The organism is Actinokineospora spheciospongiae (genome assembly GCF_000564855.1).
In the GTDB taxonomy this organism is placed as follows: domain Bacteria; phylum Actinomycetota; class Actinomycetes; order Mycobacteriales; family Pseudonocardiaceae; genus Actinokineospora; species Actinokineospora spheciospongiae.
The window spans coordinates 115,343-224,767 of sequence record NZ_AYXG01000004.1; the positions used below are offsets into that span (position 1 = coordinate 115,343).

100 protein-coding genes, 1 tRNA gene and 2 pseudogenes are annotated in these 109,425 nt (G+C 71.3%); 53 read left to right on the top strand and 50 right to left on the bottom strand.

Annotated elements, in window-relative coordinates; translation table 11 throughout:
- Positions 1-306 precede the first annotated feature (306 nt).
- From UO65_RS00675 to UO65_RS00755, 17 genes are all read left to right on the top strand, one after another.
- Complete coding sequence (locus UO65_RS00675) at positions 307-1,299, top strand: hypothetical protein (RefSeq protein WP_035277671.1); 993 nt, start codon at positions 307-309, stop codon at positions 1,297-1,299.
- Between the two features lie 15 nt (positions 1,300-1,314).
- Positions 1,315-1,743 (top strand): hypothetical protein, encoded by a 429-nt coding sequence (locus UO65_RS00680; RefSeq protein ID WP_035277673.1) that lies wholly within the window; start codon positions 1,315-1,317, stop codon positions 1,741-1,743.
- A gap of 39 nt (positions 1,744-1,782) precedes the next feature.
- Positions 1,783-2,922 carry a hypothetical protein gene (locus tag UO65_RS00685; RefSeq protein WP_035277675.1) on the top strand — a complete coding sequence of 380 codons (1,140 nt, stop codon included), beginning with the start codon at positions 1,783-1,785 and terminating at the stop codon, positions 2,920-2,922.
- Between the two features lie 20 nt (positions 2,923-2,942).
- A complete protein-coding gene (locus UO65_RS00690; RefSeq protein WP_035277676.1) occupies positions 2,943-3,647 on the top strand; it encodes a DUF3558 domain-containing protein in 705 nt (234 codons plus the stop codon).
- Positions 3,644-4,378 carry a hypothetical protein gene (locus UO65_RS37770; protein WP_233427386.1) on the top strand — a complete coding sequence of 245 codons (735 nt, stop codon included), beginning with the start codon at positions 3,644-3,646 and terminating at the stop codon, positions 4,376-4,378. The genes UO65_RS00690 and UO65_RS37770 overlap by 4 nt, the downstream gene beginning before the upstream one ends.
- A gap of 2 nt (positions 4,379-4,380) precedes the next feature.
- On the top strand, positions 4,381-5,403 hold the full coding sequence (locus UO65_RS00700) for a hypothetical protein (RefSeq protein WP_063935844.1): 1,023 nt from the start codon (positions 4,381-4,383) through the stop codon (positions 5,401-5,403).
- Between the two features lie 114 nt (positions 5,404-5,517).
- Complete coding sequence (locus tag UO65_RS00705; protein ID WP_035277681.1) at positions 5,518-6,231, top strand: SAF domain-containing protein; 714 nt, start codon at positions 5,518-5,520, stop codon at positions 6,229-6,231.
- Positions 6,231-7,136 carry a MinD/ParA family ATP-binding protein gene (locus tag UO65_RS00710; protein WP_035277682.1) on the top strand — a complete coding sequence of 302 codons (906 nt, stop codon included), beginning with the start codon at positions 6,231-6,233 and terminating at the stop codon, positions 7,134-7,136. Before UO65_RS00705 ends, UO65_RS00710 begins: the two co-directional genes overlap by 1 nt.
- Positions 7,133-8,590: a CpaF family protein gene (locus UO65_RS00715; RefSeq protein WP_084175195.1), complete on the top strand. Its 1,458-nt coding sequence runs from the start codon at positions 7,133-7,135 to the stop codon at positions 8,588-8,590. Before UO65_RS00710 ends, UO65_RS00715 begins: the two co-directional genes overlap by 4 nt.
- A 26-nt stretch (positions 8,591-8,616) precedes the next feature.
- Complete coding sequence (locus UO65_RS00720) at positions 8,617-9,501, top strand: type II secretion system F family protein (protein WP_052020394.1); 885 nt, start codon at positions 8,617-8,619, stop codon at positions 9,499-9,501.
- Between the two features lie 5 nt (positions 9,502-9,506).
- Entirely contained in the window at positions 9,507-10,400 is an 894-nt protein-coding gene (locus tag UO65_RS00725; protein ID WP_035277805.1) for a type II secretion system F family protein, read from the top strand.
- 42 nt (positions 10,401-10,442) lie between these two features.
- Positions 10,443-10,631: a hypothetical protein gene (locus UO65_RS00730; protein ID WP_035277685.1), complete on the top strand. Its 189-nt coding sequence runs from the start codon at positions 10,443-10,445 to the stop codon at positions 10,629-10,631.
- An 83-nt stretch (positions 10,632-10,714) separates the two neighbouring features.
- Positions 10,715-11,098, top strand: a complete 384-nt coding sequence (locus tag UO65_RS00735; protein ID WP_324608947.1) for a TadE/TadG family type IV pilus assembly protein — start codon at positions 10,715-10,717, stop codon at positions 11,096-11,098.
- Between the two features lie 110 nt (positions 11,099-11,208).
- Complete coding sequence (locus tag UO65_RS00740) at positions 11,209-11,616, top strand: hypothetical protein (RefSeq protein ID WP_052020342.1); 408 nt, start codon at positions 11,209-11,211, stop codon at positions 11,614-11,616.
- An 83-nt stretch (positions 11,617-11,699) separates the two neighbouring features.
- Complete coding sequence (locus UO65_RS00745; protein ID WP_035277687.1) at positions 11,700-12,089, top strand: hypothetical protein; 390 nt, start codon at positions 11,700-11,702, stop codon at positions 12,087-12,089.
- A 57-nt stretch (positions 12,090-12,146) separates the two neighbouring features.
- A complete protein-coding gene (locus UO65_RS00750) occupies positions 12,147-12,575 on the top strand; it encodes an SPX domain-containing protein (protein ID WP_035277688.1) in 429 nt (142 codons plus the stop codon).
- Between the two features lie 188 nt (positions 12,576-12,763).
- Positions 12,764-15,736: a BTAD domain-containing putative transcriptional regulator gene (locus tag UO65_RS00755; RefSeq protein WP_233427387.1), complete on the top strand. Its 2,973-nt coding sequence runs from the start codon at positions 12,764-12,766 to the stop codon at positions 15,734-15,736.
- Between the two features lie 79 nt (positions 15,737-15,815).
- On the opposite strand, the gene UO65_RS00760 is transcribed toward UO65_RS00755, so the two are convergent.
- Positions 15,816-16,328, bottom strand: a complete 513-nt coding sequence (locus UO65_RS00760; RefSeq protein WP_063935845.1) for a winged helix-turn-helix transcriptional regulator — start codon at positions 16,326-16,328, stop codon at positions 15,816-15,818.
- Positions 16,329-17,503: 1,175 nt separating this feature from the next.
- Between UO65_RS00760 and UO65_RS36470 the strand changes: the two genes are divergently transcribed.
- The 9 genes from UO65_RS36470 to UO65_RS00805 all read left to right on the top strand — a co-directional run bounded on the left by UO65_RS36470 (position 17,504) and on the right by UO65_RS00805 (position 24,153).
- Positions 17,504-17,641, top strand: coding sequence for a hypothetical protein (locus UO65_RS36470; protein WP_161784401.1), 138 nt, complete (start codon positions 17,504-17,506; stop codon positions 17,639-17,641).
- Positions 17,642-17,668: 27 nt separating this feature from the next.
- Positions 17,669-17,908 (top strand): hypothetical protein, encoded by a 240-nt coding sequence (locus tag UO65_RS00770; protein WP_035277692.1) that lies wholly within the window; start codon positions 17,669-17,671, stop codon positions 17,906-17,908.
- A gap of 63 nt (positions 17,909-17,971) precedes the next feature.
- Positions 17,972-19,234, top strand: a complete 1,263-nt coding sequence (locus UO65_RS00775; RefSeq protein WP_035277694.1) for an AAA family ATPase — start codon at positions 17,972-17,974, stop codon at positions 19,232-19,234.
- 52 nt (positions 19,235-19,286) lie between these two features.
- Positions 19,287-21,035, top strand: coding sequence for a vWA domain-containing protein (locus UO65_RS00780; protein WP_035277696.1), 1,749 nt, complete (start codon positions 19,287-19,289; stop codon positions 21,033-21,035).
- Positions 21,036-21,139: 104 nt separating this feature from the next.
- Positions 21,140-21,394 (top strand): hypothetical protein, encoded by a 255-nt coding sequence (locus tag UO65_RS00785; RefSeq protein WP_035277698.1) that lies wholly within the window; start codon positions 21,140-21,142, stop codon positions 21,392-21,394.
- Positions 21,395-21,461: 67 nt separating this feature from the next.
- On the top strand, positions 21,462-21,806 hold the full coding sequence (locus tag UO65_RS00790) for a hypothetical protein (protein WP_035277699.1): 345 nt from the start codon (positions 21,462-21,464) through the stop codon (positions 21,804-21,806).
- Between the two features lie 131 nt (positions 21,807-21,937).
- On the top strand, positions 21,938-22,777 hold the full coding sequence (locus tag UO65_RS00795; protein WP_035277811.1) for a hypothetical protein: 840 nt from the start codon (positions 21,938-21,940) through the stop codon (positions 22,775-22,777).
- 73 nt (positions 22,778-22,850) lie between these two features.
- Complete coding sequence (locus tag UO65_RS00800) at positions 22,851-23,477, top strand: hypothetical protein (protein WP_052020345.1); 627 nt, start codon at positions 22,851-22,853, stop codon at positions 23,475-23,477.
- 82 nt (positions 23,478-23,559) lie between these two features.
- On the top strand, positions 23,560-24,153 hold the full coding sequence (locus tag UO65_RS00805) for a hypothetical protein (protein ID WP_233427388.1): 594 nt from the start codon (positions 23,560-23,562) through the stop codon (positions 24,151-24,153).
- A gap of 88 nt (positions 24,154-24,241) precedes the next feature.
- Here the strand turns inward: UO65_RS00805 and UO65_RS35325 are convergent, their stop codons facing one another.
- Positions 24,242-24,475: a hypothetical protein gene (locus tag UO65_RS35325; protein ID WP_152551910.1), complete on the bottom strand. Its 234-nt coding sequence runs from the start codon at positions 24,473-24,475 to the stop codon at positions 24,242-24,244.
- Between the two features lie 355 nt (positions 24,476-24,830).
- Here UO65_RS35325 and UO65_RS00810 point away from each other — a divergent pair, with 355 nt between their 5' ends.
- The 4 genes from UO65_RS00810 to UO65_RS36475 all read left to right on the top strand — a co-directional run bounded on the left by UO65_RS00810 (position 24,831) and on the right by UO65_RS36475 (position 27,749).
- Entirely contained in the window at positions 24,831-25,121 is a 291-nt protein-coding gene (locus UO65_RS00810) for a hypothetical protein (RefSeq protein ID WP_035277701.1), read from the top strand.
- Between the two features lie 437 nt (positions 25,122-25,558).
- Positions 25,559-25,801 carry a hypothetical protein gene (locus UO65_RS00815; protein WP_035277702.1) on the top strand — a complete coding sequence of 81 codons (243 nt, stop codon included), beginning with the start codon at positions 25,559-25,561 and terminating at the stop codon, positions 25,799-25,801.
- Between the two features lie 535 nt (positions 25,802-26,336).
- Complete coding sequence (locus UO65_RS00820; RefSeq protein WP_200873266.1) at positions 26,337-27,557, top strand: restriction endonuclease; 1,221 nt, start codon at positions 26,337-26,339, stop codon at positions 27,555-27,557.
- A 21-nt stretch (positions 27,558-27,578) separates the two neighbouring features.
- The gene (locus tag UO65_RS36475) at positions 27,579-27,749 is read left to right on the top strand and encodes a hypothetical protein (RefSeq protein ID WP_161784402.1); all 171 of its coding nucleotides are present in this window, start codon (positions 27,579-27,581) and stop codon (positions 27,747-27,749) included.
- A gap of 104 nt (positions 27,750-27,853) precedes the next feature.
- On the opposite strand, the gene UO65_RS00825 is transcribed toward UO65_RS36475, so the two are convergent.
- The 20 genes and pseudogenes from UO65_RS00825 to UO65_RS00905 form a co-directional block, all read right to left on the bottom strand.
- Positions 27,854-29,056, bottom strand: a complete 1,203-nt coding sequence (locus UO65_RS00825; RefSeq protein ID WP_035277703.1) for a hypothetical protein — start codon at positions 29,054-29,056, stop codon at positions 27,854-27,856.
- A gap of 13 nt (positions 29,057-29,069) precedes the next feature.
- On the bottom strand, positions 29,070-29,375 hold the full coding sequence (locus UO65_RS00830) for a hypothetical protein (protein WP_035277704.1): 306 nt from the start codon (positions 29,373-29,375) through the stop codon (positions 29,070-29,072).
- Positions 29,376-29,445: 70 nt separating this feature from the next.
- Positions 29,446-29,655: an NUDIX hydrolase gene (locus tag UO65_RS37775; protein ID WP_233427389.1), complete on the bottom strand. Its 210-nt coding sequence runs from the start codon at positions 29,653-29,655 to the stop codon at positions 29,446-29,448.
- On the bottom strand, positions 29,613-29,951 hold the full coding sequence (locus UO65_RS00835) for an NUDIX domain-containing protein (RefSeq protein ID WP_233427390.1): 339 nt from the start codon (positions 29,949-29,951) through the stop codon (positions 29,613-29,615). Before UO65_RS00835 ends, UO65_RS37775 begins: the two co-directional genes overlap by 43 nt.
- Before the next feature lie 99 nt (positions 29,952-30,050).
- Positions 30,051-30,677 carry a prepilin peptidase gene (locus UO65_RS00840; protein ID WP_052020346.1) on the bottom strand — a complete coding sequence of 209 codons (627 nt, stop codon included), beginning with the start codon at positions 30,675-30,677 and terminating at the stop codon, positions 30,051-30,053.
- A gap of 230 nt (positions 30,678-30,907) precedes the next feature.
- Positions 30,908-31,633 carry a M48 family metallopeptidase gene (locus UO65_RS00845; RefSeq protein ID WP_035277706.1) on the bottom strand — a complete coding sequence of 242 codons (726 nt, stop codon included), beginning with the start codon at positions 31,631-31,633 and terminating at the stop codon, positions 30,908-30,910.
- On the bottom strand, positions 31,620-34,730 hold the full coding sequence (locus UO65_RS00850) for a type I restriction endonuclease subunit R (protein ID WP_035277708.1): 3,111 nt from the start codon (positions 34,728-34,730) through the stop codon (positions 31,620-31,622). The genes UO65_RS00845 and UO65_RS00850 overlap by 14 nt, the downstream gene beginning before the upstream one ends.
- Positions 34,727-35,956 carry a restriction endonuclease subunit S gene (locus tag UO65_RS32905; RefSeq protein WP_052020348.1) on the bottom strand — a complete coding sequence of 410 codons (1,230 nt, stop codon included), beginning with the start codon at positions 35,954-35,956 and terminating at the stop codon, positions 34,727-34,729. The genes UO65_RS00850 and UO65_RS32905 overlap by 4 nt, the downstream gene beginning before the upstream one ends.
- Positions 35,953-38,403 (bottom strand): type I restriction-modification system subunit M, encoded by a 2,451-nt coding sequence (locus tag UO65_RS00860; RefSeq protein ID WP_035277710.1) that lies wholly within the window; start codon positions 38,401-38,403, stop codon positions 35,953-35,955. The genes UO65_RS32905 and UO65_RS00860 overlap by 4 nt, the downstream gene beginning before the upstream one ends.
- 465 nt (positions 38,404-38,868) lie before the next feature.
- Positions 38,869-39,006, bottom strand: a pseudogene (locus UO65_RS37780) (IS256 family transposase); the annotation flags it as partial.
- Positions 39,007-39,364: 358 nt separating this feature from the next.
- A tRNA-Pro gene (locus tag UO65_RS00865) sits at positions 39,365-39,438 on the bottom strand.
- Positions 39,439-39,646: 208 nt separating this feature from the next.
- The gene (locus UO65_RS00870) at positions 39,647-40,852 is read right to left on the bottom strand and encodes a hypothetical protein (RefSeq protein WP_035277712.1); all 1,206 of its coding nucleotides are present in this window, start codon (positions 40,850-40,852) and stop codon (positions 39,647-39,649) included.
- 282 nt (positions 40,853-41,134) lie between these two features.
- Positions 41,135-42,055, bottom strand: a complete 921-nt coding sequence (locus tag UO65_RS00875) for a hypothetical protein (RefSeq protein WP_052020350.1) — start codon at positions 42,053-42,055, stop codon at positions 41,135-41,137.
- Positions 42,052-42,900, bottom strand: a complete 849-nt coding sequence (locus UO65_RS00880; protein WP_152551912.1) for an ATP-binding cassette domain-containing protein — start codon at positions 42,898-42,900, stop codon at positions 42,052-42,054. Before UO65_RS00880 ends, UO65_RS00875 begins: the two co-directional genes overlap by 4 nt.
- Positions 42,901-42,933: 33 nt before the next feature.
- Positions 42,934-44,130, bottom strand: coding sequence for a lanthionine synthetase LanC family protein (locus UO65_RS00885; RefSeq protein WP_052020352.1), 1,197 nt, complete (start codon positions 44,128-44,130; stop codon positions 42,934-42,936).
- 23 nt (positions 44,131-44,153) lie between these two features.
- Positions 44,154-44,312, bottom strand: coding sequence for a hypothetical protein (locus UO65_RS37145; RefSeq protein WP_181400212.1), 159 nt, complete (start codon positions 44,310-44,312; stop codon positions 44,154-44,156).
- Between the two features lie 67 nt (positions 44,313-44,379).
- Positions 44,380-46,851, bottom strand: a complete 2,472-nt coding sequence (locus tag UO65_RS00890; protein WP_052020354.1) for a hypothetical protein — start codon at positions 46,849-46,851, stop codon at positions 44,380-44,382.
- Complete coding sequence (locus UO65_RS00895; protein ID WP_035277713.1) at positions 46,841-47,797, bottom strand: thiopeptide-type bacteriocin biosynthesis protein; 957 nt, start codon at positions 47,795-47,797, stop codon at positions 46,841-46,843. Before UO65_RS00895 ends, UO65_RS00890 begins: the two co-directional genes overlap by 11 nt.
- Positions 47,798-47,888: 91 nt before the next feature.
- A complete protein-coding gene (locus UO65_RS36480) occupies positions 47,889-48,176 on the bottom strand; it encodes a hypothetical protein (RefSeq protein WP_035277714.1) in 288 nt (95 codons plus the stop codon).
- A gap of 67 nt (positions 48,177-48,243) precedes the next feature.
- Complete coding sequence (locus tag UO65_RS00905) at positions 48,244-49,329, bottom strand: polyprenyl synthetase family protein (RefSeq protein ID WP_052020356.1); 1,086 nt, start codon at positions 49,327-49,329, stop codon at positions 48,244-48,246.
- 492 nt (positions 49,330-49,821) lie between these two features.
- Between UO65_RS00905 and UO65_RS00910 the strand changes: the two genes are divergently transcribed.
- Positions 49,822-51,732 (top strand): 1-deoxy-D-xylulose-5-phosphate synthase, encoded by a 1,911-nt coding sequence (locus UO65_RS00910; protein WP_063935847.1) that lies wholly within the window; start codon positions 49,822-49,824, stop codon positions 51,730-51,732.
- Positions 51,733-51,819: 87 nt separating this feature from the next.
- Here UO65_RS00910 and UO65_RS00915 read toward each other — a convergent pair whose 3' ends face one another.
- The 5 genes from UO65_RS00915 to UO65_RS00935 form a co-directional block, all read right to left on the bottom strand.
- A complete protein-coding gene (locus tag UO65_RS00915) occupies positions 51,820-52,101 on the bottom strand; it encodes a hypothetical protein (RefSeq protein WP_035277716.1) in 282 nt (93 codons plus the stop codon).
- Positions 52,102-52,377: 276 nt separating this feature from the next.
- A complete protein-coding gene (locus tag UO65_RS00920) occupies positions 52,378-54,762 on the bottom strand; it encodes an ATP-binding cassette domain-containing protein (RefSeq protein WP_035277717.1) in 2,385 nt (794 codons plus the stop codon).
- A gap of 28 nt (positions 54,763-54,790) precedes the next feature.
- Positions 54,791-55,201, bottom strand: a complete 411-nt coding sequence (locus tag UO65_RS00925) for a VOC family protein (RefSeq protein WP_035277825.1) — start codon at positions 55,199-55,201, stop codon at positions 54,791-54,793.
- Between the two features lie 5 nt (positions 55,202-55,206).
- Complete coding sequence (locus UO65_RS00930) at positions 55,207-55,656, bottom strand: helix-turn-helix transcriptional regulator (protein ID WP_035277719.1); 450 nt, start codon at positions 55,654-55,656, stop codon at positions 55,207-55,209.
- Positions 55,637-56,677: a helix-turn-helix transcriptional regulator gene (locus tag UO65_RS00935; RefSeq protein ID WP_084175197.1), complete on the bottom strand. Its 1,041-nt coding sequence runs from the start codon at positions 56,675-56,677 to the stop codon at positions 55,637-55,639. Before UO65_RS00935 ends, UO65_RS00930 begins: the two co-directional genes overlap by 20 nt.
- A 61-nt stretch (positions 56,678-56,738) precedes the next feature.
- Between UO65_RS00935 and UO65_RS00940 the strand changes: the two genes are divergently transcribed.
- Positions 56,739-57,326, top strand: coding sequence for a DinB family protein (locus tag UO65_RS00940; protein WP_035277721.1), 588 nt, complete (start codon positions 56,739-56,741; stop codon positions 57,324-57,326).
- 4 nt (positions 57,327-57,330) lie between these two features.
- On the top strand, positions 57,331-58,428 hold the full coding sequence (locus tag UO65_RS00945) for a winged helix DNA-binding domain-containing protein (RefSeq protein WP_035277723.1): 1,098 nt from the start codon (positions 57,331-57,333) through the stop codon (positions 58,426-58,428).
- A 78-nt stretch (positions 58,429-58,506) separates the two neighbouring features.
- Here UO65_RS00945 and UO65_RS00950 read toward each other — a convergent pair whose 3' ends face one another.
- Entirely contained in the window at positions 58,507-61,536 is a 3,030-nt protein-coding gene (locus UO65_RS00950; protein ID WP_233427391.1) for a glycine--tRNA ligase, read from the bottom strand.
- A 418-nt stretch (positions 61,537-61,954) separates the two neighbouring features.
- Here UO65_RS00950 and UO65_RS00955 point away from each other — a divergent pair, with 418 nt between their 5' ends.
- Positions 61,955-63,727 carry an ABC transporter ATP-binding protein gene (locus UO65_RS00955; protein WP_035277725.1) on the top strand — a complete coding sequence of 591 codons (1,773 nt, stop codon included), beginning with the start codon at positions 61,955-61,957 and terminating at the stop codon, positions 63,725-63,727.
- 232 nt (positions 63,728-63,959) lie between these two features.
- The gene (locus UO65_RS00960; RefSeq protein ID WP_035277726.1) at positions 63,960-64,655 is read left to right on the top strand and encodes a DUF5710 domain-containing protein; all 696 of its coding nucleotides are present in this window, start codon (positions 63,960-63,962) and stop codon (positions 64,653-64,655) included.
- A gap of 4 nt (positions 64,656-64,659) precedes the next feature.
- Here UO65_RS00960 and UO65_RS00965 read toward each other — a convergent pair whose 3' ends face one another.
- From UO65_RS00965 to UO65_RS01035, 15 genes are all read right to left on the bottom strand, one after another.
- A complete protein-coding gene (locus tag UO65_RS00965; protein WP_035277727.1) occupies positions 64,660-65,067 on the bottom strand; it encodes a VOC family protein in 408 nt (135 codons plus the stop codon).
- Positions 65,068-65,120: 53 nt separating this feature from the next.
- Positions 65,121-66,071 (bottom strand): LysR family transcriptional regulator, encoded by a 951-nt coding sequence (locus tag UO65_RS00970; RefSeq protein WP_035277728.1) that lies wholly within the window; start codon positions 66,069-66,071, stop codon positions 65,121-65,123.
- A gap of 348 nt (positions 66,072-66,419) precedes the next feature.
- Positions 66,420-66,830, bottom strand: coding sequence for a hypothetical protein (locus UO65_RS00975; protein WP_146241401.1), 411 nt, complete (start codon positions 66,828-66,830; stop codon positions 66,420-66,422).
- 413 nt (positions 66,831-67,243) lie between these two features.
- Positions 67,244-67,966, bottom strand: a complete 723-nt coding sequence (locus UO65_RS00980; protein ID WP_052020357.1) for a thioesterase II family protein — start codon at positions 67,964-67,966, stop codon at positions 67,244-67,246.
- Entirely contained in the window at positions 67,963-69,057 is a 1,095-nt protein-coding gene (locus UO65_RS00985) for an alpha/beta fold hydrolase (protein ID WP_152551913.1), read from the bottom strand. Before UO65_RS00985 ends, UO65_RS00980 begins: the two co-directional genes overlap by 4 nt.
- On the bottom strand, positions 69,054-69,674 hold the full coding sequence (locus tag UO65_RS00990; protein WP_052020360.1) for a 4'-phosphopantetheinyl transferase family protein: 621 nt from the start codon (positions 69,672-69,674) through the stop codon (positions 69,054-69,056). Before UO65_RS00990 ends, UO65_RS00985 begins: the two co-directional genes overlap by 4 nt.
- The gene (locus UO65_RS38805) at positions 69,586-70,416 is read right to left on the bottom strand and encodes a 2-oxo acid dehydrogenase subunit E2 (protein WP_063935849.1); all 831 of its coding nucleotides are present in this window, start codon (positions 70,414-70,416) and stop codon (positions 69,586-69,588) included. The genes UO65_RS00990 and UO65_RS38805 overlap by 89 nt, the downstream gene beginning before the upstream one ends.
- Positions 70,413-70,646 (bottom strand): acyl carrier protein, encoded by a 234-nt coding sequence (locus UO65_RS01000; RefSeq protein WP_035277732.1) that lies wholly within the window; start codon positions 70,644-70,646, stop codon positions 70,413-70,415. Before UO65_RS01000 ends, UO65_RS38805 begins: the two co-directional genes overlap by 4 nt.
- An 11-nt stretch (positions 70,647-70,657) precedes the next feature.
- Positions 70,658-72,511 carry an HAD-IIIC family phosphatase gene (locus tag UO65_RS01005; protein WP_035277733.1) on the bottom strand — a complete coding sequence of 618 codons (1,854 nt, stop codon included), beginning with the start codon at positions 72,509-72,511 and terminating at the stop codon, positions 70,658-70,660.
- A complete protein-coding gene (locus UO65_RS01010; protein WP_035277734.1) occupies positions 72,508-73,527 on the bottom strand; it encodes a 3-oxoacyl-ACP synthase III family protein in 1,020 nt (339 codons plus the stop codon). The genes UO65_RS01005 and UO65_RS01010 overlap by 4 nt, the downstream gene beginning before the upstream one ends.
- Entirely contained in the window at positions 73,524-76,556 is a 3,033-nt protein-coding gene (locus UO65_RS01015; RefSeq protein ID WP_052020362.1) for a type I polyketide synthase, read from the bottom strand. The genes UO65_RS01010 and UO65_RS01015 overlap by 4 nt, the downstream gene beginning before the upstream one ends.
- A complete protein-coding gene (locus UO65_RS01020) occupies positions 76,556-76,831 on the bottom strand; it encodes an acyl carrier protein (RefSeq protein ID WP_035277737.1) in 276 nt (91 codons plus the stop codon). Before UO65_RS01020 ends, UO65_RS01015 begins: the two co-directional genes overlap by 1 nt.
- Positions 76,832-76,844: 13 nt before the next feature.
- Positions 76,845-78,476, bottom strand: coding sequence for an acyl-CoA dehydrogenase (locus UO65_RS01025; RefSeq protein WP_052020364.1), 1,632 nt, complete (start codon positions 78,474-78,476; stop codon positions 76,845-76,847).
- Positions 78,473-80,224 (bottom strand): acyl-CoA dehydrogenase, encoded by a 1,752-nt coding sequence (locus UO65_RS01030; RefSeq protein ID WP_035277738.1) that lies wholly within the window; start codon positions 80,222-80,224, stop codon positions 78,473-78,475. The genes UO65_RS01025 and UO65_RS01030 overlap by 4 nt, the downstream gene beginning before the upstream one ends.
- The gene (locus tag UO65_RS01035) at positions 80,221-81,942 is read right to left on the bottom strand and encodes a fatty acyl-AMP ligase (RefSeq protein ID WP_035277741.1); all 1,722 of its coding nucleotides are present in this window, start codon (positions 81,940-81,942) and stop codon (positions 80,221-80,223) included. Before UO65_RS01035 ends, UO65_RS01030 begins: the two co-directional genes overlap by 4 nt.
- A 215-nt stretch (positions 81,943-82,157) precedes the next feature.
- Between UO65_RS01035 and UO65_RS01040 the strand changes: the two genes are divergently transcribed.
- The 13 genes from UO65_RS01040 (at position 82,158) to UO65_RS01100 (ending at position 94,785) form a co-directional block, all read left to right on the top strand.
- Positions 82,158-83,267, top strand: coding sequence for an amidohydrolase family protein (locus UO65_RS01040; RefSeq protein WP_035277742.1), 1,110 nt, complete (start codon positions 82,158-82,160; stop codon positions 83,265-83,267).
- Entirely contained in the window at positions 83,264-83,704 is a 441-nt protein-coding gene (locus UO65_RS32910) for a metal-sulfur cluster assembly factor (RefSeq protein WP_052020367.1), read from the top strand. The genes UO65_RS01040 and UO65_RS32910 overlap by 4 nt, the downstream gene beginning before the upstream one ends.
- A complete protein-coding gene (locus tag UO65_RS01050; protein ID WP_035277743.1) occupies positions 83,701-83,979 on the top strand; it encodes a hypothetical protein in 279 nt (92 codons plus the stop codon). Before UO65_RS32910 ends, UO65_RS01050 begins: the two co-directional genes overlap by 4 nt.
- Positions 83,972-85,159, top strand: a complete 1,188-nt coding sequence (locus UO65_RS01055) for an acyl-CoA dehydrogenase family protein (RefSeq protein WP_035277745.1) — start codon at positions 83,972-83,974, stop codon at positions 85,157-85,159. The genes UO65_RS01050 and UO65_RS01055 overlap by 8 nt, the downstream gene beginning before the upstream one ends.
- A 1-nt stretch (position 85,160) precedes the next feature.
- Positions 85,161-86,396, top strand: a complete 1,236-nt coding sequence (locus tag UO65_RS01060) for an acyl-CoA dehydrogenase family protein (protein WP_035277747.1) — start codon at positions 85,161-85,163, stop codon at positions 86,394-86,396.
- The gene (gene ubiG / locus UO65_RS01065) at positions 86,396-87,199 is read left to right on the top strand and encodes a bifunctional 2-polyprenyl-6-hydroxyphenol methylase/3-demethylubiquinol 3-O-methyltransferase UbiG (protein ID WP_052020368.1); all 804 of its coding nucleotides are present in this window, start codon (positions 86,396-86,398) and stop codon (positions 87,197-87,199) included. Before UO65_RS01060 ends, ubiG begins: the two co-directional genes overlap by 1 nt.
- Positions 87,200-87,208: 9 nt before the next feature.
- Positions 87,209-87,685: an SRPBCC family protein gene (locus UO65_RS01070; protein ID WP_035277748.1), complete on the top strand. Its 477-nt coding sequence runs from the start codon at positions 87,209-87,211 to the stop codon at positions 87,683-87,685.
- Positions 87,682-88,728: a type III polyketide synthase gene (locus UO65_RS01075; RefSeq protein ID WP_052020370.1), complete on the top strand. Its 1,047-nt coding sequence runs from the start codon at positions 87,682-87,684 to the stop codon at positions 88,726-88,728. Before UO65_RS01070 ends, UO65_RS01075 begins: the two co-directional genes overlap by 4 nt.
- Before the next feature lie 40 nt (positions 88,729-88,768).
- Positions 88,769-89,653 carry a methyltransferase domain-containing protein gene (locus UO65_RS01080; protein ID WP_052020372.1) on the top strand — a complete coding sequence of 295 codons (885 nt, stop codon included), beginning with the start codon at positions 88,769-88,771 and terminating at the stop codon, positions 89,651-89,653.
- Complete coding sequence (locus UO65_RS01085) at positions 89,650-91,125, top strand: aminotransferase class III-fold pyridoxal phosphate-dependent enzyme (protein ID WP_052020374.1); 1,476 nt, start codon at positions 89,650-89,652, stop codon at positions 91,123-91,125. Before UO65_RS01080 ends, UO65_RS01085 begins: the two co-directional genes overlap by 4 nt.
- A 122-nt stretch (positions 91,126-91,247) precedes the next feature.
- The gene (locus UO65_RS01090; RefSeq protein WP_052020376.1) at positions 91,248-92,999 is read left to right on the top strand and encodes an AMP-binding protein; all 1,752 of its coding nucleotides are present in this window, start codon (positions 91,248-91,250) and stop codon (positions 92,997-92,999) included.
- A complete protein-coding gene (locus UO65_RS01095) occupies positions 92,996-94,222 on the top strand; it encodes an FAD-dependent oxidoreductase (RefSeq protein ID WP_052020377.1) in 1,227 nt (408 codons plus the stop codon). Before UO65_RS01090 ends, UO65_RS01095 begins: the two co-directional genes overlap by 4 nt.
- The gene (locus UO65_RS01100; RefSeq protein WP_035277749.1) at positions 94,219-94,785 is read left to right on the top strand and encodes an NADPH-dependent FMN reductase; all 567 of its coding nucleotides are present in this window, start codon (positions 94,219-94,221) and stop codon (positions 94,783-94,785) included. Before UO65_RS01095 ends, UO65_RS01100 begins: the two co-directional genes overlap by 4 nt.
- A 105-nt stretch (positions 94,786-94,890) precedes the next feature.
- Here UO65_RS01100 and UO65_RS01105 read toward each other — a convergent pair whose 3' ends face one another.
- Positions 94,891-96,108 carry an FAD-dependent monooxygenase gene (locus UO65_RS01105; protein ID WP_035277750.1) on the bottom strand — a complete coding sequence of 406 codons (1,218 nt, stop codon included), beginning with the start codon at positions 96,106-96,108 and terminating at the stop codon, positions 94,891-94,893.
- A 240-nt stretch (positions 96,109-96,348) separates the two neighbouring features.
- On the opposite strand from UO65_RS01105, the gene UO65_RS01110 reads away from it, so the two are divergent.
- Complete coding sequence (locus tag UO65_RS01110; RefSeq protein ID WP_063935851.1) at positions 96,349-98,562, top strand: MMPL family transporter; 2,214 nt, start codon at positions 96,349-96,351, stop codon at positions 98,560-98,562.
- Between the two features lie 33 nt (positions 98,563-98,595).
- On the opposite strand, the gene UO65_RS01115 is transcribed toward UO65_RS01110, so the two are convergent.
- The 5 genes from UO65_RS01115 to UO65_RS01135 all read right to left on the bottom strand — a co-directional run bounded on the left by UO65_RS01115 (position 98,596) and on the right by UO65_RS01135 (position 103,425).
- Complete coding sequence (locus tag UO65_RS01115; RefSeq protein ID WP_035277752.1) at positions 98,596-100,119, bottom strand: P-loop NTPase family protein; 1,524 nt, start codon at positions 100,117-100,119, stop codon at positions 98,596-98,598.
- Between the two features lie 81 nt (positions 100,120-100,200).
- The gene (locus UO65_RS01120) at positions 100,201-101,421 is read right to left on the bottom strand and encodes a cytochrome P450 (RefSeq protein WP_052020379.1); all 1,221 of its coding nucleotides are present in this window, start codon (positions 101,419-101,421) and stop codon (positions 100,201-100,203) included.
- Positions 101,422-101,500: 79 nt separating this feature from the next.
- Positions 101,501-101,935: a DUF4260 family protein gene (locus tag UO65_RS01125; protein ID WP_052020380.1), complete on the bottom strand. Its 435-nt coding sequence runs from the start codon at positions 101,933-101,935 to the stop codon at positions 101,501-101,503.
- A gap of 93 nt (positions 101,936-102,028) precedes the next feature.
- A complete protein-coding gene (locus tag UO65_RS01130; RefSeq protein ID WP_035277753.1) occupies positions 102,029-102,625 on the bottom strand; it encodes a TetR/AcrR family transcriptional regulator in 597 nt (198 codons plus the stop codon).
- Positions 102,613-103,425: an alpha/beta fold hydrolase gene (locus UO65_RS01135; protein ID WP_052020381.1), complete on the bottom strand. Its 813-nt coding sequence runs from the start codon at positions 103,423-103,425 to the stop codon at positions 102,613-102,615. Before UO65_RS01135 ends, UO65_RS01130 begins: the two co-directional genes overlap by 13 nt.
- Before the next feature lie 212 nt (positions 103,426-103,637).
- On the opposite strand from UO65_RS01135, the gene UO65_RS01140 reads away from it, so the two are divergent.
- The 3 genes from UO65_RS01140 to UO65_RS01150 all read left to right on the top strand — a co-directional run bounded on the left by UO65_RS01140 (position 103,638) and on the right by UO65_RS01150 (position 107,673).
- Entirely contained in the window at positions 103,638-105,254 is a 1,617-nt protein-coding gene (locus UO65_RS01140) for an MFS transporter (protein ID WP_052020383.1), read from the top strand.
- Positions 105,255-105,264: 10 nt separating this feature from the next.
- Positions 105,265-106,521: a DUF3500 domain-containing protein gene (locus UO65_RS01145; protein WP_052020385.1), complete on the top strand. Its 1,257-nt coding sequence runs from the start codon at positions 105,265-105,267 to the stop codon at positions 106,519-106,521.
- A gap of 135 nt (positions 106,522-106,656) precedes the next feature.
- Positions 106,657-107,673: a ketoacyl-ACP synthase III family protein gene (locus UO65_RS01150; protein ID WP_035277754.1), complete on the top strand. Its 1,017-nt coding sequence runs from the start codon at positions 106,657-106,659 to the stop codon at positions 107,671-107,673.
- A gap of 96 nt (positions 107,674-107,769) precedes the next feature.
- Here the strand turns inward: UO65_RS01150 and UO65_RS01155 are convergent, their stop codons facing one another.
- Positions 107,770-108,333: a TetR-like C-terminal domain-containing protein gene (locus UO65_RS01155; RefSeq protein WP_084175200.1), complete on the bottom strand. Its 564-nt coding sequence runs from the start codon at positions 108,331-108,333 to the stop codon at positions 107,770-107,772.
- Between the two features lie 192 nt (positions 108,334-108,525).
- On the opposite strand from UO65_RS01155, the pseudogene UO65_RS34140 reads away from it, so the two are divergent.
- A pseudogene (locus tag UO65_RS34140) lies at positions 108,526-109,403 on the top strand (IS5 family transposase).
- Positions 109,404-109,425: the final 22 nt, after the last annotated feature.

The window sequence follows — 109,425 nt, forward strand, 5'->3', positions numbered from 1 at the left end:
CAACGGCATTCACAACGAGTTACAAGCGCCTTGATCGCATTTCGTCCAACTTTCAAAAAGATCACCATGGTGCTATGCGTCGAAATTGAGGCAAATCGGGCAATCGGCTGGACTCGCCTGCCGTTGCCCTTCGTGAGCCCACGGCCGCTGCCGCGCTGACCGACACCACCACATCGCACCATTTATTCCCCTCCGCTCATGTTCCTCACCAGGGACAGGCGGCTACCAGCCATGTCGGAAAACGGGCCTACATAGCCATCCGCGAGGACCTCACATCCCGAGGTCCGCTCAGCAGAGGAAACGACCATGACACTCTCCGTCCACGACGTCACCGTCGAGTGCGAGCGCCACCAGCGCCTCGACCGTGCTGCGCTCACCGCCTTGGCGCCCACCGCCGCCGATGGGCACCGCGCCCACCTGGCATTGCACCTGAACCCGGAGGACGGAACACCGGTGTTGCGGGCTCGACGGTGGGCGGGCCAGATCGCCACCGCGCGCTTGGTGGTCTTGGCCGAGCCGCTGACCCGGGCCACGGTTGCTGCGCTGCGCGCCTCCTGGTGGTCCCGAACCGCGGTGGCGGGGGCCGAAGACGTGGTCGCGGTCGCCCGTGCCGCGGTGGTCCAGGGAGTGTGGATGTACGACCCTGGCCGCAGTTCGGGGCCGGATTACCTGCGGACGTGGATTGTCGAGCACGTCAAACGGCACCTCGCCACGGTGGCGTACCCGGTCACGGTGCCCGCGCGGGTGCACCGCAGGTTTTTGCGGATCGCGGCGATCCGCGCCCGCTTGGCGGTCGAGTTGGGGCGCCCGCCCGAGGACGTCGAGATCCTCCAGTGTGCGGGGGAAGCGGTGACTCAAGCTGATCTCGATGACGAACGCCGTACTCGCGCGGTTCGCGCACGGGTGGTGACCGCCGAGCCCGAGGCTGCGGACCCCCGTGCTGTCGCTGCGCTGGAGGTCGCTGAGAACGCCGCGGGGGAGGCGGGATGGGTGATGGCGGTGCGGTCGTTGGGCCTGACGGCCTCCGAGATCGAGATCATCGCCCGCCACGTCGGTCTGCCGCCGTACGAGGATCTCGACGACCGTGACCGGTCTGAACGGGCGGTGGCCGCCCACATCGGCGTGCCGCGTTCCGCGGTACGCCGCGTGCTGGCCTCGATGCGCGCGGACCTGGGGACGCCGGGCGGCCCGTTCCACCACCTGATCAGCCGGATGCCCCCTGGTGATCAGGAAGGGCTCGGGCTGACCCGGTTTCTCCACCTCCTCGATACCGCCCCGTACGAACCGGCCCGTTCGTGATCGAGGCCGGGAGGCGTGCTGATGTTGGTCGCGTTGTTCTCGGTCAAGGGCTCGCCCGGAGTGAGCACACTGGCCCTCGGCTTGGCGGTCGGTTGGCCCGCGACGCAGCGGGTGCTGCTGGTCGAGGCCCGACTGCCGGTGTCGCGCCCACTGGTGCTGCCGATCGGTGACGGGCACCCCGCCGAGCGGATCGCCCGAGAGGTGGACATCCATCCGCTGGGGCGCGTTCCTGATGATTCGCGAGGCGCGGCTGTGCTGGGCGGGCGCCATGCACCGTTCGATCGGCGTTTCGGGGGAACCGCCGCCACCGCGCTGGGGCGGGCCGCGCACGGGATCGCCACCGTGCTGGCTGCACACCCGTGGCCGCCGACCTCGGCCACCACACCGGCACCCGCGGGCTGTGCCGAAGCCGACCTCGAGCCGCGGCCGATCCGCGCTTGCTGACCTCGCTCGATTTCGTTAGTGCTGTGAAAGGGGAGTTTCGTGCCGGAATTCTGGATTGTCCTGTGGTGGCGTCTGCTCGCGTTCGTCGCCGCGGTGGTGCTCAGCCTGTCCGGGTGCACCGCCACCGTCGTGGGCACGCCTGTCGCGCAGGGCGAAGCGAACGGCGAAGCCGAGGTCGTCGCCTCGACGGAGGACCTCTCCGCCGAGGCGACGACCGCGGCGGGCCAGGCGGGTGCGTCGGTGCCGCCGCGGGAGGGCACCGAGCAGGTCGCCGCGTTGTTCTCGGTGATCCGTCAGGTCGACGTGTGCGCGCTGCACGACCCCGCCGCGGCGGCGGTGGTCGTCGGGATGCAGCCGGATGACCTCATGCCCGGTGACAGCCTGAGCAGTTGCGTGCTGCAACTCGTCCCGGGCCCTCGGGATTTGCCCGCGTGGAGGCTGAAGGTGACCGCCGGGGTGGAGCTGTCGGACAAGACCCGCCGCGAGTCCACACCGGAAACCCTCGACGGGGTGGACTTCCTGCACCTGCCCGACCTGGATGGTGACGGCAAAGCCTGTGTCTATGACCGGCCGATGGGGGAGCGGGCGGCGTTGCATCTGATCGTGCGCCAGGAGGGCACCGAGGCCCAACCCAAGACCGCCTGCCAGGTCGCCAAGGAATATCTGACCGCGGTCGCGAAGTACTGGCGTGAACCGGCGACGTGGGCCGACGCGGTGAGCACCCCCGCTCTGCCGGTGGCGACCATCGACCCCTGTGCCGGACTCGACGCCGCCACCGCCGTGTACGGCAAACCGGTGCGCTCTCGTATGGAAGACCCCCACCGCTGCACGGTCTACCCGCAGACCGCCGCCCATGGTGACCCGATCGGCGGGGTGGTGTCGGTGACGGTCGGCGTCGACACCGACCCACGCGCCACCCTCACCGGCACCGCCTCGGCCGACTACACCGCGGTGAGCATCGCCGGACGCCCCGGCGTGTCCAACATCCTCAACCCCGGCGGCGGACCGAGCGCCTCGGGCACCTGCTACGTCACCGTCGTCGCCGACGACAAGATCGAGATCCGCCAGGACATCACCAACCCCGACCGGCCGACCTCGTACCCGGTGATCGAGGCCCGCTCAGCCGACTGCCAGATCGCCACCAAGGCCATCGAGGGCCTGCTCTCCCAACTCCACTGAACCACCCCGAGGAGACCACAATGGACATCCGCGTGTTCGTCGGTGCAACCACAGCCGTGCTGATCGCCGGCGCCGTGGTGGCCTGCACCAGCGACCCGGGCACCGATGCGGCCGGGCGTGCCGGATCCGGCGTCGCCGGGGCGCCGAGCGCCACTGCTGAGACCGGCGGCGACGACGCCGTGCGCAGGCGCGCCGGCCGTGCCGAAGGGTCGATCGTCTACGGCGACCTCAACGGCCCCGAGAAGGCCAGTGAGGTCGGCGCCCCGTTCGACCCGTGCACCACCCCCACCTGGGCGGACCTGCCCGCCGAGGTGCGGCCCACCGACGGCAAACCACACTCCCCGACCATGCAGACACCCGGGGACAAGGACCTGTTCGCGGTGGGCTGCCTCTTCGACAACAGCGGCAAAATCATCATCTCCGCGGGAGACGCCCCCGCCCGCCAAGACGGCGGCAGGTTCCAGGTCCAGGTCGTCTGGGGCACCGAACTCGACGCCGACCCAGCCCACCACCAAGGCTCCACCGGCACATCGTGGAACGGCAAACCGGGCCTCATCGAAGCCCTGCCCGAAGATCCCACGTTCGGCAAGCAGTGCATCGGCCTGGTGGCTCTGAGCACCGGTGTCGCCGGGGCACTGGTCAGCAACAGCCAGTTCCCCGCCGTGGACCCCTGCACGGTCATCAACGCCGCCCTCACCGCCATCACCGCGAAGACACCCCGATGACCACGACTTGCCCGACAGAGGCTGCCGTGGTGATGTCGGTGACAAGGTCGTCGGGGCGGATCCGAACCTTGGTCGATGGGCTCGGTGATGCGGCCAAGACCGGTGGCACGACAGGCGAGACGATCATCACGGAAATCGGGGGTTCGCACATGCCGATGGGACATCTTCACTCGTGGGCCGGTCGCGCGTTCGTCGGCGCAATGAGCATCGCGGTTCTCGCCGCGTGCAGCTCGGGCAACCCGCCGAGCCCGGCCTCCGAAACGCCGAGTCCGACGCCGACGACCTCGTCGAGCCCGAGCACCTCGCTGTCCCCAGACGAGCAGGCCAGGCAGAACGCCCTGACTGCCTACCGAGGCATGTGGGACGACTTCGCGGAGGCAGGCACGACTTCGGATTGGCAGTCGCCCAAACTCGGGCAGCACGCCACCGGTCTCGCGTTGACGAACCTGTCCCGCGGCCTGTACGCCGACCACTACAACGGCCTGGTCACCAAGGGGCAACCGGTCCTCAACCCGGCCGTGTCGTCGGTCGAACCCGCAGACGACCCCAAGAAAATCGTTGTTTCCGACTGCGGTGACTCGACGAACTGGTTGAAGTACCGCGCCGACAACGGGCAACTCTCCGACAACGAACCCGGAGGCCGCCAGGCGATCAACGCCATCGTCGAAAAGCAGACCGACGGTTCATGGAAGGTCTCAGACTTCGGAGTGCACGACGTGGGGACGTGTTGACCATGCGACGCTTCGCAACCACCACCGGTGTCATCGCCGCGAGCCTGCTCGGCCTCACCACTCCCGCCTTGGCGGACGGCGGTTGGGGAAACACCATGTGCAGTCAGGTCCCCACCCCCTCGTGCGAGCTGGGAGTCGGCGGCAACGGCAACAACGGGCGACCCGACGGCCCCCCAGGCCAGGGTGGCAACACCCCGCACCGACCCGACACCGGCAACAACCCAGGCACCGACACGTCCGACAAGCCCGGTGACTCCGTCATCGGTGGCGACTCGACCCTGGCGAGTTGCTCGTATGTGAAGAGCGACTACCAGCCACCTGCCGGTGGCGTGGTGACCGCCGCGCACAGGCCACCGGCGAGCAGCGGCGGGGTTGTCCACGCCGCGGTGTCCCGGCCGGTGGCCGTCCGGGCGCAGGCGGCGCAGCCGGGTCAAGGCCCGGGTGCGTGGTACGTGTGGAAGTGCACCACCGAAGGCGTCACCGACGGGCTTTACCGGCCGCCTGTGTGGATCGCCGACGGCCAGCAGCCGGGTCCGGCTCTGTTGCCCTCGCCCGCGGAGTTGGCGCAGGTGGCGCGCAAGCAGTTGCGGCTTCCCTCGCCGAGGATCGCGGCGAACCCGGTGGGGGAGCAGTTGGTGAACCTGCCGACCTGGATGTGGCTCGCCGGCGGCTGGGGTCCGGTCTCGGCCACGGCTGCGGTGCCCGGGGTGTCGGTGACGGCGGTCGCGATGCCTACGTCGGTGACCTGGTCGATGGGTGATGGTTCCACCGTCACTTGCACCGGTGCCGGAACACCCTACGTGGCCGGTGCGGACCCGACGGCGCCCTCACCGGATTGCGGGCACGTCTACCGCCGCTCCTCGGCGAGTAGGCCGGGGCAGGCGTACCCGGTCACCGCGACCGTGCACTGGACGGTGACCTGGTCCGGCGCGGGTCAGGGCGGGACGTTCCCGGACATGACCACCACGGGTGAGACGACCTTCCGCGTGGCGGAGTCGCAGGCGCTGAACAACAGCGGCGGCTGAGCACCACCCCTGCCTCCCCGTGAGGCCCAATCCACAGCGATGACCACCTGTTCCGCGCGCTGATCGGCATCCGGCGACGCGGCGCACTACCCCCATGCCTGTTGGAGGTACCGCGTGAGCACCAACACCACCATCCGCCCCGGCACCGACCGGCCCGCGAGCACGGCGGCGGGCCCCTGGGTCGGTGACAACAAGAAGACGCCCTCCTCGCGGTTGCGCGCCACGGGCCGCCGCCGCAGCGTGCCGTACCTGCTGCTCGGCGTGCTGCTCGTGCTGGCCTGCGTGGGCGGGTTCGTGCTGATCTCGCTGCACTCCGACGACCGGGAGCCCGTGCTCGCCCTGGCCCGCGGCGTGCCCGTGGGGCACGTGCTGGCCGCACAGGATCTGCGGCAGGTCAACGTCGCGGTCGATCCCGGTGTCGCGGTCGTCGGTGCCGACCAGGCCGCCGTGGTGATCGGTCGACCGATGGCCACCAGCCTGTCGGCCGGGGCGCTGCTCACCCCGGACGCCGTCGGTGCCGCCGCTGCTCCGGCCGGCGGGCAGGCCATCGCCGCCCTCGCACTCAAGCCCGGCCAAGTCCCGACTGAAGTCGGACCGGGAGCGCGGGTGTCGGTGGTGGCCGTCTCTGGGCAGCCCGGCACCGCGAGCAGCCCACCCGACGAGAACGCCACGGTGTGGCCCGCGGTGGTGACCAGCGTGACCTTCCCGGCGAACGAGCAGACCGCGGTGGTGTCGGTGCAGCTCACCGAGGCCGCCGCCCGCCAGATCGCCGCGGTCCCGGCCGGGCAGGTGTCGATCGTGATGCTCTCCGCCGGAGGTGGTCGCTGATGTTGATCTCGGTCCTGTCGTTGAAAGGTTCGCCGGGCGCGACCACGTTCGCGGTCGCGTTGGCCGCCCGGTGGCCTGCCCCGGCGCGGACGCTGCTGGTCGAGGCCGACCCGTCCGGTGGTGACCTGGCCCTGCGGTTCTCCCTGACCTCGACACCCGGTCTGGGGAGCCTGGCCGCCGCCGCACGGCGCGGCGGTGAGGCCGACCTGCTGTGGCGGCACACCCAACAGCTTCCCGGCGGCCTGCCGGTGATCACCGCCCCATCCGACGCTGAGCAGGCCCGCGCGGCGCTGTCGGCGTTGGCGTCGGACCCCCGCGGTGGGCTCGGTGTCCTGCGGACGGCGGCGAACCAGCCGGACACGGTGGTCATCGCCGACTGCGGGCGGGCCGACCCTGATTCCCCGGCGCTGCCGATCGTGCGCTCCTCCGACGTGGTGGTGCTGCTGTCGCGGGCTCACGCCGATGACCTCGCCCACCTGCCGCGCCGGCTGCCCGTAGTCGGCCGGTGGAGTCCGAACCCCGTGCTCCTGTTGGTCGGGGAGGGGTATTCCACCGCTGAGGTCGCTCGCGAACTGGGCGTCTGCCCGCTGGGCCGGGTTCCCGAGGACCCGAGCGGCGCGGCCGTGCTGTGCGGACGACCGAACAGGCTGCGGTGGGAGCGCAGCGGGCCCACGCGATCGGCGTTGGGGCGCTTCGCCCACCGCGTCGCCACCGAACTGGCCACTCGTGAGGGCACACCGACCCTTCACCGAACCCAGCCCCAACCACGTCCCCCGGCGACCCCGATTCCTCCCTCGTGGTCGGTCCCGGGCGTCTCGCGTGAGGTCGCGTCAACCAGCGACACCCACCTCATGCCCGCCCTCGACACCGACCACCGTGACCAGGCGGAAGGACAGGCGTCATGACCCACCCGACCGACCAGTACCCGACGCCACGGCACTTCGACCGGCAGCCGTACGTCCCAGCCATCCCTGACCTCGACGTGGGTGTGCCGCCGCTGGGTGGGGTCCTCGACGAGGTGGTGGATCTTTCCGCCGCCACGACCCGCCTGCGCCGGTACCTGCGGGAACGGTTGAACGCCGAACTCCCGGTGCGGGTGGCCGATCAGCAGGACCGCACCGGCACCACTTCCACCCGGGAGACCCGCCGCGAGCTGGCCCGGGGCCTTCTCGATGAGGCGCTGCGCGAGCACACCGAGAACGAACTGGCCGCGGGCAGGCACCTGCTGTCCCGCGAGGTCGAGCAGCGGGTCGTGGGCGAGGTCGTCAACGAGTTGTTTGGCATGGCCGGGTTGCAGCCGCTGCTGGACGACCCGATGGTGGAGACGATCAACGCCAACCGCCACGACAGGGTGTTCGTCCAGTACACCGACGGCCGCCGCGCCCAGGTCGGCCCGATCGCGGGGTCGAACGAGGAGCTGACCGACCTGGTCCGACTCCTCGCAGCCAGGGCATCGAGCCAGGAGCGCCGGTTCGACCAGGGCTCCCCGGCGGTCAACCTCCAACTCCCCGGCGGGGAGCGCCTGTTCGCCGTCATGGGGTTGACCGCCGACGGTGTGACCGCGCTGTCGATCCGCCGCCACGGCTACCTCACCGTCACCCTCCCGGAACTGCGTCGCCGCGGCACCCTCGACCTCGGCCTGGAGGCGTTCCTGCAAGCCTTGGTCAAGGCCCGCCGCAACGTGCTGATCACCGGCGGCACCGGGGCGGGCAAGACCACCCTGTTGCGGGCGCTGGCCTCGGAGATGGACCCGCTGGAGCGGATCGTGACCATCGAGGACGCCTTCGAACTCGGCCTGGACCACGACCCGGACGTCCACGCCGACGTGACCGCTTTCCAGGCCCGCGAACCCAACGTCGAAGGCGAAGGCGCGATCTCCCAAGCCGACCTCGTGCGCTGGGGGCTGCGGATGAGCCCGGACCGGGTGATCGTCGGGGAGATCCGCGGGCCCGAGGTCATCCCGATGTGCAATGCGATGTCGCAGGGCAACGACGGCTCGATGGCCACCCTGCACGCCAGCAGCTCACGGGTTGCCTTCACCCGGTTGGCCTCCTACGCCGCCCAAGGCGCCGAACGTCTCCCGCTGGAGGCCACCAACCTGCTCGTGGCCAGCGCGGTGCACTTCGTGGTGCACCTGGCCCGCGCCGCCGACCGCCGCACCCGGGTGGTGTCCTCGATCCGCGAGGTCGTCGGCGCCGACGGCCCGCAGGTGATCTCCAACGAGGTCCACCGCCCCGGCCCCGACCGCCGTGCCCGCCCCGTCGCCGGGGCGTTGCGCACCGACACCCTGGACGACTTGGTCGACGTCGGTTTCGACCCCGGTGTGCTGGAGAACCCCGAGGGCTGGTGGACACCGTGACCACCACGCTGACCCCCGCCACCGCCATGGCCGCGGTGCTCGGTGTCGGCACCGGGTTGGGCTTGTTGCTGGTGGTCCTCGGCTGGCGCGGGACCGTCCCCCGCCGTCCTCGCCGCACCCGGACCGCCACCGCCGGCCCACATGACCGCCACCGCGCCCTGCGCATCGCGGTCGCTGTGGCTGCCGGGGTGGGAACCGGTGTGCTCACCGGGTGGGTCGTCGGTGCCGTCCTGGCGGGGTGTGCGGTGTGGGCGTTGCCGCGGGTGCTCGGCCGCGACCCCGAGCACACCTGCCGGGTGGCGCGGATCGAGGCCGTCGCCACCTGGACGGAAATGCTCAGGGACACCCTGACGGCCGCCGCCGGGCTGGAGCAGGCCATCCTCGCCACCGCCCCGCTCGCGCCACCGGCGATCCGCGGCGAGGTCGCCGAACTCGCCGCGGGCATCGAGAACGGGGACCGCCTGGCCCCGGCGCTGCGTCGCCTCGGTGAGCGCCTGGACGACCCGGTCGGTGACCTGGTCATCGCCGCCCTGGTGCTGGCCGCCGAGCAGCAGACCCGCCGCCTCGCCGAGTTGCTCGGGTCGCTGGCCGATGCCGCCCGCGGGCAAGCCTCGATGCGGATGCGGGTGGAAGCCGGACGTGCCCGCACCCGCACCTCGGTGCGCGTCATCGTCGGCACCACCGTGGTGTTCGCCGTCGCCGTGGTCGTGCTCAACGGCGACTACATGGAGGCCTACGACAGCGCGGGCGGCCAAGTCGTGCTGGCGGGCATCGGGGCGTTGTTCGCCGCCGGGTTCGCCTGGCTGGGCCGCATCGCCCGCGTCACCCAGCCCGACCGGCTCCTCGCCACCGCCGACCTCGACCCGACAACCGGCCCGGCGCGGGTGCCCGCCGCGGCACGGCAGGAGTGAACACCATGATCACCTCCATCGTCCTGGGAACCGGTTCCGGGATCGGCCTGTGGGCCTTGGCCGTGTACCTGTTCCCACCGCGCCCTGCCCTCGGCGCGGTGCTGGCCCGCGCCACCGCCGCGCCGGCGGCGGAACCGATCCTGGGCACCGACGACACCGGCTGGGCCACCCGGCTCGGTCGACCCGCCGTCGCCGGTCTGCGCGCGCTGGGGCTCCCTGGCCCGCGCCTGGCCCGAGACCTCGCGGTCCTCGGCCGGTCGACCTCCACCCACTTGGCGGAGAAGGCCGTCCTCACCGTCGCCGGACTGTTGCTGCCCGCCCTGTTGAGCGTGGTCCTCACCGTGGCCGGACTCAACCCCGGGGTGGAGTTCCCGATCATCGCCGGACTCGCCTTGGCCGCGGTCGGGTTCCTCGTGCCGGACCTGCGTGTCCGCTCCGAGGCCGCGAAACTGCGCACCGGGTTCCGCCACGCCCTCTCGGCCTACCTGGACCTGGTGTGGATCACCCTGGCCGGGGGAGCCGGAGTCGACAGCGCCCTGGGCGACTCGGTCACCATCGGCCGCGGGTGGGCGTTCACCCAACTCCGCCGCGCCCTCGCCACCGCCCGCCTGACCCGCACCACCCCCTGGGCCACCCTGCGCCAACTCGGAGAAGAACTCGAGGTCAGCGAGCTGGCCGAACTCGCCGCATCGGTCAGCCTGGCGGGCACCGAGGGCGCCAAGGTCCGCGCCTCACTGGCAGCCAAAGCCCAGGCGCTGCGCACTCACCAGATCACCGAAGCCGAAGGCGCCGCCCAGGCCGCCACCGAACGCATGAGCCTGCCGGTGATGGCCCTGTTCCTGGGGTTCCTGGTCTTCATCGCCTACCCCGCCCTCACCCAGGTCCTCACCGGACTTTGACCCCCGCGGAAACGTGGAACACGAACGACAAGGGAGAACACGATGGGAACACAGCTGCAGGCAGTGTGGACCGTGTTGCGGGCACGGTGGGAGGAGTTGCGCCGCCGACCGGAGGCCGGGTACTCCACCGAGACCGTCCTGGTGACCGCGCTGCTGGTGGTCGCCGCGCTGGCGGTGATCGCGATCGTCATCGCCAAGGTCACCGACAAAGCCAACGGCATCACCCTGTGAACGCGGTGAACCCCGCGAACCACCAGGCGACCAATGGTGCGAGACGGCGGCGCACCGGGTGGTCGAGGCGGTTGCGGCAGGCGGTGCGCGGTGATCGCGGTTCGGTCAGCGCGGAACTGGTCCTCGCCACCCCATTGTTGTTGCTGATGCTGCTGGCGATCGTGCAGTTCGCGCTGTGGTCGCACGCCACCCACATCGCCCAAGCCGCAGCCGCGCAGGGCCTCGCCGCCGCACGGGTCCAGAACGGGACCGCCGCGGCAGGCACGGCCAGCGCGCGGAGCCTGCTCGACCAACTCGCCGGTGGTCCGCTCACCGGTTCCGCCGTCACCGCCGATCGGGCAGTGGCCTCGGCATCGGTGCGGATCACCGGCACGGCCACCTCGGTGGTGCCGTTCCTGGCCCTGCCCGTGCACGCCGAAGCCGCCGGACCCGTCGAGCGCTACGTCCCGGACCTGGCAGGTGGGTGATGACGATGACGACGCCTCGAACACCCGGTGCACGCCCGCGGCGACGCCACGGCCGCCCACACCCCGGCTGGCGGGGCTGGGCGGGGTGGTGGGCCGCTGACGACGGCTCCGTGGCCGCCGAGATCACCATCGCCGCCCCGTTCCTGATCATGCTGCTGGTGTTCGTCGGTGTGGTCGTCCACCGGGGCGTCGATGCCCGCATCCGCATCGACGACGCCGCCCACCAGGCCGCTCGCGCCGCGAGCATCGAACGCACCCCGTCCGCTGCCACCACCGCGGCCTCCACCACGGCGGCGAGCGCGCTGTCCTCGGCGGGGGTGGCGTGCGCGTCGTTGTCGGTGAGCGCCTCGACCGGAAGCCTGCGCCCCGGCGGCACGGTCAGTGTCACCGTGGCGTGCGAGGTGGACTTCGGCGACGCGCTCATCCTCGGCGTCCCTGCGGGCAAGACCCTCTCGGCCACCTCGGTCGAACCCGTCGACCTCTGGCGCTCGGCGGCGAACACCGGGAGCCGGACATGACCCGGGGGCGCCACGCCCGACGCGGCCGGTGGGGCAGGTGGTGGCGCGCTCGCCTGCGGTGGTGGCGCGCCGACGAAGGGCGGGTGACCGCGTTCGTCGTCGTGCTCACCACCGGCATCCTCGCCCTGGCCGGGCTCACCCTCGACGGCGGCCTGGCGCTGGCCGCGAAGGTGCGGGCCAGCGGGCAGGCCGAGGCCGCTGCCCGCGCCGGAGCCCAGGCCATCGACCTGGCCACGTACCGGGCCAGCGGGACCGTGCGGCTGGTTCCTGCCCAAGCGGTCGCGGGCGCCCGAGCGCACCTGGCCGCGGAGGGCGCGACCGGCACGGTGACCGTCTCCGGCGACACCGTCACCGTAACTGTGACCGCCTCGCAGCCCACCCAGTTGCTCGGGTTGGTGGGCATCGGCTCGCTGCGGGTGCGGGGCTGGGGAAGCGCGCACCCGCAGCGCGGGGTGACCTCGATCAATCCATGACCACACCGTCGTGACCACACCGTCGTGAAGGCGGCACATCGAGAAAGGGGAACCAGCATGGCAACGCCCGAGGAGATCCGGCGGCGCGTCGAGAACACCGACACCGCCCGCAGTGCCCGCAGGGCCGCCGCCGCGCAGCGGGTCGGCGACCTCGCCGCGCGCCGGACCGTCATCGTCGAACAACTGCGAGACGTCGAGCGCGAACTCGGCGACGTGCTCACCGAGGCCCAAGATGTCATCGGAGTCGAGGAGTTGGCCAAGTTCACCGACCTCAACGTCGAGGACCTCACCGGATGGCTCGCCGCCCGCAAGTCCACCCGGAGCAAGCGCGGAAAGGCCACCCGCGCCTCCGGCGGGCGAGGCGGCGCGCGCCGGACCTCCGAACCGGGGACACCGGCGGCCGAGAACACCGGCGACCCGAGCGGGCAGGCGCCTGTCACCGCGGTGCAGGAGGGCCCCGAACGGCTCGTCGCGCGGGTGAGTTGACCTCGCCGGTCTCGCGTGCCGGGCCCGCGGCGCCAGGCGGCGAGCATCACGTCCTGTTCCGCTGAGGAAACGAGCACGCCATGACCACAGCAGCGCGTACCGCCCGTCGGCTGCCACGCCGGTCGAGCGGTGTGGCAGGTCGGGTCCGGTCCGGCGCCGGGCGCCTGTGCGGATTCCTCGTCAGGGTGGTGCGCGGTGGGCTCGCCGCCGTGGTCCTGCTCGCCCTGCTGGTGGGGATGCCGTGGGCGTTGACGCTGTTCGTCGGCTGGCCCCTGCCCGATCACCTGCCGTCGTGGGCGCAGGTGCAGGGTGTGCTGCTCGGCCCGATGACGACCACGTTCCTGCTCGACGTCCTGGCCTGCCTGTGCTGGATCACCTGGGCGGCGTTCACCCTCGACCTCGCGCGCTGCGCGGCGGACCTGGCCCGCGGCGGCTTCGACACCGCCCGACTGCCCGAGTTCACCGCCACCACCCCGGTGCGCGCGCTGGCGGGCGTGCTGCTGGCGACCGTGCTGCTGTCGGTGTCCGGCAACCGAGCCGCACCGGCCACCTCCTCGTCCACCCCGCTCGGCACCGGAGCGCAGATCGTGGCGGGCGCTGCGGTCCGGCAGCATCCACCCGCCGCCGAGGTGGTGGTCCACGCCACCCATGCCGCCCGTGCCAGCACCGTCGGCACGCCCGCGCGTCTGGAGTCGGTGCTCGTGCTGGCACCGCGGAACGGGGTCCACGACTCGTTGTGGCGTATCGCGGCGCGCACCCTCGGCGACGGGGCGCGCTGGCCGGAAATCTTCGAAATCAACAAGGGAAAACCCCAACCGAACGGGCGAACCCTCACCACGCCCAGCCTGATCTTCCCCGGGGAGGAACTGGCACTGCCACGCGAAGCACATGCACCGGTGGTGCCGCCGCAGCAGGCGCCCAACCCGGGCCGGTCGGTTCCCGCACCACCAGCCACCTCCGCGCCACCAGTGGGCATCCCCCCGTCCACACCGGTGACACCGGCGCCACCCACCCGGCAGGCACCACTGGCGACGAACAACACCCCGGCACCAGCGGGGGACGTGGGGTTTCGGTGGGGGGCGGAGTTGTACGTCGGCTTCGGGCTGATCGCCGCGATCAGCGCGGCACTGCTCACCGTCCGCCGCCGCCACCGCGCCCGGTACCGGCCTGGCAGCGGTGACCGTGACGACCTGCCCGTGGCCCCGGTCGTCTACCGGCTGCGCCTGGCCCACCTACGCACCGAACAGGACACCACCGGCCTCGACCCCGCCGACCCCGACCTGGACGCCGCGGACCACGGGAGCCACCCAGGCGGTGAGGAACACGGGCGGGCACGGCGCGTCCCACCACCGTTCGTGGTGGGCGAACCCCACACCGGTGCCGGACATGACGGTGTCCTGACCGCGGGGCTGGGTGTGCGCGACGGTCGTGAGATCGCGTTGAACCTCGCGACCGCCCGCGGCCTCGGGCTGCTGGGCCCGGGGGCGGTCGCCGCGGCCCGCGCGCTGCTGCTCACCGCCCTCACCACCGCCCCCGACCACCGAACGCCCCCAATGGGTCAGGTTGTCGTCGCGGCCGACGACCTGGCCGCGGTACTCGGACGCGACGCGGCCCGCGGGCGCCTGCCCTCGGCTGTGCGGGTGACCGCCGACCTGGACGCCGCCCTCGACGCGGTGGAAGCCGAAACCTTGGTGCGCGCCTCAACCAACCGCGGCGCCGGACCGGGGGAGTGGCCACCGCTGCTGCTGGTGGCCACTCCCCCGGCACACCTGCGCCGGTTGCAAGCGGTCCTGGACAACGGGGCACCGTTCGCCATCACCGGCCTGCTGCTGGGCCAGTGGCAACCCGGGGTGAGCGCCTACGTCCGTGAGAACGGCACGATCTCAGCCACCAGCCCCGGTGTCGGTGAGGGCCTGCGCGGCACCCGGATGTTCCACCTCGGCGGCGGCGACACCACCGACCTGCTGGACCTGCTGCGCCATGCCGAACCCGACCCACCGGCCGCACACGACCACGGCGGCACCCCACCGGCACCACGTCCCCGACGCGGGGCGGAACACCCTGCCGCCGAGACCCGCCGGGCACCGCAACCGGGGAACGAGGCCCTGTCCACCACACCCCCGGACACCGCCCTGGAAATCACCAGTTCCCCTGACCACTCGCCATCCGGGCCTGGCCACCGGCGACCCACGGCCATGCGTGAAGTCCCCGACCACCAAGCCGCGCACCAGCACGCGGACCAGGTCGAAGACGAACCCACGCCGACCGCCAAGCCCGCCCCGCCCGCGCCTGCGGCACCGCCGGCCCTCACCGTCCTCGGCGAGGAAGGCAAGAACCCGACGGTGACGATCACCGTGCTCGGCGGTCTGCGCGTGCACTGGCATCCACACCCCGACACCAACGACACCCCGCGGGAAATCACTGAGGCGTTGCAGCCCAGAACCCAGGAGCTGCTGGTGCTGCTGAGCCTGCACCCCGACGGGGTGACCCGCGACAGACTCGTCTCAGCGCTGTGGAACGAGGAACCCCCGGCCCGCCCGACCAACGCCCTGCACACCGCGCTGTCGCGGATGCGCCATGCCCTGGCCACCGCCACCGACGCCGCGGTGACCGACATCGTCTCGGTTGGCAACGGCCGCTACCGGCTCGACCCGGCGACCGTGCGCGTGGACTACCACCGCTTCGCCCGCGCCGTCGCCGCCCGCCGCGCCGCCAGCACCGACGCCGCCCGCATCACCGCCTACCGGGAGGTGATCGACAGCTACGGCGGCCCACTGGCCGAGGGCATGGAACACGAGTGGATCGAACCCGCCCGCGAGGCCATCCGCCGCGACGCCATCGACGCCGTCGCCGCACTCGCCCGCGCCCTGATCGACTCCGATCCACACCAGACACTGGACCTGCTGGAAATCGCCCGGTCGTTCGACCCGCACAACGAACTGCTCTACCGCGACATCATGCGCCTGCAGCAACGACTCGGACAGCTCGACGCCATCCCCCGAACACTGACCCTGCTGACCACCAGGCTCGCCGAAATCGACACCGCACCCACCCCCCAAGCCCACGACCTCGCCACCCGCCTGGCCCAACGCCACAACGACAACCCCACCACCGCCACAACGACCACCCCGAACAACCATGGCCACAGCGCGGCCGGTTGAAGCGATGACCCCACCCCCGTTCCGGCCCGGCAACCCCGGCCCGGACCGGGGCCGCACACCGCCCTCACGCGGCATCGGGTCAACCGACGGCACCGCCCGCACGGCGCCCCGCGGGAAAGACCGCATCGGGGCTTGCGGGAACGTCGCGTTCCTCCACGTCGCGCTTGTCCACACTGTCGACAACGGCCGTGTCCGCACCATGGCGGCGGCTGTGCGCCTGAGCCTGCGCGAGCAGCCCCGGATGCGCACGAGTCCACTCGATCAAAGGCTCCGCCAGCGCCAACGCCTCCACGACCGCCGGGGCCAACGAGTACACGACTTCCGGCGGAAAAGACTTCCCGCGACTCTCCCGGAAGATGAGTCCCTGTTCCCGCATCTTTTTCAATGTCCGCGCCAGAATGCTATCGTGCAGGACAGCGTGTTTGTCCGTCCAATTCTCGTCGATGGAAAACGAGTTGACCGTGGAAAGAATCTCCACCCTACGCAGCGGGCCATCCCGGAGCGCCACCAGGATGGCGGGAACCCACTTGTCCCCGAAAAGGTTCTTCACGTCGTACAGCCCTCGAAGGACTCTGTCGTCCCGCTCCGTCACCGCGCCTCCTTGTGTGCACTGACCGGGCCCCCGAAACGCGCCCGCCCGTCAACTGTCACAGCAGCGTCCTCCCCGTCCACGCCTCAGGTCGAACACGGCTTTCCTTCACGATCGGCCCGTCATCACCGGCCTCCTCCGGCACGAGGTGTCGAGCCTTCCAGACTACGCCGAACAGCCGAGGGTGCCCACCGTGTTCTCACCCATTCGGGACTCGACGGGGTGTCACACCGAGTGGTCACATCAAAGATCGACTGCGCGTACGGTCACTTCCGTTGGGGGTTCACATGGGGGATCATCTTGGGGTTCATCTGGGGGATCCTGTTAGAACGCCACCCCCGTCGGGCGGCGACGGCGCAGGTCAGGGTGCCCACAGGGGGATCCGCTGGTATCCCAGACTCGCTTGCCCACAAGCCGGTGAACACATCGGGGCGGGCTCATGGTCGTCGCCGAAACCCTCCTGTCACCCCTTTCCTTCCTCTGTCCCCCTTCCTTTCTTATCTCGCCTTTTGCTTGCCCATCGCATCCGACATCATTTATTTTCATTCTTTATCGCTTGTCGATCGCCTGTGTTCGCGCATTCCTCGTCCCCCTGACCTGCTGCAACGTCATCGCGTGCCATTCGAAATGTGTTCACGCGTCGCCCATTTCATGGAAACAGTGACCGGGTGACCGCCCGAAAAGAGTCTTGAAAATGAGCTGCCAACCTATTGCACGACGCGCGACGACGAGCAATAATTGAACTACCACCGGGGGAACCGGAAATCACATCGAATACCACACCCGGCGCGAGCCATGTCATCCGAGAGGCCGACAATGTCCATTCCTGACAATTCCCGAAAAACGCGTCTCGGTGCGTTGTCCGCCGCCCTGGTCGCTGCGGGACCGGTGCCGCCCCCGGAAGTCCTCGACCGGGCGATCACCCCCGACGACGTGCGGGCGTTTCCCGCCTACTTCATCACCGGTCCCGGAAGGGAACGCGCATCCGCCACCCTGTGCGCGCACGGATACACGTTGATCAGCAGTTGCCCCGGATGCGACGCGGCGGCGGACCGATGACCCCGCCCACCTCGGCACCCATGACCGTGGACGAGGTCTTGGTCTACCTCGGCGGGTGCGGTTTCGGGGCTACGCCGAGTCGGCGTGTGCACCAGCACCACGCCTCGGGTGCCCGTGTCGTGATCACCGACGCCCGCGCTGGGGACATCACCGTCCACGCCTACGGCGGGGCATGGAAGGCGCGGCTCACCCGTGCGCCGGTCGCTGTGGTCACCGCCACCATCACCGCCGTACTCGCCGAACGCCCGACCCGCTGACCTGACCCCCTGAACGGAGGACCCACGATGACCACCCCAGACGCCGCGACGTTGGCCGCACGCATCGACGACGCCGCCGAGATCGGTGCCTTCAACGGGTGGAACGACGCCGAGTTGATGACGCGATACGGCGCATCGTTCCCGGTGCCGACCGACCCGCCGACCCTGCCGCTGCGCTACCACGCGCACCCCGAAGTCGCCGCCGCGTACACCGCCGCCTACCGCGAACAGTTCGCCGAGTTCCTCGACGACCGCGCCAAGTACTAGCAACCACCCACCCCGCCCCGGCACACGCCCACCCACGCCCGAACGCAACGAGAGGACACCGTCATGACCACGCCCGCCGCCACGCCCACCCCGGCATCCGCCACCACCCCCGCCACCCCGGCGCCCGCCGCCACGCCCGCCTCGGCGGGTGGGTCGGAGGCGCGGTTGCGCAGTGGTGAACTGCGCGCGATGGTCGCCAAAGTCCTCGCCGACGCCGGTGCCGACCTGACCCCGCGCACCATCGCGCACACCCTGAACCGGTCCTCGGGGGCGGTGGGCAACGCGTGCAAGGTGTTGGCTGATCGGGGTGAGGCGGAGGTCGCCTCGTCCGCGCCGTTGGCCTATCGGGCGACCGCGACCACGGCGGCGGTCGCGGCGTCCACGATCACCCCCGCCCCACCGCGCACGCCCCGCCCGAAGACACCGAAACCGACCACCAGCGCACCGACCGCCGCGCCCACGGCCGCCCCCGCCAGGTCCGGGGTGGGTGGGTCCGCCACCGGGGCGGTGGGCGTGGTGACGGGTCCGGTGAAACGTCCGAACGGGATGGACTACCACCCCCGGTTGCTGTCCGGGATGCCGGATGTGACCGCGTTGCGGCGGTTGCGTGACGCGGGGGTCGCCGCCCTGTTGTACGGGCCTCCGGGGACGGGGAAGACGTCGGTGGTGGAGGCGGCCTTTCCGGATTGCATCACCGTGCAGGGTGACGGGGACACCGTGGTCGCCGACTTCGTGGGCGACTACACCAAGACCCCGGACGGGGAGTTCGTGTTCGTGCACGGTCCGCTGATCCGCGCCATGCGTGAGGGGGTGGCGTTGTTCATCGACGACGCGACCCTGATCCCGCCGACCGTGCTCGCCGTGGTCTACCCGGCGATGGACGGGCGCCGCCAGATCGTGATCAAGGCCGCCGGGGGTGAGGTCGTCGACGCCGCGCCGGGGTTCTACGTGATCGCCGGGCACAACCCCGGCGTGCACGGGGCGGTGCTCACCGACGCCCTGTCGTCCCGGTTTTCCGTGCAGGTGCGGGTGTCCAGCGACTATGCCCTCGCCGACCAGTTGGGGGTCGACAAGAAGGCGGTGCGCGTGGCGCGCAACCTCGCCACCCGGCAGGACAAGGGCGAGATCGGGTGGGCACCGCAACTGCGCGAGTTGTTGGCGTTCAAGAAGATCGCCGCCGTGTTGGGTATCGACGCCGCTGTCGGGAATCTGGTGGGCATCGCCCCGGAAGAGGACCGCGCCACCGTCGCCGCCGTGGTGCGCGACGCGTTCGGGCGCACCGTTGCCCCACTGGCCCTCGGTGCCCGCATCACCGCCAAACCCTGATCACTCAACCCGCCCGACCACCAACCGCGACCGTTGCGAAAGGACCGAAACCGTGAGCACCCACTTCACCGCCGACCCGTCCGCCACCGGTGCCGCCGTGTTCCCCACCCGCCCGGAATGGTTGACCCTGTCCGCCGCCTTCGCCGAGGAGGTCCCGGTCATCGCCGACCGCGACGACCTGTTGGTCAGCGTCGCCCCCGGCGCGGGCGGGGGCGCCCCGGCGTGTTTCTACCCCGCCCGCGCGCTGATCGAGGTCGACGGGAACCACCTCGGGGTGGACCCCGCCACCGTGGACCCGGCGAACCTGTCCGACCGCCCCCGCTACGCCCCGGCGTGGGGTGCCCTGACCCACGAGTGCGGACACGCCAAACACACCGCCTGGGAACCCCCACCCGACGCCCCGCCCGGCGTGGTCGCCGCCGCCATGCTGTTGGAAGAGCCGCGCATGGAAGCCGCGCAAGTCCGCCGCCGCCCGGATGACCGGCACTGGTTGCGGGCGTGCGTGAAGGGCATCGTCGCCGCCGACCTGCACCTGTTCGCCGACCCCGCCACCGCCCCGCAGATGACCCCCGCGCACGCCGCGCACACCGCCGCCCTGCTGCTGGGGCGCGCGGACGGCGGGGTACTCACCCACACCGAGGTCGCCCCCCTCGCCCGTGTCATCGAAGGCGTCCTCGGAGCCGAGGTGTTGGGCACGTTGCGGGCGGTGTGGCGCACGGCGTTGCGCACCGCCGACGACGACGGCGACACCATGCTCGACCTCGGACGGCAGTGGTGCGACATCCTCGGCACCGACCCGGACACCGACCCCGACACCCCCACCGGTCCTGACGCGGCACCCGACCCGTCCGGCGCTCCCGACCCGTCGCCGTTGGCGGACGCGGTCGCCGCCGTGCTGAACGGGGTGGCGGCGTCGGTGTCGCGGGAGAAGGCACCCGAGGACCCCGCCGCCGTCGCCGCCGCCGACAAGGCGGACGCCGACGCCGCCGACAAGGAGGCGCGGACGGCGGCACGCGACGTGTTCGCCGCCGGTGGTCCCCGGACCGGTCTCACCCGCACGGCGGGCACCCGCCCACCCACACCGCAGGAGCGCACCGCCGGGCGGGTGTTGGCGCGGGCGTTGGACACCGCCGGGGTGAGGGAACGGGTCGCGGTGCGTTCCGCCTCGGAGGTCCCGCCGGGGCGGTTGCGGATGCGCGGGGTGCGTGCCGCCGAAGCCCAACGTGCCGCCGGGGCGGTGGTGACCGCGCAACCATTCACCCGCACCACCCGCACCCCGGTCACCGCCCCGCCGTTGCGGGTCGGGGTGGCGTGCGACGTGTCCGGGTCGATGCGGTGGGCGTGCGAGCACGTGGCCTCGGCGGCGTGGATCCTGGCCGACGCCGCCCGCCACACCAGGGTGCCCACCGAGACCGCGAGCGTGATCTTCGGGCACCACGTGCGCCCACTGACCCACCCCGGCAAGCCACCCGCCGAGGTCACCGAGTTCGACTCCAACGACAACTACGAGGACATCCCCACCGCCCTCGACGCCCTCGACGGCGCCCTCGGACTGTCCCGCCCCGGCGCGGCACGGCTGCTGGTCATCGTGTCCGACGGCGGCTATCGCCACCAGCCCCGCCTCGACGGGCAGCGCAAACTCGACCGGTTGCGCGCCTGCGGGTGCGCGGTGCTGTGGCTGAGCACCAGCGCGTACGACACCCCGCTCGCCGGAGCGACCGTGCACATGTTGGCCGACCCCACCACCACCGCCCGCGCCATCGGGCACGCCGCCACCGCCGCCCTGCGCGCTACCCGCTGACCACCCCGGTCCGGGGGCGGACCCACCCCGCCCCCGGACCCCATCACCGGACAACCGCCACACCGCACAGCACCCGACCGAACGCGCAACCCGAGAAGGTCACGATGACCGACACCGCCGCCATGACCGTGGGCGACCTGATCGCCGCCCTGAGCGTCCACGACCCCGCCGCCCCCGTCCGCTTCGCCACCCAACCCGGGCACCCGATGGAACACGTTCTCGACCGGGTCGTGTGCACCCCCGACGACGCCGAGAGCGACGGCACTACACCCACCGACCCGCCCGTGGTGTGGATCGGGGTGGGCGAGCAGATCGGGTACCTGCCCGCATCCGCCGCCGACGCCCTCCGGTGGTCGTGACGACCACACTCACGACGTTTCGCGCAACTGTGCCCGCATCGCGCACACAGATCCCAGGAGAGCACCGATGACATCCCAGGACACACCCGACATCGAGATCGATGTCCGCCGGTTCACCGTGGACGACTGCGAGGTCACCGTGGTCGTAGCCGATCCCCTCGACGCCCAACAAACCCTCTACGGCACCGTCACCCGGCACGGCGTGCTCGTCGGCAGCTACTACTGCGCCGACCGCATCCGACAGCGCGAGTGGCGCGTCGTCCCCGCCAACACCCACGACCTCACCGTCGACGGCCGCCCCGTGCACCCGGTCGACGAAGCAGCCGCCGTGCTCGTACTGACCAACGTCCTCACTGCACCCGCGCACGAAATCGACCAGCGCCTGCGCGAGGTGACCCGCCCCGCGCAATGACCGCACCCGCGGTCAAGGCCGCCCTCACGCGACCTCGACCGCCGAACCCGCCCGTACGGGAACGGGGCCGCGCTCTCTACCTCCGACACCCTCGCCATCACCCTCGTTGACGACCTCCAGTGGAGGACATCATGACCACCGACGCCCACGACACCACACCGACCGACCACCTTCGCCGAATCCTGCCGCCCGCGACGGTGCTGCTCGCCCCGGCGCCGCCGCACACCGTGCCCTTGCGCGCACCCGCCGGGGTGTGGGGGCTGGTCGTGGTGGCGGTGCGGATGACCCCCGCCGCCGGCGCCCCGGTGCGGTTCGCCGGGGACGACCCCACCCCTGACCCCGCGCACACCGACACCACCGACCTGATGGCGGGAGTCTGGTTGCTGGCGCCCCCACCGGCGGACCTGCACACCGGGGACGTGGTGGTGCGCCTGCACCCGCTCGCCGACGCCGACCCCGACCTGGTTGACGTCGAGGTCCTCGCCGCCACGAAAGGCCAGTGGCAGCCCCTGCGCACATGGCACGGCGTGGACGCGCGTTGGCCGCACCACATCGCGGAGTCGGTGGCGTTGCACATGACCTACCTCGCCGAGTGCGCCCTCAGCGACGCCCAGTGGGCGATCGTGGCCAGGCCCATGGCCTCGGCCATGCCCGGCTGGCAGGAGTTCGGGCTCGAACCCGCCGAAACCCCCGGCGTCGCCCCCGACCGCCCCGCCCACGACGCCCTCGCCGCCCTGATCACCGCCGGCCTGATCGGCGAGAACGAGCGACTCGAACTCAACCATCACAAAGCCATCGTGGGCGCGGGCGGCGGGGTGTACCTCAAGCGCACAAACCCCTTCGACGTCGGCACCCTCACCTACCTGGCCGCCGAGTTGTGCGGGTGCGCGGTCAACGGCTGGCACCTGTGGCGCCGCGCCGACGACCACCGCCTCCTGGCCGACCTGCGCACCGAACTCGCCACCCACTGACCCACACCACCACCACCCCGCCGGGGGCGATACGCCCCGGCGGGCACCCCGACACCACAGAAAGGACTCCGCCGTGACCACAGGGATCGTCGAACGCACCTGCACCGCCGAAGCCCACAGCGACGGCTACGGGTTCACCCGCTGCGTCGACATCGGTGGGCGCGTCGTGCGCGCCACGCTCACCCGTGATGTCCACGAAGGTCGCAGCCGCGCCCAGGTCGAGGTGCTCGACGACGACAGGACGTGGACGCACCTCGCCGAGGAACCCACCAGCGCGTGGTGGGCGCACACCCCGCCCCCGCGACTCGGGCTCGATGACGCCGTCGCCGTACTCACCCCGGTCACCGACCGGCTACTCGCACGCGCCGCCGACATCCTCGCCCCGCCCACGACCGCGCCCGTCCCGCCGACTGTGTCCGCCTCGCCCCTGTCCGTGTCCGCCCTGCCACCACGCCTGCGTGAGGCGGTGAGCGCGTTGCTGCTCATCACCTACGGGTCCGACGCCGAAGGCAGCATCGGACCCGAAGACATCGCCCAAGACCAGGCCTGCAGCCGCCCGTTGCACGTCATCGAGTTTCCCGACGGGAGCGTCGTCTTCACCAAAGCCCACCGCCCCACCTGCCCGTTCATCACCAGCGCCGAGGACTGCGACAAGCACCAGTGCTCACCGCACCACCGCCCCCCACACCGGACCCGCTGACCCCGCCACCCCCCACCCCGCCGCCGCGACACCACCCGACACAGCACCCACAACCCGTAGGAGACCGGCGATTACCGCGAACATGACCGACCGCGACGAGACCACAGCCACCACCACAGACCGCTACCACTACACCCGCGTCGTCGACATCGACGGACGCACCGTGCGGGCCCGCGTCGACCGCGACCGCTACATCAACCGCAGCCTCGCCGTCGCCGAGGTCCTCAACGAACACCTGACCTGGACCACCCTCGCCGCCGAAGCCCCCAGCACCTGGTGGCACGACACCCCGAACGCCACCAGCCGAGTAGCCGCCGCTGACCCCGCCAGGTTCCTGCGACCCGTGACCGACCCGCTCCTGCGCCGCGCCGCCACGATCCTCGCCTCACCACCGACCACCACGACGATCTCCCCGCACCTGCACGGCGCGATCGCCGCCCTGTTGGCCACCTCCCACGGCTACAACGCCGAATACCACATCGACCCCGACGACATCACCTGGGCACACACCCACGGCGGCGCGCTGCACATCATCGAACACCCCGACGGCAGCGTCGTCTTCACCAAAGCCCACCGCCCCAACTGCCCATTCATCACCAGCGCGGGCAGCAGCGACTGCGACGAGGACTGCTACTTCCCCCACCCCGCCGACCACCACCACGACCTCGACGATTGACCCGCACCGATCGGCACGCCGCCACGGCTGCCGGCAGGGGAGAACTCTGCACGACGCGCACAGCCATCGACGAGAGACCCGACAGCCATCAGCGATCGATGTCACGGCGCCACAAGATGTTTTCGCGGCGGCGGACCAAACGGCGCCGGAGCCGCCCCTCACCCTTGCCGTTGTGGGCACGGCCACGCTTGAAACCATAGGCACGGTAATGGCCGTCGTCGAAGTGGTCACCATCCACCTTCAACACACCACGATGACGACGGCACGCACTCATCCCCGGCATGAGTTTCCTCTTTCGACAGCTCGATTCCTCGGCCTTCACCGTTCCGACACACACCGCGCTGTGGGTGCCGTTCGGGAATCACACCACCATCGACGCTCCGTCGGCCGAAGAAGTCAAGCGCCGCATCGAAAAGTCTGATGTCTGCTGTGGATGCTCACCGGTTCCGGTGTCGCACCGGATCGAACGGGTCCATTCCACAAGGCGTCGCCTGTCGGTATTGACATCCCCGCGCACAGGAAGCATCCATACACATCAGCCGACCGACACAACACCCCGAACCACCCAACATCGCCCCGCCGTCGAGGTGTCATACCCCGCCCCGCGCCCGATCCCCTCGACATGACCGCCGAGCCGTCACAACCACCCCCCAACTCACGGAAAAGGAAAGAGCACCATGTCCGACCCACACGCATCCCGGTCGTGGTGCCCGGACTGCGCGGTCCCGGTCGGCCGCCCGCACATCGACCGCTGCGACGTGGCGAGATGCCTGCGCACCGGGCTGCAACGCCTGGACTGCGAGGCCGCCCACGACTGCGGGACCGACACCTGGACCGGCCGCTGGCCAGGTGAGGCCGACTGCGAACGCCTGGGCTGGATGATCGGACCCGACTTTCCCGATCTCAATCGGCTCTACACCCAGGCAACCTGGAACCCCACCACACACCACTGGGACGCCCACGCCTGAACACCCGCCAACCAGGGCAGTACCACGCGCCTTGACCGCCAGTGACCCCGAAGGGGTCGCTGGCGGCCCTCCACCGGCCAATCCCCGCCGACAGGGTGCGCCTCACTCGTTGGACGGAAGTCCCCGGCATGAAGAACGCCAAGCCCTGGCCTTGGGGGCAGACTCGACAGCGTGAGCACCGACGCCGACTCCACCGCGCTGCTGCCCGACCGGGACGACCTGTCGTTGCGCGTCACAGCGTGCAACCACCGCAACGCCCGCGACCGCACCGGCCGACACCAACCCCCACACCCACCCGAACAAGCCGGTCACCGCCCGGGATCCCACGGTGTCCGCCTCCGGCACCACCGAGCCGAACCGCACACCGTCGAGACCCATATGCCCCGCCAGGCCCCCGCCCCTGCCTCGACCGGGCCGCTGACCTCACCGGGGACACCATGAGCACCACAACCCACGCCGGTGCGATCAGCCGCACCGACCTCGACCAAGCCCTCCGCGAGATCACCCACCTCCTCGACCAAGCCCGCGAAGCGGGCGGGGACTCCGACCCGGACGGTGAACACCGAGCACTGCGCACCGCCCGCGCCAAACTCGACGACCTCGACCAGCAGCTCGGCGACCGCATGGACAAACTCGCCGAGGACCACTCCCACCGCCCCAACTTCGGCACCGACGGCTAGCCATCCCACACCACGGAGTCATCACCGGCGCCCAGCGCCCGACGAATCTCCATGCCACCCCACACCTGACGGCGACAAACAGCCTGTACCAGGGTGACCGCCGCCTGACGCGAAGGTCTCCACCACGCACCTCCGTGCACGTGGTGGAGACCTTCCGTATCGCCCCGATTATCGTCCGGCCAGCGTGAAACGCGCCGAAATGCTCAACACCGACCCACGTTTCCGCTGGTCAGCAGGTCGCAGTTCTGTTGGGTGCCCCCGGGAGGGCACCACCCTGCGCGAGATCGTTGTGCGGAGGGCCGGACCTCGGGCGGGAGTACCAAAGGAAGGGAACGGGATTGACCTGGTGATTCGTACCGACGGCTTAGTTGTGGAGGCGCGCTTCGCGCTGGCGAGGCCGGATGTGTCAGGAGGTGGCGGAGGGCAGGTGCTGACCCGCTCGGCAGGACCAGTCGTTACGGACAGGCCTTGGTTCCGCGTGCCGTGAACGTCCGCTTCTGTCGACGAGCGGATGTTGCCGACCTATCCGGTTTGATTGGCCTGGTCGAACTCGGTCACCGTCGGCCGTCTGGAATGCTGCCACACCGTGGAGCTTGACGATCTACTGAACGCCATGGATCGAGCCGCTGCCAACCTGGCCAAGCTCGAGGACGTCTGGCGACGCGCCGGGGCGTTCATACCGACCGGGCCAGCGCGGGGTTCCCACCCCGAGTACGACGATCTGCGACGCGCGTGGTCGGACCTTCTGTCTGGCCTACCACGGATCGACGGCTGGACGATCATGAACGATTTGCCGGATATCGACGAGATCGGGCAGATGTTCATCGACTACTTCGAGATCAGCGAGCCACCGATCGGGGCGTTCGAAGCAGGCGAGCAGCCAGCCAAGGACTTGGCCGAGTACCGGTACCGGCTCAACCGCGCTCGACGCCGAGCCGCCCGTGAACGGCTCGCCCAACTGACCACGGTCATCGACGCCTCGTTGCCACGCCTGCTCGTCGACGCGGCACGCGACTCGCAAGCACGGCTCGAAGGTCCGGAGGTGGACCAGATCACGACGGCAGTCGACGAGATTGAGCGGCTGCTCGGCGACACCGCCCAACGTCGCGGCCGATGGAGCGACCTCCACCGCCACCTGCACTTCGGGCAAGGACACGACTGGCACGACATCGCCGAGTTCGACTGGCCCAGCGTTCGCCCGGACATCGAGGCCAGCACACTCGCAGACTCCGATCCACTCCCAGTCCCCGATATCGACCTAGGCCAAGCCGCTGCGGGTCACCTCACCGGCACAGCCACCACCGCCCTGCCGTGGGACCGTCTTGACGACGACGGTTTCGAACGCCTGCTCTACGACCTACTCCGAAGCTTCCCCGAACACGACAATGTGCAATGGCTCATGCAAACCCGAGCCCCTGACCGCGGTCGGGACCTCTCCCTGGACCGCGTCCTGCGCGACAGCACCGGCAGCGCACGCCACGAGCGGGTCATCGTCCAAGCCAAGCACTGGCGCAAGAAGTCCGTCGGTCCAGCGGACGTGTCCAATACGCTTACCGTTGCCAGACTGTGGGAACCACCCGTCATCCGAGGTCTCATCATCGCCACGACCGGCCGCTTCACCGCAGACGCCGTGGACTGGGCAGAAAAACACAACAACACAGGCGCGGCACCGCTCATCGAACTCTGGCCCGACAGCAGGCTGGAAAGCCTGCTCGCCCAGAAGCCTCATCTCACAGCGAGCCACGGCCTTCGATAAAGTGATCCATCACCGTTGGGCATGAGCAAAAACAAGAAGCAGCGCACCCTGGCTGGCAAGATTCGCTCGGCCCTGACCTCGACCATCTCCGTTGCCCAGGCCACCACCAGCCTGATCTGGGCAGTCCGCCGACTGGCCTCCGAGGTGGCGCTCACCGCGTCCGTGGCGGCAGTGCTGGTCACGCTGATCTAGCTCTGAGCGCCGGTCCCGGCATACCGAGACCGGCGCCCTGCCCTGCAGCGCTGGACGAGAAACCGCCGTTGTGGGTGTTCGTGAACTGCGGACAGGCCGGACGATCACCAATCCATGTTCATGGCCTGGTCCAGCCGGTAGCTCATCGCCTCCAGGTAGGCGTCGAAGGTGCCAGCGTTCGCTGCGACTTCGGCACGCGACCTGGCGTCGAAGGCGTAGTCCATGCCGTGCTCGATCCACATGATGGCGTTGCGGTAAGCGCCTGCGGCGATCCAAGCGTCGAAGTCATCGAGGACCGCGCAGATCCGGTTGTAGTCCTCGACGACGGCGGGCACGAGGCCGAAGTGCGGGGTCTTGCTGATCTTGCTGAGCGTCGCGGGGATGACACCGACCCCTGGAACGTGGAAGTGCACGGTCGCGCCGCGCTTGTCGAACCCGCCGTGGCCGTAGGTGTTGCGGTAGGTCTCGGCGAGGTCCCGCAACGCCTCATACTTTTTCTGGGCGACCAGGTCGGCGTCCAAGTCGAAAAGACGCTTGAACTTGTCACCCCAGTTCAGACCGATGAAGCCGGTGACGGTCTCCTCTTCGGGGTCGAAGTCGGCGAACGCCAGGCACCCGACAAGGGTGTGCTCAAGCAGGCTGAAGTACGCCATGATCATGGCGAACGTGTTCCACCAGCCCTCCGCGTCAGCATTCGCCTGGCGGCGCCACTCCGCGAGAGCGCCGCGAAGGATGTTGGAGGCGTCATCCGCGTCCCTCTGCACCTCCACACGCCCGTCGCCCCGGAAGGCGATCTCCGCGCCGTCGCGGAAGTAGAGATAGGCCTCACGCAACCGGTGATACTGGTTGCCAACCACGACGTCCCCCGCATTGACCTGCTCCTTGCCGATCGGCTCCAGCAGCTCCTTCTCAACCACCTTCTGGCCCTTGACCGTGGCCTGCAGGATGCGCTGAAACAGCTTCTCCGCCTCGACCTCGTCGGCGACGCTGTCGCGGTCGACGTAGACGCGAAGCCCGAACTTCTCCGACGCGATCGAGCAAGTCGTCTCCTCGACTTGAAAGACGAACTCCCAATCCATCTTCTCCGCACGGCCCAGGTCGTGACACCCGAGGAAGAGGTAGATCAGCTTGACCACGGGGCTCAAGGGCAGCGATTCGCGGTCGACAAAGAAGCGCCACGCGGTCGTAGCGCTGGACCGGGCGAACCCGGGCGCGCTGGTCTCGACAGGACCGAACCCGCGCATGACGAGGTTCAGCCTCGCCCGCACCTCATCTCGCATCTCGCTGGCACCGTCACCTTCAGACATCAGCCGCTCCTGTTCATGTCGACTCTTTCTCGATCACTCCGGCGAGGCTCGGCGTTACCCACTTCACCCATCCAGTTGACGACGCGACGCTTCCGGTGTTCTCGGTGTAGGCGATGGCGGTGCCGGGGTCGTCCAAGGCGCGGGCGATGCTCACCCGGTAGAGGTCGACGCCGGTGGGCCCGAACGTGATGCCCCGGTGGTTGGTGTCACCGACCTGGCTGGCGGCGTCCGCGGCCTCGCCGATGAGGGTGCTTGCGGTGTCGCGGTCGCCGCCGACGGCGGCTGTGTAGGCGGCGGTGGACAGCAGCGACCCGTACACCTCACCGTGCCCGTGCAGCGCGAGGACATCCCCATGACCTTAGCCACGCCGATCGAGTCCGTCGGGTAGGTCAGGCGACGCGCACGCCGTGCTCGCACAGGGCGGTGACGCCTTGACGGGCCGCGTCCACCGCCACGGCGAGCCGGTCGGCCAGCAGCGGTTTGACCTTCTCCCGCGCCTGCTCGATCGTGTGGAACCCGGCGGAGAGGACCTCGCCGTCGGAGAAGGTCAATCCGGTCAGGTCGGCCTCGTCCAGGACACCGCCGTCGAAGACGAACACCACCCCTCGGGCCTGCTGTCCTGCGGGCGCACGTAGTCGACCACCAGCAGCCCACCCGACGACCGGTGCAGCCCCAACTCCTCGACCAGTTCCCGCGACGCCGTCGCCCACGGCGACTCATCCGCCTCCACCGCACCACCCGGGATCTCCCAGTTCGGCTTGTACGACGGCTCGACCAGCAACACCCGGTCATCCCGATCACGCAACAGCACCCCGGCGGCCATCCGCTTGCGGGCCAGCCCGGCAACGTAGTCCTGGACCGGGAGAACTCCGGCCGGTCGCGGCGACACAGTCATCCGCAGCACCCTAATCACCCGTCCCCGGGCCGACTCATCGGGTTCGACCACGGTGGACCGGCCCTCGGTGACTCTCGCTGCGAGGACGGCCCTCAACACCTAACCGCTTGACCCGAGGACCGCGATCAGCGTGCCTGCCAACAGAGCCGGTCCGGCTGGCGCCTTCCGGTCGTGTTTCACCGATCCCAGCCGGAACACCAGAAGGAGTATCACCCATCCGAGGGTCATGCTCGCCAGCAGCACCGACCAGCTTTTCCATGCCGAGGTCATCCCGAGCAACCCGCCCAGCTTGACGTCTCCGCTTCCGAGTCCGCCGGTGCACAGTGCGACACCGAGGTACGTCACGGTCACCACCGCGCACCCGACGGCGGCTCGTCCGAGCCCGGTGCATTCGCCGCGTGCCACTGCTGCGGCGACCACACAGGTCCCCACACCCAGGTAACCAGCAGCCAAGAGCGGATTCGGGAGCCGCATCTCGACCATGTCGATGACAGCCAGCGGGATCGCGACCACCACCAGGCAACTCAGCATGACAAGGTCCTCGATCGGTGACCCTTGCTGGCCGAACGCGCCGAACAGGACCGAGGTCGCCAGCGCGCCGGTCCGCGTCGAGTACAGCCCGATGTCGTCGCTGCTCGTCGCGAGCATGCGGGTGCCGAGGTTGCCGACGGCCCCGGTCACGGCGCCCAGCACGCCCCAGATCAGTGGGTGAGTCCAGTGGTCCATGCTCTTACCACTAACTCGGACGCGACCAACTGGTCGTGTTACGAGGTTGTGCACGGCTTGGTGATCGTGAGGACCGCCTCTTATCCCGACCACCTCGTCAGGTGCCGGCGGCAGGTCAGGGGCTGGGGACCGCGCCGAGGTAGATCGTGCCGTCGTTGGCGCTCCCATGTGCTCTATGACCTCAATTTCTTCAACTACCTGTCACTCGCAGGTGACAGATACCGTCCGGTTCAGTCAGACCATTCCTCTGCCGCGAGGGGCGCGTCGTTCAGCTCATCGCGACGGGAGCGCCAGTCTGGTAGGTAGTAATCCATCAACTCGATGAAACGAGGGCCGTGGCCCCGCTCGTGGAAGTGCACCAACTCGTGGACGACGATGTACTCCAGGCATCGCGGGTTCTTCTTCGCCAGCTCGGGGTTGAGCCAGATGGCGCCTGAGTGAGGAACGAACGTCCCCCACTTGGTCTTCATTCGTCGGACAACAACCTTGGCTGCCTCGATACCGATCGCAGGCTGCCATTTGTCGAGGAGCGCGGGCAGAGCTGCTTTCAGCTGACGCCGGTACCAGCGGTCGAGCGTTGCACGCCGGGCATCTGCATCAGCACCGGGTGGGGTAACAACCCAGAGGGTTCGCCCCTTGGTCTCAACGCTGTGGTGACCACTTCGACGTGAGACATCCAAGAGGTAGCGCTGACCCCATACGTAGTGGGTCTCGCCCGACTCCATCTCCCGCTTCGTCTGCCGATCCGCGTTCTGCAGTTGCTCCCGCTGACGCTTGATCCAGGGCAGGCGCTGCACGATCGCCAGCCGAATGGTGTCCTCGTCGGTGCGCTCCGGCGCAGCGACGCGCACGCGGCCCATCGGCGGGTAAACCGAGATGTGCAGGTTCTTGATGTCCTTGTAAATGACATCGACGCCGAGACCCGCCACCGTCAAATAGGCGTTAGCGGTACTCATCGTGCACCTTCAAGAGAGCGATGAGCCGCTTTAGATCGTCAGGATCGCATCCTTTCGGCAGTGCCTTGATCAGCGCCCGCGCCAGCGCGCGCTCCTTCATCGGGTTCCCGGCCCAACCATGCTCCTTGGAGCTCTGGATGACGTCGTGAAGGTACTCAGGGTCTACGGCTGAACCCTGTGGCCAGCCGAAGTCGACCAGCGCTCGACGAGCTGGCGTTCTAGCCCAAGCCGGGTAGGCAGCCGTCGACTCGCCCGTGCCCACCTGCTGGGCCAGATCGATGAGCTGATTGAGGAAATCAGCGTACTCGATCGCCGCTTGGTTGCGCTGCTCGACTAGTGCGTCCAGTAGCGCGGACATGCGGTCGTAGTACTTCGGGTTGAGGACGCGCTCGTCAACGATGGTCCTGCGTACGTTGTTGACGATGGTCTCCGCGACGGCTTGTGGGTTCTCCCTGATGCGCGGAGGCAGAGCTCCGAGCGCCCCGATGCCCTGCTCGACGATGAGGTGCACGAGACCTTGATCGAAGGCGGCTACCTGCTCTGCAGGATCGGCCTGGATATAGGTGTCGAGCAGCGCGCGCATCCCTGCCTCGAACTGCTTCATGTCGACGTTCTCACGCGCGCCGACTTCGACCTCGTTGCGAACCGCTACGTAGTGCTTGACCTCAATTGCTATGGATGCGGCGTCAGCCTCGCTGTACCCGGCAGCATCCATGTCGTTGGCCAGCACGGCGTACGCACGCACCAGGGCAGCTACCGACTTGTACAGCTCGACCCGCTTCGGCTCGTTAGCCTTGATCTGATCGGCATCGCCGGGGATGGTCGAGACGAAGTAGTGCTGGTACTCGACGATGCCCTTGGGAGGAGCGACCGGCTCGCAGAGTGCCCGGATGCGTTCCAGCGCCTCATCGAGATCCATGCGGTCCTGCTCGACACGGTCCTTCAAGAGGCCTTCGATGTCTTCCTCGGCGTAACCGTCCAGCGCCTCGCCGGTGTACGCGGTGATGGCCTTATCGATAGACTTGAACAGGTCCCGGTAGTCAATGACGTAACCGTAGGTCTTGTCATCGCCATCCAAGCGGTTGACACGGCAGATGGCCTGAAAAAGACCGTGGTTTCGCATGGTTTTGTCGATATACAGGTAGGTGGCACTCGGGGCGTCGAAGCCGGTTAGCAGCTTGTCGACGACGATGAGCAGGCGCATCTGGCCGGGTTCCTCAATGAACCGCCTCTTGACCTCGGCCTCGAACTCCTCGATCCGTTTCACGGCCTTATCGGCAGGCTGGTTGAAGTAGTCGGCGAGCATCTGCCGGTAGATGTCGTACTTGCGCAACTCCTCGTTATCGCCTTCGCCAGCGTCCTCCTTTGAGACGGCTGTGGCGTTTGGCATGTAGCTCGTGACGATGGCGACCTTGCCCTTGAACCCCGCTTGCACGAACAACTCATAGAACTTGCACGCCTGGTAGACGCTGTCACCGACCAGCATGGCGTTGCCGCGGCCCGAGATGAGACGCGGCTCGCGCTCGAAGTCCATCAGGATGTCCTGCACGATCATCTCGGCGCGCGACTTGGCCGAGACGACCTTTTGCATGGTGCCCCACCTCTCCTTGAGACGGGCCTTGCTGAGGTCGGTGAGTCCCTTGGTCTTGAGGTCGAACCACTTGTCGATCTGCGCGGCGCCCTTGAGCTCCTGGTCGATGTTACGCGCCTCGTAGCGCAGGTCGAGAACCACGCCGTCACGCACCGCTTCGTCATACTTGTACTCATGAATGAAGCTTCCGAAGGTCCTGGTACTGGTCTTCTTGTCGGCCTTGAGCAGCGGCGTGCCGGTGAATCCAATGAACATCGCCTCCGGCAGCAGCTCCTTCATGGCACGGTGTATTTTGCCGCTCTGGGTGCGATGTGCCTCGTCGACGAAGACAAAGAGATTGCCCTTGGCCCGGAAGCCTGCGGGGATCCTTGCGTGGAGCTCGCGAATGAACTCGTCGCCGACCTCGTCACGATCCTTATCGTCGTCCGAGCCGCGGAACTTGTGAACCAGCGAACACATGAGCCACGGACGACTCTGGTTGAGCAGTGTGACCATCTCGGCGCCCGAGCCTGTGCGGGTGATTCGCTCGTTGACGCCGCCAAAGACCTTCTCGATCTGCTCGTCAAGTTCGGTGCGGTCGGTGATGATCAGGACCCGGGGGTCGGTCTGGTTCTCTTGGATCCACTTGGCGAGCCACACCATGGTGAGGCTCTTACCGGAGCCCTGAGTGTGCCAGATGATGCCGCCCTCACGAGAGCGGATGCGCTTCTGAGCGGCCTTGACGCCGAAGAACTGGTTATGACGGGCGGTCTTCTTGACGCCCGAGTCGAAGACGATGAAATCGTGAATGAGCTCGAGGAAGCGATCCTTGCCAGCCATCTGCGTCAGGGTTCGATCAAGCGGGTTGGCGATGTCTGCCCCGACCGGACTACAGTCCGGCTCTCTCCACGTGAGCCAGTACTTCTGCGGTGTCTCGATCACACCGTAGCGCAGACCCTCGACGTCGTTGCCAGCGAAGAGCAGTTGCACCGTGGTGAAGAAGGACCGCACGAAATGCTGCTTCTGGTTGCCGATGTTCTGTCGGATGCCCTCACTAACGCTCACGTAGGAGCGCTTCAGCTCGATGACGCCTAGGGCGATGCCGTTGACGTAGAGCACCAGGTCGGGGCGCTTGGTGTGTTCACCTTTAATGGTGACTTCCTCGGCCACGACGAAGTGATTCGCCGTCGGGTTGTCCCAGTCGATCAGCCGAACCGTCTCGTAGGTTTCGCCCACGTCACGCTTGACCTTCACGCCGTAGCGGAGCAGGCTATATACCTTGCGGTTGACGTCATAGAGCGACTGACCTGCGGCCAACGATACGGTAGTCAGTAGCTGCTGAACAGCGCGACCGACGATCTCGTCGTCGTAGCCGCGAGCGAGCAGGTTCTGACGCAGCAGCGTCTCGTCGACGTTGGAGTTGTCGTAGTCCTCGCGGTTGCCACCGTAATCGTACTCCAATTGGTCGACGAACAGATTGACGATGCGGTTCTGCGTCTCGCGCTCTCGTTGGCCGACGTCACTCATGAGGCAGCCTCCTTACGAGCCAGGTGGGTTCGACCGGTGAGCAGCTGTTGCATCATGCCTTTCTTGATGGCGCGAGCGGTTCGGAGGCGCCGCTCGAGGGCAGCGAGCTCGACATCTGTGTCCGCCAAGACAGCAACAATCGCTGCCTGCTCATCGGAGCTTGGCACGCGCACTCGAACTCTTCCTAGCGAGCCACCATTCGTTAGTGCTCGGGTCGTGTACGACGCTGTCGCGACAACCTGGCGCCGCACAGACGGCAGCTGGAACTGGTAGGCAAGAAACGTCGTGTTGACGGGGGCGATGGGACGGCCGCGGAGGACGAATCCGCTGAATACGGCGTCGCGAACATCGCCGACGAGGACGGCTGCGGTTCCGATCTCGTCAACACTCTCAGATGTTCGGGTGAAGAACATGTCCCCCCGACGCGCCGAGAATCGAGAAATCTCGTCCCGGCTCAAGCTGACGAGTCCTTTAACCCGGTTGGCAGTGATCACGGGTGCTCGCATCACGTCCATGAAGTTGACGATCGGCGTGCCATGCCCAAAAAACTGGCTGGCCTTGTTTAGGCCATTCTTGAACTCCAGAAGCTCCGACACGGGCTGCTCAATCCAAGCCTCACTGTATCCCGGCAGGCGGACTCGACCGGTGAGCAGTTCCTGCATGACACCCTGCTTGATCGACCGCTTCTTCGCGATCTGGCGGCCGAGCAACTCGATGAGATCATCCGCATCAGCGAGCGCTCCAGCAATCCGGCGTTGCTCGTCCAGGCTCGTTGGAACCCTAAGCGAGATCGACCGTAGCTGCCCGGAGTTCAACGACGGCAGCGCCGTGGTTGCCGCCAAGCTGGACAGCCTTAAGTCCGTGAGAAGGTAGTGTGCAAACCTTCCGTCCAACTGCTCTGTATCCACGACGTAGGCAGCCATGTTGTTGTCAATACAGCTGTCTTGTGTAAGGATGCGCTTCCGCTCAAGGAAGACCGCCGCGCCGACCTTCGCGAAAATTATGGCTCCAGCAGGTATACGTGTCGCTCCGAGTTGCTTGCGCACGCTCTCGGAGATGTAGTTATTGGCGCGACACATGAAGATTTCGTTTCCTGGCAGGTTCATGTCCGAGACCTTGAAGAAGGGCAACTCCCCAGACTTGACGCCTTGGAACCTCGTCGGGAAGCCGCTACCCCCCTTGAAGTAGCCGACGTCCCCAGCAGGTCGATTCGAGGCGACAGTCATTCGGAGACTCCCATCGCCACCAGATGTCCCCGCAACTTCGCTGCCAGCTCCTCGGCCTTGGCATCAAGATCGCTGGCGGTGAACTCATACCTCTCTGCCAGAGTTAGTAGTCTTGCAACGAGAGCTTGGCCCAGTGCCGTGACCTCCGCGCCGATCCGGCTGCTGATCGTCCCGCCCCACTTGTCATCGATGATGAGCGCTTGGATGTCCTCGGTAGTGAGCTTGCCGTAGTGCGCGAGGGCCTGCTCGTGGAGCTTGATTGTCGCTTCCTTGACGGCCTTCTTCGTGGCAGCCTCGGCAGCGAACAGTTTTATCACGTGATTGAGCGCTTCGATCTCCTCGGCCTCGGCCTTCTCGGCCTTCGCAGCCTTGAGGCGATCTTTGGCGAGTTTGGCCGAGACCTTGCCCTCATCATCTGCCGCATCCCAGAGCAGACCGTCCTCGACGACTTGCTCCTCGATGTATTCCTCGATGGCCTGGGCAGCGGCCTCCTGCTCGACGACGAGGTCATCGAGGTTGACCTTCTCTTCGGGAAAGAACCGGGCGATGACGTACTCCGGCGGGATCAAGTCCATGACCCAGCGCTTGGCATTCGCGCCGGTGCCGAACACGAAGTGGGAGTCCTCGTACTTGGTCTTGTTGTTCTTGTCCTTCCAGGTGCGAGCCGCGCGCGGCTTGGCTACGGGGTCCCAACCCTCACCCACGATCAGAACCACGTCGTCGTGCATCGAGGCGTTCCAGTAGCTCATGAGCTGCTCGTACACGCCGTACTCATCGATGAGCGGTCGGGGACGGAAGGCCTCCAGCAGCGCTTCAGAGACTTCTTCGATCAGGTCGTTCGGTCGGGTCGTTCTGGTGATGTCGGCCAGCACCTTTCGGCGCGAAGCCCACCACTCGGCAACGGTATCAGTCGTACCTGCAGCAAAGGCCTGGTACTCGCTTGAGTCGGTGATGGTCGTCTGGATGTCGGCTTTTTCGACTGCCAGCTCAGAATAGCCGTCGTGTAGCGGTTTGAACAGCTCGGCGCGCAGGCTGGGGAAGGCATCCCAGTAAGGTTGCAGTGCGTCCAGGTCCCGGTTCGGGATTCCGCCCTGGAGATGGGCGCGCAGGTCCTGAATGTCTTCGAGCTCGGAGCTGTCGATGTAGCGCGAGATGTTGAGGTTGTAGTCGTTCTTCGGGTCGGCGATCTCCTTGAGCGGCACCATGCGTGAGAACCGCTGGATCTCCTTCTGGTTGACGAAGGCGTCGACAATCTTGTGCATGTCGCGCGATCGAAGGCGATTCTTCGGACCGTCCTTCTCGAATCCCTTGGAAGCGTCGATCATGAAGGTCCCGGTCCGACTGACAGCATCCTTCTTATCGAGCACGATGAGACAGGCGGGGATGCCGGTGCCGTAGAAGAGGTTGGCTGGCAGACCGATGATCGCCTTAATGTAGCCTCGCTTGACCAACTCCTGACGGATCTTCGCCTCGGTGTTGCCGCGGAAGAGCACACCGTGCGGCATGACCACGACACCCTTGCCGGTGGACTTCAGCGACTTGACCATATGCAGCAGGAACGCGTAGTCGCCGTTCTTGTCTGGAGGGGTGACGAAACCGTCGAAGCGGCCATAGTCCTTCTCAACGCCGTTCTTCCATGTCTTCACAGAGAAGGGCGGATTGGCGACTAGATAGTCGAAGGTGTCCAGCCGGTCGTTCTCACGGAACTTCGGGTCGGCCAAGGTGTTACCCTGTTCGATCACGTGGGTCTCGTTGCCGTGCAGGATCATGTTCATGCGGGCCAGCGCCCATGTGGCGTTGTCGTTCTCCTGGCCGTAGATGGTCAGGCCATGCGGAGCTGCATCAACAACCTTGATCAGCAGTGATCCAGATCCACAGGTGGGGTCATAGACCGTAGTGGCCTTCGGCGTGCTGGCCGGGATCTGGAGCAGCTGCGCCATAACACGAGACACCTCGGCAGGGGTGTAGAATTGACCCTTGCTCTTGCCCGACTGCGTGGCGAAGTGACGCATCAGGTACTCGTAGGCGTCGCCGAGCAGATCGTCGCCCTCCGCCTTTGAGCCGGAGAAGTCCATGTCCTGGAAGATGCCGATCAGGTTCGACACCTTGTCCTGAAGGTCCTTGCCGGAGCCAAGCTTGGTTGGGTCGTCAAAATCAGCGTTGTTGATGACACCTTGCAGGTTGTTCGCCTCCGCGAGTTTGCGGATGGCGACGTTGACCCTCTCGCCGACGTCTGGCCGGCCCTTGAGCGTGATCAGGTAGTCGAATGAGCCGTCCTCGGGCACGTCAATGAGTGCATACGGATCGGCCTTAGCCTTGTCTGACACGTACTTCACGAACAGCAGCGTCAGGACGTAGTCCTTGTACTGACTGGCGTCCATGCTGCCGCGGAGCTCATCGGCACTGCTCCAAAGAGAGCTGTACAGGTCTGACTTTTTGAGAGCCATTACCACGCCACCCTTTCGCTCAACCCGAGACCTGAGCCTGCCCGAATCCCTGCGGCGAGGCGTGCATGTGACCTGTCCATCCTTGACACCTGTCTCTATGTAACGTAACGTGCAACAGTTATTACAAAGAGTGATGACTGTTGCGAGCGTTCTCACGATAGCGCCGTGCACCGACGAAGCAGCTCATTGGTACGGATCGGCTCTGGTGCCGCTGTTCCTGTAGCTCAGCGGCGGACTGGCGCCGGTTGTGCTCGGACCCCGCGCGCTGGAGCAGGGCCTGTGAGCAGCGTCTGCCCCGTTCGACCTCGATATGCTGGCCCTCGGGCCTGGTGGCCACGAGGAGCGGTTACTCGACGTGACCCGACACTAGGGTGCATCCCTGGCCTTCGCGCGCTGACGACAGCGTCTGGCCCCAGCGAGGACGGGGTCTGTCAAACGAGCGGTGTAACTCTGGGTTGAAAGGGGTTACTTGCGTCCGGCGGCGAGGCGGCCGTCGAAGGCGAGGTCGAAGGTGTTCATTGCTGGTTTCCAGCGCATGGTCCAGCGGCGGCGTCCGGTGCCGGTCGGGTCGAGACTCATGACCGCGAGGTAGACGCACTTAAGCCGATAATGCGTGATCAGGCTTCATCGAAGCTCAACTCACCGACAACGCCACCACCCCGACCCAACGGTGCCCAACCACGACCAACGGGCCCAAAGCGAGTTCGGCTACGCGTCTGACCTGGGCGGATGCGGCAGGTTCGGGAAGGTTGGCGAAAATCACCCGATCGGGAAGATCAATCCTGACCCCTCAACGAGATCAACAGCCAGCAGGAGGAGTTGATCTCCAATTTTTCTCCTTACCGGCGGGTAGGACGATCTTTCCCTCCACAAGGGACGATCAACACCACGCGGTCCCGGAAAGATCAAAACGCCCGCCGACCTGCGAGTTCTCGCAGAGTCGACGGGCGTCTGACGACCGTCGGGCTGACAGGATTCGAACCTGCGACCCCTTGACCCCCAGTCAAGTGCGCTACCAAACTGCGCCACAGCCCGGCCACAGTCGCTCTCGCGGCTGCCGGGTAAGAGTAGCGCACGCCTGTGTGGGGGTTTCGGCGGGGCTGGGTCACGGTGTTCGGGGTGCGACCAGGATGTTTGCGAACGCTTGACCTGGGGATTTGGGTGGCTGGCTTGCCGCTTGCCCTGATCGGGGAGTCGGTGGTGCGCTGCTGTGGTCGCGGCAGGTTCTGTCTGGGGGCGGGGGCTACAGGCGGCCGGTGGGGAGGTGGCCTGCGGTGAGGGCTTCGACCTGTTCGGGGGTGAACGGGGGGTTGAGCAGGATTTCGTGGGTGGCGTAGCAGCGGAACATGTCGGCTATGTAGTGCATTCGGTCTGGGAGGTCGGACCAGTCTTCGGCGGCGGTGTCCAGGGGGCTGTCGGGGGTGGGGTCGACCTGGTGGAGGAGGGCGAGGAGGTCGGGGTTGGTGAGGTGGGTCAGGGGGGCGGGGTAGGTGGCGGTGAGGTCGTCGCTGAGGTCCAGGTGGGTGTTGTTGGGGAGGGTGAGGGTGAGGAGGAGTTTGGTGATGGTTTTGCGGGTGAGGGTGCGGGCTGGTTCCAGGAGGGTTTCGACAGTGGCGCGGAGGAGGGTGATGAGGGGGAGGGCGATGTGGGGGAGAGGAGATGGGGTGCGGGGGCGGGGGGATGGGGTGTGAGGTAGGGGGCTGGAGGTGTGGGGCGGGAGCTCGTGGGTCAAGAACTGGGGGGTTCGGATGGGGGTGGTCAGGGCGGCGGTGATCTCGGGTTGCAGGCGGGTTTGTTCGTGCAGGCCGACCTCGATGTTGGCCAGGAGCAGGAGTTCGGTTCGGGCCTTCGGGTCCTCGGTGAACCTGGCTCGGTAGTAGTGGGTGAACGCCTGCTGGAGGTAGTGCTGGCCGTTGGGGGGCGGGCCGGGGCGGAGGGTGGCGCAGAAGGCGGCGATTCGCTGGTCGTCGGGGGTTTGGGTGTGGGCGAACTCGGTCAGGAAGCGGGCGAACTCGTGGGCGATTTCGGCGAAGACCTTGAGGTTGCCTCGTGCTCCGGCCTCGCTGGCTGCTTCGAGGCGGGTGAGGGTGGCGATGGGGTGGTGGACCAGGCGTTCGGCGACTTGGTGGGGGAGTGCTCGGCGTAATGCTTCCGCGAGCAGGGCGGCTATGGCGGAGGACTGGGGGGAGGCGGTGAGGAGTCTTTCGGCCAGGCGGCGGGGGTCTTCCTGGCGGATGGTTTGGCCGACCTGTTTTGAGGCCCACACCGCGAAGGTGCACCAGTTGGCCGAGCCGCCGGTGAAGTCGGTGAGGGCTCGGGACAGGGCGTGGTAGCAGTGGGTGATCATCAGGTTGCGGATGATCGGGTCGGGATGGGCGGCGATGCGGGTGACGTCGGCGACCGTCGGGGTGGGGGGTTCCTGCACGTCCGCGCGGAGGGGGGTGGTCATCGAGGGGGCCTTCCTGTCCGGGGTTCGCAGGGCCATGACAGGTGTCGCGCGGGTGGGGGTTGTTGTTAGGGGTGATCTGTCGGTGTTCGCGCGGCTGGGGTTGGGGGAGTTGGCTGGGGGGTAAGGGGGAGTCGGCTGTCGGGCTTCGCTGGTGTGGTTGCTTGGGGCGGGGGTGGTCGGGTTGCGGGGTTTCGGTGGGGTGGGCATTCAAGAGTTGGCGACCGGGCTCCGCTGGGGTGCTCGGTGCCGGAGGGAATTGGCTGCGGGGGATTGGTGGGGTGGTCACTTGGGGCAGGGGCAGTCCGGGGTGAAGCCGGTCAGTCGGGTGCAGAGCAGTACCGGGCCGGAGGATGAGCTGACCTGGAGCGTTCCGTCGGAGCGGGTGGTCAGGAGCACGGTCACCGCCTCGGCTCCCTGGTGGGGCTCGGTCGACTTGCCGTCCAGGTTGTGGTCGCGGGTGCGGTGGTTGAACGCGTACAGGCCCGCCGCGGCGGCCAGGGCCAGCCACAGGATGCCGAGTAGCAGGTAGCGGAGCGTCAGGTCCTCGGTGAACGCCGCGGCCACGGCGCTCTGCATGGCTCCGAACGTCGGGAGGAGGGTGACCCCGCCGCCCGCTGAGGACGGGGTGATGATCGGGTTCTGGACCATCACGTCGACCAGGCTGATCATGATGATCAGGAACATCCCGGCCAGTTCCGTGCGGAACACCATTGCCAGGACGATCCCGATGCCGCCGTAGGTCAGGCCGCTGACGGACAGGCTCACCAGCAGCAACACGAACTGCTCGGGGCGCCAGAACAGCAGTAGCAGCAGGGAGGCGTACAGGGCGACCACCCCGGCGGCGGCGAGCAGGGCGAGCAGCTTGGCCAGCAGCAGCGCCGAGCGGGGGAAGCCCGCCAGGACCAGGCGGCGGTCGAAGTCGGCTGAGCGGCGGACGGCGGTGAACATCATGAAGCCGACGATCAGGGTGACCGCGTTCATCGCCCCGGAGATCATGCCCAGCTCGTTGGCGTCCACCGGGATGGTCCGGCCCGCTGGGCGGGAGTGGAAGTCGACGGGTTCGCTGGGGATGATCACGTTCACCAGCAGCAGCCACACCGGGATGAACACCAGCACCAGGGCGAGGGCGACCCGGTTGCGGGAGTGCTGGGTGATCTCGTGCCTGGTGGCGTCGGACAGCGAGTCCGACCAGGTCGCCGTCATGCCCCGGTCACCTTCCGCGCCGTGGCGGCGGCTCGGCCGACGGTCTTGCGGACCGCGCCGACCGTTCGGGCCGCGGGGGGTTCAGGGCGCCGCGTGGCGCCCGTGGCCTTGGCGGTCGCGGTCCTGGTGCCCTTCTGCGTCGAAGGCTTGCCGACGGCGGGTTCCCCGTCCGCGGTGGCCTGCTCGATCGCGGTCCGCTCGAGTGCCGGCGCCCCGACCGCGGGCGGGTCGACGGCCTCCTCGGTGGTGAGGCGGCCCTCGCGGAGTTTGTGCAGGCGGTCGAAGCGGGCGGTGTCGTGGGCCAGGTGGGAGATGATCAGGACCGACCGGCCGCGGTCGCGCAGTTCCTCCGCGATGGACCAGAAGTTGAGGTAGTTGTCCCAGTCGAAGCCCTGGTAGGGCTCGTCCATCAGCACCACGTCGGGGTCGTGCATGAGGGCGATCGTCAGGTTGAGCTTCTGCCGCGTCCCGCCGGAGAGCAGGCCCGCCTTGACCGACCGGTGCCGCTCGTAGCCCAGCCGCTCCACCAGTTGGTTCGCGTGCTCCAGCGAGCGCAGCCCGTAGGCCCGCCGGAACAGGGCCAGGTGCTGGTCGGGGGTCAGCTCGTCGTTCAGCACGATCTTCTGCGGGCAGTAGCCGAGCCTGCCCGCGTAGAGCGCGTCGCCGCGGTCGGCGGGGAGTTCGCCCGCCAGGACCCGCAGCAGGGGCGACTTGCCCGCGCCGTTCTCGCCGATGATCCCGAACAGCTCGCCGGGGGCGAGGTCGAACTCGACGCCGCGCAGCACCTCGTGGCCCCGGAAGGACTTGTGCAGGTCGACCACCCGCAGTACGTTTCTGTGCTCCATTTCGGTCCTCCCAGGACATCGGGGTCAGGGCGGTCAGGTCAGGGCGAGGCAGCGCAGCCAACCCCGGTCGGCGCCCGCGGTGGTCAGCAGCGCGGCCAGCACCCCGGTGGCCCCGGACAGCAGGGTGGTGTCGGTGCCCGCGAGGCGCGCCACCCGGTCGAGTCGGTCGTGCAGGTGCCCGGTGAGCCAGTCGCGCAGCGCGGCGGCGGGTGCTGACCCGGTGTGGCGGGCGAAGGCGTCGGCCACGAGCAGCACCCCGGCCGCGCCGTGGCAGACCCCCAGCCGGTCGCTGTCGCGGTCGCCGTCGAGGTGCACGTCGGCGTCGTAGCCCCCGCACAGCGTCCCCACCGCCCGCACCGCGAGGTCGCACAGGTCCTCCCCACCGGGGGCGCCCGCGCGGACCAGTGCCCGCCCGGCCGCCCACAGCGCCCAGCTCACCCCGGGGTTGCCGTAGCACCAGCCCTGCCGGTGGGCGACGGCTTCCGGTTCCCCGCCCGCGGCGTACCGCCAGGACACGATCCCGGCGCCGTCGACGTAGAGCCCGGCGACCAGCCAGGTCGACAGGTGCGCCACGGCGCGGACCGCCTCCTCGGTGGGGTCCACCGCCGACAGCGCGGCCAGGACCCCGGCGGCGCCGTGCGCCAGGCCGGTGACGACGTCGCCCTGGGTCCAGCCGACCAGCGGGTGGTCGCGGTGGGCGCCGATCCGCAGGCCCGCCAGGTCGGGTTCGGCGGCGAGGGCGGCCAGGTGCGCGGCCGCGCCCCCCGGGGGTGTTCCGGCGGGCTGCGCCAGCAGCGTTCCGGCCGGGCCGCTGACCAGGTCGTAGTCGGTGAAGCCCACGGCCGAGGTGCGCCACGGCCTGCGGTCGGCCGCGGTGGCCAGTGACCGCGCGGCCCGCTGCGCCGCGGGGCCGACGTCGGGTCGGACCCCCGCGATCAGGCCCAGCCCGGCCACCAGACCGGACAGCCCGTCGTGCAGCCCGGTCCCCGCCCGGCCGCGCAGGCCGGTGCGCAGCCACAGGTCGGTGGCCTCGCCGCAGGTCCGGCGCTGCTCCCCGGTGGCGTCGGGGTGCGCGGCCACGAGGGTGGAAAGCACGGCCGGACCCAGGTCGGGTCCGGCCGTGCCCATCGGGTGACGAGCCGTCCAGGAGGTGAGCACGTGGTCCGCGACCAGCAGCAGGTCCCGCGTCGAGGCGTTGCGCGGGGTGGTCAACACGTCGGGAACCACCATCTCCCGCTCCTTTCCGGCTCAGCTCAGCAGTACCAGTGCCAGGACCAGCCGCCGCCGCAGCCGCCGCTGCACAGGAGCAGTGACACGGCCTCCCCGCGGTCCGCGGAGTCCAGTTCGGTGATCTGCGCGTCGAGTTGCTCGACAAGTTCGTCGAGGTCGGCGAGTTCCACTGTGGATTGCACGGTGTTCTCCTTCGCTTGACTGACTTCCCCACCGGTGGACCCGGTGGTGCTCGGGGGCGGGTCGGCGCTACACCGCCGTCACGAAGCGGTTCGCCGCCTCGGTGGGCGGGCTCAGGCCGCGCCACGCCCTGGCCGCCCGGTCGGCCACCCGGGCCAGCCCGGGGTCCGCTGGGAGGCGGATGACCAGTTGGGCGGCGAGGCCCTGGCCGAGTTCGTCGCGCACCGGCAGGTGCTCCGGGTCGGGCAGCATCTCCTCCAGCACGAGCGCGGGGACAGCGGGGTCGGCGAGCAGGCGGTCGAACACGCGCAGCGCGGTGACGCTGTCCAGGTCGACCGGTCGCGGTCGCCGCCCGCCCGCCGCCCGCACGAAGTTCCAGCGCGGGGCGCCGGTGGCCGCGCGCAGGTCCGCCAGCCTGCGCACCCGCTCGACCACCGGGTCGCCGGGGCTCGGCAGGGCCGCGCGTTCGACGCGGACGGTGGCCCCGGCGATCACCAGCCCGCCGTCGAGCACCAGTCGGGGGGTGCGGGCGCGGCCGGGGAAGGCGGCGGCGGGGTCGCCCAGGAGCAGCGGTGCGGCCAGGTGGCCGATGGGCGCGGCGGCACTGAGCAGCGCCACCACGACGTCCCACGGTGCCATCGGCGTCCGGGTGGCGTGGCAGACCGGCCACAGCGGCTTGCCGTCGGCGTCCTCGGCGACGACCCGCCCGTCCCGCCTGCGCACCAGGACACGGTCCAGCGGCAGGTAGCGCCCCGGTCCCGCCTGCCCGGCGAAGTAGGTCGACAGGTCGGCGTCGCCGGTCCAGGTGCGGGTGTAGCGGGGTCTGCGGACCGCGTTGGCGCTGCGGTCGTCCTGCGGGGGCACCAGGACCTCGACGACCTCCGCCCCGCACCGGGTGGTGACCTCGGCCAGGAAGCCGCGGTAGTCCTCGACCTGCGGCACCCGGCCGTGCAACTGGTGCAGCGCGTCGGCGAATCGGGCGTCGAGCACCCCGGCGGGCAGCACGGCCTCCAGCACCGCCACCGGCCCGTCGCCGGGCAGCGGCCGCACCAGGCAGTCGACCGGCCACGGTGGCAGCGCCGCGGGTGGGGCGCCGACCCGGTCGAGCGCGGCGGCGTCGATGTCGACCTCGTCGGCGTCGGCGTGCCCGGCGAGCCAGTCGGCCAGCCGCTGGTAGGCGCCGCCCGGCCGCGGTTCGGGCCACTCGGTGGCGGGCGGGGTGGGCGGGCGGTGCTCCGCGCCGTCGAGGAATTCCGCGACGACCTCGGAGGCGGGCCGGGGTTCGGGGCCGACCAGGTCGAGCACCGGGTGGCCGCCGCCGGTGCCCCCGGCGTCCTCGGCCAGGACCGCGCCGAGCCTGCCCGCCTGGGCGACGAGCCCGGCCAGCCGGGTCACCGCGGCGGCGGGGACGTGCCCCCGGCCGCGGCGGTAGACGTCGACGAAACCCCTGTCCGCCACCACCCCGCGCGGGTTGGGCGACCAGTCCCGCAGGTTCGACACCGGCTGGGCGGAGAGCTGGAGCACGCCCAGCCCGGCCAGGTGGCGCAGGAACGCCCGCACCGTCGGGTGGTGCCGGTCCTCCGGGGCGAGCAGCCGGACCACGTCGGCGGTCCGCAGCGCCCCCGGGCCGAGCAGGTGCCGGACGGCGTCCACCGCCGGGGTGCGGCGGACGCGCACCAGCCGCAGGCCCTTGGTGCTGTCGTGGTCGGCCACCCAGCAGCACAGCCGGGCCCCCCGCACCCAGTGCAGGCCGGTGATGCTCAGCCAGGCGTCGGGCAGGTCGGCGGCCGTGGCCAGCACCCGGCGGTCGGCCTGGATGTTCGACAGCGAGTGCACGGCGTAGTCGGTCACCTCGAACCCGGGCAGCAGCCGGGTGTCGCGGTCCGGGGCCACGCCCACGAGCGCGACCTGCCCGAGCCAGCCGCGCGGGGTCGTCTTCAGCGCCGCCCGCGACAGCAGGCGCAGCAGGTAGTCCGCGCGCTGGCGCAGCCGCTTGTCGGTCCACCGCTCGCCCGCGGCCAGCCTGCCGCGGATCTCGTCGAGCACCTCGGGGGCGGTCTGGGAGACCACCCTGGCGGCGGTGGGGGAGTCGGTGACCAGTTCCCACGGCAGCGCGGCGAGCCTGCTCCGCTCGGCGAGCACCGCGTCCGCGCACTCCGCGCGGGCGGTGGTGAGCGCGGTCGACCAGGTCGCCGCCCGGACCAGGTCGTCGGTCAGCGCCTGCGGCACCCCGAGGGCGACGCCCACGACGGCCAGGCGCCTGCACTGCGGCCCGTCGACCGGTTCGCCGCGGGTGAGCTGTCTGCGCAGGGTGATCGCCGAGGTCCGCACGGGCGCGGACAGGTCGGGGTGCGGCACCAGTTCGGCGCTGACCCGCTCGGCGAGCGCGGCGGCGAACGACCGGTGGTCGGCCTCGTCGCGGCTCAGCCGCCGCAGGGCGTCGAACAGCCCGGGGTTGCCCGCTTCGGCGACCAGGGCGGCCGGGACACCGGAGACGCGCAGCAGCCCGGCGGGGCCCTCGGGGCGGAAGTCAGCGGACATGGCCGTCCGTCCCGGCGAGCGCGGTGGCGATCAGTGCCTGGGTGCCCGGGCTCAGCGCGGCGCGGTTCCAGTGGAAGATCGTGTGGTAGCAGGCCGCTTCACGGGGGCCGATGACGGCGCGTTCGGTGCCGAAGTACTCCGCCCACCACCGCTCGCACAGCGGGCGCACCCGTTCGGCGTGCCGGTCGGCCAGCGCGCGGACGTCGGCGGGCAGCGCCGCGGCCAGTGCGTCGGGGTCGGCCCAGTGCCCGCGCAGCCGCGCGGTGACCGGGCCCTCGACCGGGGCCGACCCCGGGGGCGTGCGGCGGCCGGAATCCGCCACCCGGCCCCAGACGTCGCGATCCTCCCAGCCGACGACCCGCAACCCGTCGAACACCGCGCGCAGCATCAGCAGCGACAGCGCCCAGGCGGGGGTCTCGCGCGCGGTGGCGTGGTGCTCCAGCCAGGTCAGCGAGTCCACTGTGAACAGGCGGTGCACGTGCGGCATGGACTCGTTCCCGCCGAACAGGTGCGCCTCCGGCTCGTAGACCGCCGAGCGCACGCCCCGGACCAGCCCGGCCGCCCGCCACCGCTCGGCGTGGCGCCGGACCTCGGCGCGGACGAACTGGCCGTGGCCGCGGGCCGGGGCGAAGCGGACCCGCAGCCCCGGCGGCTTGTGCATGAAGAAGAACTCCGCGGCCGCCCCGCCGTCGAGCAGTTCGTGCGCGGTCGCGGCCAGCTCCGGGTACAGCGCGGACAACCCGCCGGGCGCCACCTCCAGGCCGAGCTGCACCCACTCGCCGCCGCGGGCCGCGCGCAGCGCCGCCGTGCCCGCGGCCAGGAACGTCCGCTGCGCGTCGGTCAGCTCGCCGCCCGCGACGTCGGAGAGCGCGCTCGCGCAGTCGGCGAGGAACGCCGCCATGGGGGCCACCCCCTCGGCCGGGGGCGCGGTGGTGGGCAAGGACATGTCGACTCCACTCGGGGTGCGGGAGGTGGTCGGGGGAGCGGTGGTGCGGAGTGGACCGGTGGGGCCGGGGTCACTGCCGCCGCGGTGGGCCTCAGGAGGCGTCGTCCGGCTCCACGTGGATCAGCAGCCAGCCGCCTTCGCACTTCCACGATTCCTCTTCCAGCGCCTCGGACTGCTGGGCCATCGTCCCCACCTGCGTGCAGAAGCCCTCGGTGCCGAAGAAGAACACCGGGAACCACATGCCCTCGGGCGTGGGCGCGGACGCCGCCGCGGGCGCGGGCGGGTTGCCCGCGGGGGCGGGCTGCGCGGTGGCCGAGCCCGCCGAGCCGACGGCGAACGCGGCCGTGAGCAGGGACGCGGCGAGGGCGGTGCGGATCATCTTTTTCCTCCTGTTGGGATTTCACGGCCCGCCTGCGGTGCGCAGGCGGTTGTCGGTGGTGTGCCGGTCAGCGGTCGCGGTGGACCACGGTGTCGGCGAGGTCGGCGAGCACCCCCCGGACGGGGTGGGGGATCGCGCTGTCGGCCAGCGCTGAGAGCGCCTGCTCGGTGCGGTCGGCGATCAACCGCTCGACCAGCGCCGCCGCGCCGGTGCCGTCGATCACCGCGCGCAGCGCCGCCGCCCCCGCCTCGTCGAGCAGCGGGTTGCCGTACAGCTCGCGCAGCACGGCCCGCTGCGCGGCGGTGGCGCGCTGCCCGGCCACCGCGACGAGCACGGTCGGCTTGCCCTCGCGCAGGTCGTCGAGCACCGGTTTCCCGGTGACCGCCGGGTCGCCGAACACGCCGAGCAGGTCGTCGCGAAGCTGGAACGCCTCGCCAAGCGGGCGACCGTACTCGGCGCACCGCCGCGCCAGCTCGGCGTCACCACCGGCCAGGGCGACGCCGATCTGCAACGGGCGCTCGACGGTATAGCGGGCGGTCTTGAGCCGGACGACCCGCCAGGCGTGGGCGAGGGCGTCGCCCGCGGGCCGGTGGTGCAGGTCCAGGTACTGCCCGGCCATGACCTCGGTGCGCATCGCGTCGAGGAACGGGCGCGCCGCGGCCACGCGGTCGGCGTCGAACCCGGTGCCGTGCAGCAGTTCGTCCGACCACACCAGGCACAGGTCGCCGAGCAGGATCGCCGCGTTCTCCCCGAAGCGGTCGGCCGCGACCGCGGCGGTGCCCCCGGCCCGGTCCGGGCAGCGGGCGGCCGGCTCGCGGTGCACGGTCGGGTTGCCCCGCCGCAGGTCGGAGCCGTCCATCAGGTCGTCGTGGATGAGGGCGAAGGAGTGGAACAGCTCCAGCGCCGCGCCCACCGCCGCCACCGCGCGCTCGTCGGGGTCCCCGCCCGCGGCGAGCCAGCCGCAGTGGCAGAAGACCGGCCGCAGGCGCTTGCCGCCCGCGACGAACCGGCGCACGGTGTCGACCACCGGCGGCAGGCACTCGTCCGCGGCGTTCGCCGCCTTGCCCGCCAGGAAACCGTCGAGCACGACGTCGACCTGGCGCCGGACGGCCGCGGCCAATGCCTTCCCGGAGACCGGTGAATGCGGTTCCATTTGCGTGGCGAGTGACATTTGCCCTCCCAGGCGTGCTTTCACGCCACGGTTGGAGAAAGGCGGCGGTCGGCGCTGTCGGCAATTGCTTCACGAACGTAACACTCGCCTGGGGCATCGTCAGTACGACTACCGGCCCTTTTGCCCTGCCAGCCGTTAGCGGGATGCCCTTCTACCGATCGGGGTGTATGACCGGTCGGAAGACACCGTCCGTGTCCAGGGCGTTCGCCTGATGGTGCCGCGATTTTTTCTGGTTCTGGATGTTTGAACGGACAAGTCAAGTCCCCGACCAGGAGACCACCTGTCGAGGCGAGGCGGAAACAGGCTTTCGAGTGAGAATCCCGAACCCGGCCGGATTTCCGGTTGAACGCGGCGCAGGCTGTCGTATGGTGGAGATCATTCCTGATCCCGGACTCCTCCTGGCGACCCGGGTGCCTGCCTCCTCTTTTCCCCCGGCTCGCCCAGGATCATTCGACGACGCCCCAGGACGCGATCATGAGTGGACAGATCCTCACCGGCCCGGCACTCCCCCTCGGCCGGGGCGGGCCGGTCCCCGAGACCGCCGCCCCCGCGTTCCCGGACGCCCTGCTCGACCGCGTGCGCGGCCCGGCCGACCTGCGCGGGCTGACCGCGGCGGAGCTGCGCGGCCTCGCCGCGGAGATCCGGGAGCTGCTGGTCGAGGTGGTCACCCGGGTGGGTGGGCACCTCGGGCCCAACCTGGGCGTGGTGGAGCTGACGATCGCGCTGCACCGGGTCTTCGACTCCCCGCGCGACGCGATCGTGTTCGACGCCGGGCACCAGGGCTACGTGCACAAGCTCCTCACCGGCAGGCGCGCGGAGTTCGCGCTGCTGCGCCAGGCGGGCGGGCAGTCCGGCTACCCGAGCCGGGCCGAGTCGCCGCACGACCTGGTGGAGAACTCGCACGCCTCCACCGCCCTGTCCTACGCCGACGGCCTGACCCGCGCGTTCGCGGGCAAGCGCGGCAAGCGGCACGTGGTGGCCGTCGTCGGCGACGGCGCGCTGACCGGCGGCATGTGCTGGGAGGCGCTGAACAACATCGCGGTCAGCGGTCGCCCGGTGGTGGTGGTCCTCAACGACAACGGCCGCTCCTACGCCCCGACCGCAGGCGCCGTCGGCAGCCACCTCGCCCACCTGCGCGAGGACGCGGGCGGCTACCACCTGTCGGTGTTCGAGAGCCTGGGCATGTCCTACGTCGGCCCGGTCGACGGCCACGACGTCGGGGCGCTGGAGGCCGCGCTGGGGAAGGCGCGCGCCCTCGGCCGCCCGGTCGTGGTGCACTGCGTGACCACCAAGGGCAAGGGGCACCCCCCGGCCGAGCGGGACGAGGCGGACCGCCTGCACACGGTGCCCCCGGCGAACGCCGAGAGGCCCGCGGGCCCCACGTGGACGTCGGTGTTCGCCCGGGAGGTCGTGGAACTGGGCAGGCGGCGCCCGGACATCGCCTGCCTCAGCGCGGCGATGCTGCGGCCCACCGGGTTGCAGGCCTTCGCCGAGGAGTTCCCGGAGCGGACCCACGACGTGGGCGTAGCCGAGCAGCACGCGGTCACCAGCGCCGCCGGGCTGGCGATGGGCGGGCTGCACCCGGTGGTGGCGGTGTGCTCGACGTTCCTCACCCGGGCGCTGGACCAGGTGCTCATGGACGTGGCCCTGCACGCGCTGCCGGTCACCCTCGTGCTGGACCGGGCCGGGGTCACCGGCGACGACGGCCCCAGCCACCACGGTGTGTGGGACCTGTCGCTGTTGCAGGCGGTGCCCGGCCTGCGGATCGCGGCCCCCCGCGACGGCGAGCAACTGCGCGCGCTGCTGGGCGAGGCCGTGCGGGTCGACGGGCCCACCGCGCTGCGCTTCCCCCGCGGCGAGACCGGCCCCGCGGTGCCTCGGCTGCGCGCGGAGGGCGGGGTGGACGTGCTGTTCGAGTCCGGCCGCCGCGACGTCGCGCTGGTGACGGTCGGCCCGATGGCGCTGCCGGGGGTGCGCGCCGCGCTCCGGCTCGGTGAGCGGGGCACTGGGGTCACCGTGTGCGACCCGCGCTGGGTGAGCCCACCGAGCCCGGCACTGGTCGACCTCGTCGCCCGGCACCGGGTGGTCGTCTGCGTCGAGGACGGCGTCCGGGTCGGCGGGGTCGGCGCCCGCCTCGCCCAGGCGGTGCGCGACGCCGGGCACGACACCCCGGTGCACGCCCTCGGCCTGCCCGCCGAGTTCCTGCCGCAGGGCCCGCGCGCCGACATCCTGCGCCGCCACCGCCTCGACGCGGTGGGCCTGGCCAAGACCATCACCGCGCTGGTGGAAGGAGACCACTCCCGGGGTGCCGACCCTGCCGCCGAGGCGGAGGTGCCGCACCCGCGCGGTCGGGGCGGTGATGCCCGGCCCCGGTCCGGTCGGTGACCACCACGCCGACAGCCGACGCGGTCTCCGGGAACGGCGAGGCCACCCGCACCGGTGCGGGTGGCCTCGCCGTTCCACGGGCGGGTCTCACGGGTCCAGCCGGTCCCACCACCACGCGATCGCCGGGATCGGCGGCGGGTCCGCGCGAGTGTCGCAGGGCTGGTCGGTGACCACGATGGGCACCTTTGACGGCACGCCGTCCGGGGTGTCCGCGGCGAGGCAGCGGGGCACGTTCGCCGCCCAGTCGATGTTGCCCCGGATCGCGTGCCCGAGGCAGTCGAGGTGGCGGGCCAGTTCGGCGCTCGCGCGAGCGCGGACCCGGTCGCGCAACCACAGGAACCGACCCATGATCCGGTCGCGCAGCGCCACCGCAGTGGAACGGCGGGGGGCGGAAGCCGACGCCCAGCGCGGTCACGGGCGGGCCTTCCCGGTCGTCGATCCCATTGCTCTCTGCTGTCTGCTGTGGGCAGGCGGCGGGAGGAGTGCCGCCTGCCCACAGCAGGAGGAGTCCACTGCGGACTCGATCGGTGTTTTTCCCTTTCGCCCGAAGGAGACCGGTTCCCGGTGGGGCCGCGCCCGTTCACCGGATCAACTGAGCCAGTGCGCGGAACCGGTCCGGGACCGTCACCCGCGGGCGTGGCCCGATCAGGCTCCGACGTAGTCCGCGAGGTGTTCGCCGGTCAGGGTGGAGCGGTCGGCGACGAGGTCGGCCGGGGTGCCCTCGAACACGACCCGGCCGCCGTCGTGGCCCGCGCCGGGACCGAGGTCGATGATCCAGTCGGCGTGCGCCATGACCGCCTGGTGGTGCTCGACGACGATCACCGACTTGCCGGAGTCGACCAGCCGGTCGAGCAGGCCGAGCAGTTGCTCCACGTCGGCCAGGTGCAGGCCCGCGGTCGGCTCGTCGAGCACGTACACCCCGCCCTTGTCGGACATGTGCGTGGCCAGCTTGAGCCGTTGCCGCTCGCCGCCGGACAGCGTGGTCAGCGGCTGGCCGAGGCTGAGGTAGCCCAGCCCGACGTCGGCGAGCCGCCCCAGGATGGCGTGCGCCGCCGGGATGCGCGCCTCGCCCGCGCCGAAGAACCCCTCCGCCTCGGTCACCGACATCGCCAGCACCTCGGCGATGTCGCGCCCGCCGAGCCGGTACTCCAGCACCGACGCCAGGAACCGCTTGCCCTCGCACTCCTCGCAGGGGCTGGCCACCCCCGCCATCATCGCCAGGTCGGTGTAGGTGACACCGGCGCCGTTGCAGGCGGGGCAGGCGCCCTCGGAGTTGGCGCTGAACAGGGCGGGCTTGACGCCGTTGGCCTTGGCGAACGCCTTGCGGATCGGTTCGAGCAGCCCGGTGTAGGTCGCCGGGTTGCTCCGCCGCGAGCCGCGGATCGCGGTCTGGTCCACCGACACCACACCCGCCCCGGGCGGGATCGAGCCGTGGACCAGTGAACTCTTGCCCGAACCCGCGACCCCGGTGACGACGCACAGCACCCCGAGCGGGATGTCCACGTCGACGTCGCGCAGGTTGTGCCTGGTGGCGCCGCGCACTTGGAGCGCGCCGGTGGGGGTGCGCACCGAGGACTTCAGCTTCGCCCGGTCGTCGAGGTGGCGGCCGGTGGTGGTGCCGCTGGCCCGCAGCCCGTCGAGGGGGCCCTCGTAGCAGACGGTGCCGCCCGCCGCGCCCGCGCCGGGACCGAGGTCGACGACGTGGTCGGCGATGGCGATCGCCTCCGGCTTGTGCTCCACCACGAGCACCGTGTTGCCCTTGTCCCGCAGTTGCAGCAGCAGGGTGTTCATCCGCTGGACGTCGTGCGGGTGCAGGCCGGTGGTCGGCTCGTCGAAGACGTAGGTGACGTCGGTGAGCGCCGACCCGAGGTGGCGGATCATCTTGACCCGCTGCGCCTCCCCGCCCGACAGCGTGCCCGAGGGCCGCTCCAGCGCCAGGTAGCCCAACCCGATCTCCACGAACGAGTCGAGGGTGTGCAGCAGCGCGGCGAGCAGCGGCGCGACCGACGGCTCATCCAGGCCGCGCACCCACTCGGCCAGGTCGCTGATCTGCATCGAGCAAGCCTCGGCGATGTTGGTGCCGCCGATCCGGGAGGAGCGGGCCGCCTCGCTGAGCCGGGTGCCCGCGCACTCGGGGCAGGTGGTGAAGGTGACCGCCCGGTCCACGAACGCCCGGATGTGCGGTTGCAGCGCCTCGCGGTCCTTGGCCAGGAACGACTTCTGGATCTTCGGGATCAGCCCCTCGTAGGTGAGGTTGACGCCGTCGACCTTGACCTTGGTCGCCTCCTTGTAGAGGAAGTCGTTGAGTTCCTTCTTGGTGTACTTGCGGATCGGCTTGTCCGGGTCCACGAAACCCGACTCGGCGTAGACCCGCACCGTCCAGAAGCTGTCGGACTTCCAGCCGGGGATGGTGAACGCGCCCTCGGCGAGGGACTTGGAGTCGTCGTAGAGCTGAGTCAGGTCGATGTCGGAGACCGAGCCCCGGCCCTCGCAGCGCGGGCACATGCCCCCGGTGATGGCGAAGCTGCGCCGCTCCTTGACCGTCTTCCCGCCACGCTCGATCGTGACCGCGCCCGCGCCGCTGATGGAGGCGACGTTGAAGGAGAACGCCTGCGGTGAACCGACGTGCGGCTGCCCGAGCCTGCTGAACAGGATGCGCAGCATCGCGTTGGCGTCGGTGGCGGTGCCCACGGTGGACCGGGGGTCGGCGCCCATCCGCTGCTGGTCGACGATGATCGCGGTCGTGAGCCCCTCGAGCACGTCCACGTCGGGCCGCGCCTGCGTCGGCATGAAGCCCTGCACGAACGCGCTGTAGGTCTCGTTGATCAGCCGCTGCGACTCCGCGGCGATCGTGCCGAACACCAGGGAGCTCTTGCCCGAACCGGAGACGCCGGTGAAGACCGTCAGCCTGCGCTTGGGGATCTCGATGCTGACGTCGTCGAGGTTGTTCGCCCGCGCGCCGTGCACGCGGATGAGGTCGTGGCTGTCCGCGCTGTGGACCGGTGGGCGCGGGTCCGTCCTCTTGGTCATGTCGTCGTCTCCATCCGTGGGGCGGGGCTCAGCGCAGTTCCTGGATGCGGACCAGGTTGCCCGCGTCGTCGCGGACGGCGCAGTCGCGGACCCCGTAGGGCTGCTCGGTCGGCTCCTGGACGATCTCGACGTCGGTGGCCTGCAACCGGGCGAAGGTGCCGTCGAGGTCGGGGGTGGCCAGCAGGACCGCGGCGTAGCTGCCCTTGGCCATCATCTCGGTGATGGTGCGGCGCTCGTCCTCGGTGACACCGGGGTCGGCGGCGGGCGGGTGCAGCACGATCGACGTCCCCGGCTGGCCCACCGGGCCGACGGTGATCCAGCGCATGCCGCCGTAGCCGACGTCGTTGCGGACCTCGAAGCCCAGGGTGTCGCGGTAGAAGGCCAGGGCGGCCTCCGGGTCGGTGTGCGGGAGGAAGCTGGAGTGGATGGTGATGTCCATGGCGCTCACGCTAGGTGCGGCTCGGGCACCCGCGCTTCTCGATTCCTGACCGGTCTGGTGACCTGCTTGGCCACGCACGAAGGCATCCCCGCCGTCGCCTGCGCCGCCTGCCGCCGGTAGGTGCTCGGCGGCACCCCGACCAGCTCGGTGAACCGGGTGCTGAACGTGCCCAGCGACGAGCACCCCACGGCGAAGCACACCTCGGTCACGCTGAGGTCGCCGCGGCGCAGCAGCGCCATCGCCCGCTCGATCCGCCGCGTCATCAGGTAGCCGTACGGCGACTCCCCGTAGGCGAGCCGGAACTGGCGGCTCAGGTGCCCGGCCGACATGTGCGCGCCCCTGGCCAGCGCCTCGACGTCCAGCGGCTGCGCGTACTCCCGGTCGATGCGGTCGCGGACGCGGCGCAGCCGCGCGAGGTCGCGCAGGTGCCGCGCTTCATCGGGTCTGCTGGTCACGGGCGAATCCTGCCACGCCGCGACCCGGGGGGTCACCGTCCACAGGAAACCGCCGCCGCGCGTCCCCGGCGTGGGCGTAGCGGCGGGCGAGGTGGGCGAAGGCGTCGCGCAGCTCGGGCGGGCCGACGACCTCGATGTCGGTGTCGAACCGGCCGAGCGCGGTGGCCAGACCGGTCCAGGACCACGAGCCCAGCAGGAGCCTGCACCGGTCCGGGCCCAGTTCCTCCACGACGCCGTCACCGCTGTAGGCGGACACCACGGCGGCGGGGAGGTCGAGGATGACCTCGCCGCGGCAGGGCCAGCCGCCGGTGGGGTCGGTGCCGCGGAAGCGGTTGGCCACGAAGGCGGGCACGTCACCGCCGGGCAGCTCGCGGGGGGTGAAGCGGGGGCCGGTGGGGGTGCGCGGGGTGATGCGGTCGGCGCGGAAGGTGCGCCAGTCGTCGCGGTCGAGGTCCCAGGCGAGCAGGTACCAGCGGCCCGCGCGGGTGACGAGGTGGTGCGGTTCGACCCGGCGCGGCGGGGGATCGGCCCGCTCCGGCGGGGTCGCGGGGGTGTAGTCGAAGCGCAGCACCTCGCGGGCGTGGACGGCGGCGCTGAGCGCGGTGAGCACGGCGCTGTCGACCCGGGCGTCGGACCGGTCGACGGCGGTGACCCGCAGGGTGTCGATCCGGTGGCGCAGCCGGGCGGGCATGACCTGCCGGACGGTGTTCAGCGCCCGCGCCGCGGCCTCCCCGATGTCCGCACCGGAGGCGGCGGCGAGCTGCAGGGCCACGGCGAGGGCGACGGCCTGGTCGTCGTCGAACAGCAGCGGCGGCAGCTCCGCGCCCGCGTCGAGCCGGTAGCCGCCGTCGGGGCCCTTGACCGCCGCGATGGGGTAGCCGAGTTCGCGCAGGCGGTCGACGTCGCGGCGCACGGTGCGCGCGCTGACGTCCAGCCGCTCGGCCAGCAGCGCCCCCGGCCAGTCCCGGCGCGCCTGCAACAGCGAGAGCAGTGCCAGCAGGCGGGCGGAGGTCTTCGGCATGTCCCCATCCTGCCCGCAGAAGCGGACACATCCTGTCCGCCACCCCTGCCACTGTTGCCCCATGCCGAACGACGTCAAGACGACCACCACCCTCGACGCCGAGCGGGCCGACCTGCTCGCGGCGCTCGCCAAGGCCCGCGCGGCCCTCATCGCCACGACGAGCGGCCTCGACGACGAGCAGGCGGCCGCGCGCCCGACCGTCAGCGAGCTGTGCCTGGGCGGGCTGGTCAAGCACGTCACCGCCGTGGAGGAGGGGTGGCTGGGCTTCGTGGTCGACGGCCCGGTGGGGATGTCCTACGACCTGCCCGACGGCGTCACCTGGGCCGACGTCATGGCCGGGACCGCTCGCGAGTACCCGGAGTGGATGATCGAGCACCGCGAGGGCTTCCGCATGGGGCCCGGCGAGACCCTGGCCGGGGTGGTCGAGCGCTACGAGCGGGTTGCCGCCAGCACCGCGGAGGTCGTCGCCGCCATCCCCGACCTGTCGGTGACCCACCCGCTGCCGGACGCGCCGTGGCACGAGCCCGCCGGGGGTGTGCTCAGCGCGCGCGGGGCGCTGCTGCACGTCCTCGCCGAGACCACCCAGCACGCCGGGCACGCCGACATCCTCCGCGAAACCCTCGACGCGCGGAAACCGCTGGGAGCATGACCCGATGACCGTGTTGGAAACCCGGGCGCTCAACCGGGCCACGCTCGCCAGGCAACTGCTGCTCGACCGCGCCGACGTGCCCGCCCTCGACGCCGTCGCGCACCTCGGCGGGGTGCAGGCGCAGGAACCGCAGGAACCGTTCACCGGGCTGTGGTCCCGGCTGCGCGGGTTCGACCCGGCTGCGCTCTCGGACCTGCTGACCGGGCGGCAGGTGGTGCGCACCCACCTCATGCGCCGCACCGTCCACCTGGTGACCGCGGCGGACGCCCTGGCCTGGCGCACCCGCCACGACGCCATGCTGCTCCAACGGGTGCTCGGCGCCTACCGCCGCGAACTCGCCGGGGTCGACCTCGACGCGCTCGCGGCGGCGGGCCGCGCGGTCCTCGCCGACGGCGAACCCCGCTCGATGGGCGACCTCGCCAGGGCGGTGGTCGAGCGCTGGCCCGCCGCGGGCCCCCGGCCGCTGGGGGAGGCGCTGGTCGCCGCCCTCATCCCGGTGGTGCAACTGCCGCCGCGCGGCCTGTGGCGGGTGCGGGCGGGCGCCCGGTACGCGCCGATGTCCACCTGGCTGGGGCGCGCGGTCGACCCGGCGGGGGATGGTCCTGACCTCGTCGGTCAAGCCCTGGTCCGGCGCTACCTGGCCGCTTTCGGGCCTGCTGCCACGGCCGACGTGCGGGCCTGGAGCGGTCTCGCGGGTCTTCCGGCCGCGGTGACGGCCCTTCGTGGGGAGCTGGTCACCTTTCGTGACGAGCGCGGCCGGGAACTGCTGGATCTCGCCGACGCCCCGCGCCCCGACCCGGACACCCCGGCCCCGGCGCGGTTCCTGCCCGCGTTCGACAACGCACTCCTCGGCTACGACGACCGCGGTCGCATCGTGGACACCGCTCACCGCGGCCTGTCGGTGGCGGGGGAGCGGGCGGTCCTGGTGGACGGGCGGGTCGCCGGGACCTGGACCGTGGAGGCGGGCACGGTGGTCGTCGCCCCGCTGCGCCGCTTCTCGCGGGCTGAACGGGACGCGGTCACCGAAGAGGGGCAGGAACTCGCGGTGTTCCTGTCCGACAAGGAGAGCGATCGCGTCCGGATCGCCGATCCGGCCCGCTGAGCGCCACGAGCGGTGCACGGTGGACACCCGGTCCCCGGGCGAGGCGGCACCCGATCTCCGGGTGCCGCCTCGGACCGGCTACAGCGCCTTCCAGTCCACCACGCCCTCGGCCAGGGCGGTGATGGTGGCCAGCAGACCCAGCCGGGCGGCGCGGAGGCGTTCGTCCTCGGCCATCACCATGACCCCGTCGAAGAAGTCGTTGACCGGGGTGACCAGGGGGGCGGCCAGGGTGGTGAAGTCGGCCAGGTCGCGGGGGCGGCCCGCCAGGCGGGCGGCGACGGCGGTGACCACCTCGTGCAGGGCCAGTTCCGCCGGTTCGACCAGGTCGCCCGCGTCGTACTGCGCCGGGGTCCCGACGGGGACGATGCGACGGGCGCGCTGGAGGACGGCGGTGAGGGCGGCGAAGTCCTCGTCGCCGACGCGCTTCTCCAGTTCCGCCAGGGTGGTGTCGGCGGTGGCGGGGGCGTCGGCGAGGGGGAGGACCGCCTGCACGAGGTTGTGCTCGTGGCCCGCGTCGAGGAGTTGCTGCTCGTAGCGGCGGATGGTGAACTCCCTGGCGTCGGCCAGGGCGTCCTCCTCCAGTTCCACGCCGTGGGCGGTGATGCGGGCGGCAGCGGCGGCCAGGCCCTCGGTGAGGGTGATGGCGGCGGCGGCGGGGGTGGCGCGGAGGATGGTGACGACACCGCCCGCCGCGCGGCGCAGGCCGAACGGGTCGGAGCTGCCGGTGGGGGTGGCGCCGATGGCGAACAGGCCCGCGAGCAGGTCGAACCGGTCGGCCAGGGCCAGGACCGCGCCCGCCGTGCTCTCCGGGGGCGTGTCCGACGCGCTGCGGGGCTGCTCCATCTCCGCCAGGGCCCGGGCGACCTCGGGGGTCTCACCCGCGCGGGCGGCGTACTCGCGGGCCATGGTGCCCGCCAGGCTGGACAGCTCGACGACCATGTGCGATGCCAGGTCGAACTTCGCCAGGGCGCCCGCCCGCTCCACCGTGGTCCGGTCCTCGGTGGACAGCCCGGCCAGCTCGGCCAGGGTGCCCGCCACGGCGGCGATGCGGTCGGCGCGGTCGGCCACCGAGCCGAGGCGCTCCTCGAAGGTCAGCTTGACCAGGCCCAGGCGGTGCTGCTCCGGGGCGATCTTGAGGTCGGCGCGCCAGAAGAAGGCCGCGTCCTCGTAGCGCGCCCGCAGCACCGCCTCGTTGCCCGCGCGGACCAGGTCCCGGTCGCAGTCGCCGTTGGCGACGGCCACGAAGTGCGGGAGCAGGCCGTCCGCGCCGCGCACCGGCAGGTAGCGCTGGTGCTTGCGCATGACCGTGGTGAGGATCTGCTCCGGCAGGTCCAGGTACCGCTCGTCGAAGGAGCCGAGGATGGTGTTGGGTTCCTCGACCAGGTTGGTGACCTCGTCGACCAGGGCGGCCTCGGCGGTGGTGTCGACCGTGCCGCCGACGGTGGCCGCCAGCTCGGCCGCGTCGGCGACGATGCGCTCCCGGCGCTGCCCGGCGTCGGCGACGATGCCGTGCCCCGCCAGGAACTCCAGGTAGCCCTCGGCCGACGGGACGCGGACCTCCGGGTCGGCGGCGGTGCGGTGCACGCGGGTGGTGGTGCCGCTGCGCAGCGACGACACCGCCACCGGCAGCTCCGCCTCGCCCAGCATCGCCAGCAGGTACCGGACCGGGCGGCTGAACGACAGGCCCGGGTCGCGCCAGCGCATGTTCTTCTCCGCGCGCAGCTCGGTGACCACCTGGGCGAGCACGTCGCTGAGCACGGTCATCGCGCCCCGGCCCACGTCGGTGCGGACGACCGCGACGTGCTCCACGCCGTCGACGTCCACCCGCACCAGGTCGGCGGGGTCGACGCCCTGGCCGCGGGCGAAGCCCTGCGCGGCCTTGGTCGGGTTGCCGTCGGCGTCGTAGGCGGCGGTGACGCGCGGGCCGCGCACGGTGCGCTCGGCGTCGGGCTCGGCGGGCTGCACGTCCCGCACCAGGGCGATGATGCGGCGCGGGGTGGCGTACCCGCTGATCTCGCCGTGGCCGAGCCGGGTGGCGGCCAGCTTGCCCGCCAGCACCTCGCGCACCCAGGTCGCGGTGGCGGTCACGTCCGAGTGCGGCATCTCCTCGACGCCGATCTCGAACAGCAGGGTGGCGGGCGCGTCGACCTCCGGCAGCGGCGCGGGCACCGAGGCGGACGCCAGTGGCGCGACCACGCCCAGCGGGTGCTCCAGCTCCTGCCTGCGCTCGGCCCAGAGCTGGGCGGCGCGGCGGGTCAGGGTGCGCATCTGCCCGAACGCCTTGGCCCGCTCGGTGGTGCTGATCGCCCCGCGCGCGTCGAGCACGTTGAACGCGTGGCTGCACTTGAGGACCTGCACGTACGCGGGCACCGGCAGGCGCGCGTCGAGCAGCCTGCCCGCCTCGGCGGCGTACTCGTCGAACATCCGCTTGGTGGCCTCGACGTCGGCGTCGTCGAGGTAGTAGCGGCTCATCTCGTACTCGGCCTGCCCGAAGATCTCCCCGTAGGAGATGCCGTCGGCGTAGGCGATGTCCTTGAAGTGGGCCACGCCCTGCAACGCCATCAGGATGCGCTCGAGCCCGTAGGTGATCTCCACCGACACCGGGTCCAGCACCAGGCCGCCCGCCTGCTGGAAGTAGGTGAACTGGGTGATCTCCAACCCGTCGAGCCACACCTCCCAGCCCAGGCCCCAGGAGCCGAGCGCGGGGGAGGCCCAGTTGTCCTCGACGAAGCGGATGTCGTGGGCGCGGATGTCGACGCCGAGCGCCTCCAGGCTGCCCAGGTACAGCTCCTGCGGGTTGCCCGGGTCGGGCTTGAGGATCACCTGGAACTGGGTGTGGGTCTGCAACCGGTTGGGGTTCTCGCCGTAGCGGGAGTCGTCCGGGCGGACGCTGGGCTCGACGTAGCCGACCCGCCACGGCTCGGGGCCGAGCACCCGCAGCATGGTGGCCGGGTTCGCGGTCCCGGCGCCGACCTCGGTGTTGAACGGCTGGGTCACCAGGCAACCTCGCTCGGTCCAGTAGCGCTGCAGTGCCAGCAGCGCGTCCTGCATCGTCGGCGCGCTGTTGGTGCTGTCCACCCGGACGTCGTGCTCGCTGCTGTCGGTCACCGGTTCCGAACCCCTCGTACGACCTGGTCGGTTGAACCTCTCGGTTCATTCAGGAACGGCATTCTGCCACGTGGCGGATCGCCTCCCGGCGCCCGCCGCTGCCGCGCCCGAGCTGGTCGCCACCGCCCCGACCGGGGACAACCGGCGTCACCGCATCGGAGGACCCGGTTCCCGCGGGCATCACCGCGCGCAACGCCACGACCCGGCGGACCTCGCCCCATCCGGGCACCGCCACCGGTCCTCGCCCGGCCGGGCGAATCGACGTGGCCGGGTGCGGAGATCCTGTGCCACATTGGGTGGTGCGGGGTTCCCCGTCCGGCCCGACGGCCCGGCCACCCCGAGCGCCCGGCCGATCGAGCCCCTCGGCCGCACTCAGCGGGCAACCCGCCCACCGACCTCACTCACCCCGAGGACCACAGTGACCACCCGCACCGACAGCCCGTCCGCCCTCAGCGTCCTGGTCGGCTACGCCCGCCCCCACCGCGCGGTCCTGCTCGGCAGCCTGCTCCTGGTCCTCGTCGCGGGGGCCGCGGGGCTGGTCCAGCCCCTCGTCGCCCAGCACGTGCTGGAGTCCCTCGGCACCGAGGGGGCCGTGCTGCCGTGGGTGCTGTTCCTGGCGGCGCTGGTGGTGGCGGGGGCGGTGCTGACCGGCGTGCAGTCCTGGTGGCAGCAGCGGACCGCCGAGCGGGTGGTCCGCCACGTGCGGCAGGACCTGGTGTTCCGCCTGATCCGGCTGCGGGTTCCCGAACTCGACCGCCGTCCGCCCGGTGACCTCACCGCCCGCATCACCTCCGACAGCACCCTCGTGCAGAACGCCGCCACCGAGGGGCTGGTGCAGGTGGCCAACGGCATCCTGATGACGCTCGGGGCCGTCGTGCTGATGGGCGTGGTCAACATCGTGCTGCTGGGGGTCACCGCGTCGGTGATCCTGGTCGTGGCAGTCCTGCTCGGGTTGGTCCTGCCGCGCATCCGGGCCGCGGTGGCGCGCGCCCAGGAGTCCGTGGGCGCGATCGGCGCGGCACTGGACCGGACGCTGGGCGCGTCCAGGACCGTCAAGGCCAACGGGGCCGAGGCCAGGGAGACCGAGACCGCCAACGCCGCGGTGGAGCAGGCCTACCGGGCTGGTCTGGTCGGTGCCCGGTACGTCGCCGTGGTGAAGGTGCTGTCCGGGGTGGCCATCCAGGCGGCGTTCCTCGCGGTGCTGGGGGTCGGCGGCGCCCTGGTGGCCTCCGGGGACATGTCGGCCCCGGCGCTGATCGCCTTCCTGCTCTACGTCTTCTACCTCACCGGTCCGCTGGCGTCCCTGGCCGGTGGCCTGGGCACCCTGCAACAGGGGCTCGGTGCCGTCACCCGGATCGACGAGGTGGCCAGGATGCCCATCGAGACCGACGTGGACGTCGAGGTCGAGGCGGTGGCCGGGGCCGCGCCGCTGGTCGAGTTCGACCGGGTGGAGTTCGCCTACCCCGGTCGCGGGCCTGCGCTGCGCGGCGTGTCCTACACCGTGCCGCCGGGGACCAAGACGGCGCTGGTCGGGCTGTCCGGGGCGGGCAAGACCACCATGTTCGCCCTGTTGCAGCGGTTCTACGAGCCCACGGCGGGTGCGATCCGCATCGACGGCGTGGACATCGCCACCCTGCCGCGCGCCGAGGTGCGCAGGCGCATCGCCTACGTCGAGCAGGACGCGCCGGTGATGGCGGGGACCATCCGGGCCAACCTGCTCTACGCGGCCCCGGACGCCTCCGCCGCCGAGATCACCGAGGTGCTGCGGGTGACCCGGCTCGACACCTTCGTCGACCGGCTGGAGCACGGCCTCGACACCGAGGTCGGCGCCCGCGGGGTCACCCTCTCCGGCGGTGAGCGGCAGCGGTTGGCCATCGCCCGCGCGCTGCTGCGCAAGCCGGGGGTGCTGCTGCTCGACGAGGCCACCGCGCAGCTCGACGCGCGCAACGAGCACGCCCTCGGCGAGGTCGTCGACCAGGCGGCCCGCCGGTGCACGGTGCTGCTGATCGCCCACCGGCTGTCCACGGTCACCGGCGCCGACCAGATCATCGTCCTGGAGCACGGCCAGATCCGGGCCCAGGGCACCCACCGGGAACTGGTGCGCACCGACCCGCTCTACCGCGAGCTGGCGGCGACCCAGATGCTCGTCCCCGCCGATCCCGAGCCCACGGGCCTGGCGGGTGTGGGCTGACCCCCGGAGCGGTGGGTGTGCTGTTTGACGTGACGCGAGAACCTGAATTCCGGTGGAGTCGGGCCGCGGTCTGTGGTGTGGTCAGTGGCGAGGACTTTCCGTGGGTGGACGGGCGCGGTCCGCGGGGGTGTCTGCCCGAGGGGGGTGCGGGCAGGCACCCCCGCGGACATCCCCGCCGCGCGGGTGCTCGCTAACCTGGGGTGCGCTCGGCACACCACGGGAGGCGGCGGCGTTGGCTGAACGCGTCTGGCTCGACGTCCCCTACCGCGACAAGGACGAGGCGAAGTCCGAGGGCGCGCGGTGGGACCCGGCGGCCAAGCGGTGGTACGCCCCCCGCGCGGGGGTGCCGGGCCTGAGCCGCTGGGAGGCGCTGCCCGACGTCCCCGACCTGCTGCCCGGCGAGGACCGGGGGTTCGGCGCGGGCCTGTTCGTCGACCTGGTGCCGAGTTCGTGCTGGTTCACCAACGTCCGCTCCTGCGTCGACCCCCGCGACTGGGAGCGGCTGCGCCGGATGGTCACCCGCCGCGCCGGGCAGCGCTGCGAGGTCTGCGCCCGCCCGGAGGCCAGGGCGGAACAGCGCTGGCTGGAGGTCCACGAACGCTGGTCCTACGACCCCGACCGGCGGGTGCAGTCCCTGCGCCGCCTGATCTGCCTGTGCACCGACTGCCACCGCACCACCCACTTCGGGCTGGCCCAGGTCAGGGGAACCGACGGCGTGGCGCTCGCGCACCTCATGTCGGTCACCGGCTTCTCCCGGCCGCGGGCCGAACAGCACGTGCGCGAGGCGTTCGCCACCTGGGACCAGCGGTCCCGCACCCACTGGTCGCTGGACCTGGACATCCTGACCGGTGCGGGAGTCACCGTCGTACCCCCGCCGGACCCGGCGGCCCGCTCCCGCGCGGCGGGCGACGCGCTCGGGCGGGGCTGAGCGCTCACCCGGTCGCGGCGCGGTGGACGATGCGGGCGACCAGGTCCGGGTTCCACTGGACGTACTCCACCACCACGCCGTCGGGGTGGCGCAGGTGGTACCCGAAGCCGGTCGCCGACTCGAAGCGGCTCACGGTGGTGGCACCGAGGTCGAGCAGGACCCGCCGGGCGGTCTCGACGTCCTCGACGACGAGCGGCCCGTGGCTCTCGCGGTAGCGGGGCAGGTCGGCGGCGGGCGCGGCGATCAGCAGGACGTCGCCCACGGCGGCGAGTTCGGCGTCCTCGAAGGGGAAGCGCAGGTCGGCGGGGCGCCCGACGACGTGCTCGAACACCGGAAGGGAGGTGTCGAGGTCGTCGACGAACACGCGGGCGTAGGTCTTGAGGACGGTGATCTTCTGCGGTGCGTCGGTCATGGTCACACCCGATCGCGAACCACCCACGCCCGTCCGCCCCGATACCGGAGCGGCTACTGCTCCGATACCTCCCGGGTATGGGGGCGGCCGAGGCGTTCGAGGTGCCTGCCGGTGTCGGGGCAGTGCACGGCGACCGTGGCCAGGAACGCGTCGAGGACGGGGGAGCGGTCGTCGGCCCGGAAGCTGAGCACCAGGTCGGGCAGGGGCAGCGCCGGTTCGACCTCCAGGACCCAGGTGTCCGCGCGGGCCGCCGCGCGAGCGCACGAGGGCAGCAGCCCGATGCCGACCCCGCAGGCGGCCAGGCCGACGGTGGTGTGCACGTCACGGGCCCGGGTGACGGTGGCCGGGGCGCGGCGCGCGTCGTCGAGCAGGGAGCGGATCGCGTGCGCGGTGGCGGGTTCCTCGGCGTCCGGCGCGGCGATCAGCGGTTGGGCGCGGAGCTGGTCGAGGTCCACCCGGCGCTGCCCGCTGAAGGGGTGGGCCAGGCCGCACACCGCGATCAGGTGGTCGTGCGCCACCGGGATCGCCGAAAGCCCCTCCGCCCCCTTGCCGCGCGGCGCCCCCCGGGTGATGGCGACGTCGGCCTCCCCACCGAGCAGCGCCGCACCTCCGCGCCGCGTCGACGCCTCCTCCAAGTCCAGGGTGACCGCCGGGTGCCCGCCGCGGAACCGGGCGAGCAGGGACGGCAGCAGCTCCAGCAGCGCCGAGCCGATGAACACCACCCGCAGGTGCCCCACCTCCCCCCGGGCGGCCCGCCGCGCCTCGGCGGCCCCGGCGTCGACCTCCCCGAGCACCCGCCGCGCCCGCCCGACGAACACCGCCCCTGCCGCAGTGGTCCTCGCCCCGCGCGCCACCCGCTCGAACAGCACCACCCCCAACTCCCGCTCCAACGCGGCGATCTGCCGCGACAGCGGGGGCTGGGCGATCCCGAGCGCCTCGGCCGCCCGCCCGAAGTGCCCGTGCTCGGCGACCGCCACGGCGTAGCGGAGGTGGCGCAACTCCATCAGCCCACCCTAGGCCGTGCCCTGTCCAGGGCCGGGGGTTCGGTGGGTGTTCCGACGGCACAGCCGGGCAGGCGGCAACCAGCCGCCAAGAACCCCACCGGCGCAGCCGCCGACCGCCAGTCCGGCTACGGGTCCACCCCACCAGGGCACACCCCGAAGATCCCAGGCTCTTGGAACACGGCCACGGTCAACCAGGGTTGACGAGGCGGGCCGTCGGGCGGAGGTCGAATCCCGAGTGGACAGCGCAACGGCCGGTCGAGCGGAGTGCCTGCGGCTCCGCCCGACCGGCCGTTGTGGGCCGGAAGCGTCTCGGTCTCCCCGAGCGGTGTCCGGGGCGCCTGCCGGTACTCACCCGGCACGGTCCTCCGTGCTGGTGGGCCTGGTGGTGGAGGACGGGCACTGCGTCGCCGAGGAGGACGAGGTCTCGCTCGGTTCCTCGGTGGGTTCCACCCGCTCGACCTCAGCGGCTCGCGGGCGCTCGGTGAGCCGGACCGGGGCGGCCTCTTCCACCGCCGCCGCCGCGCCCATCCGGTTCTCCTCGTCCTCCTCGTCGTCGTCATCGGACGGTTGGGTGGAGGTGGTGCAGCTCGGCGGGAACGACGACGGCGGGGTGGAACTGGACGTCGGCGCGGCGCGGTCGGATGCCGTGGGGATCGGGTCCTCGGGCGCTGCCGTGGCGAGCGCGACGGAGACACCGGCCAGGGACACGACGGTCGCTGCGGCGAGAGCGGCGGCGAGCCGGGTGGCCTTACGACTCATGTGGCGGGCCTTTCTCGGTGGTCGGGATCGCTGTTCAAGACCTACCAAGAAGCACGCCCGCCGACGAGTGGATCATCCGGCCGGGCTGCGCTGAGCGTGTGGGTTTCAAACGGGATTTTCCGGGTCCCCGTCTCGGAAGGATGAGGTACAAGGTCCCATTTCGCGGTGCGTGACGGCCGACTGGCGAGGGGGTGCGCATTCGGGGAATCGTCACCCGGATGGTTCGGGTTGGTCGAATTCCTCCGAATCGGGCGTCCCGCTTCCGGTGGACGTCGACCCGGGTAGGCGCCACCCGGGTCAGCGGGTGATGGCGGGCAGGCAGGTACGCCGCCTGCCGCGCGGCGTGGAAGAGAGCTGGGCGGCGAACAGGCACACCCCGGCCGCTGGCGCACCCCCCGCAGACACGGGTGGGGTCAGCCGACGGGGACCTGGGTGTGGCGGCGGGTGAGGGTGAAGACCTGGTCGCGGAGGTCGGAGTCCTTCGCGGTGACCATGAAGTGGCCGCCGGGGAGGAAGCTGAGGCCGAACTCGGCGGTGGTGTGGTCGCTCCAGGCGGCCAGTTTCTCCATCGTCACCAGGGGGTCCTGGGTGGCGCCGAAGGCGTGCAGGGGGATCGGGAGGGGGGTGGCGGCGGTGGCCGGGTGGCTGGCGCAGACGCGGAGGTCGTCCTTGACCACGGCCAAGAGGGGGCCGAGCCACTCGGGGCGGCGGAGGAATTCCGGGTGCATGCCGTCGATGTCGCAGAGGGTCCTGGCCAGGTCCAGGTCCGATAGCTGCTCCAGGGCGAGGCGGATGGGTTCGATGTGCGGGGCGACGTAGGCGGCGACGATGAGGGCGGCGGGGTCGCGCAGGCCCAGTTCGAGGCGGCGCTGGGCGAGGCGGTAGGCGATGAGGGCGCCCATGCTGTGCCCGAAGAGGACGTGCGGTCCGGCGAGGACCGGTTCCAGCTCGGGTAACAGCGACTCGACGAGCGTGTCGAGGTCGGTGTGGCGGGGTTCGGCGATGCGGCTCTCCCGGCCCGGCAACTGCACCGGGTGGATGTCGAAGTCGTCGGGGGCGTTCTTGCGCCAGTCGCGGAACGTGGACGCCGTGCCGCCCGCGTGGTGGAAGCAGACCAGGGTGGGGCGCTGGCTCATCGGGCTCTCCTCAGGGTGGTGCGCAGGCGCAGCGCGGCGCCCAGGGCGGCGGTGGCCGGGCCGGTGCCCCGGCTCCACGCGATCAGCGACCGGACGATCCACAGCTTGGTGTCGGTGAGGTGCGCGGGGGAACCGTGCACGTCGTCGAAGCGCAGCCGGTCGAGGTTCGGCAGGATGGCGGCGAGCAGGGTGCTGTCGGCGGAGGGGACGATCTCGTCGCGGGCGCTGACCACGTAGCCCACGGGGATGCGGACGTTCGCCAGTTCCTCACGGGTGAGCGCGTACGCGGGCAGCTCCGCCGCCAGGTCCTCCTGCGGCAGGCCGGTGACGTGGGCCAGGGTGCGCTTGGTCGTCTCGGGGACCCGCTGCCACCACTGCGGGTCGGTGAAGAACGAGCGCACGGGGGCGCCCACGGTCAGGATGCCGCGCACCCTCGGGTCGCGGGCCGCCCAGCCCAGGGCCATGGTGCCGCCGAAGCTCATGGCCACCGCGTAGACGTCCCGGTACGGCGTCAGCTCGGCCACCGCGTCGGCCAGGGCCGAGAGCATCCGGTGCGAGTCCGGGCGGTAGCGCAGCGGGTTCTCACCCACACCGGGCATCTCGGTGACGACCACGGCCATGCCGAGCCTGCCCGCCGCCGTGAGGAACTGGCCCCACTGCTCCTTGATGGAGACGATGCCGCCCATGATGACCAGCAGCGGTTTGCGCGCGGTGGTGTCCAGGCCGCTGGTCCACACCGGGAGCTTGGCGCCGAGGACGTCCAGCTCGCGCCGCTGGATGCCGCCCACCCCGGTGCGCCACTCGTCGAACGCCGCCACGCAGGCCGCGCCCGCCGCGCGCTGGCCGTCGGTGTCCGGGTAGGGGAAGCGGGCCAGGTTGTAGCGGCGGCAGGCGTTGAGCGGATCGCCTGCAGCCAAGGCCGCGTCGCCCGCCGTGGTCCAGGCGTGCGACCAGGAGCCGGGGGCGTCGTCGCCGAGGCGGCGGGCGTCGGCGAGGATCGCGCGGGCCTGGGCGGGGGTCATGCCCTGCGCCCGGGCGTGCAGCAGGACGAGGTCGGCCACCTCGTCCACATAGGACAATGTTGACGTCACGCTGTTTCCTTCTCCCAGGGTCCCAAGGCCGTCGTGAGCCGGTAGCGGTCCGCGACGACCTCCGTGTGCACCCGCCAGCCCGGCGGCGGGCGGTCCGCGCGCACGGTGCGGAAGTCGAGCAGCAGGCCCTCGCCGCGCGCCTTGGCGATGGCCTCCTTCACCGTCCACAGCCGCACCGGGTCGTCGGTGGGCTCGGCCGGGTGGCAGGCGCGGGCGCGGAACGCGGGGGAGTCGACCGGCCGGTCGCGCACCTCCACGTCCACCCCGACCCGGCCCGCCCGCGACACCGCGACCGCCAGCACGTCGCCGGTGTGCGCCAGGCTGAAGTCGACCCCGGGCACCGGCTGCCCGTCCTGGTCTGCCAGGCCCGGTTTGCCGCGTGCGTCCTTCACCAACCGCACCGGGTGCCCGAGCACCCGGAACGCGAACCACTTGGCGAAGGCGCGCGAGGCGACCAGCCGGTCCCGGAACGTGCCGTCGCGCGCCCGCTGGTGGCGGTCGAACTCCCCGTCCAGCAGGTTCGCCAGCTCAGGCCGGTTGCGGTTCGCGGTCTGCCACGTGCTCGACAGCGCCCACGCCGTCCACGTGCCCGGCAGGGGTGGCGGCTCCGGTGACATCGCAGTCCTCCAGCGCGGTCTTGAGCGCGGCGAGCAGGTCGGCGGCCATCGCCCCGTCGATCACCCGGTGGTCGAAGGTCAGGCTCAGCGGCAGCAGCGGCCGGACGACGACCTCGCCGTCGCGGACCACGGGTGTGGGCGTGATCCGCCCCAGCCCGATGGTCACCGTGGTGCCGCCGTGGGAGAAGAACCGGTGGACGGGGGCGTGGCCGAGGGAGGTCAGCGCCACCGTGCCCATCCGCCGGTGCCGCCCGGACAGGCCGTTGGCCAGCCGGAACGCCAACCGGCCCAGGGGGATCGGCAGCTTCTGGAGCTTGCGCACGCCGTCGAGTTCGCGGATGTCCGCGACCGGGGTGTCGCGCAGCCGCTCCACGGCGTTCTGTAGGTGGTCGAGGGTGCAGCCGTCGACGTCGGGCAGCACGACCGACAGGACCGAGCGCACCCCGTCGACCCGCTTGTCCAGGGTCAGCTTGACGTCCACCGCGGCGTGCCGGGCCGTGCGCGGGCGCAGCGACCCGGCGAAGGCCGCGTTGGCCTCCGGGAACCCCGGCAGCACCCGGCCGAGGACGAGCATCGCGTAGCTGACCACCGAGTACTTGCGTCCGAGCTGCCGGTGCGCGAGGAGGGCGGTGGCGTCGACCTCGGTGTCCAGGTAGACCGGGGCCGCCGCCCCGGCGAACCGCAGGAAGTGCAACGTCTGCCTGCGGGCCGCCGGGACGGGCACGATCTCCGGGGTGCTCACGCCGCGACCGCGGCGCAGGCCGCCGCGTGCAGGTCGCCGAGCGACTTCGCGTCCAGCAACTGGGCGATCCGCAGGGTGATGCCGTGCTCGGCCTCCAGCGCCGAGAGCACCTTGAGCAGGTGCACCGAGTCCCACCCGGGCAGGTCGTCGAACCCGGTGGCCAGGTCGGCGGTGTCCAGCGGCAGGCCGGTCTCGGCCTCGACCAGCTCGACGAAGTCGGTCTCGGTCATCGCGCAACTCCTCAGACGGTCGTGAGTGTCTTCAGCTCGACGTGCTGCACCGGGGGCGGCAGCTCCGCCAGGTCGTGGGTGAACTCCCGCGAACCGCCACCAGGCTCCCCGACCGCGCTAAAGCCGCTCTTGGCGTAGAAGTCGGCCACCGCACCGTTCTTGGCGGTCGGCCGGTGGGCGGCGTGCAGCGCTGGTGCGCCTGCCGCCTTGGCCTGGGCCAGGAGGGTGCGCAGGACCGCGTCCTCGACGCCGCGGGCGAGCACCCGGCAGGACAGCAGGAAGTTGTCCACCCGCCGCGCGCCGTCGGCCTCGGTGCTGGTGAACACCGCGCCGACGATGCCGTGGTCGCCGAACTTGTCCGCGCAGCGCACCCCGTACACCGCGCGGTCCGGGTCGGACAGCGCGGCGGTGACCGCCGCCACGTCCAGCCGGATGGTGGTGAGGTTGAACTGGTTGGTGCGCTGGGTGATCTGCGCGATCCGCCCCACCTCGGCCTCACCGGGCACGAACAGCTCCACTGTGGTGCCGAGCTGGGCGAGGTAGTCGCCGAGGGAGTCGGCGCGCTCGCGGAACTCCATCCGCTTGCGCTCGGTGCGGTAGCGCTCGCCGCGCACCCGGTCCTCGTCGGTGACCCGCTGGGTGGTGAACCAGCCGTCGGCGAGCAGCCGGTGCAGGTGCAGGGCGGGCTCGTCGGCGTCCACGGCGATCACCGGGACCTGCGGCAGGTTCGCCGCGACCAGGCCGCGCTCGCTGGGGGAGTCGTCGATGAAGACCAGGCTGTCGATGCCCAGGTTGAGCTGCTCGGCGATCTGGCGCAGGTTGTCCGGCTTGGCGCCCCAGTTGGCGACGAGTGCCACCAGGTCGTCCTCGCGCAGGGTCAGGTCCGGGTTGTCGCGGAAGGCGATCCGGACCTTGTCCTCGTCGTTCTTGCTGCACACGGCCAGCAGCGGACCCTGGGAGGCGAGCTGCTTGGCGGCCTTCTGCACGGCGGTGAACGCCTCGCCCACCGGGCCCTCACCGGTGGTGATGCCGAGCGGGCCCTCCTCGACCAGGACGCCACCCCAGGTGGTGTTGTCCAGGTCGAGGACGAGCACCTTGCTGGTCTTGCCGCGCAGCGCCCTGGCGATGTGGCCGACCTCCCGGGCCAGCGCGGCCAGCACGCCGTCGGCGAACTGGACGCCGGTGTAGGCGGCCAGCCGGGGGTCGAGCAGCGGACCGGCGACGCCGACCAGCGGTTCCATGTCCACCACGAACACCCCGGTGTGCTCCACGGCCAGCCGCAGCAGTCGCGCCTCGAACTCGCGCCAGGCGATGCCCAGTTCGGCGCGCGAGCGCAGGTCGACGAGCTGCGCGGCCCAGTGCCGGGGCAGCGGCAGCGTGGTCAGCACCAGCGCGCCCGCGTGGTCGGCCCGGTGGGCGGTGACCAGGGCCTCGATGTGCTCGGCGTGCTCGGTGAGGGCGTCGCGCACGTCGGCGGCGGTCCACGGGGTGTCGAGGTGCTTGAAGACCTCGTCCGCGTCCAGCACGCACACGGTCAGGTCCGGCTCGACGTCGAACAGCGGCGAACCCGGGTCGCGCAGCTCCATGCCGTACTGCTTGTACCCGCCCAGCCGCACGTCCGGGACGAACCCGTGCCGGGCGAGCTGCGCGGTCAGCGGCGCTTCCAGCGGCTGCAAAGCCGAGGACCCGGCGACCGCCACGGTGAACCGGGCGCCGTCGACGTCAGCGGCGTCCACTCGGGCCAGCAGCATCCCCGCCCGCCGCAGACCGGTCTCGTCGAGCCCGGCCAGCAGCGACGGAACTTCGCCGTAGTTCTCCGCGAGCTTCCCGGCCCGGGAGAGTTCCTTCACTCGGTCGAGACTCACAGCCCCTCCAGGGTGAAGCCGCCCTTGAGCCACTTGCTGGACTCGATCGCCACGGCCGCCGCCCGCTGGCCCGCGCGGATCTGCGGCGCCAGCGCGTCCAGTTGCAGGAACGGCAGCGCGTTGCCGTTGTTGCCGGTGTCGGCGACCACGCTGACCTCGGTGGCGCTGTCGACCGCGAGGTCCTTGACGATGCGCTGGGTCATCCGCCCCGATAGCTGCGGCGGCAGCAGGAACGACAGTTCGCCCTTGCCCCACCCGCACCGGTCGAGCAGCTCGTGCAGGACCTCCACGGCCATGCCCGGGACCCGCTCCTCGATCGCCTTGTAGTCCTCGGTGACCGCCTGCACGCCCGGGGTCGGGCCGGTCTCGCCCCACCAGTGGATGACCTGCGCCGGGTCGCGGCCCAGGCCGGTGAACCGGTTGAGCACGGTGTCCAGGCGCATGGTGGCGCCCTCGGCGTCGGCGGAGAGCACGACCGCGCCCGCGCCGTCGCCGAAGAGCACGTAGTTGATCAGCTCCGAGGGCGGTTGGCCGGTGGTGTCGCGGTCGAGCACCAGGTGCTTGGCGCACACGTCGCCGCCGATGACCAGGCCGGTTCGGTGGTCGTCGTCGAGCAGCTTGCGGCCGACGTCGAGCGCCTGGATGGCCCCCGCGCAGCCGGACTGGAGCTGGTAGGTGGCCACCTGGTCCACGCCCAGCCGGTCGGCGACGACGTTGACCGTGGCGGGCATCAGCGTGTCCGGGGTGGCGGTCGCCAGCACGATGAAGTCGAGGTCGGTCGGCTCCAGGCCCGCTCGGCTCATCGCCTGCGCGCCCGCCGCCGCGGCCAGGTCGGCCAGGGTGTGGGTCTGCTCGGCGGTGCCCAGGTCGACGGCGAAGTGCCGGGTGCGGGTGCCCACGAACAGCTCCACCCACTGCGCGTTCACGCCGAACCGCTTGGCCAGGGCGGTGTTGTCGATCGGGTCGCCGGGCAGCGCCGACCCGGTCGACAGCACGAAGGTCTCGTCGGTGCTCATCGGTTCCTCTCCTGTTCGCCTAAGACCTCGCCCGCGAACGCCAGCAGGTCGCCGACGGTGGTCACGCGGGGGAGCAGTTCGGTCACCGGGATGGGTTCGGGCAGCCGCAGGACCTCGGTCAGCCGGTCGCTCAACTGCATGACCATGATCGAGTCGAAGCCCAGGTCCTCGTGCAGCTTCGCCTCCGGCGCCAGGTCGGCCGGGTCGTAGTCGCCGATCTCGGCCACCACCGCCAGCACGGCGCGGACCTCCGGCCGCACGTCGCCCGACAGCGCGGGAGCCTGCGCCGCGGGCTGCGGTTGTCCGACCTCGGGCATCCCCGGCTGCTCCTTGGTGACGACCGAGGCGACGGTGCCACGCACGGTGGCCGCGCTGGCCCAGAACCGCTCGGCGTCGGCGAAGACGTAGCCGGGCAGCCTGCGCGGGGTGCGCTGGCCCTCGGTGTAGAGCGCGGCCCAGCTCGGGTTCAGGCCGTCGGTGTAGAGGGCGGCCAGGGTCGCGGCGAACTCGGCGCCGGTGGCGGTGTCGCCGGGGACCGGGACCAACCGCTTGGCGCCGCCGGTCAGGCCCGCCCGCGCGGCCATGCCGACGAGCACCCCGCGCGGGCCGATCTCCACCAGGTGCGTCGGCGCGCGGTCGAGCAGCGCGGCCATCGCGGCGGTGAACCGGACCGGGGCGGTGACCTGCGCCGACCAGTACGCCGCGTCCAGCTCGGCGCCCTCGACGAACCGGCCGTGCACGGTGGAGGCGAACGCCACCGCCGACGCGCGCACCGGCAGCGGACCCGCCGCCTCGGCGAACCCGGCGGCGGCCGGGGCCATGAGTGGTGAGTGGAAGGCGTGCGAGACCACCAGCTCGGTCGTCTTGACGCCCTCGGCGGCCAGCGCGGCGGCCACCCGGCGGGCGGGTTCGGCCGCCCCGGAGACCACGGTGCTGTCCGGGCCGTTGACCGCCGCGATCGACACCAGCGGCTCGTCGGCGAGCAGCGCGGACACCCGCTCCTCGCCCGCCTGCACCGCGATCATCGCGCCGTCGCGGGGCAGCGCCTGCATCAGCGCGCCCCGGGCCGCCACCAGCGCGGCGGCCTCGTCGAGGGCCAGCACCCCGGCCGCGCAGGCCGCGGCGAACTCGCCGACGCTGTGCCCCAGCACGGCGTCCGGGCGCAGGCCCAGGTCGCCGAGCGCGGTGGCCAACGCGTACTGGAGGGCGAACAGGGCGGGCTGGGTCAGCGCCGTCTCGCCCACGTCGAGACCGTCGTGCCCGGCGCCGTGCAGGGCCACCTCGGTGATCGAGCAGCCCAGGTGCGGGCGCAGCGCCGCGTCCGCCTCGGCCAGCCGGGCGCGGAACGGCGGGCAGTGCTCGTGCAGGGCCCGGCCCATGCCCGCGTACTGCGAGCCCTGGCCGGTGAACAGGAACGCCACCCTGGGCTTGCCGGTGGGCCGCTTGCTGCGCTCGGCCACCGCGTCCGCGTCGCGCAGCAGCCTGCGCAGTTCCCCGCGCACCTGCTCGGGGGAGGTCACCGCGATGGCGATGCGCTGCCGCAGCGAGGACTTCACCAGGTTCGAGGTGTGGCAGAGCTGCCCCAACCGATCCGCGGGCGCGCTGTCCACGGTCTCGGCGACGGCGGCGATGTTGCGCTGCAACCCGGCCACGGTGTTGGCCGACACGGTCAGCACCCCGACCCCGCCGGACTCCACCGGGCGGCGGACCGCTGGCGCGCTGGCCAGCACGACGTGGGCGTTGGTGCCGCCCAGGCCGAAGCTGGACACCGCGCCGCGCACGGTGCCGCGCGGCAGCCGGACCGGCCCTCGGGCCAACCGGATGCCGTTCTCGGCCAGCTTGAGCTGCGGGCTCTCACTGTCGGCGTGCAGCGTGGGCGGCAGGACCCGTTTGTCCAGCGCCAGGCACGCCTTGATCAGCCCGGCGATGCCCGCGGCGCCCTCGGCGTGGCCGATGTTGCCCTTGACCGAGCCCAGGAGCAGTGGCTGCTTGCGCTCAGCCCCCGCGTGCACGGCGCCGAGTGCCTTGATCTCGATCATGTCGCCGAGGGTGGTGCCGGTGCCGTGGCCCTCGACGAAGGTCAGGTCCCCCGGGGTGATCCCGGCCTTGGCGTAGGCGGCGGTCAACACGTGCTCCTGCGACCAGCGGCTGGGCGCGGTGATGCCGTTGCTGCGCCCGTCCTGGTTGACCGCGCTGCCCTCGATGACGGCGTAGATCGGCTGCTTGTCGGCGAGCGCGTCCGACAGCCGCCGCAGCACCACCACACCGACGCCCTCGCCGCGGCCGATGCCCACCGCGTCGCCGCTGTAGGGCTTGCAGCGGCCATCCGGGGCGGACAGCCCGGCCTGGGTGTAGAAGATCGACAGCGCCGGGGTGAGCAACAGGTTCACCCCGGCGACGATCGCCGAGTCGCAGTCGCCCGCCCGGATCGCGGTGCACGCCAGGTGGGTGGCGACCAGCGAGGACGAGCAGGCGGTGTCCACCGCCGTGCTCGGCCCCCGCAGGTCCAGGTGGTAGGAGATGCGGTTGGCCGCCATGCAGTAGCCGTTGCCGGAGCCGCGGTGCGCGGTCAGCCCGGCGTAGTCGGACATGTGCAGGGTGGCCCACTCGCTGGACATCATGCCCACGAACACCCCGGTGCTGCTCCCGGCCAGGGCGGTCGGGTCCGTCCCCGAGTCCTCGACCGCCCGCCACGACGCCTGCAACAGCATCCGCTGCTGCGGGTCCATCGCGGCGGCCTCGCGCGGGGAGATGCCGAAGAACTCGAAGTCGAAGGTGTCCGGGTCGGACATGAACCCGGCGAACCGGGTGTTCACCCGGCCCGCGCCGCCGCCCTCGTCGTGGAAGTCCGCGCTGTCCCACCGCTGCGCGGGCACCTCGGAGATGCCGTGCTCACCGCGGACCAGCACGTCCCAGAACGCGTCCTTGTCACCGGCGCCCGGGAAGCGGCAGTCGATGCCGACCACGGCGATCGGGTCGGCGACCACTGCGGTCGCCGCCGTCCGGGGAGCCTGCTGTCCGCCCGCCATCACGCGATCTCGGCCTGGAGGAACTCGGCCATGGCGTTGACCGTCGGGTAGTCCCAGGCCAGCGTCGGCTCGACGACCAGGCCCAGGGTGTCCTCGATGTCGCCGCACAGGCTCAGCGCGTAGACCGAGTCCAGGCCGTACTCGGCCAGCGGCAGGTCCAGGTCGATGGTCGCGGCGTCGGTGTCGAGGTAGGACGCCACCCGGCCCGCGAGCCACTGCGCGATGTCGGCCGGGACGGTGGTGCTGGTGCTCGTGGTGGTGTCGGTGCTGGTCATGTCCGGGGTGTCCTTACTGGGCGAGCGTGCGGTGGACGGGGTCTCGGTCGAGGCAGAAGCCGGAACCGGTGGTGGCGCGGTCGAGGAGGTCGGCGAACAGCGCCCCCTCGGCGGCCGGGTGGGTGGCGGGCAGCGCGGCGGACGGGGTCAGCCGCTCGGCGAGCCTGCTGAGCGCCAGTTCCGCCCAGCCGTCCGGCACCGCGTTGTGCCGGGCGTAACCGGTGACCGACGCGGCGGCGAGCAGGGCCGCGTACCGGTCGGTCAGATCCAGGGCCGCCGGGCTCGCCGCGACACCGGTGTCGCGGGCGGGCAGCGCGGCCACGTCGGCGGTGAGCTTCGCCAGCGCGGCGGCGATCCCGGGGTGGGTGCCGTGCGCGGCCAGCTCCGCCAGCAGCGGGTCGCCGGAAGGGGCGAACAGCCGCAGCCTGGACAGGTCCAGCTCGGGCAGCGCCGCCCCGGCGGTGAACACGGCCGCCGGGGCCGGGTCACCCAGGGCGCGCAGCAGCCGGGAGAGCTGCGGCAGCAGGGTGAGCTGGCAGGAGATCCCGCCCGCGTGCCCGATGCCCAGCGGCGGCAGGTCGCGCATGTGCTTGCCGAACCCGGCGTAGTCGCCCTCGCGCAGGTAGAACCGGGCGCCGAGGACGACCGACAGCGCGTTCATCGCCTCTTCGAGCAGGGTCGGGACCAGCAGCTTCGTCGCCGCCGCGTAGGCGCTCGCGGTGGCGGGCAGCACGTGCAGCGCCCGGGTCGCGGTGGTCACCAGCGCGTCGGCGGTCAACAGGTCGGCGTAGGCGCCGGCCAGGGTGGCGCGGGCGTGCGGCAGCTCGGCCACGGTCTGCCCGTAGAGCCTGCGCTCCAGGGCGAAGCGCAGCACGCCGAACAGCCCGGCGTCGAGGATGCCCAGACCCGTGCCCGCCATGACGCACCGGCTCACCTGGAACGAGCGCAGCGCGATGTCGCTGCCCTGGCCCAGGTCGCCGACCAGCGCGCTGTCGGGCACCGCGCAGCCGGTGAACTCGAACCCGGACAGCCCGACCCCGCGCAGGCCCAGCGTGCGGTATCGGGGGAGGCGGCGGAAGGTCCCGCCGTCGAGCTGGTGCAGGTCGACCAGGAGCAGCGAGTGGTCCCGGCCGCCGCCCTTGCCGCCGGTCCTGGCGAACAGCACGGCCGCGTCGGCGCGGGCGGCGTTGTTGATGACCTCCTTGCGCCCGTCGAGCACCAGGCCGTCCTCGGTGCGGGTCGCGGCGAACTCGTTGTTCGTCAGGTCGTTGCCGCGGTCCAGCTCGTGATAGCCAACCGACGCCTTCCCGCCGCCGAGCAGCAGGTCGGCCAGCCACTTGCGCTGCACGTCCGAACCACCGAGCCAGACGTTGAGCCCGGCCATGAGCGAGGTCACGCCGTAGCCCAGGCCCAGGCTCGCGTCCCGGCGGAACACCGGGCGCAGCCTGCGGACCAGCTCGTCCACCTCGACCAGCCGACCGCCCAGGGCCTCCGGCACGAACTCGGCGTTAAGCCCGAACTCGTCCAGCACCGCTTCAGCGCCTTCGGCGACTGTCGACCGCTCGTCGGCGTCCAGGATCGTCCGGTGGCCGAAGGGGTTGTCCGCGTTGTACGGGTCGCCGAAGCGCTCTTCGAGCCGGGTCATCGGGTCGCCTCCGCCAGTCGGTGGTCGAACAGGGACGTCAGCCGACCGGACCCGACCTGCGCGGTGAGCACGTCGTAGGCGGTGTCGTAGTGCGCCTGCGGGGCCGGGGTGGGCGTGCCGACCGAGGCCAGCAACCGGTCGAGGGCCAGGGTCGGCCACACGCCGTCGCGCCACAGCGGGGTGCTCGGGCCGGTCTCGGCCAGCGCGTCCGCCCGGGTGCGCAACCACAGCTGGAGCAGCGCCGCCCCGCCCAGGCACGCGGCGAGCCGCTGCGCGACCACGAACGACGTCGTCGGCACGTTCACCGGCACCGCGGGCAGCTCCCGCACCGCCGCGTACACGCCGTCCAGCGCGGTCCGGAGCGCGCGGGCGGCGGTCGCCAGCGGGGCCAGCGCGTCGTCGTCGGCGGCCAGTGCCTCGACCTCGGCGACGGCGGCGGGCAGGGCCAGCAGGAAGCTGGAACCCTTGCGCGGCAGCAGGGACAGCCTCTTGTGCTGCATGGGCGCCAGCGGCTCGGTCACCGTCGCGGCGGCGCGGATGCCGTCGGTGTCCGGCGCGGTGGCGTTGTCGGCGGTGCGCAGCAGGATCGGGAACAGGTTCACCAGGCCGTTGAGGTTGACCAGGGTGTTGCCGTCGAACAGCGACACGATCCGGTGGTCGCGCTCGACCTTGCCGAACGCCCCGTCCTCCAGCACGTCGCGCAGCAGCGACCGAGCACCCACCAGCTTGCGCAGGGAGGCGATCATGCCCTCGGTGCGGGTCGGCACCAGGTACTTGACCACCGCCGCGACCACCGACATCTCGCCGGTCAGCGCCTGGATCGAGCGCGACCCGACCACCGACACCGCCTCAGCCAGCAGGTGGTCGGCGAACGCGGTCGCCAGCCGGTGCCGGGCGGCGGGCAGCTCGGTCAGGCCGCGGCCGTAGAGCCTGCGCCCGGCGGCGAACCGGGTCGCGATGCCCAGAGCGTGGTCACCCGCGCCCAGCGACAGCGCGCAGCACAGCGTCCGGGTCAGTTGGAGTCCTTTGAGGACACTTTCCAGACCGGTGCCCTCCCGGCCGATCAGGTCGTCGGCGCCGATGGTGGCCCCGGAGAAGGAGATGCCGCTGATGTCCGCGCCGCGGATGCCGTGCGTGCGCTGCTTGGGCACCGGGGAGTGCGTGGCCGGGTCCAGCTTCGCCTTCTCCACCATGAACACGCTGAACCCGCGCGGGCCGCCCGCTTCGTCGGTGCGGGCCAGCACGCAGACCGCCCCGCCCCGGGTGGCGTTGTTGATCAGCCACTTCTCCCCGTCGAGCCGGTACCCGGACCCGGTGCGGGTGGCGGTGACCCCGCCCGCGAGCAGGTCGCTGCCGTGCGCCTGCTCGGTCAACGCCCAGCTTATCGGCAGACCGGAGCGCACCAGGGCGCCCACCTTCTCCGCCTGCTCCCGGCTCGCCCCCACCCACGCGCTGACCGCGCCCAGGTAGGTCTTGCCGTGCGCCACGGCCACGGTCACGTCGCGCCGGGACACCATCCGCATGGTCTGCACGGCGTCCTGGTAGTCGACCAGGCCGCCGCCGAACTCCGCCGGCACGTACAGCCGGGCCAGGTCGAACCCGTCGAGCACCGCGCAGACGTCGGTCGGGAACCCATCGGCGTCGTCGAGGTCGGCGCAGGCGGCGGTGGAGAACACCGACGCCGGGTCGCCGGGGTCGCCGAGCACCCCCTCCAGGCGCTCGGCCTCGGCGAACGCGCCGTACCTCATCGCCCCGCCCCGGTCAGCAGCGACTCCAGCGACCCGGCCAGGTACTTCTCCCGCATCGAGCCGCGGCGGACCTTGCCGCTGGTGGTGCGGGCCACGCCGCCGCGCGGGAGCAGGACCAGCTCGTGCAGGTGCACGTCGTACTCGGCGCGCAGCTCCGCGCGGATCGCCTTCTCCAGGTCGGCCAGCTCGGTGCCGTCCAGCGCGGAGGTCTTGACCTCGTGCACCAGGACCAGCTTCTCCGGCTTGCCGTCGACGACGAACGACGCGCCGACGCCGGTCTGGAGCGCCGCGTGCACCTGGCGGGCGGTGTGCTCCAGGTCGTGCGGGTAGAGGTTGCGGCCGTTGACGATCAGCATGTCCTTGAGCCGACCGGTCACGTACAGCTCGCCGTCGAGCAGTGCGCCGATGTCGCCGGTGCGCAGGTGGCCCGCGGTGGCGCCGTCGGCGGTGATCGCGGCGGCGTTGAAGGTCTCCTCGGTCTTCTCCGGCTGCTTCCAGTAGCCCGCCGCGATGCTGCCGCCGCGCACCCAGATCTCCCCGGTGCGGCCGTCGGCGAGGACCTGGTGGGTCTCCGGGTCGACGATCCGGACCTCCAGGGTGCCCGCGGAGCCGCTGCTGACCAGGGTGCGCGCGTCCTCGGCGGTGGAGGCGACGATGCCGCCCTGTTCCAGCGCCTTCGGGTCGGCGTCGGTGTAGACCCGGCCGTCGCGGCTGCCGGTGACGAACAGCGTGGTCTCGGCCAGGCCGTAGCAGGGGAACACCGCCCCGTCGCGCAGGCCCGCGGCGGCGAACTTCTCGGTGAACGCGTCCAGGGTGTGCGCCTGGATCGGCTCGGAACCGTTGAGGATCGACTCCACGCAGGACAGGTCCAGGGTGGCCAACTGCTCGTCGGTGACCCGGCGCACGGCCAGTTCGAAGGCGAAGTTCGGCGCCACGCTGATCGGCGCGCGGTACTCGCTCAGCGCCCACAGCCACAGGTACGGGCGCTTGAGGAAGGTCAGCGGCGACATGAAGATCGACGTCGAACCCATGTACAGCGGGTGCAGGAGCTGCCCGATCAGGCCCATGTCGTGGAACTGCGGCAGCCAACTGCACACCGGGGTCTCCGACGTGCTGCGCACCGCCTGGTGGATCTCCTCCTCGTTGTGCAGGAGGTTCGCGTGGGTGACCATGACGCCCTTGGGGTCGCTGGTCGAACCCGAGGTGTACTGCAGGAACGCCACCGAGTCGCCGGTGAGCGGCACCGGGCGCCAGTCGTCCTCCAAGCCCTCGGGCAGCGCGTCGACGGCGGTGTGCACGACCTGCTCGGCCAGCCCGGAGTGCTGCACCCAAGCGTCGATGGCCTCGGCGACGGCCTGCTCGCTGAGCACCGCGCGCACGTCGGCGTCGCGGGCGATGCCCGCCAGCCGGGCCACGCCGCGGCCGTTGCTGTCGGGCATCGGCGCCGGGACGGCGACCACGCCCGCGTACAGGCAGCCCAGGAACCCGACCATGAACTCACGACCGGGCAGGAACAGCAGCATCGCCCGGTCGCCCGGCTCGGTGCGCCCGGCCAGCCAGGCGGCCACCCGGCGGGCCCGGCGGTCGAGTTCGGGGTAGTCGAAGGAGCGCTCGGTGACGCCGGAACCGGAGTCCGCGAGAAAGATCAGCGCCTGCTTTTCGCCCTGTTCGGAAACCCGGTCACGAAAATGGCCGACAAAATCGCTACGGTTGCTCACGATAGCCCTCTCACGCCGTGTGGCTCGGTGTTGGCACCACTGTCCACGGCCGTCCTAAAGATCACGCTTGGCCAGTCCTTAAGTGGGGCTATCACCCCGCCTTGGCCCCTCTGAACAGCTCTTTTGCCGAAGCCGGCTGAGGTCTAGCGTTCCTCGGCGACAGGCCGGGCAGCGAGGGCGGACCGGCGGGACGACGCGGGGCGGGAGCAGCCGACGTGATCGACGACATATTCGTCATTGATGCCACGGTCCATCCGTACAACCTTTCCGACGCGAACCTCATGCGCGGCGAGGACGGGCAGCCGACGATTCCGGCGTACTTCCTCCGGGAAATGCTGTGGGCGCTGCACTGGCGCTGGGCCGAACCCGCGGCGAAGCTGCCGCGCGAGGTGTTCGTGACCGACTGGCAGGCCGAGACGCTGGCCTGGACCATGTTCGGCGAGTCGCACACCGACCTGGCGGTCAACCACCGGCTGCGCATCGACTCGGTCTTCAACGACGGCCTGTGCTCGCACGAGAAGAACCTGGAGCTGGCCCAGCGCTGGCCGCAGCGGTTCATCAACTACGCCGGGGTCAACCCGACCGTGCCGGTGGCCGAGGCCATCGCCGACCTGCGCAGGCAGGTCGAGGAGATCCCCGGCACGATCGGCGTGAAGGTCTACCCGAACGCCGGGTCGCCGGACAACACCTGGCAGATGGACTCCCCGGAGTGGGAGCCGTTCTTCGCGCTGCTGCCGGAACTGGGCATCAAGGTCGTCGCCCTGCACAAGGTCGTCGCCAACGGGATGGTGCCGCTCAAGCCGTTCGGCATCGACGACCTGGAGGTCGTCGCGGTCCGCCACCCCGAGCTGATGTTCGAGATCGTGCACGCCGGGCTGCCGCCGTTCGTCGAGGAGGTCTCGATGGCGCTGATGCGGCTGCCGAACGTCTTCGCGAACCTGGAGATCACCTCCGCGCTGTTGCAGTCCGGGATGGGCTACATCGAGGACGCGGTGGCGCAGTTCATCGCGCTGGGCAGCCCGTGGAAGGTCATCTACTCCACCGGCGCCATGCACTTCCACCCGGAGCCGATCGTGCAGGCGTTCGCGAACCTCACGTTCTCCGACCGGGTGCTGGAGCGCTACGGCATCGAGCAGATCACCAAGGCGGACAAGAAGCTCATCATGGGCGAGAACTACGCCCGCATGATCGGCCTGGACATCGAGAAGGCCAAGGCCGCGATCGCGGGCGACGAGTTCGCCACCGCCGTCGAGGACAACGGCGTCGGCGAGCCCTGGTCGTTCTGGCGCAAGAACGACCCGGTGTGGGACGGGGTGCAGGGATGACCGCCCAACTCAGCGGCACCGGGTTGGAGAACACCGCCCTCGCCAACACCCCGAGGGAAGCCGCCGTCCGCCGCGCGCTGCTCGACGTCTACGACCCGTGCAGCAACTCCTGGGCGCGGCCCATGTCCGTGGTGGACCTCGGCCTGGTCCGCTCGGTCGCGGTCGACCGCACCGGGCACGCCGCCATCGTCATCGCCCCCACCACGCTGCTGTGCATGGCCATCTCGGTGATCATCCAGGCCATCCAGCTCAAGGTCGCCGACGTCCCCGGCATCACCAAGGTGGACGTGTCGGTGGACGTGACCGCCGACTGGTCCGAGGACCTGATGACCGAGGAGGGCCGCCGCGTCCTCGGCGAGCACCGCTCGGCCGACCGCGCCCGCCCGCCGGTGGTGCTCATGCCCGGGTTCGGCGCCCCCCAGGGCGGTGCGTCGTGACCCCCACCGCGACCGCTGTGCCCGCCGCCGTGGCCGACCTGCTGGTGGCCGTGCGCCCGTCGCTGGCCGGGGTCGCGCTGACCGGCGCCGAGTCGCTGACCGGGGACCTCGGGTTCGACTCGCTGGACCTGGTGTCGCTGGCCAACGAGGTGCGCGCGCGGAACCCCCGGGTCGACCTGCGGGCCTGGATCGCCGACACCATGGAATCCGAAGTGGACAGCGTGGCGAGCCTCGCCGCCGCACTGGCCACCGCTGAGGAGAGCGACAATGGCTGACAAGACACCCCCGGGCAAGGACTACGTCGCGCTGGCCCGCGACCTGGCGCCCGGGTTCACCGCCCGCGCCGCCGCGCACGACGAGCACGGCAGCTTCCCGCACGAGAACCTGGCCGACCTGGTGCGCACCGGCTACACCGCGATGACCGTGCCCACCGCGTTCGGTGGCGGCGGCGCGTCGCTGTGGGAGCTGGTGCAGGCGCAGTCGACCCTGGCCGAGGCGTGCGCCTCCACCGCGTTCGCGGTCAACATGCACGTCCACGGCCTGGCGATGATCGCCAACCTGGAGGGCGAGACCGCCGAGCGCGCCTGCCGCGCGGTCGCCACCGAAGGTGCTGTGATCGCGGGCGGGTTCTCCGAGCCCGGCGTCGGCGGCAACTGGTGGCACCCGACCACCGAGGCCAGGCCGGTCGAGGGCGGTTACGTCCTCAACGGGCACAAGGGCTTCTTCACCGGCTTCCCCGGCGCCACCCACCTGTTCCTCTCCGCCGCCGTCACCGACGACCGCGGCCTGCCGCAGCCGGTGGCGTTCCTGGTGCCCAAGCCCGACCGGGGCGTGCGGGTCACCTCCGAGTGGAACGCCGCCGGGATGCGCGCCACCGGCAGCCACTCGCTGGCACTGGAGGAGCTGTTCGTCGCCGAGGAGCACCTGATCGGCGCCACCGGCGCGCTGCCGCTGCTGTTCATGACCGGCGTCCACTGGGCCTGGTGCAGCTTCGCCTCGGTGTTCGTCGGCATCGCCCGCGGCGCGCTCAAGCACGTCGTCGACACCCAGCGCAAGCGCACGCTGAAGGTGATCGGCAAGCCCAACGCGCACCTGCCGGGCATCCAGTTCCGGGTCGCGGAGATGAAGACCAAGCTGAAGGCCGCGGAGGCGCACCTGTGGGCCGCGGTGCACGCCGACCACGACTCGCCCGCCACCCAGGCCGACCCGCTCGACCACTACATCGAGATGTCCCTGGCCAAGATGAGCATCACCCGGCTCTGCCAGGAGGTCGTCACGATCGCCATGCAGACCCAGGGCGGTTCCGCCCTGCTGACCAACGACCCCCTGCAACGCGCCTACCGCGACGTGGTCACCGGGCTGCTGGTGCCCCCGGTCGCCGACGTCACCCTGGAGTGGGCGGGCAAGCAGGCGTTGGGTGTCCCCGTGTTCGCCGAGCCCAGGTGGGGTGGCTGAGATGACCGCGACGATGGAACGGCCGGAGCAGGCGGAAGCCACTCCTGAACCGATGAGCCCCGAGGCGCGTGCCGCGCACTGGGCGAAGCTGACCGCCTCGGCGGCGGAGTTGGCCGCGGTGTTCGAGCAGCGCAGCCTGGAGAACTACGACAAGGGCGAGTTCGTCCAACGCAACATCAACGACCTGGTGGCCGCGGGCATCACCGCCGTCAACGTGCCCGCCGACCTGGGCGGCTTCGACGCCACGCTGGCCGAGAACGTCGAACTGCTGCGCCTGATCGCCAAGGGCTGCGGGTCGACCGCCTTCACCTTCGCCATCCACACCATCATCACCGGCTCGCTGCGCGGCGAGACCAGCCCCGAGGTCAAGGCGCGGGTGTTCGACGCGGTCAAGACCGGCGCCTTCGTCATCGGCCCGTTCACCGACGAGTCCTCCGGCTCCAACTGGACCGTCCCGTCCACGGTGGCCCAGCGCGTCGACGACGGGTTCGTGCTCCAGGGCGTCAAGCACTTCGCCACCGGCTACCCGGGCGCCACGCACCTGCTCATCACCGCCGGGCTCACCGACGAGCACCTGCGACCGCCGTTCAACCTGGCCGCGTTCCTGGTCGAGGCGGGCGCCCCCGGCCTGGGCGTGCACCGCGAGTGGGACGGCATGGCCATGCCGATGACCGGTTCGCACTCGCTGGCCATCGACTCCCTGCACGTCGACGGCGACGACATGCTCTTCCCCGAGGGCCTGACACCGCTGTTCGTCATGTCCCGGCAGCAGTGGGGCCACTACTGCTTCGCCGCGGTCTTCCTCGGCTTGGCCGAGCGCGCCTACGAGATCGCCATCGAGCGCACCAAGGGGCGGTCGAACACCGCCGTTTCGTCGCTGGCGACGCTGCCCGGCATCCAGTTCAACATCGGCCGGATGCGCGCCTCGATCGCCACCATGAAGGCGCTGCTCACCCGCTACGCCACCGAGCACGTCGAGCCGGGCGAGGACCTGATCGCCTTCGTCGCCGAGACCTGCGTGCCGAAGTACTTCGTCGTCAACGAGGCCGAGCACGTGGTCGCCACCGCGTTCGAGGTCGTCGGCGGCTCCGGCATCTCCGGCGGCACCCGGATCGGGCAGATCTGGCGCGACGTCAAGGCCGGTCCGCTGGTGCCGTTCACCAACGACGTGGCCCGCGAGTTCATCGGCAAGCACGAACTCGGCCTCAACCCCATCGAGACCCCGAGGTGGCTGTGATGGTCCGGCGCGACCAGGTGGCGATCGACCCGGACAGCGCTCCGATCGCCACCGAGTACTACTCCGAGATCGGGCAGGGCTGGTGGGACCCCAAGGGCCCGCTGCGCGCCCTGCACGACATGAACCCCACCCGGGTCGCCTACTTCGACAGCGCGATCCGCTCCCGGTTCGCCGACCAGCCGCCCGCGGCCACGAAGGTCCTCGACATCGGCTGCGGCGGCGGGATCGTCAGCGAGGCCATGGCCGCGCTCGGCTACGACGTCACCGGGCTCGACATGTCCGAGGGGGCGATCGAGGCGGCCAGGGCGCACGCGGCGGCGGGCGGGATCGCGGTCGACTACCGGGTCGGCTCGGCCTACCGGCTGCCCATGGCCGACGGCGTGGTGGACGTGGTGGTCATCTCCGACGTGCTGGAGCACCTGCACGACCTGCCCACCGCCGTCGCCGAGATCAGCCGGGTGCTGCGCCCGGGCGGGTTGATGCTGTTCGACACCATCAACCGCACCCTCGGCAGCTACCTCACCGCGATCCTCATGGCCGAGCGCGTCCTGCGCATCGTCCACCCGGGCACGCACGACTGGAGGATGTTCATCCGCCCCGGCGAGCTGCGCGCCGCCCTGGCCGAGCGCGACATCACCCTGGCCGAGATCAAGGGCATGGCCCCGGCCCGCCCGCCGCACCGGCTGATCGCCTCGATCCTGCGCGGTCGCGGCCTCGGCGAGTACGAGCTGAACAACTCCGTGCGCGTCAGCTACATCGGCCACGCCGTCAAGCAGCCCGCGCGCCCCAGCGCGGTCCGATAGGAGAACGACATGGTCTGGATTCGTTCGGGCACCACCAAGAGCGTCCGCGTCCGCGCGGGGCTCGCCGAGGTGCGGGAACTGCTGCTCGACGTGGAGCGGGCGGGCCTGCTCATGCCCGGCGTCAACTCGTTGACCCACGTCTCCGGCGCGGTGTACCACTACGCGCTGGACCCGATCACCAACGGCGCCGTGCACCTGGTGCCCGACTACGAGGCCACCTTCGACACCACCGACCCCGGGCACATCACCTGGGAGCCGTACGGCGAGCACAACTTCCGCTCCTGGGGCGCCTTCACCACCCGGGAATCCGGTGTGGACGGTGAGGTGATCCTGGAGATCAGCACCCGTTCCGAGGCGTCGGTGCAGGTCGCGCCGGTCATGGTGACGCTCATCGAGCCGTTCGCGCAGTTGCAGACCGACGAGATCACCACCGGGTTCCTCGACCGGCTGCGCGGCGAGCTGGAACCGGTGGCGGTGTCGCCGTGAGGCCCGCGAAGATCCTCGCGCTCGAACCCGTCACCGTCGGCACGGTCGTCCCGCAGGCCGACGTGTTCGACGCCTTCTACGCCGGCCTCTACGCCGAGGTGCCCACCGCGCGGGAGCTGTTCCTCAACACCCAGGTCAAGACCCGGCACATGGCCTGGGACCCGCGCGAGGTGTACGCGAACGGGTTCCCCGGCATGGCCGAGCGGATGGCGGTGTGGGAGCGCAACGTCCTGGACCTGGGCAGGCGCTCGGCGGGCAAGGTCCTCGCCGGGGTGGACCGGGACCGGGTCGGCAGCTACACGATGGCCAGTTGCACCGGGTACGCCGGTCCGACCCCGGAGATGCTGCTGGCCAAGGAACTGGGCCTGCGCGACGACCTGCGCCGCACCTTCGTCGGGCACATGGGCTGCTACGCGGCGTTCAACACCCTCAAGGTCGCGCTCGACTCGCTGGCCGCCCGGCCGGACGACCTGGCGCTGCTGACCTGCGCGGAGATCTGCTCGGTGCACCTGCGACCGGAGGTCACCCGCGAGCAGGTCGTGGTGAGCGGGCTGTTCGGCGACGCCGGGGCGAGCATGGTGCTGGCCGCCGCCGAGCCGGACGAGGACGGCCCGGTCGTCCTGGCCACGCACACCGAGACGCACTACGAGACCTCGCACGCGATGACCTGGACCGTGCAGGACGACGCGTTCCGGATGACGCTGTCGCCGTACGTGCCGCTGTTCCTGTCCGAGGCGGTGCGGCCGTTCACCGAGCGGCTGCTGGCCAAGGCCGGGCTCACCCCGGACGAGGTCGAGCACTGGGCGGTGCACCCCGGCGGCCCGAAGATCATCGACTTCGTCGGCGAACGGCTTTCCCTGACGCCGGAACAGCTCCAGCCGTCACTGGACGTGCTGGCCGACTACGGCAACTGCTCATCGCCGACCGTGTTGCTGATCCTGCACCGGATTCTGACCGAGTCGCGGCCCGCCCCGGGCTCCCACGCGGTCCTGATGGCCTTCGGACCCGGCCTGACGATGGAATCGGCGCTCGTCCGCTTCTGAGTCCCTGCAACGGACTCTCTGGAACAAAAAGGACAATACCATGACCAGTGCGCTGGTGCCCCGGTGGAGTGACCCGGAATTGCGGTCGGCCATCGAGAACCACTACGACGGCCTCGTCGACCTCTACGAGAAGGTCTGGGGCGAGCACATCCACCACGGCTACTGGGCCGAGGACTCGCCCGCCGACCGGCACGCCGCCCAGGTCCGGCTGATCGAGAAGCTGATCGAGTTCGGCGAGGTCCCCACCGGGGCCCGCATCCTGGACGCGGGCTGCGGCGTCGGCGCGTCCTCGGTGCACCTCGCGGCCAACCACGGCGCCACGGTCGAGGGCATCACCCTGGCCGCCGAGCAGGTGCGCCGCGGCGGGGAGAAGAAGACCGAGGCCGGGGTCGCCGACCGGGTCAACTTCCAGATCATGGACGCGCTGCGCACCGACTTCCCGGACGACTCCTTCGACGTCGTGTGGGCGCTGGAGAGCTGCGAGCTGATGCCGGACAAGGAGAGGTTCCTGTCCGAGTGCCACCGCGTGCTCAAGCCCGGCGGCACGCTCGTCGTCGCCACCTGGTGCGCCCGCGACAACGACCTCGACGACTCCGAGCACCGCCTGCTCGGCCGCATCTACCGCGACTTCGTCATCTCGCACGTGCTGCCGCTGCCGGACTACCACGCCATGGCCGAGCGGCTCGGCTTCGAGGACGTGCGCAGCGACGACTGGTCCGAGCGCGTCACCGACACCTGGAAGATGTCCTCGGACCTGGTCAAGCCGGTCATCAAGGACCCCACCGTCGTCTGGAAGCTGGTGCGCGCCAAAGGCGTGGACATCTTCCGCTTCCTCAACTCCGTGCCCCTCATGCGCCAGGCCTACGACCGCGGCGTCATGCACTACGGGGTGTTCACCGGGACCAAGGCCGGAGGCCACCAGTGACCGCGACCCTCGACGCCGACGCCACCCAGCGGCTCGTCTCCGACCTGCTCACCCAGCCGTGGGTGATCGACCTGTTCACCGACGTGGCCACCAGGCAGGCCGGGTCGATGGCCCAGGTGGAGAAGCTGCGCCCGCTCGGCGCCACCAACCACGCCTTCTGGCCCTTCCACGCCCCGCAGTTCCCGCTGTCCATCGCGCGGGCCAAGGGCAGCCGGATCACCGCCGTCGACGGCAACACCTACCTCGACTGCCACCTGGGCTTCGGCGCGCAGGCCCTGCACGGGCACAACCCGGAGCCGGTCGTGGCCGCCGTGCGCGACCTGCTGGGCACCTCCACCGGCAACGGCTACCTGCACCCGGTCGAGTCCGAGCTGATCGGCGTCCTGCAGGGGTTCCTGCCGCACTGCGAGAAGTTCGCCTTCCTCAACTCCGGCACCGACGCCACCGCCGCCGCGATCCGGCTGGCCCGCGCGCACACCGGCAAGCGGATGGTCGCCAAGTTCGAGGGCTCGCTGCACGGCGTGCACGACCTGGCCGCGCACAACACCGCGTTCTGGTACCACGGCCACCCGGTGCAGCCGTTCCCCGAGGTCGGCCCGAACGGCGTCACCCCGACGCCCGCGCTCAAGGGCGTCCCGATCGCCGACAACGGCGAACTGCTGGTGCTGCCCAACGACGCCAAGCTGGCGATCGAGCTGATCGAGCGCCACCGCGACCAGTTGGCCTGCGTGCTCGGCGAGGCCGTGTCCTCGTCGTTCCCGTTCCCCGAGCACACCGTGCCGATCATCAAGGCCACCGCGGCGGCCTCCCGCGACCTGGGCATCCCGTTCATCCTCGACGAGGTCCTGACCGGGTTCCGCTACGGCCCCGGCGGTGCCGCCGCGCACTTCGACATCCCGGCCGACCTGCACACCTACGGCAAGGTCGTCAGCGCCCTGGGCATCCCGCTGTCGGTCGTGGCGGGCAAGGCGGCACTGATCGAGCACACCCAGACCAGTGGGATGCCGCTGACCGACCTGGGCCGCAAGACCTCCGTGCAGACCACGCACGCGGGCAACCACCTCGCCCTCGCCGCCTCGCTGGCCACCCTGACCCTGCTCAGGGACCAGGGGGACGCGTACTACACCCGCACCCGCGCCAAGGTCGACAGGCTGCGCTCCGGGCTGGCCGCCTTCCGCGCCGAGACCGGCATCCCGCTGCGACTGCTGGGCTTCGGCGACTTCATCGGCTCGTTCGGCTTCACCGCCGAGGAGTCCTACTCCGACTACCGCGACTTCGCCTCGGCCATCAACCCGATCGCGCTGTTCCTGATGACGCTGCTGCTGCGCCGCCGCGGCGTGTACGCGCTGAGCCTGCCGATGCTGTTCACCGGCGACGCGCACAGCGAAGCCGACCTCGACGAGCTGTTCGCAGCGGTCACCGACTCCGCCCGCGAGATGGCCGCGAACGACTTCCCCTTCATCCTCGGCTGAGTTGTCTTCCTCCCGCCACCCGCCCCCTCGTCCCCGCCCGGCACCGTCCCCGACCTGGCACCCGGGCAGCCGGACCGGCGTTGAGCACGTTTTCTGAACCCCGCCACCCCTGGGAGTCCGCCTTGACCTCCACCCTGATCCCCCCGCCCGCGCTCGACCGCCCGGTGTTCACCGCCCCCGAGGTGCACCCGGACCGGATCGGCCTGCCCGTGGCCGGTGCCGCCCCGGCCGAGCCCGTCCCGGCGGACTCCCTGGGGGCCGCGCTCGCCTGGCGGGCCAAGTGGCGCCCGCTGTCGGTGGCCCACCACGTCGTCGACGGCAGGCAGGGCGAGACCCGGCTCACCTCCCGCGACCTGTACCGGCTCGCCGGTGCCGCCGCGGTGCGGCTGCGCCGGGCCGGGGTGGGCACCGGCGACGCCGTCGCGCTGTGCCTGGACACCTCGGTCGACCTGCTCGCCGCCCTGTACGGGGCGAGCCTGGTCGGCGCGGTGCCGTTCCTGGTGGAGCCCCCGCTCACCCGGGCCCGGCACGAGGGCTGGCTGAGCCGCACCGCCGCGATGGTCGCCGCCGCCACCCCCGCGGCGGTCGTCTGCGGGCCCGCCCTGGCCACCACCGCGGCCCGGCTCGGCCCGCCGGTCCTGGTGGCGCCGTTCGGCACCGCCGACATCCCGGCCCCCACCCCGGTCCGACCGGAGGCGCCCGCGCTGATCCAGTTCAGCTCGGGCACCACCGGCACCCCCAAGGCCGTGGTCCTGTCGCACCGGTCGGTGCTGGAGGCGTCCCGGGCCATCGCCCTGGCCGCGCCGTTCCTGGCCGGGGACATGCTCGGCGGCTGGCTGCCGCTGCACCACGACATGGGCCTGATCGGCACCGTCGTGTCCCCGTTCCTGCACAACCTGGCCAGCGCGATCATGCCGCCGCTGTCGTTCGTGATGCGCCCGGAGCGGTGGCTGACCCTGCTGCACCGGTTCCGCGTCACCATCTCGCCCGCCCCGAACTTCGCCTACCGGCTCGCCGCCGAGGCCATCGCGGGCTTGACCGCGGTCGGCCTGGACCTGAGCGCCTGGCGGGTCGCGTTCAACGGCGCCGAACTGGTCGACCACGCCACCCTGCGGCAGTGGCAGGCCGCGCTCGGCCCGCACGGCTTCGCCGCCACCTCGATGCGCCCCTGCTACGGCATGGCGGAGCTGGGCCTGGCCGCCACGTTCGCCCCGGCGGGCTCGCTGCCCAGGGTCCGCACGGTGAGCCGGTCCGCGCTCACCACCGAGGGCGCCCTGCTGCCGCCGCTGACCCCGGGGGACGCGCACGACCTGGTGTCCTGCGGGGTCGAGGTGCCCGGCCTGGCGGTCCGGGTGGTCGACGCCGACGGCCGCGAGGTCGGCGACTCGGTGATCGGCCGCGTCGAGGTCCGCGGCACCGCCATGATGACCGGCTACCTGGGGGAGCCGCCGCTGGCCCCCGGTTCCTGGCTCGACACCGGCGACCTGGGCTTCCGCGACTCGGGGGAGCTGGTGCTGACCGGCCGGGCCAAGGACCTGGTGATCGTCGCCGGGCGCAACCACCACCCGTACCCGATCGAGCAGGCCGCCTGCGAGCCGCCGCGCGTGCGACCCGGCGCCGCCGCCGCGGTCGGCGTGCCGGACCCGGTGCTGGGCACCGAACGGCTGGTCGTGGTGGTCGAGTCGGTGGTCTTCCGCGAACCCGCCGAGGCCGCCGCCCTGGCCTTCGAGGTGGAGCGGGTGGTGTCCGAGCGCACCGCCCTGCGCCCCGACCGGGTCCTGGTGGTCCGCCCGGGGACGCTGCCGCGCACCTCCAGCGGCAAGATGCGCCGCGGGCTGGTCGCGTCGATGGTGGCCTCCGGTGAGCTGGCGTGAGCACCACCGATGTGGTCGTGGTCGGCGGGGGACTGGCCGGGCTGACGGCCGCGGCCGTGCTCAGCCGCCGCGGCCACCGGGTCGTGCTGGTGGAGGCCGGTGGGGAACTGGGCGGTCGCGCCCGGACGACCTCGGTGGCGGGCTTCTCGCTGAACCTCGGGCCACGGGCGCTCTACAAGGGACACACGTACCGGATGCTGCGCTCACTCGGCATCCGGCTGCGCGCGGGCACCCCGGCGGTGGGGGACGGGCGCGCGCTGCGCGCCGGGGAGCTGACCCCGGGGTACGCAAGCGCTTTCGGCCTGCTGCGCAGCCCCCTGTTGTCCCTGCGCGAGCGGGCCGCGCTCGGTGCCTTCCTCGGTCTCACCCGCACCGCCCCCGCCGGGCTGACCGCCGAGGAGTGGCTGGCCGACGCGCTGCCCACCGAGCGCACCCGCGAGGCGGCGTTCGGGCTGCTGCGGGTGAGCTGCTACACCGGCTCCCCGGCGGTGGTCGACGCCCGCTCGGTCGCCGCGCAGCTCGCCCTGGTCCGCAAGGGGGTGCTCTACGTCGACGGCGGCTGGTCGTCCATCGTGGACGCCCTGCGCCGGGCGGCGCCCACCGCGACCCTGCGCACCGGCACCGTCGCCCGCGAGGTCGAACCCGGCCGCGTCACCCTCGCCGACGGCACCACCCTCGACGCCCCCGCCGTGCTGCTGGCCGGCCTGCCGCCCGCCAAGGCCGCGTCGCTGCTCGACGTCGAGCTGACCACCACCCCGGTCCGCACCGCCTGCCTCGACGTCGCCCTGTCCCACCTGCCCTCGGCCACCCCGGGGTTCGTCTACGGCCTCGACGAACCCCTCTACTACGCCGTCCACTCGCACGCCGCCCGCCTCGGCCCCGGCGCCGTCGTGCACCTGGCCCGCTTCGACGACGGGACAGCGCCCGGGGACACCCGCGCCCGCCTGGAATCCCTGCTGGAGCAGTGCCAGCCGGGCTGGCGCGACCACGTCGTGCACCAGCGGTTCCTCCCCGCCATCACCACCACCCACGGCCCCGGCGCCGCCGACACCCTCGCCGCCGCCCTGGCCGACCGCCCCGGCGTCCACGCCTGCGGCGACTGGACCGGCTCAACAGCCCTGCTCGCCGACGGCACTGTCGAGTCCACCCTGCGCGCCTGCGACCGGATCTCCACCCAGCTCGCCCACCCCCGCCCCGTCCCAGTCCCCGGAGGTTCGCGGTGACCACCCCCACGATCGCCCTCGTCGGCGGTTCCACCCGCCCGGAATCGGTCAGCGAGCGCGCCCTGCGCGTCGTCGCCGGCCAACTCGCGGCCCGGGGCTGCGCGGTGGAGCTGCTGACCGCCCGCGACCTGCTCCTGCCGCTATACGACCCGGTGTCGCTGCACCGCACCCCCCAGGCCCGGAACCTGGTCTCCGCCCTGGCCTCCTGCGACGGCCTGGTCCTGTCCACCCCCACCTACCACGGCGGCATGTCCGGGCTGATGAAGAACGCCCTGGACTACGCCGAGGACCTCGCCTCCGCCACACCGTCCTACCTCGATGGTCGGGCGGTCGGCTGCATCGCCACCGGCTGGAGCGACCACGGCGCCGCCACGGCGGTCGCCGACCTGCGCAACAGCACCCAGTCGCTGCGCGCCTGGACCACCCCGATGGGCGTTCCGATCAACGCCCTGTCCCGCCCGGACGTGTTCACCGACCCGAGGCTGCTGCGCCGCCTGGACATCCTCACCGACCAGGTCGTGACGATGGCCCGCGCCCGCCTCGCCACCGCCCTGCCCGCCTGAGACCGGGAAGGCCCGACCGGTGCTCCGGTCGGGCCTTCCCGTGCAGCGCCGTTCCAACGCAGAGGGCCCGCTCCCGGGGGGAGCGGGCCCTCTCGTCGTCGGTGCCTACGCCGCCTTCTCGCGCTTCTGGAGGCGGAAGTACGCGTCGGCCAGCACGCGCTGCTTGAGGAACGCGCTGCGGTTCATCGCCCGGTACAGCGAGCTGCGCAGGAACACGCCCGCCCTGCTGCCGAAGGTGAACATGCGCTCCTGGCGCAGTTGCAACCCGCGCGACCGCTTGACCTCCGGCTCGCGGATGCGCTGGAACTCCACCGCGGCGGCGGCCAGCGCGGTGCGGTGGTCGGCCTCCTCGAGGGCGGCGGTGAGCATCGGGGCCAGTGTCACCGCGTCGATCAGGGCGTGGTTGACGCCCTGGCCGAGGACGGGGGACAGGGTGTGCGCGGCGTCGCCGATGACCAGCAGGCCGTCGCGGGACCAGCGGGGGACCACGGACGTGAAGATGTCGAGCATGGAGGTGTCGGAGTAGCCGGTCACCTTCTCCCGCACCAGGGTCGACAGCTCGGGGGCCAGCTCGTCGATCTTCTCGTGCAGGGCGCCGATGCCCTGCTTGCGCAGCTCCCTGAGGCCGCCCTTGGGGATGTTGAAGCCGACCCGGACCATGTCGGGGTAGGTGGGGATGAACAGGCCGTGCCGGTCGCCCTTGATCCGCACCCGGTAGGTCTCGGTGTCCCACTCCGGCGGCAGCGGCAGCTTGAGCCACACCACGTCGCGGTCGAGCGGGACGCGCTCGTGGGCCAGGCCGGACATCTCCAGGACCTTGGAGTAGCGGCCGTCGGCGCCGATGACGATCTTCGCGGCCAGCTCGCGCTCCCCGCCGGGGTCCTTGATCCGCACCCCGGTCACCGCGCCGTCGGCCTCCAGCAGGCCCACGACGGTGGACTTGCGCAGCATGGAGAAGTTGTCGAAACCGCTGGCGACGTTGTCCATCACCCCGAGCAGGGTCGGCTGCGGCAGCTCCAGCGGGAAGCGGTGCTCGTACTCGAAGTCGGCGAAGGCGGTGTCCAGCACCGTCCGGCCGTCCTCGGTGATCTCCATCCGGGTGGTGGTCAGCGCGCCCTCGGCCTTGATCTTGTCCAGCACCCCGAGCCGGTCGAGGACCAGCACCGCGTCCGGCGAGACCGACTCGCCGCGGAAGGAGCGGTTGAAGTGCCCGCTCTGCTCCACCACGGCGACCTCGACCCCCTGCCGCGCGAGTTCGAGCCCGAGGGCCAGGCCCGCTGGCCCGCCCCCGACGACGCAGACATCGACTGCCGTTGGACTCATGGGTTCCGTCTCCTCGCTCGCGTGATCTCCTGCGCCCAGGGTCGACGGACCTGCTACGCCCCCCGTGGGAGCGGCGCTGAAGCGGTTCTTAAGCCCCGGTCGCGGGAGCTGAGGATTCACTGAGACCGGCGAAGTTGGGTCTAGCGGCCATAGCCGAACGGCTATTAGCCTTAGCCCATTGGATCGGGGGCCTAGCCAGGTTCCGCGCACCGGTCCGAGTCAACCAACCGAGGGGACCCCATGCTGACCGCACTGACAGCGCTGCTGCAGCGGCACAAGCGCCTCGTCCTGCTGGCGGCGACCGCGGTGCTCGTGGTCGCCGGGCTGCTGACCGCCGACCTGTCCTCCAGGCTCACCAACGGCCTGGAGGACTACGACGACCCCAGCGGCGGCAACGTCGCCGCCCGCGAGGTCATCCGCGACGTCACCGGCATCGACCCGCAGCAGGGCTACATGCTGCTCGTGCACGCCGACACCGCCCTCGCCCCGGACGCCGCGCCGCCCGCGGCCGTCACCGAGGCCATCGCCCTGCTCAGGGGCCGCGGCGAGGTGCGCAACGTCATCGACTACGCCTCCACCGGCAACGCGGGCCTGATCGCCGAGGACGGCACGTCGACGGTCATCGTCGGCGAGGTCGGGCCCATGTCGGACCAGGCGGCCATCGACGCCGAGAAGCATATGCAGGAGGCCATCGAGGCCAACCCGGCGCTGCGGGGCCGCACCGAACTCGGCGGCGCCACCCCCGCCCACACCCAGCTCGCCAACGTCACCAACGAAGACCTCGGCATCTCCGAGACCATCGCGACGCCGATCCTGCTCATCCTGCTGTTCCTGGTCTTCCGCGGCCTCACCGCGGCGCTGCTGCCGATGCTCGGCGGCGCGTTCGCGATCATGCTGACCCTGCTGGGGATGCGCGGCCTCACCGAGCTGATGAACGTCTCCTCCGGCGGCCTGAACCTGGCCTTCGCCCTGGGCCTGGGCCTGTCCATCGACTTCAGCCTGCTCATCGTCTCCCGCTTCCGCGAGGAACTGGCCCAGGGCCGCTCGACCACCGATGCCCTGCGCCGCACCGTGAACACCGCGGGCCGCACCGTCGCGTTCAGCTCCCTGACCGTCGCGGCGGCCCTGGCCACCCTGGCGATCTTCCCCCAGTCCTACCTGCGCTCCATGGGCCTCGCGGGCGTCATGACCGTGGTGTCGGCGGCGGTGTTCGCGCTGCTGGTGCTGCCCGCCCTCCTCGCCGCCCTGGGTCACCGCGTCAACTCCCTGGCGCCGAAGTCCTGGCAGCGCGGCGCCGAGCGCCCGGCCGAGCAGGGCCGCTGGTACCGCGTCGCCACCACCGTCATGCGCCGCGGCGGCCTGTTCACCGCCCTGTCGGTGCTGATCCTGCTCGTCCTCGCCTCCCCGCTACTGGGCGTCAAGTTCGCGGGCGTCGACCCCAGCGACATGCCCGGCGACGTGTCCTCGGGCAAGGTCGCCCACGCCCTGGAAGCCGACTTCGCCAACTCACCCACCGGCCCCCTCCAGATCGTCGTCGAAGCCCCCGCCGACGCCGCCCCCTCCCTGGCCGCCTACAGCGCCGAGGTCGCCAAGGTCCCCGGCATCCAGGGCGTCAGCACCCCCCGCCCGCTGGGCCCCGACCACTGGCAGATCGACGCCGCCGTCAACAACCCCGAGGGCGACGCGGGCGAAACCACCGTCCGCGCGGTCCAGGCCCTCCCCACCCCCCACCCGACCCAGTACACCGGCCAGACGGCGGACCTGCTGGCCCAGCGCGACGCCATCTCCGACACCCTGCCCACCGCCGCCATCACCCTGGTCGCCCTGACCCTGCTGCTGCTGTTCGTCTTCACCGGCTCGGTCATCGTCCCGCTCATGGCCCTCCTGCTCAACGCCCTGAGCGTCGGCGCCGCGTTCGGCATCCTCGTCTGGGCCTTCCAGGACGGCAACCTCGCGGGCTTCCTCCACTTCACCGACGTCCGCGCCCTGGAGCAGACCTCCCCAATCCTCCTGTTCGCCCTGGCGTTCGGCCTCTCCACCGACTACAACCTGTTCCTCCTGGGCCGGGTCAAGGAAGCCCGCGACAACGGCGTCGGTGACCGCGAGGCGGTGGCCCTGGGCATCGAGCGCACCGGCCGGATGGTCACCTCGGCGGCGGTCCTGTTCTGCATCGCCGTGGGCGCGCTCATGTTCTCCCGCATCACCCTGATCGCGGAACTGGGCTTCGGCACGACCCTGGCGGTCCTGATCGACGCCACGATCGTCCGGGCGATGCTGGTCCCGTCGCTGATGGGCCTGCTGGGCAAGTTCGCCTGGTGGTCCCCGAAGCCGCTGCGCGCCCTGCACAGCAAGCTGGGCTTCGACAAGCTGGAGAAGCACGACGAACCCGCTGTGGTTCCCGACTCCGACGTCAAGCCGGAAGCGGAGTCCGACAAGAAGCTTGCGGGCGTGTAACCCCGACCGCACAGCAAGGAGCCCGCCCGGCGATCACGCCGGGCGGGCTCCTTGGTCCTCGTCCTCCGCGATGAGTTCCCTGATCCCCTTCGCGTACTTCCTGAGGTCCCGGGCGGCGCCATCGTTGTCGTAGCCCCCTTGCTCCACGACGTGCACGATGGCATCGAGCAGTGCTGCGGCGGTGGCACCCCGGGTGAGGCCGCCGCGGAACTGGTCGGACAGCGACTGGTGCGCGTGCGTGAGGAAGAGGAAGTCCTCCCCTCCGCCCTCGCCCGGGCGCCCGGGGGCGAGGCGATCGGCGTACCGGATGATGAGCCGGGCGACCGCCGCTTCCTGGACGACGCGGTCGGCGACCGCACCCGGCTGCGCGCGCGTGACCTCGCGGATGACGGGGTGCAGGACGACGCTCGGGGGGAACTGTTCGTCGGAGAATCCCCCGACCAGGCCGGTCCCCAGCAGGTGCGCCAGCGTGGATGCCAACGCCGTCGCGGTCAGGCCGTCGAAGATCGGCTCCGCGGCGAGGACCCCGGCGTCCAGCACGCCATGGGGGATCGGGGCCCAGGAGAAGGCGGCCAGCAGGCGCAGAACGGGCCGGGCGAAGTGGTGACCCTGGTCGGTGAGCAGGTCCAGGGTCATCTCCCACGCCGTGCCCAGGCCCTCCTGCCGGTCCCGCGACTCCGCCAGGTCGGCCACGTGCTCGCGCCACCGCGCCTCGTACTCGGCGAACGTGCGGGGGAGGTCCAGGCCGGGCAGGAGCGGGGTGTCCGCGGCGGCGCGGAGGTATTTCCCCGCCAATCGCAGCGCCAGCGGCAGGTTCCCCAGGCAGTGCGAAAGCCGCTCCGCAGCCTCCGCGTCGCCTGCCGCTGGGCAGAGGTCCAGCAGCACGGCGGCGCCGTCGGATCGCGACAGTGCGTCCACCCGGTGACGAATCGCGGTCTCGGGCCAGGGGACGGGCCTGCCGTCGCGGGTCGTGATGAGCAGGGTGCAGCCCGGGGGCGGGGTGCGCAGCCAGCCCCGTCCGTCGATGAGGCCGTCGGGGCCCGCGAGCACCGACAGGTCGTCGGCGTTGTCGATGACGAGCAGCCACGGGCGACCCGGAGCGCCCAAGGCGTTCCAGAGCACCGACGAGGCCGAGCCGTCCCCGTTCCAGGCTTCCCTCACCCGCTGCGGATCGGCGCCCGCCTCGAAGGCCACCTCGCGCAACCCTTCGGACAATCCCGTCGCGGTCGACGCGTCGACCCACCAGACGGTCAGCGCGTCGCGCAGCTCGCGGCACAGCGCGAGGGCGATCGTGGTCTTGCCGAAGCCGCCGCCCGCGTGCAGGACGACCACGGACGGCTCCGCGCCCCGGGCCTGGGCCACCAGAGACGCCACGACCTCGTCGCGGCCGTGCACGGTGCCGGTCAGCCGGGACCAGGGGACCGCCGCCGACCCCGATCCCGGAGCCCGGCCGATCCCGCCCAGCGCGATGGTCCCCGCGTGCACGGTGTGCGCTTGGAACACCGCACCGTCGACGTCGCCGGTGACCGCCTGGTGCGCGACCTCGTTCTCCTCCACCGGTCCAGTGTCCACGACTTCCCCCGCACACGAAAAGGACCGCCGAAGCCCCGGGCTCGGCGGTCCTCTTCGTCGTGCGGCCTACCAGGTGACGGGCAGCGACTCCAGCCCGTGCACCATCATCCCGCTCTTCATCCGCAGTGCGTCCAGCTCCGTGTCCAGCCGCAGCGTCGGGAAGCGCTCGAACACCGACCTGATGGCGATCTCCAGTTCCAGCCGGGCCAGGTTGGCGCCCAGGCAGAAGTGCACCCCGTGGCCGAAGGCCAGGTGCTGGGAGTTCTCCCGGTCGACGTCGACCTCGGTGGGGTTGAGGTAGCGGCGGTCGTCGCGGTTGCCGGAGGCGACGGCGGCCATGACGGCGCTGCCCTTGGGGATCACCGTGCCCGCGACCTCCACGTCCTCCAGGGTGATGCGGATGGGGCCGCCGTCGCCGATGGGGTTGACGCGGAGCAGTTCCTCGACCAGGGCGCCGATCTTCTCCGGGTGGTTGTCGACGACGTCGCGCAGGTGCGGCTGGCGCAGGATGGTGAGCACGCAGGCGCCGATCATGCTGACCGTGGTCTCGTGCCCGGCCACCAGCAGCGTCATCGCCATGATGACCAGTTCGCCCTCGTCGAGGGAGTTGTCGTCGTCGTGGGCGGTGATCAGCGCCGAGAGGAGGTCCGAGCCGGGTTCGGCGCGCTTGCGCTGCACCAGTTCCCAGATGTAGCCCGCCATGGCGAGCCGTTCGGCCATCATCTGCTCCTCGGTCATCGTGGTGAGGGCCACGATGGCGTTGGACCAGTTGCGGAACTTCTCCCGGTCCTCGAAGGGAACGCCGAGCAGTTCGCAGATCACCGCGACCGGCATCGGGAACGCCAGCGCCACGTTGAGGTCGGCATGGCCGTCACCCTTGGCCATCTCGTCCAGCAGGTCGTCGGTGAGCTGCTGGATGCGCGGGCGCATCTCGCGGACGCGGCGGTTGGTGAACTCCGCCGCGACCAGCTTGCGCAGCCGGGTGTGCTCCGGCGGGTCCAGGGTGAACAGGCTGTTCGGCGGGGGCGTGACGTGGGTCAGCTTGGGCGCGCCCGGCTCGACCGTGGCCGCCCGGCTGAACCGCAGGTCCGAGAGCACCAGCTTGGCGTCCTCGTAGCGGCTGACGACGTAGCCCTCGTCCCCGCTGGGCAGCGACACCTTCGCCACCGGGTCCTCTTCGCGCAGCTTCTCGTACAGCGGCGGGACCTCGATGGCCGACGGCCGGTGGAACGGGTAGGCGTACGGGCACTTCGTGGCGGCGGGTGGGATCTCTGATGCGGTGTCCACATCGGCTCCGATCGGGTTTCGCTCTCCGGGGCTTCGCCTCCAGTGTCGAAGACCCCGCTACGCGAACCCTTAAGCGGCGCTACGCCGGATCACCCTGCCAGCGCTGGAAACCCGCCCGGTTGCGCGGGCCGTAGCCGAAAGCCCGGTCGACCATGATGTGCGCCAACCACATCACGCCCAGGGTGAAGCCGGGGGCGGCCTCGTCGTTGGTCTCGGTCATCAGGCTGAACCAGGCGATGACCAGGACCGGCGGCAGCCAGTGGTGCGTGGCGTTGTAGAACGGCACGACCTTCGGCGAGAGCTGGCTCTTGGCCAAGCCCTTGCCCCAGAACCCGAACAGCAGCGGGATGTCCGGGGCGAGGGCGCCGATGAGGCCGGTGGCCCAGGTGGTGCCGCCGTGCTCGACCATCTCGAAGACGCCGAACGCCAGGAAGAACGCGCCGCCGAGGCCCCAGCCGGTGCGGCTCGCGGCGGTGGGCGGGGAGGTGGGCTTGGTGGGGACGAGCAGGTTCATCACGGGTCCTCGCGGAGACGTGCGGGTGCGCGCCGCGGGTGACGGCGGTGTCGGTCGCGGTGCGCGCCCGCGGGGTCGGTCGGGGGAGATCGGTCAGGTGGTCGGTGTGCTGCCCTGGGCCGCCATGGCCCGCAGGCCCGCGTCGAGCAGGTCGATCAGCCGCTCGAAGCTGGCCTCGATCTCGGTCGGCAGGCCGAAGCCGCCGAGCTGTTCGAGGCTGACGAAGCCGTGCATCGCGCTGCGCAGGATGCGGGCGGCGTGGATGGAGTCCTCGCCGACGAGGTCGTAGCTGCGCAGCACGTTCAGGGCCAGCGAGGTGAGTTCCCCGCTGAGCTTGTGGAGGGCCGCCTGGTCCGGGTCGTTCGGGTCGGGGGCGCGCTGGGCGGCGGCGTAGCGGCCCGGATACCTGCCCGCGAACTCGCGGTAGCTGCGGCAGCAGGCGCGCAGCGCGTCGGTGCCCGCCCGGCCCACGGTGGCGCCGCGGATGGCCTCGGCCATGCTCTCGTTGGCGATCGCGGCCAGCCGCCGGTGCAGGTCGGCAAGGCCGTTGATGTGCTTGTACAGCGAGGGCACCCGGATGCCCAGCTCGCTCGCCAGCCGGGCCAGGGTCAGCGACTCCAGCCCCTCGCTGTCGGCGATCTCGGCCGCCTCCTGCACGACCTTGGCCGTGTTGAGCCCTACTCGCGGCACGACGACCGGTCCAGGCTGCCGCGCAGGCCCGCCACCGCCGCGGCGACGGTGTCCGGGCGCTCGGCGTGCGGGTAGTGCCCGGCACCGGCCACCATGACCGCGGTGCCGCCGAGCGCGTCGGCGGCGAAGCGGGCCTCGGCGGCGGGGTCGGGGAAGTCGGGGTCCCGCTCGCCCATGACGACCACGGCCGGGCAGCGCACCGCGGTCAGCGCGGCCTCGGCGACCGCGTGATCGCCGCGCAGCATGTCGAGCACCGCGGCGAACCGGCCGGGTTCGGCCAGGTTGGCCGCCAGCGCGCGCTTGCGCTCGGCGAGGTCGGCCGGTTTGTCGCCGAACAGGTTGGGCCAGTAGGCGCACCACAGCGCCCGCCCCAGCCACGGCACCGCGAACAGGGCGTTCGCCAGCCGGTCGAGGGCGGTGACGGGTTGGTCGCGGACGAACGGGCCGGTCAGCACCAGGCCCGAGACCGCCTCCGGCGCGCGGGCGGCGGCGATGACCGCGGCCCCGGCGCTGTAGCTGTTGCCCACCAGCACGGCGGGGCCGCCGAGGTGGGCGACGAGGGCCAGCAGGTCCTCGGCGACGTCGGTCTCGTGGTGGCTGTCCCAGCCGGTGCTGGACTCCCCGTGCCCGCGCAGGTCGAGCCAGGCGACCCGGTGGCCGCGGGCGACGAGCCGGTCGACGAGGTCGGTGAAGGTGCCGCGCAGGTCGCCCAGGCCCGGTGCGCACACCACGAGCGGCCCGTCGCCGCGCACCTCGTGGGCCAGGCGCCCGCCGGGTCGGTCGAGGTACCGCACGCCCATCGCGCTGCCATCCTTCCGACCGGTCCCGTCGCGAGCGCTAGCCTTGAGGCTAACGCCAGTAGCCAGCACGGCCAATGCTGCCGGGTGTCCGGCCCGATGTCAAACACCTCCGCCCACCGGCGGCTGGGCGACCAACCGGCCGATTAGCCCCGCTTAAGCGGACCCGGCTGACATGGGGCGGACTTCCCTGCCCGCACCAGCGAGGAGCCGCCGTGGACAGCGAACCGCACCCGCGCCGCCAGTGGACACTCTCGGTCATGTCGCTGTCGCTGCTGGCGATCGTGCTGAACAACAGCGTCCTCAACGTCGCCATCCCGCAGCTCATCGAGGAACTCGACGCGAGCACCACCGAGGTCCAGTGGATCGTCGACGTGTACTCGCTGGTCTTCGCGGGCCTGCTGCTCGCGGCGGGCGCGGTGGCCGACCGGTTCGGGCGCAAGCGCTTCACCCTCGGCGGGCTGGTGCTCTTCGGCCTCGGGTCGCTGCTCGCGGCGGCCTCCGACGACGTCGGCCAACTGCTGGCCGCCCGCGCGGTGATGGGCCTGGGCGCGGCGTTCGTCATGCCGGGCACCCTGTCGATCATCGTGCAGGTGTTCGCCCCCGGCCCGGAGCGGCGGCGGGCGATCGCGGTGTGGGGCGGGGTGTCCGCGCTCGGCGTGGCCATCGGGCCGGTGGTCGGCGGGGTGCTGGTAACCCACTTCGGCTGGGCGTCGGTGTTCGTCCTCAACGTGCCGCTGGTGCTGGTCACCGCGGGGATCGGGCTGGTGGTGGTGCCCGAGTGGCGCGACCCGGCCGCGGCCCCGGTCGACCTGCCCGGTGCCGCGCTGGGCGCCGCGGCCACGGTGGCGCTGGTCTACGCGATCATCGAGGCCCCGGTGCACGGCTGGGTGTCCCCGCCGGTCCTCGGCGCGTTGGCCGCCGCCGTCGCCGCCGGGTTCGGCTTCACCGCCCGGATGCGTCGCGCCGAGCACCCGCTGGTGGACCTGGCGGTGTTGCGCAGCCGCACCTTCCTCGGCGCCAGCGTCGGGAACCTGCTGCTGGTGTTCGGGCTCGCCGCCACCCTGTTCGTGCTCACCCAGCGGTTGCAGATCGCGTTCGGCTTCAGCCCGTTGCAGGCGGGGCTGGCCATCGCGCCGGTCGCGGTGGCGGTCGGGGTGTCCTCCGGGTTCGCCGCCGCGCTCACCACCCGCCTGGGCACCCGGGGCGCGGTCGGCCTCGGGCTCGCGGTGGCCGCGGCGGGCATCTTCACCATCGCCTGGGCGGGCGGGTACTGGCAGGTCCTCGCCGGCCTGCTCGCCGTCGGTGTCGGGTTCGGCCTCTCCATGTCCCCGGCCACCGAGGCGATGCTCAGCACCGTCCCGGACGAGCGCAGCGGCATGGGCTCGGCGATGAACGACACCATGCAGGAACTCGGCTTCGCCCTCGGCGTCGCCGTCGTCGGCACCGTGTCGCAGCGGCTCTACGCCGACGCGCTGGCCGACCTGCCCGCCGCGGCGCGCTCGTCGCTCGGCGGCGCGCTGCGGCTGTCGCGGGAGGAGGGGCGGGGCGGGGTGGCCGACCGGGCGCTCGACGCCTTCACCACCGCCGCGGGCGTCGGCATGACCGTGGCCGCCGCGGTCGTCCTCGCGGGCGCGGTCTTCGCCGCGGCGACCCTGCCCGCCCGGGTGCGGCCCGGCGCGGCGGTCGGTCCGGAACGCGTCGGCGCCTCGTCCTCACCGGGTGCCGCGGGATCACGAGGTCCGGGCGCGCGCGGAACCGCCGGACCCGGTCGCAGCCCACTCAGCGCGCGCTGGGGCGGCTCACAACCCGTCCAAAGGAACGCTCCCTAGCGTCACCGGTGTGAACGAGACCAGCGCGACCACCGACCCGACCACCGCACCGCCTCCCCGGCGCCGCAAGGCGCTGTGGGTCGCCTCGGCGCTGCTCGCCGCGGGGCTCTCCCTCGCCGGGTGCGCGGGCACCGGTACGGCCACCTCGACCAGCCCGACCACCTCGGGCGACACCGCCATCTCGACCCTCGTCGATTCCGCGAGCGCGTCGTCGAGCACCACCGCCGAGACCATCTCGAACACCGCGGCCGCCGCGCAGGCGTTCCTCGCGACTCTGTCCGACGAGCAGCGCGAAGCCGTGCTGTACGCCTACGACGACGAGACCAAGACGACCTCGTGGTCGAACTTCCCCGTCACCTTCGTCGAACGCGCCGGCCTCGACCTCACCGACCTCACCGGGGAGCAGCGGGCCGCCGCGATGGCCGTCCTCGAAGCCCTCCTGGACGACGAGGGCTACGAAACCGTCACCGGCATCATCGGCGGCGACGAGTACCTGGCGGAGAACAGCTCCAGCACCGAGGAGTCGCTGGGCCAGTACTACATCGCCTTCTTCGGCGACCCGTCCGCGACGAGCGCCTTCGAATTGCAGTTCGGCGGCCACCACCTCGGCATCAACGCCACCCTCGACGGCGCGACCGACGCCATCACCTTCGCCCCGACCCACCTGGGCTTGCAGCCCGCCGCCTACACCAACGCCGACGGCGACCAAGTGCAGCCCTTCGCGGACATCCACACCACAGCGTTCGCCTTCTACAACAGCCTCACGGACGAGCAGAAAACCACCCTCTACCAGGGCGAGGACGTCGCGAACATGGTGTGCGCGCCCGGAAGCACCTGCGACTACCCCACTGGAACCGGGCTCTCCGGCGCGGATCTCACCGACGAGCAGAGGCAACTCCTCCTCGACGTCATCGCCAACTGGGTCGGCCTCGCCGACGAGGAGACCACCGCTGATGCCCTGGCCAAGATCGAGGCCACCCTGGACACCACCTACGTCAACTGGTCGGGTGCCACCACCTACGACATGACCCAGGGCAACGGCATCTACTTCCAGATCTCCGGACCGAACGCGTACATCGAGTTCGCGGCCCAGCAGGGCTCGGCGGGTGCCGACGTCGACGGCGTCGTCACCTCCGGCTGGGGACACGTCCACACCATCTACCGCGACCCCACCAACGACTACGCGAACAGCGCGATGCAGCAGGAGGCCACCGGCGGCATGGGCGGCGGCGCGCCCGGGGGCGGCACCCCGCCCCCCGGCAACTGATGCACTGATCGCTTAAGCACCCCGCAAGCGCCGGGGGAGACGATCGGCGTGGCCCCTCCGGCGTCCGCCGCGGGCCGAGACCCCCGCCGGGGAACAGCGGGCGGTCCGACCACTCCAGACGAAAGCGGGACTGGCATGCACTGGGAGAACACGTACGTCGCGGGTCTGGGGGTGGACCTCCCCGAGCCGCACAGCGCGGAGCAGGCCGTCCGCGACGGTCTCTACGACGCGGTGGAGTTCGAGGCCAACGGCATCCTGTCGGTCCTCGTCGGCGAGGACCCGGCGCCGGTGATGGCCGCCCGCGCGGGAACCGCCGCGCTGGCCGCCTCCGGCCGCTCGGCCGACGAGTGCGCCCTGGTGCTGCACGCCAGCCTGTGGTTCCAGGGCGTCGACATGTTCCCGGCCGCCTCCTACGTGGCCCGGTTCTCCGTCGGCGAGCGCGTGCCCGCCTACGAGGTCCTGCAGCAGTGCAACGGCGGCATGGCCGCGCTCGAACTGGCCGCCACCCAGCTCTCGGTGCGCGCCGAGCCGTCCACCGCGCTGATCACCACCGGCGACCGCTTCGCGCTGCCCGGCATCGACCGCTGGCGCAGCGAGGACGGCATCCTCTACGGCGATGGCGCCACCGCGCTGCTTTTGGCCAACGACCGCGGCTTCGCCCGCCTGCTGTCCACCGCCACCGTGTGCGACAACAGCCTGGAGCAGGTCGTCCGCGGCCCGGACTGGTACGACTCGCCCGGCTCGAAGCAGCTCGCCCTGGGGGAGCGCATCGCCGCGTTCCCCGGGGGCATGGGCGCGGTCCGCGAGGCCGCGGGCCGCCTGGGCGCGACCGTGCGCTCCTCGATCGACCAGGCGCTGGTAGACGCGAAGACGGACATGTCGGAGATCGCCCACGTGGTGATCCCGGCCAGCGGTCGGGCCAAGCTCCAGTGGCAGTTGCACCAGCTCATCGGCATCGACGAGGCCAAGACGAGCTGGGAGTTCGGCCGCCTCGCGGGCCACATCGGTGCGGGCGACCAGTTCGCGGGCCTGCACCACGCGGTGCGGACCGGGATCGTCGGCGTCGGCGACAAGGTGCTGCTCGTGGGCGGTGGCGCGGGCTTCACCTCCACCTGCGCGGTGGTGGAGGTGAAGTCCGCCCCCGCCGTCTGAGACCGCTCGGGGCCACCGGGAATCCCCGCCGGTGGTCCCGGGCTCCCATGACGGAGAAGGCCACCCGGGACCCGGGTGGCCTTCTCCGTCATGGGCTCAGTCCCGGCGGGTGCTCAGCGAGTTGTCGAGCATCGTGATCAGCTCCTCGAAGCTCAACTCCAGCGGCACGTCGAGCTGGAAGCCGGAGTCGCGCTCCAGGCAGACGAACCCGTGCAGCACGCTGCGCACCATCCGCACCACCGGGATCTGGTCGTCGTCGTCGAGGTCGTAGCCGCGCAGCGTCTCCGCGACCACCCGCAGCATCGTTGCCCTGGCGGCGCCGAGTTCGGCGGAGGAGTCCATCGGGTGCTGGATGGAGTCGTAGCGGCCGGGCCTGCTCAGCGCGAACTCGCGGTAGGCGTGGCAGGTGGCGGCCAGCGCGTCGGCGCCGGAGCGGCCCGCGGCCGCCGAGCGCAGCGCCTCGGCCAGTTCACCGGTCGCGCTGGCGGCCAGCCTGCGGAACAGGTCGCCGATGCCGTCGATGTGCTTGTACAGCGACGGGACCCGCACGCCGAGGTGGGCGCTGAGCTTGCCCAGGGTCAGCGCGCCCAGGCCGTCGGCGTCGGCGAGGTCGGCCGCGGCGGCGACCACCGACGTGGTCGTGAGGCCTCTTCTCGGCATCGGGCGTCCCCCCAGGGCGGTTATCAGTCGTAGCTTCAAAGCTAAGTAGACTAGCCGAAGCTGAGGGTTGTCAAGCTTCCACCGACCGCGCCCCCCGGCCCGGAAGCCTTGCACGGCAATGGAGTCGACGGGCGGGTCCGACTAGGGCGTGTCCTGCGGATCTTTCCCATGATCGTGTGCAGATGATGGGGTGTGGTCGGACGTGGTGAGCTGACGGACAAGGCCTGGGCTGCGATCGCGCCGTTGCTGCCCGCGCAGAGCGGGCAGCGCGGTGGTCGGTGGCGCAGTCACCGGCAGGTGATCGACGCGATCCTGTGGAAGGAACGCACCGGCGCGCCCTGGCGTGACCTGCCAGGACGGTATGGGCCGTGGAAGACAGCGCACGAACGGTTGCGGAAGTGGACCGCCGACGGGACGTGGGACCGGATACTGGAGCACGTGATCGTCAAAGACGACTCACTCGGGACACTCGAGGACAACGTGGCCTTCGTGGTCAGCGTCGACTCCACGAGCATCCGGGCCCACCAACACGCGGCCGGTGCCCGGAAAAAGGGGGCTGCGCGGACTGGATCGAGAACCTCGCCATCGACGGGGAATGCCTCGGACGCTCCCGCGGAGGGCTGACGACCAAGCTCCATCTGGCCGTCGACGCGGCCGGTCTGCCGCTGGCGGTGATCCTCACCCCCGGCCAGGCCGGGGACAACCCGCAACTGCTGCCGCTGCTTGAGGACATCGATGACATCGACGTCGACGGGCAGCGGGTGCGGGTCGGGCGGGTGATCGCCGACAAGGCCTACGCCCACCCGAGCACCCGCACCGCGCTACGACAGCGACGGATCAAGGCCACTATCCCCGAGCGTGTCGACCAGGTCGCCCACCGCAAGGCCAAGGGCTCGGCCGGTGGCAGGCCACCGGCCTTCGACACCGACATCTACAAGATGCGCAACGTCGTCGAACGCTGTTTCAACCGGCTCAAGCAGTTCCGCGGCCTGGCCACCAGGTTCGCCAAACGAGCCGCCTACCACCGAGCCGAGATCATCCTCGCCTGCATCGTCCTCCATCTCAAGTGAAGATCCGCAGGACAGGCCCTAG

Bases quoted from the DNA above. Each gene is read 5' to 3' on its own strand.
- UO65_RS00675 (WP_035277671.1), top strand. From the start codon at position 307: ATGACACTCTCCGTCCACGACGTCACCGTCGAGTGCGAGCGCCACCAG.
- UO65_RS00690 (WP_035277676.1), top strand. From the start codon at position 2,943: ATGGACATCCGCGTGTTCGTCGGTGCAACCACAGCCGTGCTGATCGCC.
- UO65_RS37770 (WP_233427386.1), top strand. From the start codon at position 3,644: ATGACCACGACTTGCCCGACAGAGGCTGCCGTGGTGATGTCGGTGACA.
- UO65_RS00700 (WP_063935844.1), top strand. From the start codon at position 4,381: ATGCGACGCTTCGCAACCACCACCGGTGTCATCGCCGCGAGCCTGCTC.
- UO65_RS00710 (WP_035277682.1), top strand. From the start codon at position 6,231: ATGTTGATCTCGGTCCTGTCGTTGAAAGGTTCGCCGGGCGCGACCACG.
- UO65_RS00715 (WP_084175195.1), top strand. From the start codon at position 7,133: ATGACCCACCCGACCGACCAGTACCCGACGCCACGGCACTTCGACCGG.
- UO65_RS00720 (WP_052020394.1), top strand. From the start codon at position 8,617: ATGGCCGCGGTGCTCGGTGTCGGCACCGGGTTGGGCTTGTTGCTGGTG.
- UO65_RS00725 (WP_035277805.1), top strand. From the start codon at position 9,507: ATGATCACCTCCATCGTCCTGGGAACCGGTTCCGGGATCGGCCTGTGG.
- UO65_RS00730 (WP_035277685.1), top strand. From the start codon at position 10,443: ATGGGAACACAGCTGCAGGCAGTGTGGACCGTGTTGCGGGCACGGTGG.
- UO65_RS00750 (WP_035277688.1), top strand. From the start codon at position 12,147: ATGGCAACGCCCGAGGAGATCCGGCGGCGCGTCGAGAACACCGACACC.
- UO65_RS00770 (WP_035277692.1), top strand. From the start codon at position 17,669: ATGACCACCCCAGACGCCGCGACGTTGGCCGCACGCATCGACGACGCC.
- UO65_RS00775 (WP_035277694.1), top strand. From the start codon at position 17,972: ATGACCACGCCCGCCGCCACGCCCACCCCGGCATCCGCCACCACCCCC.
- UO65_RS00785 (WP_035277698.1), top strand. From the start codon at position 21,140: ATGACCGACACCGCCGCCATGACCGTGGGCGACCTGATCGCCGCCCTG.
- UO65_RS00790 (WP_035277699.1), top strand. From the start codon at position 21,462: ATGACATCCCAGGACACACCCGACATCGAGATCGATGTCCGCCGGTTC.
- UO65_RS00795 (WP_035277811.1), top strand. From the start codon at position 21,938: ATGACCACCGACGCCCACGACACCACACCGACCGACCACCTTCGCCGA.
- UO65_RS00805 (WP_233427388.1), top strand. From the start codon at position 23,560: ATGACCGACCGCGACGAGACCACAGCCACCACCACAGACCGCTACCAC.
- UO65_RS00810 (WP_035277701.1), top strand. From the start codon at position 24,831: ATGTCCGACCCACACGCATCCCGGTCGTGGTGCCCGGACTGCGCGGTC.
- UO65_RS00815 (WP_035277702.1), top strand. From the start codon at position 25,559: ATGAGCACCACAACCCACGCCGGTGCGATCAGCCGCACCGACCTCGAC.
- UO65_RS36475 (WP_161784402.1), top strand. From the start codon at position 27,579: ATGAGCAAAAACAAGAAGCAGCGCACCCTGGCTGGCAAGATTCGCTCG.
- UO65_RS00825 (WP_035277703.1), bottom strand. From the start codon at position 29,056: ATGTCTGAAGGTGACGGTGCCAGCGAGATGCGAGATGAGGTGCGGGCG.
- UO65_RS00835 (WP_233427390.1), bottom strand. From the start codon at position 29,951: ATGACTGTGTCGCCGCGACCGGCCGGAGTTCTCCCGGTCCAGGACTAC.
- UO65_RS00840 (WP_052020346.1), bottom strand. From the start codon at position 30,677: ATGGACCACTGGACTCACCCACTGATCTGGGGCGTGCTGGGCGCCGTG.
- UO65_RS00845 (WP_035277706.1), bottom strand. From the start codon at position 31,633: ATGAGTACCGCTAACGCCTATTTGACGGTGGCGGGTCTCGGCGTCGAT.
- UO65_RS00850 (WP_035277708.1), bottom strand. From the start codon at position 34,730: ATGAGTGACGTCGGCCAACGAGAGCGCGAGACGCAGAACCGCATCGTC.
- UO65_RS32905 (WP_052020348.1), bottom strand. From the start codon at position 35,956: ATGACTGTCGCCTCGAATCGACCTGCTGGGGACGTCGGCTACTTCAAG.
- UO65_RS00860 (WP_035277710.1), bottom strand. From the start codon at position 38,403: ATGGCTCTCAAAAAGTCAGACCTGTACAGCTCTCTTTGGAGCAGTGCC.
- UO65_RS00870 (WP_035277712.1), bottom strand. From the start codon at position 40,852: ATGACCACCCCCCTCCGCGCGGACGTGCAGGAACCCCCCACCCCGACG.
- UO65_RS00875 (WP_052020350.1), bottom strand. From the start codon at position 42,055: ATGACGGCGACCTGGTCGGACTCGCTGTCCGACGCCACCAGGCACGAG.
- UO65_RS00880 (WP_152551912.1), bottom strand. From the start codon at position 42,900: ATGGAGCACAGAAACGTACTGCGGGTGGTCGACCTGCACAAGTCCTTC.
- UO65_RS00885 (WP_052020352.1), bottom strand. From the start codon at position 44,130: ATGGTGGTTCCCGACGTGTTGACCACCCCGCGCAACGCCTCGACGCGG.
- UO65_RS00890 (WP_052020354.1), bottom strand. From the start codon at position 46,851: ATGTCCGCTGACTTCCGCCCCGAGGGCCCCGCCGGGCTGCTGCGCGTC.
- UO65_RS00895 (WP_035277713.1), bottom strand. From the start codon at position 47,797: ATGTCCTTGCCCACCACCGCGCCCCCGGCCGAGGGGGTGGCCCCCATG.
- UO65_RS36480 (WP_035277714.1), bottom strand. From the start codon at position 48,176: ATGATCCGCACCGCCCTCGCCGCGTCCCTGCTCACGGCCGCGTTCGCC.
- UO65_RS00905 (WP_052020356.1), bottom strand. From the start codon at position 49,329: ATGGAACCGCATTCACCGGTCTCCGGGAAGGCATTGGCCGCGGCCGTC.
- UO65_RS00910 (WP_063935847.1), top strand. From the start codon at position 49,822: ATGAGTGGACAGATCCTCACCGGCCCGGCACTCCCCCTCGGCCGGGGC.
- UO65_RS00920 (WP_035277717.1), bottom strand. From the start codon at position 54,762: ATGACCAAGAGGACGGACCCGCGCCCACCGGTCCACAGCGCGGACAGC.
- UO65_RS00925 (WP_035277825.1), bottom strand. From the start codon at position 55,201: ATGGACATCACCATCCACTCCAGCTTCCTCCCGCACACCGACCCGGAG.
- UO65_RS00935 (WP_084175197.1), bottom strand. From the start codon at position 56,677: ATGCCGAAGACCTCCGCCCGCCTGCTGGCACTGCTCTCGCTGTTGCAG.
- UO65_RS00940 (WP_035277721.1), top strand. From the start codon at position 56,739: ATGCCGAACGACGTCAAGACGACCACCACCCTCGACGCCGAGCGGGCC.
- UO65_RS00945 (WP_035277723.1), top strand. From the start codon at position 57,331: ATGACCGTGTTGGAAACCCGGGCGCTCAACCGGGCCACGCTCGCCAGG.
- UO65_RS00965 (WP_035277727.1), bottom strand. From the start codon at position 65,067: ATGACCGACGCACCGCAGAAGATCACCGTCCTCAAGACCTACGCCCGC.
- UO65_RS00970 (WP_035277728.1), bottom strand. From the start codon at position 66,071: ATGGAGTTGCGCCACCTCCGCTACGCCGTGGCGGTCGCCGAGCACGGG.
- UO65_RS00975 (WP_146241401.1), bottom strand. From the start codon at position 66,830: ATGAGTCGTAAGGCCACCCGGCTCGCCGCCGCTCTCGCCGCAGCGACC.
- UO65_RS00980 (WP_052020357.1), bottom strand. From the start codon at position 67,966: ATGAGCCAGCGCCCCACCCTGGTCTGCTTCCACCACGCGGGCGGCACG.
- UO65_RS00990 (WP_052020360.1), bottom strand. From the start codon at position 69,674: ATGTCACCGGAGCCGCCACCCCTGCCGGGCACGTGGACGGCGTGGGCG.
- UO65_RS01000 (WP_035277732.1), bottom strand. From the start codon at position 70,646: ATGACCGAGACCGACTTCGTCGAGCTGGTCGAGGCCGAGACCGGCCTG.
- UO65_RS01010 (WP_035277734.1), bottom strand. From the start codon at position 73,527: ATGAGCACCGACGAGACCTTCGTGCTGTCGACCGGGTCGGCGCTGCCC.
- UO65_RS01015 (WP_052020362.1), bottom strand. From the start codon at position 76,556: ATGGCGGGCGGACAGCAGGCTCCCCGGACGGCGGCGACCGCAGTGGTC.
- UO65_RS01020 (WP_035277737.1), bottom strand. From the start codon at position 76,831: ATGACCAGCACCGACACCACCACGAGCACCAGCACCACCGTCCCGGCC.
- UO65_RS01025 (WP_052020364.1), bottom strand. From the start codon at position 78,476: ATGACCCGGCTCGAAGAGCGCTTCGGCGACCCGTACAACGCGGACAAC.
- UO65_RS01030 (WP_035277738.1), bottom strand. From the start codon at position 80,224: ATGAGGTACGGCGCGTTCGCCGAGGCCGAGCGCCTGGAGGGGGTGCTC.
- UO65_RS32910 (WP_052020367.1), top strand. From the start codon at position 83,264: ATGACCGCCCAACTCAGCGGCACCGGGTTGGAGAACACCGCCCTCGCC.
- UO65_RS01055 (WP_035277745.1), top strand. From the start codon at position 83,972: ATGGCTGACAAGACACCCCCGGGCAAGGACTACGTCGCGCTGGCCCGC.
- UO65_RS01060 (WP_035277747.1), top strand. From the start codon at position 85,161: ATGACCGCGACGATGGAACGGCCGGAGCAGGCGGAAGCCACTCCTGAA.
- ubiG (WP_052020368.1), top strand. From the start codon at position 86,396: ATGGTCCGGCGCGACCAGGTGGCGATCGACCCGGACAGCGCTCCGATC.
- UO65_RS01070 (WP_035277748.1), top strand. From the start codon at position 87,209: ATGGTCTGGATTCGTTCGGGCACCACCAAGAGCGTCCGCGTCCGCGCG.
- UO65_RS01080 (WP_052020372.1), top strand. From the start codon at position 88,769: ATGACCAGTGCGCTGGTGCCCCGGTGGAGTGACCCGGAATTGCGGTCG.
- UO65_RS01105 (WP_035277750.1), bottom strand. From the start codon at position 96,108: ATGAGTCCAACGGCAGTCGATGTCTGCGTCGTCGGGGGCGGGCCAGCG.
- UO65_RS01110 (WP_063935851.1), top strand. From the start codon at position 96,349: ATGCTGACCGCACTGACAGCGCTGCTGCAGCGGCACAAGCGCCTCGTC.
- UO65_RS01125 (WP_052020380.1), bottom strand. From the start codon at position 101,935: ATGAACCTGCTCGTCCCCACCAAGCCCACCTCCCCGCCCACCGCCGCG.
- UO65_RS01135 (WP_052020381.1), bottom strand. From the start codon at position 103,425: ATGGGCGTGCGGTACCTCGACCGACCCGGCGGGCGCCTGGCCCACGAG.
- UO65_RS01150 (WP_035277754.1), top strand. From the start codon at position 106,657: ATGCACTGGGAGAACACGTACGTCGCGGGTCTGGGGGTGGACCTCCCC.
- UO65_RS01155 (WP_084175200.1), bottom strand. From the start codon at position 108,333: ATGCCGAGAAGAGGCCTCACGACCACGTCGGTGGTCGCCGCCGCGGCC.